Annotated in this window: 90 protein-coding genes, 1 rRNA gene and 1 riboswitch (1 of these 92 cut by a window edge); of the genes, 40 read left to right on the forward strand and 51 right to left on the reverse strand. The window is 72.6% G+C overall.

Annotated features, from left to right (window positions below; translation table 11 throughout):
* Positions 1-2,961: the 3' portion of a hypothetical protein gene (locus ACFZA0_RS15945; protein WP_391016295.1), read on the forward strand. The gene continues 1,305 nt to the left of window position 1, outside the view; the window shows 2,961 of its 4,266 coding nt (coding positions 1,306-4,266); the start codon falls outside the window, past its left edge; it ends in the stop codon at positions 2,959-2,961.
* 1,236 nt (positions 2,962-4,197) lie between these two features.
* Here the strand turns inward: ACFZA0_RS15945 and ACFZA0_RS15950 are convergent.
* Genes ACFZA0_RS15950 through ACFZA0_RS15970 form a run of 5 tightly spaced genes read right to left on the reverse strand, consistent with a single transcriptional unit; the run spans position 4,198 to position 6,290 of the window.
* The gene (locus ACFZA0_RS15950; RefSeq protein ID WP_391016298.1) at positions 4,198-4,530 is read right to left on the reverse strand and encodes a hypothetical protein; all 333 of its coding nucleotides are present in this window, start codon (positions 4,528-4,530) and stop codon (positions 4,198-4,200) included.
* Positions 4,527-4,919, reverse strand: a complete 393-nt coding sequence (locus ACFZA0_RS15955; RefSeq protein ID WP_391016301.1) for a helix-turn-helix domain-containing protein — start codon at positions 4,917-4,919, stop codon at positions 4,527-4,529. Before ACFZA0_RS15955 ends, ACFZA0_RS15950 begins: the two co-directional genes overlap by 4 nt.
* Positions 4,919-5,098, reverse strand: coding sequence for a hypothetical protein (locus ACFZA0_RS15960; RefSeq protein WP_391016303.1), 180 nt, complete (start codon positions 5,096-5,098; stop codon positions 4,919-4,921). The genes ACFZA0_RS15955 and ACFZA0_RS15960 overlap by 1 nt, the downstream gene beginning before the upstream one ends.
* A complete protein-coding gene (locus ACFZA0_RS15965; protein WP_391016306.1) occupies positions 5,095-5,829 on the reverse strand; it encodes a DUF6907 domain-containing protein in 735 nt (244 codons plus the stop codon). The genes ACFZA0_RS15960 and ACFZA0_RS15965 overlap by 4 nt, the downstream gene beginning before the upstream one ends.
* On the reverse strand, positions 5,826-6,290 hold the full coding sequence (locus ACFZA0_RS15970) for a DUF6907 domain-containing protein (protein ID WP_391016309.1): 465 nt from the start codon (positions 6,288-6,290) through the stop codon (positions 5,826-5,828). The genes ACFZA0_RS15965 and ACFZA0_RS15970 overlap by 4 nt, the downstream gene beginning before the upstream one ends.
* Before the next feature lie 302 nt (positions 6,291-6,592).
* Here ACFZA0_RS15970 and purB point away from each other — a divergent pair, with 302 nt between their 5' ends.
* The 3 genes from purB (at position 6,593) to ACFZA0_RS15985 (ending at position 9,998) form a co-directional block, all read left to right on the forward strand.
* Positions 6,593-8,035 (forward strand): adenylosuccinate lyase, encoded by a 1,443-nt coding sequence (purB, locus tag ACFZA0_RS15975; RefSeq protein WP_391016311.1) that lies wholly within the window; start codon positions 6,593-6,595, stop codon positions 8,033-8,035.
* Positions 8,032-8,577, forward strand: coding sequence for a G/U mismatch-specific DNA glycosylase (gene mug / locus ACFZA0_RS15980; RefSeq protein WP_391016572.1), 546 nt, complete (start codon positions 8,032-8,034; stop codon positions 8,575-8,577). The genes purB and mug overlap by 4 nt, the downstream gene beginning before the upstream one ends.
* Before the next feature lie 263 nt (positions 8,578-8,840).
* A complete protein-coding gene (locus tag ACFZA0_RS15985; RefSeq protein WP_391016314.1) occupies positions 8,841-9,998 on the forward strand; it encodes an ROK family protein in 1,158 nt (385 codons plus the stop codon).
* Positions 9,999-10,121: 123 nt separating this feature from the next.
* Here ACFZA0_RS15985 and ACFZA0_RS15990 read toward each other — a convergent pair whose 3' ends face one another.
* Positions 10,122-10,880, reverse strand: coding sequence for a UTRA domain-containing protein (locus ACFZA0_RS15990; RefSeq protein WP_391016316.1), 759 nt, complete (start codon positions 10,878-10,880; stop codon positions 10,122-10,124).
* A 565-nt stretch (positions 10,881-11,445) separates the two neighbouring features.
* Between ACFZA0_RS15990 and ACFZA0_RS15995 the strand changes: the two genes are divergently transcribed.
* From ACFZA0_RS15995 to ACFZA0_RS16005, 3 genes are all read left to right on the forward strand, one after another.
* Positions 11,446-12,345, forward strand: coding sequence for an alpha/beta fold hydrolase (locus tag ACFZA0_RS15995; RefSeq protein ID WP_391016319.1), 900 nt, complete (start codon positions 11,446-11,448; stop codon positions 12,343-12,345).
* 77 nt (positions 12,346-12,422) lie between these two features.
* Complete coding sequence (locus ACFZA0_RS16000; protein WP_391016322.1) at positions 12,423-13,865, forward strand: GNAT family N-acetyltransferase; 1,443 nt, start codon at positions 12,423-12,425, stop codon at positions 13,863-13,865.
* A 207-nt stretch (positions 13,866-14,072) separates the two neighbouring features.
* The gene (locus ACFZA0_RS16005; protein ID WP_391016325.1) at positions 14,073-15,764 is read left to right on the forward strand and encodes a DUF885 family protein; all 1,692 of its coding nucleotides are present in this window, start codon (positions 14,073-14,075) and stop codon (positions 15,762-15,764) included.
* A 100-nt stretch (positions 15,765-15,864) separates the two neighbouring features.
* Here ACFZA0_RS16005 and ACFZA0_RS16010 read toward each other — a convergent pair whose 3' ends face one another.
* Both ACFZA0_RS16010 and ACFZA0_RS16015 read right to left on the reverse strand, forming a co-directional pair.
* Positions 15,865-16,380, reverse strand: a complete 516-nt coding sequence (locus ACFZA0_RS16010) for an Imm21 family immunity protein (protein WP_391016328.1) — start codon at positions 16,378-16,380, stop codon at positions 15,865-15,867.
* A 120-nt stretch (positions 16,381-16,500) separates the two neighbouring features.
* Positions 16,501-17,037: a rhodanese-like domain-containing protein gene (locus tag ACFZA0_RS16015; protein WP_391016331.1), complete on the reverse strand. Its 537-nt coding sequence runs from the start codon at positions 17,035-17,037 to the stop codon at positions 16,501-16,503.
* A 154-nt stretch (positions 17,038-17,191) separates the two neighbouring features.
* Between ACFZA0_RS16015 and ACFZA0_RS16020 the strand changes: the two genes are divergently transcribed.
* On the forward strand, positions 17,192-17,638 hold the full coding sequence (locus ACFZA0_RS16020; RefSeq protein WP_391016334.1) for an AsnC family transcriptional regulator: 447 nt from the start codon (positions 17,192-17,194) through the stop codon (positions 17,636-17,638).
* Between the two features lie 28 nt (positions 17,639-17,666).
* On the opposite strand, the gene ACFZA0_RS16025 is transcribed toward ACFZA0_RS16020, so the two are convergent.
* From ACFZA0_RS16025 to ACFZA0_RS16035, 3 genes are all read right to left on the reverse strand, one after another.
* Positions 17,667-20,660, reverse strand: coding sequence for an AAA family ATPase (locus ACFZA0_RS16025; RefSeq protein ID WP_391016337.1), 2,994 nt, complete (start codon positions 20,658-20,660; stop codon positions 17,667-17,669).
* Complete coding sequence (locus ACFZA0_RS16030) at positions 20,657-21,820, reverse strand: exonuclease SbcCD subunit D C-terminal domain-containing protein (protein WP_391016339.1); 1,164 nt, start codon at positions 21,818-21,820, stop codon at positions 20,657-20,659. The genes ACFZA0_RS16025 and ACFZA0_RS16030 overlap by 4 nt, the downstream gene beginning before the upstream one ends.
* A gap of 272 nt (positions 21,821-22,092) precedes the next feature.
* A complete protein-coding gene (locus ACFZA0_RS16035; protein ID WP_391016341.1) occupies positions 22,093-22,719 on the reverse strand; it encodes a YigZ family protein in 627 nt (208 codons plus the stop codon).
* Positions 22,720-22,927: 208 nt separating this feature from the next.
* Between ACFZA0_RS16035 and ACFZA0_RS16040 the strand changes: the two genes are divergently transcribed.
* The 5 genes from ACFZA0_RS16040 to ACFZA0_RS16060 all read left to right on the forward strand — a co-directional run bounded on the left by ACFZA0_RS16040 (position 22,928) and on the right by ACFZA0_RS16060 (position 28,435).
* Entirely contained in the window at positions 22,928-24,970 is a 2,043-nt protein-coding gene (locus ACFZA0_RS16040; RefSeq protein WP_391016344.1) for an amino acid transporter, read from the forward strand.
* Between the two features lie 108 nt (positions 24,971-25,078).
* Entirely contained in the window at positions 25,079-25,486 is a 408-nt protein-coding gene (locus ACFZA0_RS16045) for a CoA-binding protein (protein WP_391016346.1), read from the forward strand.
* A 185-nt stretch (positions 25,487-25,671) separates the two neighbouring features.
* On the forward strand, positions 25,672-27,372 hold the full coding sequence (locus tag ACFZA0_RS16050) for a hypothetical protein (RefSeq protein ID WP_391016349.1): 1,701 nt from the start codon (positions 25,672-25,674) through the stop codon (positions 27,370-27,372).
* Entirely contained in the window at positions 27,369-27,905 is a 537-nt protein-coding gene (locus ACFZA0_RS16055; RefSeq protein WP_391016352.1) for a hypothetical protein, read from the forward strand. Before ACFZA0_RS16050 ends, ACFZA0_RS16055 begins: the two co-directional genes overlap by 4 nt.
* Positions 27,902-28,435, forward strand: a complete 534-nt coding sequence (locus tag ACFZA0_RS16060) for a deaminase (RefSeq protein ID WP_391016355.1) — start codon at positions 27,902-27,904, stop codon at positions 28,433-28,435. Before ACFZA0_RS16055 ends, ACFZA0_RS16060 begins: the two co-directional genes overlap by 4 nt.
* A 15-nt stretch (positions 28,436-28,450) precedes the next feature.
* On the opposite strand, the gene ACFZA0_RS16065 is transcribed toward ACFZA0_RS16060, so the two are convergent.
* Together ACFZA0_RS16065 and ACFZA0_RS16070 are read right to left on the reverse strand one after the other, a co-directional pair.
* On the reverse strand, positions 28,451-29,017 hold the full coding sequence (locus tag ACFZA0_RS16065; protein WP_391016357.1) for a YbaK/EbsC family protein: 567 nt from the start codon (positions 29,015-29,017) through the stop codon (positions 28,451-28,453).
* A 31-nt stretch (positions 29,018-29,048) separates the two neighbouring features.
* Entirely contained in the window at positions 29,049-29,621 is a 573-nt protein-coding gene (locus ACFZA0_RS16070) for a cupin domain-containing protein (RefSeq protein ID WP_391016360.1), read from the reverse strand.
* 205 nt (positions 29,622-29,826) lie between these two features.
* On the opposite strand from ACFZA0_RS16070, the gene ACFZA0_RS16075 reads away from it, so the two are divergent.
* Positions 29,827-30,684 (forward strand): EamA family transporter, encoded by an 858-nt coding sequence (locus ACFZA0_RS16075; RefSeq protein ID WP_391016363.1) that lies wholly within the window; start codon positions 29,827-29,829, stop codon positions 30,682-30,684.
* Between the two features lie 77 nt (positions 30,685-30,761).
* Here ACFZA0_RS16075 and ACFZA0_RS16080 read toward each other — a convergent pair whose 3' ends face one another.
* On the reverse strand, positions 30,762-31,550 hold the full coding sequence (locus ACFZA0_RS16080; RefSeq protein WP_391016366.1) for a DapH/DapD/GlmU-related protein: 789 nt from the start codon (positions 31,548-31,550) through the stop codon (positions 30,762-30,764).
* A 116-nt stretch (positions 31,551-31,666) separates the two neighbouring features.
* Here ACFZA0_RS16080 and ACFZA0_RS16085 point away from each other — a divergent pair, with 116 nt between their 5' ends.
* Positions 31,667-32,206, forward strand: coding sequence for a DapH/DapD/GlmU-related protein (locus tag ACFZA0_RS16085; RefSeq protein ID WP_391016368.1), 540 nt, complete (start codon positions 31,667-31,669; stop codon positions 32,204-32,206).
* Positions 32,207-32,232: 26 nt separating this feature from the next.
* Here ACFZA0_RS16085 and ACFZA0_RS16090 read toward each other — a convergent pair whose 3' ends face one another.
* The 3 genes from ACFZA0_RS16090 to ACFZA0_RS16100 form a co-directional block, all read right to left on the reverse strand.
* The gene (locus tag ACFZA0_RS16090) at positions 32,233-32,892 is read right to left on the reverse strand and encodes a VTT domain-containing protein (protein WP_391016371.1); all 660 of its coding nucleotides are present in this window, start codon (positions 32,890-32,892) and stop codon (positions 32,233-32,235) included.
* A gap of 161 nt (positions 32,893-33,053) precedes the next feature.
* Positions 33,054-35,546: a glycoside hydrolase family 3 C-terminal domain-containing protein gene (locus tag ACFZA0_RS16095; RefSeq protein ID WP_391016373.1), complete on the reverse strand. Its 2,493-nt coding sequence runs from the start codon at positions 35,544-35,546 to the stop codon at positions 33,054-33,056.
* Positions 35,547-35,761: 215 nt separating this feature from the next.
* Positions 35,762-36,199, reverse strand: a complete 438-nt coding sequence (locus ACFZA0_RS16100; protein WP_391016574.1) for a DUF4442 domain-containing protein — start codon at positions 36,197-36,199, stop codon at positions 35,762-35,764.
* A gap of 175 nt (positions 36,200-36,374) precedes the next feature.
* On the opposite strand from ACFZA0_RS16100, the gene ACFZA0_RS16105 reads away from it, so the two are divergent.
* A complete protein-coding gene (locus tag ACFZA0_RS16105; RefSeq protein WP_391016376.1) occupies positions 36,375-37,379 on the forward strand; it encodes a hypothetical protein in 1,005 nt (334 codons plus the stop codon).
* 63 nt (positions 37,380-37,442) lie between these two features.
* Here ACFZA0_RS16105 and ACFZA0_RS16110 read toward each other — a convergent pair whose 3' ends face one another.
* Positions 37,443-38,288 (reverse strand): fused MFS/spermidine synthase, encoded by an 846-nt coding sequence (locus ACFZA0_RS16110; protein WP_391016379.1) that lies wholly within the window; start codon positions 38,286-38,288, stop codon positions 37,443-37,445.
* 91 nt (positions 38,289-38,379) lie between these two features.
* Complete coding sequence (gene tuf, locus ACFZA0_RS16115) at positions 38,380-39,558, reverse strand: elongation factor Tu (RefSeq protein WP_391016382.1); 1,179 nt, start codon at positions 39,556-39,558, stop codon at positions 38,380-38,382.
* Positions 39,559-40,015: 457 nt separating this feature from the next.
* Between tuf and ACFZA0_RS16120 the strand changes: the two genes are divergently transcribed.
* Positions 40,016-40,786, forward strand: coding sequence for a VTT domain-containing protein (locus ACFZA0_RS16120; protein WP_391016384.1), 771 nt, complete (start codon positions 40,016-40,018; stop codon positions 40,784-40,786).
* Positions 40,787-40,832: 46 nt separating this feature from the next.
* Here the strand turns inward: ACFZA0_RS16120 and ACFZA0_RS16125 are convergent, their stop codons facing one another.
* The gene (locus tag ACFZA0_RS16125; protein WP_391016387.1) at positions 40,833-42,002 is read right to left on the reverse strand and encodes an acetyl-CoA C-acyltransferase; all 1,170 of its coding nucleotides are present in this window, start codon (positions 42,000-42,002) and stop codon (positions 40,833-40,835) included.
* 116 nt (positions 42,003-42,118) lie between these two features.
* Between ACFZA0_RS16125 and ACFZA0_RS16130 the strand changes: the two genes are divergently transcribed.
* Entirely contained in the window at positions 42,119-42,670 is a 552-nt protein-coding gene (locus ACFZA0_RS16130; protein WP_391016389.1) for a winged helix-turn-helix transcriptional regulator, read from the forward strand.
* A 256-nt stretch (positions 42,671-42,926) separates the two neighbouring features.
* Positions 42,927-43,802, forward strand: a complete 876-nt coding sequence (locus ACFZA0_RS16135; protein WP_391016392.1) for an undecaprenyl-diphosphate phosphatase — start codon at positions 42,927-42,929, stop codon at positions 43,800-43,802.
* 493 nt (positions 43,803-44,295) lie between these two features.
* Here ACFZA0_RS16135 and ACFZA0_RS16140 read toward each other — a convergent pair whose 3' ends face one another.
* Both ACFZA0_RS16140 and ACFZA0_RS16145 read right to left on the reverse strand, forming a co-directional pair.
* Positions 44,296-44,622 (reverse strand): hypothetical protein, encoded by a 327-nt coding sequence (locus tag ACFZA0_RS16140; RefSeq protein WP_391016395.1) that lies wholly within the window; start codon positions 44,620-44,622, stop codon positions 44,296-44,298.
* A gap of 100 nt (positions 44,623-44,722) precedes the next feature.
* The gene (locus ACFZA0_RS16145) at positions 44,723-45,925 is read right to left on the reverse strand and encodes a helix-turn-helix domain-containing protein (protein WP_391016397.1); all 1,203 of its coding nucleotides are present in this window, start codon (positions 45,923-45,925) and stop codon (positions 44,723-44,725) included.
* A gap of 81 nt (positions 45,926-46,006) precedes the next feature.
* Between ACFZA0_RS16145 and ACFZA0_RS16150 the strand changes: the two genes are divergently transcribed.
* The 3 genes from ACFZA0_RS16150 to ACFZA0_RS16160 all read left to right on the forward strand — a co-directional run bounded on the left by ACFZA0_RS16150 (position 46,007) and on the right by ACFZA0_RS16160 (position 47,780).
* Entirely contained in the window at positions 46,007-46,687 is a 681-nt protein-coding gene (locus ACFZA0_RS16150) for an HAD hydrolase-like protein (RefSeq protein WP_391016400.1), read from the forward strand.
* Positions 46,688-46,861: 174 nt separating this feature from the next.
* Positions 46,862-47,146: a hypothetical protein gene (locus ACFZA0_RS16155; RefSeq protein ID WP_391016403.1), complete on the forward strand. Its 285-nt coding sequence runs from the start codon at positions 46,862-46,864 to the stop codon at positions 47,144-47,146.
* 100 nt (positions 47,147-47,246) lie between these two features.
* Positions 47,247-47,780: a flavoprotein gene (locus ACFZA0_RS16160; protein ID WP_391016405.1), complete on the forward strand. Its 534-nt coding sequence runs from the start codon at positions 47,247-47,249 to the stop codon at positions 47,778-47,780.
* Between the two features lie 48 nt (positions 47,781-47,828).
* On the opposite strand, the gene ACFZA0_RS16165 is transcribed toward ACFZA0_RS16160, so the two are convergent.
* The 3 genes from ACFZA0_RS16165 to ACFZA0_RS16175 all read right to left on the reverse strand — a co-directional run bounded on the left by ACFZA0_RS16165 (position 47,829) and on the right by ACFZA0_RS16175 (position 50,036).
* Complete coding sequence (locus ACFZA0_RS16165; RefSeq protein ID WP_391016408.1) at positions 47,829-48,491, reverse strand: HAD-IA family hydrolase; 663 nt, start codon at positions 48,489-48,491, stop codon at positions 47,829-47,831.
* Positions 48,492-48,643: 152 nt separating this feature from the next.
* A complete protein-coding gene (locus ACFZA0_RS16170) occupies positions 48,644-49,207 on the reverse strand; it encodes a WHG domain-containing protein (protein ID WP_391016411.1) in 564 nt (187 codons plus the stop codon).
* Positions 49,200-50,036, reverse strand: a complete 837-nt coding sequence (locus ACFZA0_RS16175) for an alpha/beta fold hydrolase (protein WP_391016414.1) — start codon at positions 50,034-50,036, stop codon at positions 49,200-49,202. Before ACFZA0_RS16175 ends, ACFZA0_RS16170 begins: the two co-directional genes overlap by 8 nt.
* A gap of 240 nt (positions 50,037-50,276) precedes the next feature.
* Here ACFZA0_RS16175 and ACFZA0_RS16180 point away from each other — a divergent pair, with 240 nt between their 5' ends.
* Positions 50,277-50,456, forward strand: a complete 180-nt coding sequence (locus ACFZA0_RS16180) for a hypothetical protein (RefSeq protein ID WP_391016417.1) — start codon at positions 50,277-50,279, stop codon at positions 50,454-50,456.
* A gap of 39 nt (positions 50,457-50,495) precedes the next feature.
* Positions 50,496-51,065 (forward strand): AAA family ATPase, encoded by a 570-nt coding sequence (locus tag ACFZA0_RS16185; RefSeq protein WP_391016419.1) that lies wholly within the window; start codon positions 50,496-50,498, stop codon positions 51,063-51,065.
* A gap of 34 nt (positions 51,066-51,099) precedes the next feature.
* Here the strand turns inward: ACFZA0_RS16185 and ACFZA0_RS16190 are convergent, their stop codons facing one another.
* Positions 51,100-51,537 (reverse strand): hypothetical protein, encoded by a 438-nt coding sequence (locus ACFZA0_RS16190; protein ID WP_391016422.1) that lies wholly within the window; start codon positions 51,535-51,537, stop codon positions 51,100-51,102.
* A 126-nt stretch (positions 51,538-51,663) separates the two neighbouring features.
* On the opposite strand from ACFZA0_RS16190, the gene lnt reads away from it, so the two are divergent.
* Entirely contained in the window at positions 51,664-53,253 is a 1,590-nt protein-coding gene (lnt, locus tag ACFZA0_RS16195) for an apolipoprotein N-acyltransferase (protein WP_391016425.1), read from the forward strand.
* On the opposite strand, the gene ACFZA0_RS16200 is transcribed toward lnt, so the two are convergent.
* Positions 53,156-54,082, reverse strand: a complete 927-nt coding sequence (locus ACFZA0_RS16200; protein WP_391016427.1) for a Gfo/Idh/MocA family oxidoreductase — start codon at positions 54,080-54,082, stop codon at positions 53,156-53,158. The genes lnt and ACFZA0_RS16200 overlap by 98 nt on opposite strands.
* A 150-nt stretch (positions 54,083-54,232) precedes the next feature.
* On the opposite strand from ACFZA0_RS16200, the gene ACFZA0_RS16205 reads away from it, so the two are divergent.
* Positions 54,233-54,745, forward strand: a complete 513-nt coding sequence (locus ACFZA0_RS16205; RefSeq protein ID WP_391016430.1) for a DUF664 domain-containing protein — start codon at positions 54,233-54,235, stop codon at positions 54,743-54,745.
* Positions 54,746-54,897: 152 nt separating this feature from the next.
* A complete protein-coding gene (locus tag ACFZA0_RS16210; RefSeq protein ID WP_391016433.1) occupies positions 54,898-55,395 on the forward strand; it encodes a hypothetical protein in 498 nt (165 codons plus the stop codon).
* A 53-nt stretch (positions 55,396-55,448) separates the two neighbouring features.
* Here ACFZA0_RS16210 and ACFZA0_RS16215 read toward each other — a convergent pair whose 3' ends face one another.
* From ACFZA0_RS16215 to ACFZA0_RS16240, 6 genes are all read right to left on the reverse strand, one after another.
* On the reverse strand, positions 55,449-55,970 hold the full coding sequence (locus ACFZA0_RS16215; protein ID WP_391016436.1) for a hypothetical protein: 522 nt from the start codon (positions 55,968-55,970) through the stop codon (positions 55,449-55,451).
* Between the two features lie 128 nt (positions 55,971-56,098).
* A complete protein-coding gene (gene ung / locus ACFZA0_RS16220) occupies positions 56,099-56,782 on the reverse strand; it encodes a uracil-DNA glycosylase (protein ID WP_391016438.1) in 684 nt (227 codons plus the stop codon).
* 122 nt (positions 56,783-56,904) lie between these two features.
* Positions 56,905-57,675: a glucose 1-dehydrogenase gene (locus tag ACFZA0_RS16225; protein ID WP_391016441.1), complete on the reverse strand. Its 771-nt coding sequence runs from the start codon at positions 57,673-57,675 to the stop codon at positions 56,905-56,907.
* A gap of 17 nt (positions 57,676-57,692) precedes the next feature.
* Positions 57,693-58,454 carry a 3-oxoacyl-ACP reductase FabG gene (gene fabG, locus ACFZA0_RS16230; RefSeq protein WP_391016444.1) on the reverse strand — a complete coding sequence of 254 codons (762 nt, stop codon included), beginning with the start codon at positions 58,452-58,454 and terminating at the stop codon, positions 57,693-57,695.
* Positions 58,455-58,627: 173 nt separating this feature from the next.
* Positions 58,628-59,011 (reverse strand): DUF3037 domain-containing protein, encoded by a 384-nt coding sequence (locus ACFZA0_RS16235; RefSeq protein ID WP_391016447.1) that lies wholly within the window; start codon positions 59,009-59,011, stop codon positions 58,628-58,630.
* Entirely contained in the window at positions 59,008-59,772 is a 765-nt protein-coding gene (locus ACFZA0_RS16240) for a HipA family kinase (RefSeq protein WP_391016450.1), read from the reverse strand. The genes ACFZA0_RS16235 and ACFZA0_RS16240 overlap by 4 nt, the downstream gene beginning before the upstream one ends.
* Positions 59,773-60,037: 265 nt before the next feature.
* Here ACFZA0_RS16240 and ACFZA0_RS16245 point away from each other — a divergent pair, with 265 nt between their 5' ends.
* Entirely contained in the window at positions 60,038-60,487 is a 450-nt protein-coding gene (locus ACFZA0_RS16245; RefSeq protein ID WP_391016453.1) for a Rieske 2Fe-2S domain-containing protein, read from the forward strand.
* Positions 60,488-60,608: 121 nt separating this feature from the next.
* Positions 60,609-61,073, forward strand: a complete 465-nt coding sequence (locus ACFZA0_RS16250; RefSeq protein ID WP_391016456.1) for a pyridoxamine 5'-phosphate oxidase family protein — start codon at positions 60,609-60,611, stop codon at positions 61,071-61,073.
* A gap of 34 nt (positions 61,074-61,107) precedes the next feature.
* Here the strand turns inward: ACFZA0_RS16250 and ACFZA0_RS16255 are convergent, their stop codons facing one another.
* Entirely contained in the window at positions 61,108-62,448 is a 1,341-nt protein-coding gene (locus tag ACFZA0_RS16255) for an aminotransferase class I/II-fold pyridoxal phosphate-dependent enzyme (protein ID WP_391016459.1), read from the reverse strand.
* A gap of 35 nt (positions 62,449-62,483) precedes the next feature.
* Between ACFZA0_RS16255 and ACFZA0_RS16260 the strand changes: the two genes are divergently transcribed.
* Positions 62,484-63,167 carry a pyridoxamine 5'-phosphate oxidase family protein gene (locus tag ACFZA0_RS16260; protein WP_391016462.1) on the forward strand — a complete coding sequence of 228 codons (684 nt, stop codon included), beginning with the start codon at positions 62,484-62,486 and terminating at the stop codon, positions 63,165-63,167.
* Positions 63,168-63,270: 103 nt separating this feature from the next.
* On the opposite strand, the gene ACFZA0_RS16265 is transcribed toward ACFZA0_RS16260, so the two are convergent.
* Entirely contained in the window at positions 63,271-64,302 is a 1,032-nt protein-coding gene (locus ACFZA0_RS16265; protein WP_391016465.1) for an EamA family transporter, read from the reverse strand.
* Between the two features lie 129 nt (positions 64,303-64,431).
* Complete coding sequence (locus ACFZA0_RS16270) at positions 64,432-65,016, reverse strand: Clp protease N-terminal domain-containing protein (RefSeq protein ID WP_391016468.1); 585 nt, start codon at positions 65,014-65,016, stop codon at positions 64,432-64,434.
* 199 nt (positions 65,017-65,215) lie between these two features.
* Here ACFZA0_RS16270 and ACFZA0_RS16275 point away from each other — a divergent pair, with 199 nt between their 5' ends.
* The gene (locus ACFZA0_RS16275) at positions 65,216-65,404 is read left to right on the forward strand and encodes a hypothetical protein (RefSeq protein ID WP_391016583.1); all 189 of its coding nucleotides are present in this window, start codon (positions 65,216-65,218) and stop codon (positions 65,402-65,404) included.
* 181 nt (positions 65,405-65,585) lie between these two features.
* On the opposite strand, the gene ACFZA0_RS16280 is transcribed toward ACFZA0_RS16275, so the two are convergent.
* On the reverse strand, positions 65,586-66,233 hold the full coding sequence (locus tag ACFZA0_RS16280) for a helix-turn-helix transcriptional regulator (protein ID WP_391016470.1): 648 nt from the start codon (positions 66,231-66,233) through the stop codon (positions 65,586-65,588).
* Positions 66,234-66,350: 117 nt separating this feature from the next.
* Between ACFZA0_RS16280 and ACFZA0_RS16285 the strand changes: the two genes are divergently transcribed.
* On the forward strand, positions 66,351-67,160 hold the full coding sequence (locus ACFZA0_RS16285; RefSeq protein WP_391016473.1) for a PhzF family phenazine biosynthesis isomerase: 810 nt from the start codon (positions 66,351-66,353) through the stop codon (positions 67,158-67,160).
* A 95-nt stretch (positions 67,161-67,255) separates the two neighbouring features.
* Here ACFZA0_RS16285 and ACFZA0_RS16290 read toward each other — a convergent pair whose 3' ends face one another.
* Entirely contained in the window at positions 67,256-68,056 is an 801-nt protein-coding gene (locus ACFZA0_RS16290) for a type II CAAX prenyl endopeptidase Rce1 family protein (RefSeq protein WP_391016475.1), read from the reverse strand.
* 206 nt (positions 68,057-68,262) lie between these two features.
* On the opposite strand from ACFZA0_RS16290, the gene ACFZA0_RS16295 reads away from it, so the two are divergent.
* The gene (locus ACFZA0_RS16295; RefSeq protein ID WP_391016478.1) at positions 68,263-70,032 is read left to right on the forward strand and encodes a substrate-binding domain-containing protein; all 1,770 of its coding nucleotides are present in this window, start codon (positions 68,263-68,265) and stop codon (positions 70,030-70,032) included.
* 156 nt (positions 70,033-70,188) lie between these two features.
* Here ACFZA0_RS16295 and ACFZA0_RS16300 read toward each other — a convergent pair whose 3' ends face one another.
* Entirely contained in the window at positions 70,189-71,724 is a 1,536-nt protein-coding gene (locus tag ACFZA0_RS16300; protein ID WP_391016481.1) for a glutamate--cysteine ligase, read from the reverse strand.
* Between the two features lie 558 nt (positions 71,725-72,282).
* Between ACFZA0_RS16300 and ACFZA0_RS16305 the strand changes: the two genes are divergently transcribed.
* From ACFZA0_RS16305 to ACFZA0_RS16330, 6 genes are all read left to right on the forward strand, one after another.
* Positions 72,283-72,870 (forward strand): hypothetical protein, encoded by a 588-nt coding sequence (locus ACFZA0_RS16305; RefSeq protein ID WP_391016483.1) that lies wholly within the window; start codon positions 72,283-72,285, stop codon positions 72,868-72,870.
* Positions 72,871-73,266: 396 nt separating this feature from the next.
* The gene (locus ACFZA0_RS16310; RefSeq protein ID WP_391016485.1) at positions 73,267-73,473 is read left to right on the forward strand and encodes a DUF5999 family protein; all 207 of its coding nucleotides are present in this window, start codon (positions 73,267-73,269) and stop codon (positions 73,471-73,473) included.
* A gap of 440 nt (positions 73,474-73,913) precedes the next feature.
* Entirely contained in the window at positions 73,914-74,741 is an 828-nt protein-coding gene (gene modA, locus ACFZA0_RS16315; protein WP_391016487.1) for a molybdate ABC transporter substrate-binding protein, read from the forward strand.
* A 2-nt stretch (positions 74,742-74,743) separates the two neighbouring features.
* Positions 74,744-75,610, forward strand: coding sequence for a molybdate ABC transporter permease subunit (gene modB, locus ACFZA0_RS16320; protein WP_391016577.1), 867 nt, complete (start codon positions 74,744-74,746; stop codon positions 75,608-75,610).
* A 100-nt stretch (positions 75,611-75,710) separates the two neighbouring features.
* A complete protein-coding gene (locus ACFZA0_RS16325) occupies positions 75,711-76,820 on the forward strand; it encodes an ATP-binding cassette domain-containing protein (protein WP_391016489.1) in 1,110 nt (369 codons plus the stop codon).
* A gap of 97 nt (positions 76,821-76,917) precedes the next feature.
* Positions 76,918-77,337 (forward strand): TOBE domain-containing protein, encoded by a 420-nt coding sequence (locus ACFZA0_RS16330; RefSeq protein WP_391016491.1) that lies wholly within the window; start codon positions 76,918-76,920, stop codon positions 77,335-77,337.
* Positions 77,338-77,415: 78 nt separating this feature from the next.
* On the opposite strand, the gene gcvP is transcribed toward ACFZA0_RS16330, so the two are convergent.
* The gene (gene gcvP, locus ACFZA0_RS16335; protein WP_391016493.1) at positions 77,416-80,301 is read right to left on the reverse strand and encodes an aminomethyl-transferring glycine dehydrogenase; all 2,886 of its coding nucleotides are present in this window, start codon (positions 80,299-80,301) and stop codon (positions 77,416-77,418) included.
* Positions 80,302-80,480: 179 nt separating this feature from the next.
* Positions 80,481-80,577: riboswitch (glycine riboswitch) on the reverse strand.
* A 114-nt stretch (positions 80,578-80,691) separates the two neighbouring features.
* Between gcvP and ACFZA0_RS16340 the strand changes: the two genes are divergently transcribed.
* Positions 80,692-81,063: a PRC-barrel domain-containing protein gene (locus ACFZA0_RS16340; RefSeq protein ID WP_391016496.1), complete on the forward strand. Its 372-nt coding sequence runs from the start codon at positions 80,692-80,694 to the stop codon at positions 81,061-81,063.
* A gap of 18 nt (positions 81,064-81,081) precedes the next feature.
* Here the strand turns inward: ACFZA0_RS16340 and ACFZA0_RS16345 are convergent, their stop codons facing one another.
* From ACFZA0_RS16345 to rrf, 11 genes are all read right to left on the reverse strand, one after another.
* Positions 81,082-82,506, reverse strand: a complete 1,425-nt coding sequence (locus ACFZA0_RS16345) for a DNA polymerase IV (protein ID WP_391016499.1) — start codon at positions 82,504-82,506, stop codon at positions 81,082-81,084.
* 90 nt (positions 82,507-82,596) lie between these two features.
* On the reverse strand, positions 82,597-83,241 hold the full coding sequence (locus ACFZA0_RS16350; RefSeq protein WP_391016502.1) for a MerR family transcriptional regulator: 645 nt from the start codon (positions 83,239-83,241) through the stop codon (positions 82,597-82,599).
* Between the two features lie 292 nt (positions 83,242-83,533).
* On the reverse strand, positions 83,534-84,007 hold the full coding sequence (locus ACFZA0_RS16355) for a bifunctional nuclease domain-containing protein (RefSeq protein WP_391016504.1): 474 nt from the start codon (positions 84,005-84,007) through the stop codon (positions 83,534-83,536).
* Positions 84,008-84,092: 85 nt separating this feature from the next.
* Entirely contained in the window at positions 84,093-84,830 is a 738-nt protein-coding gene (locus ACFZA0_RS16360; protein ID WP_391016507.1) for a MerR family transcriptional regulator, read from the reverse strand.
* Positions 84,831-84,869: 39 nt separating this feature from the next.
* On the reverse strand, positions 84,870-85,697 hold the full coding sequence (locus tag ACFZA0_RS16365) for an FHA domain-containing protein (protein WP_391016509.1): 828 nt from the start codon (positions 85,695-85,697) through the stop codon (positions 84,870-84,872).
* Between the two features lie 190 nt (positions 85,698-85,887).
* The gene (locus ACFZA0_RS16370) at positions 85,888-86,724 is read right to left on the reverse strand and encodes a DUF881 domain-containing protein (protein ID WP_391016512.1); all 837 of its coding nucleotides are present in this window, start codon (positions 86,722-86,724) and stop codon (positions 85,888-85,890) included.
* Between the two features lie 5 nt (positions 86,725-86,729).
* Positions 86,730-87,062, reverse strand: coding sequence for a DUF1290 domain-containing protein (locus tag ACFZA0_RS16375; protein ID WP_391016515.1), 333 nt, complete (start codon positions 87,060-87,062; stop codon positions 86,730-86,732).
* Entirely contained in the window at positions 87,059-87,961 is a 903-nt protein-coding gene (locus ACFZA0_RS16380; RefSeq protein WP_391016517.1) for a DUF881 domain-containing protein, read from the reverse strand. The genes ACFZA0_RS16375 and ACFZA0_RS16380 overlap by 4 nt, the downstream gene beginning before the upstream one ends.
* Before the next feature lie 98 nt (positions 87,962-88,059).
* Positions 88,060-90,555, reverse strand: coding sequence for a sugar phosphate nucleotidyltransferase (locus ACFZA0_RS16385; RefSeq protein ID WP_391016520.1), 2,496 nt, complete (start codon positions 90,553-90,555; stop codon positions 88,060-88,062).
* A gap of 112 nt (positions 90,556-90,667) precedes the next feature.
* Positions 90,668-91,276 carry a CDP-alcohol phosphatidyltransferase family protein gene (locus ACFZA0_RS16390; protein WP_391016522.1) on the reverse strand — a complete coding sequence of 203 codons (609 nt, stop codon included), beginning with the start codon at positions 91,274-91,276 and terminating at the stop codon, positions 90,668-90,670.
* Between the two features lie 111 nt (positions 91,277-91,387).
* A 5S ribosomal RNA gene (gene rrf / locus ACFZA0_RS16395) occupies positions 91,388-91,482 on the reverse strand; the annotation flags it as partial.

The following is a 91,482-nucleotide window of genomic DNA, read 5'->3' on the forward strand; positions in this document are numbered from 1 at the left end:
CAGGCGCGCACGGCGACGCAGAACGCCCAGCAGCTGGCGGAGGCGCAGCAGCGCATCGCGGACGCTCAGTCGAATGTGGCGCAGGCGCAGCAGTCGGCGGCGGACTCGGCGGCGTCCGCGCAACGGCAGCTGCAGCAGGCGCAGCAGCAGACCGTGACGAGCACCGACTCGGCGGCGCAGGCGCAGGCGAAGTACCAGGCGGAGTTGGCGAAGCTGTCGCCGGCGGCGCGCACGACGATGGGCGCGTACCTCGACCTGCGGGACGCGTTCAACGGGTGGTCGAAGGCCCTGCAGCCGCAGGTGATGCCGATCTTCACTCGGGCCCTGGTGGGGATGCGGAAGGCTCTGCCGTCGCTGACACCGTTGGTGAGGGGTGCGGCGGACGCGATCGGCAAGCTGCAGGACAAGGCGTCCGCCGGACTCAAAAAGCCCTGGTGGAAGGACTTCAAGCGGGACCTGCAGAAGTCCGTGAAGCCGGCGATCCTTGGTCTGGGGGTGGCGTTCGGGAACGTCTTCAAGGGGATCGTCGGCCTGATCGGCGCGTTCCTCCCGCACATGGGCGACATCTCCGACTCGCTGGGCGGGATCACGAAGGGGTTCGCCGACTGGGGCACGAACCTGAAGGGGTCCCCCGAGTTCGAGCGGTTCCTCAGCTTCGCCTCCGACAAGGCGCCGCTCGTGAAGCAGCTGCTGAAGAACATCGCTGATGCTGTGCTGAGTATCGGGGAGGCGACGGCGCCGATCTCCGGCCCGCTGCTGCAGTTCCTGGCTGGCCTGTTCAAGGGCATCAGCCTGGTCGCGGACAAGGCCCCGTTCCTGGTGCAGGGCATCTACGCGTTGATTGTGGCGACGAAGTTGTGGGCGCTCGCACAGTGGCTGTGGAACGCGGCATTGGACGCGTCCGGTATCCCGCTGCTGATCGCGGGGATCGCGCTGCTCGTCCTCGGGGTCATCTACGCGTACAAGCACTTCACGTGGTTCCGGACGGCTGTGCTGGCCGTGTGGGATGCGCTGAAGACGGCGTTCACGGCGATCGGGGACGCTTTCACCTGGCTGTGGCGGACCATCATCAAGCCCTACGTCACGTTCATGATCGCGTACTGGAAGATGGTCGGGAACGCGGCACTGTGGCTGTGGAACAACGCGATCAAGCCCGCGTTCAACTTCATCGCTGCCGCCGCGAAGATCCTCGCGACGATCGTGGTCGTGGTGCTGGTCGCCCCGCTCGTCGCCGGGTTCAGGCTGCTCGCGGCCGTCGGGACGTGGCTGTGGGCGAACGCGCTGAAGCCCGCGTTCCAGGCGATCGGCGACCTTGCGCAATGGCTGTGGGCGCACGCCTTCAAGCCCGCGCTGCAGCAGATCGGCGACAAGGCGAAGTGGCTGTACCGCAACGCCATCAAGCCGGCGTGGGACGGCATCACGGGCGCGGCCAAGGGGATGTGGGACAACGTCCTGCGCCCGGTGTTCAAGGCGTTCGTCGACGGGATGAAGAACCTCGGCGACTGGGCGAAGTGGCTGTGGAAGAACGCCATCAAGCCCGCCTGGGACAGCATCAAGTCGGGGATCTCGACCGTCTACGACCACAGCATCAAGCCTGTGATCAACGCGTTCAAGACGATCGTCGGGAGTCTCGGCAAGGCGTTCTCGGATGCGGTCTCCGCGATCAAGCGGCAGTGGGACAAGATCAAGGCGATCTCAAAGGCGCCCATCAGCTTCGTCGTCAACACGGTCTACAACAAGGGCCTGGTCGGCGTCTGGAACAAGGTCGCCTCCGCGTTCGGCGCGCCGAAGCTCAGCAAGTTCTCCTTCGCCCAGGGCGGTGTGATGCCCGGGTACACGCCGGGCCGTGACGTGCACAAGTTCATGTCGCCGACTGGCGGCCGGCTGGAGCTGTCCGGCGGGGAGTCCATCTTCCGGCCGGAGTTCACCCGCGCGGTCGGGGCGGGCTTCGTCGGGTCGATGAACAGCCTCGCGAAGTCCAAGGGGGCGCAGGGGGTGAAGGCGGCCCTGGCGCCTCTCCTCGGCGGCAGCGCGCCCGTGCCTACGGACCGCACGCTGAAGTACGCGGACGGCGGCATCTTCGGATGGATCAAGTCCGCCGGGTCGGCACTGAAGGGCGCAGGGTCCGCGGCGTGGAACAAGGTGAAGGAGGGTGCCGGCTGGTTGAAGGACACCATGGCGGCATCCGCGAGGGCGGGCGTCAACAAGGTCGTCAACCCGCTGCTCGCCGGGTTCCCGGGCATGGACACCGCGTTGGGGAAGATGCTTCGCAAGGTCCCGGCGAAGATGGTCGACACCCTGTTCGGCTACAGCAAGAAGGCCGATGACAAGGGTGCGGGCGGACTCGGCGGCCCGCGGATCCAGGCGGGGTTGAAGTGGGCGCGGACGCAGGCAGGCCTCCCGTACCAGTGGGCGGGCAACGGCAACCCCAGCTGGGACTGCTCAGGGTTCATGAGCGCCATCGAGTCCGTGATCAGGGGTGAGAAGCCGCACCGCAGGTGGGCCACGGGTGCGTTCTCCGGGAAGACGGCGCCTCCCGGGTGGGTGCTGCACGGGGCGTCGCCGTTCCGCATCGGGATCACGAACGCCGGGGTTGGGCACACCGCGGGAACGATCGGCGGCGTGAACGTCGAGTCGAGGGGCGGGGCCGGCGTCATCGTCGGGAAGTCAGCCCGCGGCTACAACGACAGCCTGTTCCGGTCCTGGTACGGGTTCAAGCCGGGAACCTACGACGATGGCGGCTACATCCCGCCCGGCATGAACCTGGTCTACAACGGCACGGGGAAGCCGGAGCCGGTGTTCACGGCCCGCCAGTTCGATGCGCTCGCGGCTGGCGGTGCCCGGCAGCAGCAGCCGGTTGTCGTCGAGCTGCACGCGAAGGAAGACGGGTTCGGGAAGCTCATCGACGTGCGGGTACAGGAGCACGACAGGGCCCTGATCTCCGTCCTCTCGGCAAGCTGATACCGGCACAAACCATGCCTGCTCAAGCGCTGCTCAGGGTGGCGTTTCCGCAGGTCGCGTCTGCTCACGGTGCTGCTCACGGCCTGCGCAAGCCTGGCCGTGAGCAGCGCTTGAGCAGGCGCTTGAGCAGCGGCGACCTGGGGTTTTGTCGGCGTGAGCAGCGCGACCCGAGGGTGGATAGCCACCGGATTGCCCCGTCTTGCGGGGCGGATAGTTGATCTCTGAGGGTGGATGGAAGCCGGATACCAGCCACTCGACGAGACGGGGCAATCCGGGCAGCATCCACCCGACAAGACGGGGCAAATTGGGTGGACGGTACCCCGGACGCTCGCCCGAAAGATCCCAAATGCCCCGGACAGTACCCCGGGTCAAATGATCTTAGGGGGTGGACGCGACCCGGGTCACGTCCGGGGGGCAAGATCAAATGACCCGGGGTACTGTCCGGGGCGAACCAGGATGAATCGGAACGGCGTCCGGGGTATCAGCGGACTCGCCGCACCGCCCCAGAGGGCTTGGATGTTATACAAGCCCTCGCTTTGGCGGTGCCGCCAATGCGATCACTTCGCGGGCAGCGGCAACGTGCAGCCTCCTGGCGGAAGGCCCAGGAGAACCCGTGATGTTATCCAGGGTTCTTCTGCTTCCCGGGCATCTCGCGAGGCGGGGCATCACCGGCAATGTCGCCGTGACGAGCCCCCGCCCTGCCCCAAGATCGCGTTCACTGTGGAGATTATCCACAGCGAGATCGGTCTACCGGGCTGCCTGCATCCGCCGGCCCCCGCCAACCTGACGAGCCCCCGCACCGCCCCGGGTCGAGCCGTGGGCGGTACGGGGGCCGTGGTGATTCCCGGTGCCGTGCCGCCCTCATCGCGGCACGGTTCCGGCGAGCGTTCGGGACGCGCCCGGAGACGCGTCCAGCCCTTACGGGAAGCGGGTTGTAGCGCGCTCCCCTGGAGGTTTCCCGGCGCCGGGAAACGGGCCCCGTAGGAGGAGGGTCCGTACCCCGGAAACCGGGAGGGGGGACTTGCGATGCGACCTGCGCGGAAGCACCCCGCGCGGGCACCGCTTCGGGGCGCCCCGAAGGCGGGGGCATTTGAGCATCAGGCTGGCAACTCTTGGCCCCGAACCCCCTCCCGGAAGAGGGGGGTAGATGAGGGGCGAGCAGCCAACTTTCTCCCGCCGTGCCCCCCTCCCGGAGAAGGGGGGCATTAGGTCTGGGCGCTGCGACGATGCGACCCGCTACACAGCCATCGGGGCGCCCTCGCGGATGTACCACGGGAGCTCGCCGACGAACCTGCGCTCAGCGATCCACGCGGCCCGCTCAGCGTTCAGATCCTCCGGGGTACGGCCGCTCACACACGGCGTGCCGTAGGCCCTCCACTGGGGCTCGTTGCACAGCCCGCATGTGTACGGCGCGTCGAGGTCGCTGACCCCGTGGTCGAAGATCCAGAAGTGGCCGTTGTCGAACCGGTCCGCGGAGAGCGGCGCCGGGTCGACCTCCCGGACCACGCCGGACTCGGACACGACGTAGACCCTCTCGCACACCGCTTCTCCGTCCACGGACCGCTTCACGGCCGGGCCTCCTTGCTGTCGAGCAGCTGCTGCAGCTCGTCGATACGGGCCTGCATGAGGGTCATCTCCGCGGCCATGACGACCGGCGAGGAGACCTCCCGGGGCTCGCTCTGCTTCAGGGCGTGCAGGAAGCGGCGCACCTGCGGGACCGTCAGCCGCTCGTACATGGCGTCCAGGGCCTCTTGGATCGGCACGGAGATACGGCCACGGTTCGCCTCACGCCACCGGGTGACGGTCCGCGTCGAGCAGCCCAGCTGCTCCGCGATCTGGTCCTGAGTCAGCCGCAGAGCCAGGCGCAGGGCGTCCGCCTCGCGGCCGTGCCAGGTGAAGATGAACGGCTTCTCCGGGCCGGGAGCACTTGTTGATTGACCTGCGGTGCCGTCACTCATCAGCGGGCCCCTTCCAGGATGCGGTCGAGCAGCAGGGAGAAGTGACGGGCCCCGTACCGGTCGTCCGTCGCGCGGGCGACGATGAGCCGGTCGGCGACCAGGTCGGCCGAAGGCAGTCGGCGTTCCCCCACGGACCGCAGCGCGGCCCGCTCGGTCGGACGGGAAGCGACGGTGTTCATGCGTACCCCCGGCGGATGTGGGCGAGGTCGACGGCCAGCCGGTACACGTCGCCGCTCAGGGAACCGAGCGACGAAGCCAGCTCGCGGACCCCGTCCGGGTCCAGACCGAGCAGGTTCTCGAGACCCGTCACGACAACCGGGAGCGGCTCCTCGGCCGGAGTCCACGACACCCACGCCGGGAACAGCACCGTCTCCCGCCCGCCGGCCGCGGCCCGCATCTCACGGACCGCCCCGGCGTGAGTGACCGTCCCCTCGGCGTCGTAGTGGTCGACGCACCACGACGGGCAGCCAACCCCCACGGGCGGTTGCGCCCGGGTTGTGTACGCCCGGTCCATGGCCCGCTTCAGGGCCTGCATCTGCTCGGGGTGCTGCCCGCCCTGAACCTGCCGGGCCACCGTCTCGACCATGTCGGACAGGGTGAGCGCCGACGTGTCCGCGAGGTACGCCTCGACGTCCCGGCGGATCTCGTCCACGGTCATGGTGTCCGGGTCGGCCCCGGTGTTCGTGGTGGCGTAGCCCGCGGCGAGCGCCGCGAACAGCTCCGGCCGGGACAGCCGGTAGTCGACGCGGACGACGACGTGCGGGCCCGCCTGGTCGTCGTGGACGTTCTGCTGCCCGGTCGGGCCGATGACGGGGGCGGCCCCCTCCCCGCCGCGGTCGGCGGCGAGGAAGGCGGCAACCTCCGGGTAGTGGCGCTCGAAGAAGCTCCGCGCCCGGGACTCCTCGCTCACGACTGGCCCCCACGCACCCGGTACAGGGCTTCGTCGGCCTGGTTGCGGGCCGCCTTCACCCCGGACAGGCGGGCGGTACGGGCCGCCTCCCGGATGCGGGCGGCGAACGCGACCAGCTCATCGGCCGCGGTGTCCGCCATCTCCGGCGTGAGGTAGGCGTACACGCTGCCGTCGCTGACCGTGACGTGCGCCGCCTGGAACCGCGGGTCCTTGGACGCGAGGTCCGCACCCAGCTCGACGGACAGCTGCACCGGGCGGTCCCGCATGCCGCCGTCCTCGAAGGAGGCGACGTTCCAGACGGCCGGCCGGCCGGAGTGCAGGATGTCGTCGACGTAGTTCACCCCGTCGACGATGTGGTCGACCGTGCACCAGCCGGGGCACGGGACGTAGACGGTGCTCGCGCCCACCGATGCGGGCACCAGGCGGACGGGCATGGACGTGCTGATGGCAGAATTCTGCACAGCGGTTCTCCTGAGTTCGCAGGTGATCCGTCAGGCCCCTTCTCCGGTGTTGGTAGCACCGGGTTGGGGCCGCCCCCTTTAGGAGGGGTCGTGCGTTCCATCTAACAGCATGTGGTGCTACTTAGCAACGGATACGTGAGAGCAGATACCCGCGCCCCCACCCTGGATGGACCGCGCGCCCGTCTCACACATCTCTCACGGACGGGCGCGCGCCGATGCATCCACGGGTGCGCTGACCTGTGTGTTCCTACATCGCATGGACGGGTCAGCCCCTGTATGGACAGACGGTAAGCTCTGTCCACGTGACTTCTGCGCCCGCCAAGCCCCGCATCCCGAACGTCCTCGCCGGACGTTACGCCTCCGTCGAGCTCGCCACGCTCTGGTCCCCCGAGCAGAAGGTGAAGCTGGAACGGCAGCTCTGGCTCGCCGTGCTGCGGGCCCAGAAGGACCTCGGCATCGAGGTGCCCGACGCGGCGATCGCCGACTACGAGCGGGTCCTCGACCAGGTCGACCTGGCCTCGATCGCCGAGCGCGAGAAGGTCACCCGGCACGACGTGAAGGCGCGGATCGAGGAGTTCAACGACCTCGCCGGGCACGAGCAGGTCCACAAGGGCATGACCTCGCGCGACCTCACCGAGAACGTCGAGCAGTTGCAGGTCAGGCTCTCCCTGGAGCTGGTGCGCGACCGTACGGTCGCCGTCCTCGCACGGCTCGGCAGGCTGGCCGGCGAGTACGGCGAGCTGGTCATGGCCGGCCGCTCGCACAACGTCGCCGCGCAGGCCACCACCCTCGGCAAGCGTTTCGCGACCGCCGCCGACGAACTCCTCGTCGCGTACGGCCGCGTCGAGGAACTGCTCGGCCGGTACCCGCTGCGCGGCATCAAGGGCCCGGTCGGCACCGCCCAGGACATGCTGGACCTGCTCGGCGGGGACGCCGGCAAGCTCGCCGAGCTGGAGGACCGCATCGCCGGCCACCTCGGCTTCGGCCGGGCGTTCACCTCGGTCGGCCAGGTCTACCCGCGCTCGCTGGACTACGAGGTCGTCACCGCGCTGGTGCAGCTCGCGGCGGGCCCGTCCTCGCTGGCGAAGACGATCCGGCTGATGGCCGGGCACGAGCTGGTCACCGAGGGCTTCAAGCCCGGCCAGGTCGGCTCCTCCGCCATGCCGCACAAGATGAACACGCGGTCCTGCGAGCGGGTCAACGGCCTCATGGTGATCCTGCGCGGCTACGCGTCGATGACCGGCGAGCTGGCCGGCGACCAGTGGAACGAGGGCGACGTGTCCTGCTCCGTGGTGCGCCGCGTCGCACTGCCGGACGCGTTCTTCGCGCTCGACGGACTGCTGGAGACGTTCCTGACGGTGCTCGACGAGTTCGGCGCCTTCCCCGCCGTCGTCGCCCGCGAGCTGGACCGCTACCTGCCGTTCCTCGCCACGACGAAGGTGCTCATGGGCGCGGTGCGCGCGGGCGTGGGCCGCGAGGTCGCGCACGAGGCCATCAAGGAGAACGCCGTCGCCACCGCCCTCGCGATGCGTGAGCAGGGCGCCGAGCGCAACGACCTGCTCGACAAGCTGGCCGCCGACGAGCGCCTTCCGCTGGACCGTGCCGCCCTCGACGCGCTGATGGCGGACAAGCTGTCCTTCACCGGTGCCGCCGCCGACCAGGTCGCCGCGGTCGTGGGCCGGATCGACGAGATCGTCAAGCAGCGCCCCGAGGCCGCCGGTTACACCCCCGGAGCCATCCTCTGACCGGCCCCACCCGCGCCGAACTGGAGGCCGCCCGCGACCGGATCGTCCCGGACATCGTGGCGGACGGCCTCCAGGTGCTGTTCTGCGGCATCAACCCCGGCCTGATGACGGCGGCCACGGGGCACCACTTCGCCCGGCCGGGCAACCGGTTCTGGCCGGTGCTGCACCTGTCCGGGTTCACGCCGCGGCTGCTCGCGCCGTCCGAGCAGGACCAACTCCCGCTCTGGGGGCTGGGAATCACGAACGTGGTGGCGCGGGCGACCGCGCGCGCCGACGAACTCGCCCCCGAGGAGTACCGCGAGGGCGGCCGGCTGCTCGCCGCGAAGGTGGCACGGCTGCGCCCGGCGTGGCTGGCGGTCGTCGGAGTCACCGCGTACCGCGCGGCGTTCGGCGACCGCGGCGCCCGGGTGGGGCCGCAGGAGCGGACGTTCGGCGAGACCCGGGTATGGGTGCTGCCCAACCCCAGTGGTCTGAACGCCCATTGGACGGCGGCCACGATGGCCGAGGAGTACGCCCTGCTGCGCGCGAGGGTCCGGGCCTAGGGGCTGTCGTCCGGACCGGCTCGCGGATTCCCGACGGTCCTTGTGGACCCCGCGTCCGCGAGCCGGTCCAAACGACAGCCCCTGGCCGCGCCGCACACTCCCGCACAGCTCCGCACACCCTCGCGCACCCGCTCCACCAGCACCGCTCACCCCGCGGGCGGGCGGACGGCGGCCGAAACGCATTGGCGGCGCCCGGCACTCGCCGGGGCCCGCCGCGCCGAGTACGATCCCGCCAACACGCGCGCGAGCTGGGAGGACGGACAGTGGGTCGGCTGACCGGTGGGGATCCCTCCCTGCTGCGGAGGATCAACTCCGCGGTGGTGCTGCACTCGTTGCGCGCCAAGGACTGCGCGACGCTCACGGAGATCACCCGGGTGACCGGACTGTCCCGGCCCACCGTGGAGGGCGTCGTCGAGGGGCTCATCGAAGCCGGCCTCGTGGTCGAGACCGCCGCCGAGGACGGTGCCGCACGGCGGCAGGGGCGTCCCGCGCGCCGGTTCCGCTTCCGTGCCGAGGCCGGGCACCTGCTGGGACTGGAGATCGGCCCGCACCGGGTGGCCGCGCTGCTGGCCGACCTGGACGGCAAGGTGATCGGCGCCCAGGCCAAGGAGGTCGACGAGTCCGCGCCGGCCGACGAGCGCCTGGAGCGGCTGCGTACCGCCGTGGCCGAACTGCTGCGCCGGGCCGGGGTGCCCCGGGGTTCCCTGCGCGCGGTCGGTGTCGCCACGCCGGGCATCGTCGAGGCGGACGGCACGGTACGGCTCGGCACCGCGCTGCCGGAGTGGACGGGCCTGCGCCTCGGGGAGCGGCTGGGCCGTTCCTTCAAGTGCCCGGTGCTGGTCGAGAACGACGCCAACGCGGCCGCGGTCGCCGAGCACTGGAAGGGCGCGGCGACCGAGTCCGAGGACGTGGTGTTCGTGCTCGCGGGGCTCAGTCCCGGTGCCGGTGCGCTGATCGGCGGACGGCTGCACCGCGGCTACGGCGGCGCGGCCGGCGAGATCGGGGCGCTGCACCTGCTGGGCCGCGAGGCGACCCCGGAGACATTGCTGTCGACCACGGACGAGCCGCTGCACCCGCTCGACGAGCAGGCCGTGGCCGAGGTGTTCGCCCTCGCGCGCAAGGGCGACCGCCGGGCCCGCGCGGCCGTCGACCGGTTCATCCAGCGGCTGGTGCACGACGTGGCGGCGCTGGCGCTCGCGCTCGACCCGGAGCTGGTCGTCGTCGGCGGCTGGGCGTCGGGCCTCGACGGTGTACTGCCGCCGCTGCGCGCCGAGTTGGAGCGTTACTGCCTGCGCCCGCCGAAGGTCGTCCTGTCCCTGCTGGGCGAGGCGGCCGTCGCCACCGGGGCACTGCGGTTCGCGCTCGACCACGTGGAGGAGCAGCTCTTCGCCGTCGAGGGCACGGTGACGGCGCGGCGCTGAGCGCCGTCCGGGCACGGCGTACGGGCGTCCCGGGAACGGCGGAAGGCGCCGTCCCCGGCCGGTGCCGGGGAGGCGCGTTCCACGGGCCGGTCGCCGGACCCCTGCGGCCGTGGCCGTCCCGGGTCAGGAGGCGTGGCGCTCCGGGTCGGAGTGGATCTCGACGCCGCCCGAGTCGCCGAAGGTCAGCCGGCAGGTGTCCGCGCGGTAGGTCGCGACCGACACGGCCGCGGTGTGCCCGGCGGCGAAGAAGCGGGTGGTGACGACGAGGACGGGGGCGCCGGGCAGCCGGTCCAGCTCCCGGGCGTCGTCCGCGCGCGCGGAGCCCAGCTCGACCGCGCTGTCCTGGCCGTCCAGTTCGGAGCGGTGCAGCTCGCGCAGGACCGCGCGGGCGCGGGCGGGGCCGGAGGCCGGGTCGACCGCCAGACCGGGGACCGCCGCGGCAGGTACGTAGAGCAGGTCGGCGGCGACCGGCTGGCCGTGCGTGACACGGGAGCGGCGCACGACGTGGACGGGTTCGTCGTACGCGATCTGCAGGGCGGCGGCCACCGACGCGGGCGCGGACGCGAGTTCGCAGTCGACGGGCTCCCAGTCGTCGCCCACCGCTCCGGGCCAGGCGTGCAGTTCGGGACCGACGGCGACGCCCATGCGCGGCGGCGCGACGGTCGTGCCGACCCCGCGGCGGCGCTGGAGGCGGCCTTCGAGTTCGAGCTGCTCCAGTGCCTGGCGCAGCGTCGCGCGCGCGACCCCGAAACGGGCCGCGAGATCACGCTCGTTGGGCAGGATCTCGCCCACGCTGAACTCGGAGTCGAGCGCCTCACTGAGCACGGTCTTCAGGTGCCAGTACTTCGGCTCCGTCACCGGTTCCAACTGCGTGGTCCCCACCCTGTCCTCGCAATCGCCGTGTCCCGCGGCACTTTTGGCGCCCTTGTTTATTAAAGGTTGTTGCACTTGTCAGCGACGATAGGACGGCCCCCACCCTTGGTCAAGACCAATCCTCGAACCCGTGGACAACCCACAGGTGCCGTGCGGCACAGCGTTCACGGGGCGTTCGCACGGGCCGGGGCCGCTCGTCCGCCGGCGGTCACGGCGCACCGCGGGCCGCCGGGAAGCGGGAGCCGGCCAACAGCGGGTCCACGACGTGGGGTTCTCCGTCCCGGGGGCCCGGGGACGGCCGTCCGCCCGCGCGCGTGATGTTCATCCGGCGGCGGCCCGGCGGCCGTTGGACGCGACACACGGACGTGGCGAGAGCGCCACGCGCCCGTCACGGACTCGCCATGCGGACCCTCGCGGGTGCGTCACGGGTCTACCCGCCGGTAGCGGTTGCTGACAAGCTGTCCAGCAGGCGTCCGTCCACGCGTTCGACGCGCCCCGTCCGCAGGCATGTCCCGTCCGCAGGCATGCCCGTCGGCCGGCGCGCCCGTCCGCCGAGTCCCGCGAGGAGCACCGCATGTCCGCGTCCCCGTCCACGACAGCGTCCACGACCGTCTCCGTAGAGATCCCGTCCGCGTCCGGGCCGCGCCCCGTCACGCTGTCGTACGCGCGCGTGGGCGACGGCGAACCGCTGCTCCTGCTGCACGGGATAGGCCACCACCGGCAGGCGTGGGACCCGGTCGTCGGCATCCTCGCGGCGGACCGGGACGTGATCGCCGTGGACCTGCCCGGGTTCGGCGCCTCGTCCGCGCTGCCGGACGGACTCGCGCACGACCTGTCGACGACGACCGCGGCACTCGCCGCGCTGTGCGAGGCGCTCGGGGTGGCCCGCCCGCACGTGGCGGGCAACTCGCTCGGCGGCCTGCTCGCCCTCGAAATGGGCCGGCTGAACCTCGCCCGGTCGGTGACCGCGCTGTCCCCCGCCGGGTTCTGGACCGCCGCCGAGCGGCGCTACGCCTTCGGCGTGCTGCGCGCGATGCGCGGCATCGCCCAGGGGATGCCGCCCGCGCTCGTCGGCCGGCTGGCCTCCTCCGCGGCCGGACGCGTCGCCCTCACCAGCACCATCTACGCCCATCCGGGGCGCCGTCCGGCCGAGGCGGTGGTCGCCGAGACGGCGGCCCTGGTCAACGCGACCGGGTTCGACCAGACCCTGCGGGCGGGAGCGGCCGTCCTGTTCACCGACGACGTCGCGGGCGTCCCGGTGACCGTGGCGTGGGGCAGCAAGGACCGGCTGCTCCTCCCGCGCCAGGGCGTGCGGGCCAAGCGGATCATGCCCCGCGCCCGGCTGGTGCGGCTCCCGGACTGCGGCCACGTGCCCATGAGCGACGACCCCGCCCTGGTGGCACGGGTGATCCTCGACGGCAGCGGCCCCCGTGCCGGGGCCGCGCGCCGCCAGGACGCGAGACACGGGGGATAAAAGCCGCATAGCAACGCTTTACCGAACAGTCACAAAGCGTTCGTGATCGCGCAACACCCTTCCTTCACAGTGGCCGCATGACTCGTGACATGTCGGATGTGACGCGCGCGAAGAACGGGCGCCCCGTGCACCACTGGCGGCGGGACCTCGTCGAACTCGCCGCCCTGTTCACGGCCGTGGCCGTGGCGGACGCCGTGGCCAACCTGATCGGGCACGGCCCGGACGGGCCCGCCCTGCTGACCGCCTCGGCGGCCGTACTGATCGCCACGGCCGGTTTCCACACATGGTGGTCACGCCGCCACGGCCACGCGCCGCCCCGGACGGATACCGGCGCCCCGGCACCCGCCGGGGCCACCGGGACAACCGGTCCGGAAACGGGCGCCGGGGGCGACGCCGACGGGGCGACCACGCTGTGGCGGATGCGGACGACGGTGAAGGACGAGCCGGGTTCGCTGGCCGCCCTGTGCACCGCGCTGGCCGGCCGCCGGGTGGACATCCTCAGCCTCCAGACCCACCCGCTGCCGGAGGGCACGGTGGACGAGTTCCTGCTACGCTCCCCCGGTTCCCTCACCGCGTCCGAGCTCACCCGTGAGGTCGCCCGGGGCGGCGGCGCCGGCACCTGGATCGAGCGGGCCGACGCCCACGACCTCGTCGACGCGCCCACCCGCATCCTCGCCCTCGCCGCCCGCACCGCCCTGGACGCCGCCGAACTCCCGCTCGCGCTGCGCCAGTTGCTGGGCCGCTGCACCATCCGCTCGCTGCCCGCCACGGCCGCCGGGGCAGCCGCGCCGACCGGTGCGTCCGGCCGGGCCGACGGCGCGCTGGAGGACACGGTCATGCGGCTGCGGGCACCGGAGGGCGGAGTGATCACGGTGGAGCGGCCGTACCTGCCGTTCACCCCGACCGAGTTCGCGCGGGCCCGCGCCCTGGTGGAGCTGGACACCCTGCTCGGCCCGCGCGTCCCGCGCAGCCACGACGTCCTGACGCTGCCGGAGGGCGACGCGATCACCGTGCGCCGCGCCGGGACCGACGACGTGGAGGCGGCCAGGGCGATGCACGAGCGGTGCTCGCAGCGCACCCTCGGCCTGCGCTACCACGGGCCCGTCAAGGACGCCGACCGCTACCTGAACCACCTGCTCAGCCCGCGCTTCGGCCGCACGCTCGCCGCGCAGACCGCCTCGGGACGCGTCGTCGGACTCGGCCACCTGCTGTGGGACGGCGACGAGACGGAGGTCGCGCTGCTCGTCGAGGACGAGTGGCAGCGCCGCGGCGTCGGCGGCGAACTGCTCGCCCGCCTGGTCGCGATGGCCGTCGAGGCCGGCTGCGAGAGCGTCTACGCCGTGACGCAGGCGTCGAACACCGGCATGGTCGCCGCCATGCGCGGCCTCGACCTGCCCCTCGACTACCAGATCGAGGAGGGCACGCTCGTCGTCACCGCCCGCCTGGACACGGCACGGCCCCCGGCCGCCCCGCACCCGGCGCACGACGGGCAGACCGCCGAGCGCGCGACGCGGGACTGACCCGCACCCCCGGCGGTACGCGCGTACCGCCACCCGACGGCCCGGCCCACCCGCCGGGCCGTCGGCCGTCACCGGTGCCGGCACCGGCACCGGGGCGGACCCCGATCCGCCCAGGTCCCGGCTCCGGCGGCCGGTTCGCGCCGCGCGTGCGCGGCCGCGGCCGAATCGGGGGTGACGCGGGCCTCCCGGCCGTACGAGGATGGCCGTATGTCAGAGACCAAGAGCCTGCTGCCCCGCGAGGTCGCCGACGCGTACGTCGACGAACTCATCGCCCTCGACCCGGTGACCGGTACCTACCTCGGCGTGCGGGAGAGTTCCCGCCGGCTGCCCGACACGTCACCGGCGGGACAGGAGGCCCTCGCCAACCTCTCGCGGACGACGCTCGCGCGGCTGGCCGAGGCCGAGCGGCTCCCCGGCGGGGACAGCGACGTCGAGCGCCGCTGCGCCCGTCTGCTGCGCGAGCGGCTCAGCGCCGAACTCGCCGTGCACGAGGCGCACGAGGGCCTGCGCGCGGTCGGCAACATGGCCACGCCCGTCCACGCGGTGCGCGACGTGTTCACGGTGACGCCCACCGGGACCGACGAGGACTGGGCCGCCGTCGCCGAGCGGCTGCGCGCGGTGCCCACCGCGCTCGCCGGCTACCGCGAGTCCCTCGCGCTGGGCCTGGAGCGGGAGTTGTACGCGGCCCCGCGTCCGACCGCCACCTTCGTCGACCAGCTCACCGAGTGGTCGGACACCGACGGCAAGGGGCGCGGCTGGTTCGAGGACTTCGCCGCCGACGGCCCCGCGTCGCTGCGCGCGGAACTGGACGAGGCGGCCGGCGCGGCGACCGCGGCCGTCGTCGCGCTGCGCGACTGGATGCGCGACGTGTACGCCCCCGCCGTGCAGGACGCGCCGAACACCGCGGGCCGCGAGCGGTACGCGCGCTTCTCGCGCTACTACAACGGCACCGACCTCGACCTGGACGAGGCGTACGCGTACGGCTGGTCCGAGTACCACCGGCTGCTCGGCGAGATGAAGCTGGAGGCCGAGAAGATCCTGCCCGGCGCGGAGACGCCGTGGGTCGCGCTCGCCCACCTCGACGAGCACGGCACGCACATCGAGGGCGTCGACGAGGTGCGGGACTGGCTCCAGGGCCTGATGGACCGCGCGATCACGGAACTCGACGGCACCCACTTCGAACTCGCCGAGCGGGTCAAGAAGGTGGAGTCGTGCATCGCCCCGGCGGGCAGCGCGGCGGCGCCCTACTACACCCCGCCGTCGGAGGACTTCTCCCGGCCGGGCCGCACCTGGCTGCCGACGATGGGACAGACCCGCTTCCCGGTGTACGACCTGGTGTCGACCTGGTACCACGAGGGCGTGCCGGGCCACCACCTCCAGCTCGCGCAGTGGACGCACGTGGCGGACGACCTCTCCCGCTACCAGGCGTCGGTGGGCGGGGTCAGTGCCAACGCGGAGGGCTGGGCGCTGTACGCGGAGCGCCTGATGGACGAGCTGGGCTTCCTGACGGACGCCGAGCAGCGCCTCGGCTACCTGGACGCGCAGATGATGCGGGCGGCCCGGGTCATCGTCGACATCGGCATGCACCTGGAGCTGGAGATCCCGGCGGAGTCGCCGTTCCGTCCGGGCGAGCGGTGGACGCCGGAGCTGGCGCAGGAGTTCTTCGGCGCGCACAGCAGCCGTCCGGCGGACTTCGTGGAGAGCGAGCTGACCCGCTACCTGACGATTCCCGGCCAGGCGATCGGTTACAAGCTGGGCGAACGCGCGTGGCTGCTCGGCCGGGAGAACGCCCGCCGCCGGCACGGGGACTCCTTCGACCTGAAGGCGTGGCACATGGCGGCCCTGTCGCAGGGCTCGCTGGGCCTGGACGACCTGGTGGACGAGCTGTCCCGGCTCTGAGCACGGCCGCGCGACGCCCGCTGCCGGACCGGGTCCGCCCCGGCTCCGGCGGCGGGGACGTCGCGGGCGGCGCGTCGTCCGCCCGCCCGCCGGTCTCCGGTCAGCCGGTGAGCGGGCGCAGTTGGACGAGGCCGAGCCAGGTCTCGGGGCCCGGTTCCGCGTGGGCCGCGCGCACCGCGTAGGGGCCGGCCGGGAGCGGGACGCGCACGTGGTCGGTGCCCCCGGCGTCGCCGCCGGGCCACGCCGCGTCGAAGAGGACGACCGGGCCGGGGACCTCCCAGCGCACCTCGTCGCCCCACACCGCGCCGTCGAGGGCGGCCGGGACCCCCGCGAGCAGTTCGTCCTCGGAGTCGGCGGCGCACCAGCGGACGAAGAGGCCGTGCTCGGGAAGGAACGCGGTGGCGGCGGGTTCGTCACCGAGGACCAGGGCCGCGCAGTCGCCGACGGGCACCAGACCGACCTCCGACTCGACCTCGCAGGCCCGGTCGTAGTCGCTGGCCAGTTCGTCGCCGTCGGCCCCCGCCCAGAACGGCAGCACCGTCTCCGGTACCGCTATGAGCGGGCCGCCGCCCGACTCCACCCACTCCACCCTGCCCGGATCCGCGTAGCGTGCCATGGGGCAGAACCTACAGGGCCGGACAACAGGCCCCCGCGCGGCCTCCGTTGACCTGCCCCGCGCCCCGACTCCCGCACGCGGCGCGCCCGCCGGGGCCGCGGGTCGGGCCCACCGCGTGGCTCAGCATCCGCAACTGGGCGCCGTGGCGGCTCCGTTGACCGGACAGGCCGCGCCGACCGGAGCGGTGAGCGGGTCGGCGGCCCCGCGTTCGGTGCCCCGCGACGTCTCGTACGCGAGGCCCTCGCGCACCCAGTACTCGAAGCCCCCGAGCATCTCCTTGACCTGGTAACCGAGTTCGGCGAGGGCGAGTGCAGCGCGGGTCGCCCCGTTGCACCCGGGACCCCAGCAGTACGTGACCACCGGCACCGAGCGGTCGAGGAGCCGGCCGGCCCGCTCGCCGATCAGCGCGGTGGGCAGGTGGACGGCGCCGGGCACGTGCCCCTGTTCCCAGGACTCGGCGGAGCGGGAGTCGAGGACCACGAACCCGGGATCGCCGCCGGCCCCGAGCGCGGCGGCCACGTCGGAGACGTCGGCGTACAGCGCGAGGCTCGTCCGGAAGTGGGCGGCGGCCACCGCGGGGGCGGCGGGCGGGACGCGCAGCACGGGGCCGGCGGTGGTGGCGGGGACGGTGGTGGCGGGGACGGTGGTCGGACTCATGGACCTGGGCCTCTCTCGTCTTCGGTCTTCTCCGGCTCACTCGGGCTCCCGCCCGGTGACAGAAGAAAATCTAGGGCTGATGCGCGCCGCTTCGAAGGGACGATCCACGGCACCCGGCTTGATCGGGCGGGGATGTCCCTGCTATTCATCACCCATGACCGTGTATTCCCCGGACGCCACCGACTGGCGCATCCTCGACGCCCTGCAACAGGACGGCCGGGCGAGCTTCGCCGACCTGGCACGCACCGTCTCCATGTCCGCGAGCGCGGTCACCGAGCGGGTACGACGGCTGGAGGACGCCGGGGTGATCCAGGGCTACACGGCGGTCGTCGACCCCGAACGGCTCGGGCTGCCGATCCTCGCGTTCGTGCGGCTGCGCTACCCGAACGGCAACTACAAGCCGTTCCACGATCTGGTCGCCGTGACGCCGGAGATCCTGGAGGCACATCACGTCACCGGGGACGACTGCTTCGTGATCAAGGTCGCGGCGCGCTCCATGCGGCACCTGGAGGAGGTGTCGGGGCGGATCGGCACGCTGGGTTCGGTGACGACGAGCGTGGTCTACTCCTCGCCCCTGCCGCGCCGCGCCGTGGGCCGCTGAGAGGGTCCGCCGACGGCCCCGCCCCGGGTCAGCCGACCCCGCGCTGCCGCACCGTCGACCCCGAGCGCCCCTTGACGACCTCCAGCTGGGCGTGGACGCGCCGGCGCAGGTCGGCGACGTGGCTGACGATGCCGACGCTGCGGTCGCGTTCGCGCAGCGAGTCGAGGACGTCGAGGACCTCGTCCAGTGTCTGTTCGTCGAGGCTGCCGAAGCCCTCGTCGATGAAGAGGGTGTCGAGCCGGACCCCGCCGGCCTCGTCGGTGACGACGTCCGCGAGGCCGAGCGCGAGGGCGAGCGACGCGAAGAAGGTCTCGCCGCCGGACAGTGTCGCCGTGTCCCGCTCGCTGCCGGTCCAGGCGTCGACGACGTGCAGGCCGAGCCCGCTGCGCCCGCGGCCGGTGCGGTCGTCGGAGTGCACGAGGGTGTACCGGCCGGAGGACATGCGGCGCAGCCGTACGGTCGCCGCGGCGGCCACCTGTTCCAGGCGCGCCGCCAGGACGTACGACTCCAGGCGCATCCGGCGTTCGTTGTCGCTGGAGGTGCCCGCGGCGAGGCCGGCCAGCCGGGCCACCCGGTCGTAGTCCTCGCGCAGCGGGGCCAGTTGCCGTACGCCGACGGCCGACCGGGCGGAGAGCAGGTCGAGTTCGGCGCACCGCCGGGCGGCGGCGTCGTGCGCGGACGCGGCGTCGCGCGCCCGGCGCGCGGCGGCCTCGGCGGCGGCGCGGGCCGTGTCGAGGTCGGCGGGCGGCTGCCCGGCGGCCCGTGCGGCGTCGGCCTCGGCGAGGGCGGCGCGCACCGCCGCCTGCTCCGACTGCCATGCGTCCAGGCGGTGTTGGAGCCGCCGGTGGGCCGTGTCGTCGAGCAGGGCGTCGGCCGCTGCCTGCGGAGTCTCGAATCCGGCGCGGAAGGCGGCGTCCGAGAGGCGGGCGTCCGCGTCCTTGAGCCGCTGGGCGGTGTCCTCGGCGGCGCGCGCGGTGTCGGCGGCGTCGGTGAGCAGCGCGGTGCGCCGCTCCAGTTGCGCGGCCCGCGCGGCGACACTGCCCGCGTCGCCCCGGGCCTGCGCCAACTCCGTTTCCAGCAGCGCTCGTTCACGGTCCAGGGCGTCACGGCGGGCGGTCCGGGACGCGGCGCGCACGGCGGTCTCCTGGCGGGACGCCGTGCGCCGCTCGTGTTCCTGCTCGGCCCGGCGCAGGTCCTCGCGGGCGGCGTGCAGCGCGGAGGCCCGGCCGCGGACCTCCGCGAACTCCTCCTCCAATTGCGTGACTTCGACGGCTAGCCGATCGGTGGGGGCGTCCCCGGCCTCGGCGGTCGCGGCGGCGAGTGCCTCCCGCACGACGCCGAGGCGGCGTTCGTCCTCGGTGTGCCGTTCGTCGGCACGCTGGAAGGCGGCGAGGGCGGCCTCCTCCGCGGCGCGGTCGACGTGACCCGCGTCCCGCCGTGCGGGGGCCGGGTGTTCGGTGGCACCGCAGACCGCGCAGGGCTCTCCGGCGGTGAGGCCGGCGGCCAGCTCGGCGGCGATGCCGGTCAGCCGCTGTTCCTTCAGGTCCAGCCAGTGCGTACGGGCCAGTGCCGCCGACTCGCCGGAGCGCAGCGCCTGTTGGCGGGCGGCGTCGGTGTCGTGGGCGAACTCGTCGCGCTGGCGGGCGGCCGCGAGGCGCCGCCGGGCGGGGTCGCGCAGGACGGCGAGCTGTTCGGCGCGGGCGGTGGCGTCCTGCGCGTCGTCGACGCGGGCCTGGAGGGCGGTGCGGGTGGGTTCCCAGGCGGCGAGCCAGTCGGCGGCCTCCTGCTGGACGTCGTCGTCGGCCCGTTCCTGCCGGTCGAGGCCGGCGCGTTCGGTGAGAAGGGCGGACAGGCGCTGCTCGGCGCGGCGCGCGGACTCCAGTGTGCCCAGTTCCTCGGCGGCGCGGCGGGCGGCGGTGGCGAGCCCGGCGGGCCCCGAGTCGGCGTAGGAGGCGGGGAGCAGGGCCCGTGCCCGGGACTCGGCGACGGCGGCGCGCCGGTGGTCGGCGTCGGCGGCGTCGCGCAGTTCCAGCGCGGGCGCCACGGTCTCCGCCTTGCGGGCGCGCTCCATGCGCAGCCGGTCCGCCTCGTGCTCGGCGGCACGCTCCTCCAGCAGCGCGGCCCGCTCGCGGGCGTCGGCGAACCTGCGCTGGAGCCGGTGCAGTTCGCCGGTCTCGGCGAGGGTGCGGGCGGCGTCGGCGTGCGCGGTCTCGGCGGCGGCGAGTCCGCAGTGCGCGACGGTCAACTGCTCGCGGGCGGTGCTGCGGGCGACGGCGGCGGCACTCGTCACGGCCTCGGCGAGTCCCGGGTCCCCCGGCTGGAGTTCGGGCAGTTCCATGGCGTCACCGGCCGCCTGCTGCATGCGGTGCGCGTCGGCGAGCAGGGCGGCGTCGGCGTCCCGCACCCGGGCCTCGGCACTCCGGCGGCGCTCCGCGAGCCGCTTCTCCGCCTCGGCGAACCGGTGGGTGTCGAAGAGCCTGCCGAGGAGCCGTCCGCGGGCCTCGGCGTCGGCGCGCAGGAACCTCGCGAAGTCGCCCTGCGGCAGCAGCACCACCTGGCAGAACTGCTCGCGGTTCATACCGAGGAGTTGGGTGATCTCCTCCCCGATCTCCTGGTGGGAGCGGCTCATGGCCTGCCACGTGCCGGCCGCGGCGTCGTACTCGCGCAGCCCGCTCTGCGCCTTCTCCACGGTGGTGCCGGCGCCCCGCTTCTTGGAGCGCTCCCAGGGCGGCTGCCGCGTGATCTCCAACCGCCGTCCGGCGACGGTGAGTTCGAGCCGGACCCCGGTGCGGGTGGCGGCGTCGGCGTGGTCGCTGCGCAGGGTGAGGCCCTGCGCGTTCTGGCGTGCGCCGGGCACCGATCCGTACAGGGCGTAGCAGACGGCGTCCAGGACGGACGTCTTGCCGGCACCGGTGGGGCCGTGCAGCAGGAACAGCCCCGCGCCGGACAGGGCGTCGAAGTCGACGCTCTGCTCCCCGCCGAACGGGCCGAAGGCGGTGATGTCGAGCCGGTGGAGCCTCACGTGGCGATCTCCCGCAGTGCCTCGTCGGCGTGGACGTCGTCGAACGCGTCGCGCAGCACGCGTTGTTCGCGCGGATCGGGTGCGGCACCGCGAACGTGGGCCACGAAGTCCTCGGCGATCTCCTGGTCGCTGCGGCCGGCCAGCCGGGAGGCGTACGAGTCGGCCGTGTCCGCGTCGGTGTGCTCGGGGGCGAAGACGAGGGTGAGGGTGTGCGGGAAGCGCTCGGCGAGGCGGGCCATCGGGTCGGCGGGGCGGACGGCGTCGGTGAGGGTGGCCTCGACCCAGGCGTCCTCGTACGGTGCCAGCGCCGGGTCGGCGAGCAGGTCCTCCAGCGTGCCCCGGAGGCGGGCGAGCGCGCGGGGCACCGGGCAGTCGATCCGCTCGGCGTCGACGGTGCCGCCGGGGCCGAGGTCGACGAGCCACATGCTCTTGCGGTGCCCGGCCTCCGAGAAGGAGTAGGGCAGGGGCGAGCCGGAGTAGCGCACCCGCTCGGTGATGGTCTGGCTGCCGTGCAGATGGCCGAGGGCCACGTAGTCGACGCCGTCGAAGATCCCGGCGGGGACGGAGGCCACCCCGCCGACGGTGATGTCCCGTTCGCTGTCGCTGGGTTCGCCGCCGGTGACGAAGGCGTGCGCGAGGACCACGGACCGGGTGCCCGCGGGACGCGTCGCCAGGTCGTCGCGCACCCGGCGCACGGCCGCGGCGAGCACGGCCTCGTGGGCGGCCTTCTCCACCCCGAACTCGTCCTTGACCAGGGCCGGTTCGAGGTAGGGCAGGCCGTAGAAGGCGACGTCCCCGTGTTCGTCGGAGAGCATGACGGGAGTGGCGCAGGCGGCGGGCGCGGTGCGCAGGTGGACGCCGGCGCGGCCGATGAGTCCGGCGCCGACGCCGAGGCGGCGGGCGGAGTCGTGGTTGCCGGAGATCATGACGGTCGGCACGCCGAGCGCGGCGAGCCGGTGCAGGGCGTCGTCGAAGAGTTCCACGGCGGCGAGCGGCGGCACGGCCCGGTCGTAGACGTCCCCGGACACGACCACCGCGTCCACGCCGCGCTCGCTCACGGTGCCGACGAGGTGGGTGATGAAGTCGGCCTGGGCGTCGAGCATGTTCACCCGGTGGAAGGACCGGCCCAGGTGCCAGTCGGACGTGTGCAGGATCCTCACGCCACCACTCCGACCACCCGCACGCTCACAGCTCCCTCGCCCCGACGGCGGCCCGGCACGTCCCGGGCCCCACTGTCCGGCAGGGACCACGCTGTCCGCGCACGCCCCGCCCCGATCACAGACCACAGTGTGCCACCCGGTTCACCGCCCGCGGGCGGGGGCGGTGAAGCCCGCGGCGCCCGCGGCGGGACCGGACGCGAGGACGGCGGGCCCGGAGGGCGACCCCGGTGGACCGCAGCCACTCCCCCGCGTCACACGCGCCCCCGCACGCCTCACGCGTCCCCGTACGCCTCCCCGCCGAGGTCGAGCCTGGCGGTGCCGGCCGTCGCGTCGGCGAGCCAGGAGCGGAAGGCGTCCACGTCGGAGTCGGGCAGCCCGATCTCGATGCTGACCGCCTCCGCGTACCGCACTCCGCGCACCTCGCGGCCGGTCGAGCGCAGGTCGTTCTCGATCTTCCCGGCGCGCTGGTGGTCCACGACGACCGTGGCGAGGCGGAAGCGGCGGCGGGTGACCGTGCCCAGTTCGTCGAGCGCGGCGCCGACCGCGCCGCCGTAGGCCCGGATCAGGCCGCCGGCGCCGAGCTTGACGCCGCCGTAGTAGCGGGTGACGACGGCGGCGACGTACCGCATGTCACGGCGCAGCAGCATCTGGAGCATCGGCACTCCGGCGGTGCCGCCGGGCTCGCCGTCGTCGCTCGCCTTCTGCACGGAGGCGTCGGCACCGACGACGTAGGCGAAGCAGTTGTGGGTGGCGTCCGGGTGTCTCCTGCGCACGGCGGCCACGAAGTCCTGGGCCTCCCGCTCGGTGGCGGCCGGGGCGAGGGCGCACAGGAAGCGGGAGTGGTTGATCTCGGTCTCGTGCACTCCCGGGCGGGCGACCGTGCGGTACTCGTCCTGCATCCGGCCAGCCTATGCGCTGTTCGCGGGGCGGTTCCCGGGCCGCCCCGGCCGAGGTGCGCCGGGCGATGTCGTGGATACTCCATGCCTGTTGCCCACGCTCCGGACGCCGGATCGCGGGCAACAGGCATGGACGGCACACAGCCGAGCAGCAGCACCGAGACCCGCCCACCGGCCGTGACGGCCCCGACCGAACGCAGGAGAGCACCGCATGAGCGGCGCCCAGGTGAACAGCACGGACGGCGGCGACCGCGGCGGTCCGGCCCCCGCGGACGCCTCCTCCCCGTCCGAACTCTTGCCCTCCCCCACTCCCGCCCCCACCTCGTCCTCGCCCCGCTGGCGGGCCTGGCTGCTGGAGGGGCTGACCGACCGGACGGCACGGCACCCCGGTCCGCACGCCACGCCCGAGGAGAAGCACGAGGGCCACTCGTGGTGGCGGGTCATGTGCCTGACCGGCGTCGACTACTTCTCCACGCTCGGCTACCAGCCGGGCATCGCCGCGCTCGCGGCCGGTCTGCTGTCGCCGCTCGCGACGCTCGTCCTGATCGCGCTCACGCTGCTGGGCGCGCTGCCCGTGTACCGCAGGGTGGCGCGGGAGAGCCCGCACGGCGAGGGGTCGATCGCGATGCTGGAGCGGCTGCTGCCCTGGTGGGCGGGGAAGATCTTCGTCCTGGTGCTGCTGGGGTTCGCGGCCACGGACTTCATGATCACGATCACCCTGTCGTCGGCGGACGCGGCGGCCCACGTCGTGGAAAACCCGTTCGCCCCGCACTTCCGGCACGGCGCGAACCTCTGGATCACCCTCGTCCTGGTGGCGGCGCTCGGCGCGGTCTTCCTCAAGGGCTTCCAGGAGGCGATGGGCATCGCCGTGGTCCTGGTGGGGGTGTATCTGAGCCTCAACGTCGTGGTGCTCGTGGTCTCCGCCGTCGAGGTGATCGGCCACCCGGTGAAGATCGGCGACTGGACCGACGCCATGACGGCGGCCCACTCCTCGCCGCTGGCGATGGTCGGCGTGGCGCTGCTCGTCTTCCCGAAGCTGGCGCTGGGCATGTCCGGGTTCGAGACGGGCGTCGCGGTGATGCCGCAGGTCAAGGGCGACCCGTCCGACACGCAGGCCAAGCCCGAGGGCCGTGTCCGCGAGACCCGCAAGCTGCTCACCACGGCCGCCGTGATCATGAGCTGTCTGCTGCTGCTGTCCAGCCTGGCGACGACGATCCTGATCCCACAGGACGCGTTCAAGAGCGGCGGCCCGGCGAACGGGCGCGCGCTCGCCTATCTCGCCCACCAGCACCTCGGCGAGGCCTTCGGCACGGTGTACGACGTGGCGACCATCGCCATCCTGTGGTTCGCGGGGGCCTCGGCGCTGGCCGGTCTGCTCAACCTGGTGCCGCGCTACCTGCCCCGGTACGGCATGGCCCCGGAGTGGACGCGCGCGGTGCGCCCGCTGGTCCTGGTGTTCATGGTGGCGGCGGTCGTCATCACGGTGTGGTTCGACGCGAACGTCGACGACCAGAGCGGCGCGTACGCGACGGGTGTGCTGGTGCTCATGCTGTCGGCGGCGTTCGCGTCGACGGTCGCGGTGCACAAGCGCGGCCACCGGGCGGCCGCGATCGGGTTCGGCGTGATCACGGCGGTGTTCGCGTACACCCTGGTGACGAACGTCATCGAGCGGCCGGACGGCATCAAGATCGCGATGATCTTCATCGTGGCCATCCTGGTGACGTCGTTCGGCTCGCGCGTGCACCGCGCCTTCGAACTGCGGGCCGCGCAGGTCACGTTCGACGACGCGGCGGCCCGGTTCGTGGACGAGGCGGCCGGCTCGGGCCCGCTGCGGCTCATCGCGAACGAGCCGCAGGAGCACACCACGCGGGAGTACCGCGCGAAGGAGTACAGCCAGCGCGAGCACACCCACATCCCGGACGGCGGCCCGGTGCTGTTCCTGGAGGTCTTCGTGAGCGACTCCTCGGACTTCACCCAGGACCTGGAGGTCTGCGGCGACGAGAAGCACGGGGTGCGCCGGCTGCGGGTGCACGGCTCGACGGTCCCGAACACGATCGCGGCGGTGCTGCTGGCACTGCGCGACCGCACGGGCGAGGTGCCGCACGCCTACTTCAGCTGGACGGAGGGCAGCCCGGTCAGCCACCTGTTCCGGTTCCTGATCTTCGGCGACGGCGAGGTCGCCCCGGTCACCCGCGAGGTCCTGCGCCGCGCGGAGCCGGACCTGGAACGGCGGCCCCGGGTCCAGGTCGGCTGAGCACCGGCGGGGAATCCCCGGCCCCCGCCCGCTGTTCGCCCCGACGAGGACGAACGAGACGAACGCACAGCCCCCCGCAGACAGACCCCGCAGCACGAGGAGGCCGCCATGTACGGCGACGAGACCACGATCCGCGAGATCCTGACCGGACTCGGCGACACCTGGGCGGTGGTGGGCCTCTCGGAGAACCGCTCCCGCGCGGCGTACGGCGTGGCCGAGGTGCTGCGGCGCTTCGGCAAGCGCGTGGTCCCCGTCCACCCGAAGGCCGGGGCGGTGCACGGCGAGCAGGGCTACGCCTCGCTGGCGGACATCCCCTTCGACGTGGACGTGGTCGACGTCTTCGTCAACAGCGACCTCGCGGGTGCGGTGGCCGACGAGGCGGTGGCGAAGGGCGCGCGGGCGGTCTGGTTCCAGCTCGGCGTGATCGACGAGGCGGCGTACGACCGCACGCGCCGGGCGGGCCTGAAGATGGTGATGGACCGCTGCCCGGCGATCGAGATCCCGCGACTCGGCTGACGACCCGAGCCGGCCGTGGCCCGCTCCCGAGGCCGCGCGCCGCTTTGGGACTGTGCCTGGGACCGTCCTGACAAGTCACCGTGTCGCAGGGCACGTTGTGGTGTTGGCAAGGCCCCCAGCCTCTGGAAGACTCACGCCCGGCAGAGCTGGCCGACCGTGAACGGGGCTGCGTGAAGAGGCGAAGAGTGATCGCACTCTCGCTGTGCGCCATCACGCTGGGGGTACTGGCGCTGGCCCTTCCGCGTCGGCCTTCCGACGTCGTGGACGCGACCCAGTTCAGCATCGCGTTCTTCGCGACCCTGCTGACCGGTGAGGCCGTGATCTTCGCGATCAGCTTTTCCGCCGCTAGTTCCTGGCCGTCCCTGGGCGCCATCGACAGCCACATCGCCTTCCGCGAGTGGGTGCTCATCGGCTGGTTCGCCGCGCTGTTCACGGCCTGCGGGCTGCTCGGAGACAGCCGGGCCGCCGCCACGTACGGCGCGCTGCTGTTTCTTCTTTCCAATATCTATGGAATCTTCTCCTTTGCCCGTCTGTTCGGGCTGGCCGGCGTCAGCGGACGCAACCGACTCCTCAGGCAGACCCTCGCCGCGGCACTGACCTGGCGGGAAAGCAACGCCGACACGTCCCAGGGCCCCCTCCAGGACGACCCCGTCGTCAGCGCCTATCTCGGCGCGGTGAGCCAGACCGCCGGCGCCAACGACCCAACGGCCGTTCGGAATCTGGTCGACCAACTCGTTGCCGCCCCGGTACCCGCCCACGCCACCAGAAACATCGTCGTCGTCCATCTCGACGTCCTGCACCGGCTGACCAGGGCCACTCTGGTCAGCGGTGCCGACCCCGTCGTCATCACCGGATGCGCCGCGGCCCTGATCGACTCTCTCATCGAGCGTTCAAGACAATTACCGGATCCGGCCACCGCCCTCGGCGCGGCAAGTCGCTATCTCGCGTGGCTCGCGAACTCGGCGCATCTCATGTCCGTGCGCGGAGTCGCGTCCAACCGCGCCGCCAGGGAACTCGTCGTCCTGGCCCTCGACAGCCGTCTGAAGATTCTTCGCCAGGTCGATCCCGACCCCAAGTCGGCCGCCTCCCCGGACGAACTGGGGAGCATTCTGCCCGGTCCGCTCTCCGTTCTCCTGTGGATCCGCGACTTCACCGAACTGCACGGAGCGCATCAGGCAGGTGCGTTGTACGGCGTGTACGAGATCCTCACGGGCACCAAATTCATGGGCAATTACTGGGACGGCGCTTCCGTGCTGGCCGATCTGAGACGAGTGCTGTACACCGATACGGACCCGCTCGACACCCCGGAGTCCCGAGCAGCGCGCGAAGTCCTCTGCTCCGTGGCGGAGTTCGACCGGTTCTGGGCCCTGGTGTCAGTCGGCGCCCTGGCCACCCTGAGAGACGTCAGACAGCCCCACCCTCCGGAACTCGTCCGCCCGGAGTTCACTCCCGACCACCAGTTGCTCGGAGCCTATGTGCGCGGTTTCGCCGCCCACCGCTGGTTCACGACGGCAGCCGAGGCCCGGGACGCGCTTGTCGAGGTGTTGAGCCACGCCGCGACGCCCGGAACACCGATGTGGGAGTTGCATAAAATCCTCCAGCACTCCGACTACGACCTTCCCGTGCCTCGCACGAATCCGGAACACCGGCCCGCCGGAACGGTTCTGGCTGTCGCCTGCCGGCTGGCACCCCTGTTACCGGAGGACTCGGACGACGAACTGCGGTCCTTTCTCGAAGCGTTGCCCGAACCGGTCAGAGCCGCGGTCGGGGCACTTGCCGTCCGCACGCTGCCCGGCGCAGCCGAGGCGGGGGATCCCGTCGAAGCCGTCGTGCGGGGGCTGCGCGTCCTCCAACTCGTCGGCGCGCACACCAGGACGGCTCCGTGACCGAGATCGACGCCGACCTCTGGCGGGAGCGCATGGCCCTCCTGGACTCGCCCCTCGTCACGGCAGCCGTGGTCGTGCAGTGCGGGCTCGGCTGGCTGGCTCCGGACAACTTCGGTCTGCGCAACGAGATCGACCGACGTCTGGCCTCCGTCCAATGGCGACGGGGTGCTTCCCTGACCGTTACCCGTGTCGTCCTGCACAACCTGCCCGCCTCACCGACGGGATCCGTCCGATCCCGAGGCACGGACGAGGCCTTCGAAGAGTGGAACTTCCGCCTCTCCTGCACAACCGCTCTGATGCACACGGGAGTCAACCAGGCCTCGCAGGTTCACCGCCTCATCATCCGGGGAGACGAGGGGGGTGCGCCCCTTCCGGATATGGTCGAACTGCTGGAAGACGGACAGTGGACCGACAACAGGGCCCTGCTCGCGTTGCGGACCGTCGCCGCCGTCGGCCGCACCACGCCCATGACCGGCTACGACGTGGACCTGAACGGCCCGTTCGGGGACACGGACCCGTCGGTCTACCTGTGATCGACAGAGGAGATCAAGTGCCCTACGCCCCGGAGAGTCCAGAGGATCACGCCTTCCTCCAGCAGGCGATCGCGATCTCTCGCCACGCGCTCGAGGACGAGGGCAAGACTCCCTTCGGGGCCTTGGTGGTCATCGACGGTCAGGTCGTCGGAACAGGAACCAGTTCCGTGGTCGAGCGACACGACCCGACCGCTCACGCGGAGGTCATGGCCTTGCGTGCCGCCGGTTCCGCGCTCGGGCGTCACCTGATGGAGGACGCGGTGATGTACTGCAGCAGCGAGCCGTGCCCGATGTGCCTCGTCGCCTGCTACTGGGCCCGCATCCCGCGTCTGGTCTACGCGGCCACCAGCCGCGACGTCGCGGTCAACGGCTTCGAGGACCTTCAGTTCTACCGTCAACTCGCCCTGCCCAACGCCGAGCGCGTTCTCCTGGAGGAAGTGGCGACAGAGGGCGAGGCGCGTGAGGCGGCGGCAGGAGCTCTGTCCACGTGGGCCGGCAAGCTCCCCTTTCCCGTGGAACCCAAACTCTGAGACCCGCGGCGCCGTTCACGCCGGGACAGGCACTCCCAGCCCCTCCAGCACCACCGCGCCCGGCAGTTGGGACAGTGTCTTGCCCGGGATCAGGAGCTTGCCGCGGCGGCGGCCGCTGCCGACCAGGGCGTACGGGAGGTCCGCGACCGCCGCGTCGATCAGGAGGGGCCAGTCCGCGGGGAGGCCGAGCGGGGTGATGCCGCCGTACTCCATGCCCGTGCCGCCCGTCGCCGTGTCCGCCGGGGCGAACGACGCCTTGCGGGCGCCCAGTTGGCGGCGGACCAGGCCGTTGACGTCGACGCGGGTGGTGGAGAGGACGAGGCAGGCCGCGAGGGTGGTCTCGCCGCCGCGCTTGCCGGCGACGACCACGCAGTTCGCGGACTGTTCGAGGAGGTCACGGCCGTAGTGCTCGACGAAGACCGCGGTGTCGGCCCACTCCGGGTCGGTGTCGACGTACAGGATGCCGTCGGCCGGTTCGGTCCCGGTCCAGCCGCGCACGGCGTCGGCCACCGGGCCGACCAGGTCGTCGAGGCAGTCGGGTGCGGGGACGCAGGTGTCGAAGTCTCCGATGGGTGCGCGCATGGCCGCACGCTAACAGCCCGGCCGGGGTGCCTCAGCGCACGGGCGGGACGGAGACCGACATCAGCATGCGCATCGGCACGTCGCCCTCGTTGCCGTAGGTGTGCGGGGCGTCGGCCTCGAAGGAGGCGGTCGCTCCGGCCGGGACGGTGTGGGCGGCGCCGTCCACGGTGAGGGTCAGTTCGCCCTCCGTGACGTGCAGGAGTTCGACGGTGCCCGGCGGGTGCGGGTCCGAGGGGCTGCTCTCGCCCGGCATCAGGTGCCAGTCCCACATCTCCAGCGGGCCGGGGGCCTCCACGCCCGCGAGGAGCCGGTTGTAGCTGCCGGCGTCGGTGTGCCACAGGCGGACGGCCTGGTCGCCGGGGACGATGCGGACCGACGGCTCCTGGTCGTAGTCGAGCAGGGTGGTGATGCTCACACCGAGCGCGTCGCCGATCTTGACGACCGTGCCGAGGCTGGGATTGGTGCGGGCCTGCTCGATCTGGATGAGCATCCCCCGGCTCACGCCCGCCCGGGAGGCGAGGGTGTCCAGGGTGAACCCGCGTTCGGTGCGCCAGCGCTTCACGTTGCGCCCCAGGGACTGCGTCAGCAGGTCGAGGTCCGACACGTTCCGTATCCGTCCGTTCCGTCCAGTGCGTGCGTTGCGTGCATTGCGCGTTGTGGGTCGCGTGGGCTTGGTTCACCACCGCCGGAGCACCCGCCCTGCCCCGCGTCCGCCACAAAGGTCACTTATTTTGGATGACGCGGTCCAGTGAACTGAACTACGGTGTGGTGCACCCGACCGTTCACCGAACTGTACTGCGAGGCCGCTCGTGACCGTGTTCCTTGCCCTGACCACCAGCGTCCTCTACGGCCTCTCCGACTTCGGCGGCGGACTGCTGACCCGGCGCTTCCCCGCCCTGACCGTGGTCGTGCTCTCGCAGGGCATCGCGGCGGCCGTGCTCGGCGTGGTGGTCGTCGTCACGGGCGGCTGGGGCGAGGCAGGTCCGCGGCTGTGGTTCGCGTTCGCCGCCGGGCTGGTGGGCCCGCTGGCCCTGCTCTGCTTCTACCGCGCCCTCGCGATCGGCCCGATGGGCGTCGTCTCGCCACTGGCCACCGTGGGCGTCGCCGTGCCGGTGGGCGTCGGTCTCGTCCTCGGCGAACGTCCCGGGCTCATGGAGGCCACCGGCGTCGCGGTCGCCGTCTGCGGTCTGGTGCTGGCCGGCGGCCCGGAGCTGCGGGGTGCTCCCGCGCAGCGGTCGGCGGTCGTGCTGTCGCTGGTGGCGGCGCTCGGGTTCGGCGCGGTGTTCGCCCTGATCTCCCAGGCCTCGACGACGGTCACCGGGCTGTTCCTCGCGCTCTTCGTGCAGCGGGTGACGAACGTGGCCGTCGGGGGCGCCGCCCTGCTCGTCTCCGTGCGGCGCGGCACCGCCCCGCTGCCCGCGGGCGGCTTCCCGTGGGGGTCGCTGCCCGCGCTCGCCTTCGTCGGGCTGTCCGACGTGGCGGCGAACGGCACGTACTCGGTCGCGGCCCGGCTCGGCCCGGTCACCGTCGCCGCCGTGCTGGCGTCGCTGTACCCGGTGGTCACCGCGCTGGCCGCGCGCGGTCTGCTCCACGAGCGGCTGCGCGCCGTCCAGGCGGCGGGCGCGGGACTCGCGCTGATGGGCACGGTGCTGCTCGCGACGGGGTGAGCCGGGCGCCCCGCGAGCCCGGCGGACCGGTGCGGGCGGCCCGGCGCGGACGACCCGGCACAGGCGGCCCGGTGCTGTCAGTTCTCCGCGGTCTCCGGGTCGAGTGCCGCCAGGCGTGCCACCGCCGCGTCGTCCAACTCGCCCAGCGCGACGAGCTGTTGCGGGGTGACGCCCTCCGGGATCGGCACCGGGGCGGGTGTCCGGAGCGGCGGCTGCCAGCCGTCCTCCGGGGTCCACCGCCGGACGACGCGGGCCGGCGCGCCCGCGACCACCGCGTGGTCGGGCACTGTGCCGCGCACCACCGCGCCCGCGGCGACGACCACGTTGCGGCCCACGCGCGCGCCCGGCAGGATCACCGCGCCCGTGCCGATCCAGCAGCCCGGCCCTATCTCCACGGGCTCCGTGCGCGGCCACTGCTTGCCGATCGGCTGGTGCGGGTCGTCGTACGAGTGGTTCGTGGACGTCACGTAGACGTACGGACCGAAGTAGCAGTCGCTGCCGATGGTGACGGTCGTGTCGGCGATGACGTGACTGCCCCGGCCCAGGACGACGCCGTCGCCGAGCCGCAGGATCGGCTCGGGCCCGAGGTCGAGGTCGGGCATCATCCCGGCGGTCAGGGTGACCTGTTCGCCGATGATGCAGTGGGAGCCCAGGTGGATCCACGGTTCGCCGAAGACCGTGCCCAGCGGGAAGGCGAGCCTGGTACCGGTTCCCATCGCGGCGAACCGGAACGCGCCGGGCCGCTCCGCGGTGACGGACCCCGTGCGCTGCACCCAGGCCCAGCCCGCGTGGACGGCACGCTGCGCGAGGCGTCGCGACCACGACGAGAACGACCACGACGAGAACGTGTTCCTGCGCTGGAGCATCCGCTCACGGTACTCAGCGGGGGCCCGGCCGGAAGGCGCGTACCGCTGTGATCTTCGACCTACCGCATGACGTACCGTGCCGTACCGGCCGGACACCGCCGACAGAGGGAGTGGGCATGAGCAACGAGGCGCTGATCACGGGCATCGGCGGCAGGGAACCGCGGGTCGACGAAGGGGCGTTCACGGCCCCCGGCGCGGTGCTGATCGGTGACGTGACCGTGGGGGCGGGCGCGAGCGTCTGGTACGGCGCGGTGCTGCGCGGCGACATCGAGGCCATCGCGGTCGGGCCCGACAGCAACGTGCAGGACAACTGCACCCTGCACGCCGACCCGGGGTTCCCGGTCGGCGTCGGCGCCCGGGTGTCGATCGGGCACAACGCGGTGGTGCACGGCGCGACCGTCGGGGACGACTGCCTGATCGGCATGGGCGCGACCGTGCTCAACGGGGCGGTGATCGGCGCCGGTTCACTGGTCGCCGCACAGGCGCTCGTACCGCAGGGCATGGTCGTGCCGCCGGGCTCGCTGGTGGCGGGGGTGCCCGCGAAGGTGCGCCGCGAGCTGACGGACGAGGAGCGCGCGGGCGTCACGCTGAACGGGACCCACTACGCGGAACTGGCGAAGGCGCACCGCGCGGTGCACGCGCCGGACGCCTCGTAGCGGCAGGGGCCGTCACCGGCCGGGGGTCACTCCCCCGCCGGGACTGCCTCGGGGTCCTTCGCGCGCTCGCCCTCGGCGTCGGCCGACACGCGCCCCGAGCGGCGCCGGATGACGAGCATGGACGCGAGTCCTACGAGGACGGCGGCGACGAGGGCGACCCAGGAGAAGCGCTTGAGCCAGGACTCGGCGACGACCCCGACGTAGTAGACGACGGCGGTGGTGCCGCCCGCCCAGACGATGCCGCCCAGGATGTTGGCGATGAGGAACTTCCAGTACGGCATCCGCAGCACGCCCGCGAGGGGGCCGGCGAAGATGCGCAGCAGGGCGATGAAGCGGCCGACGAAGACGGCCCACATGCCCCACTTCTGGAACGAGCGTTCCGCGGTGGCGACGTGCGCCTCGCCGAAGTGCCGCGGGAACTTGGCCCCGAGCCAGGTCAGCAGGGGCCGGCCGCCCTTGCGGCCGATGGCGTAGCCGATGGAGTCGCCGACCACCGCGCCGAGCGTGGCGCAGGCGCCGAGGACGACGGGGTTGATGCCCGACTGCTGCGAGGACAGCAGCGCCGCGGAGACGAGCACGATCTCGCCCGGCAGCGGGATGCCCAGGCTCTCCACCCCGATCACCAGGGCCACCAAGGCGTAGACGGCGACCGCGGGTACCGTGTCGAGCCATTCCTGGACGTGCACGCCGGTTCCTCCCGATGGCGAGTCCGTGCTTCCCGGCGTGCGCCCATGACGGGGCGCACGCCGGGAAGCCTACTCGCTCGGCGCGGCCCGCCCGTCCCGCGCACCCGGCGCCCGCCCTGCCCGCGGGCCGGGCGGTGCCGCCCCGGCGGCCGCGGACCGGGTCACTCCCGTACCTCCGCGCTCCCGCGCAGCAGCAGGTCCCGCGCGGACGTCCCGAGCCAGACGTCGCGGCGGCCGGTGCCCAGCGCCCAGTCGTGCCGCGCGGTGTCCCAGGACGACAGGGTGCGGGCGGCGACGCGCACGGTCACCCACCGGGCCTCCCCCGGCCGCAGGTCGAGCCGCCGGTACCCGGCCAGTGTCCGCACCGGCTGGTCGAGGTCCAGGTCGGGCGAGGGGCCGACGTAGACCTGGGGCACGGCGACGCCCGCGCGCGTGCCGGTGTTGCGGACGTCGAAGGAGACGTCGAGGCCGCCGTCCGCCCACCGGGTCCGCAGACCGCCGCAGTGGAAGGTCGTGTACGAGAGGCCGTGCCCGAAGGGGAACAGGGGCCGCACGCCCTGGGCGTCGTACCAGCGGTAGCCGGTGTGGACGCCCTCGGAGTACTCCTCGGTGCCGTCGACACCCGGGTGCCGCCGGGGGTCGCCCGCGACGGGGTGGTGGCCGTCGTCGGCGGGGAACGTCTGGGTGAGCCGGCCGCCGGGGTCGCAGTCGCCGTACAGCACGGCGGCGGTGGCGGCGGCGCCCTGCTGGCCCGGGTAGTACATCTGGAGGACGGCGCCGGTGCGGTCGAGCCAGGGCATCGACGTGGCGGAGGAGGTGTTGAGGACGACGGTGGTGCGCGGGTTGGCCGCCGTGACCGCCTCGATCAGCCGCTCCTGGTGTCCGGGCAGCGCGATCGTGGTGCGGTCCTGGCCCTCGGAGGCGTCCTCGTAGGCGAACAGGACGACGCTGTCGGCGGCGCGTGCGGTGCGCACGGCCTCGTCGAGGTCCTCCCGCCGGGTGGCTTCGGTGCTGCGGCGCAGCCGGAAGGTCTGGCCGGTGTCACCGCCCGCGGCCGTGATCGTCAGCCGGTGGGCGCCCGCGGCCAGTCGGAGGGTGCGGCGGCGCAGCGCCAGTCCGTCGGGCGCGGTCGTGACGAAACCGCCCTGGAAGTACTCGCCCCAGCCGGAGGCGACGGGGAAGAGCTCCGTCCCGTCGAGCCGCACGGTGGGGCGGGTGGTGCCCGAGTAGTGCACGACGATCGTCCACTCGCCGGCCTCGGTGTCGTCGACGGTCAGGGTGCCGTCGTACGCCCAGGTCCGGCCGGCCTCGACGCGCTGGCCCTCGGGGTCGAACGAGGGGCCGACCGATCCTGCCGGCAGCGCCCGGCCGTACAGGTCCTCGCCGAGCGCGTGGCTGACGCGTGCGCCGCGGCCCGCCCGTCCGGCGCGGGCCCGGATCGCGTCGAGGGGGCTGTCGGCGCGGTCGGGGACGACGTGCGCGCTGCCGCCGCCGCTGACGAAGGGCAGGGCGCCGGTGGGTCCGACGACGGCGACGCTGCCGCCGGTCAGCGGGAGGGTGCCGTGCTCGTTGCGCAGCAGGGTCGCGCCGGCCCTGGCGACCTCCAGGGCGACGGCGGCGCCGGCCGCGGGGTCACGGTCCGGGCGGGGCGGGGCGGTCCCGTCGAGCAGTCCGAAGCGGTCCATGACGGCGAGCAGCCGGCCCACGGCCCGGTCGACGTGGTCCCGGGGCACCTCGCCGGACTCGACGGCGGTCTTCAGGGCGGCGCCGAAGTAGGTGCCGTCCGGCATCTCCATGTCGAGGCCGGCGGCGATCGCGGCGACGGTGCTGTGGGCGGCGGACCAGTCGGTCATCACCCAGCCGTCGAAGCCCCAGCGGTCGCGCAGGACGTCCGTGAGCAGGGTCCTGTTCTCGCACGCCCAGGTGCCGTTGACCTTGTTGTAGGCGCCCATGACCGCGCCGGTGCCGGCGTCGACGGCCGCCTCGAAGCCGCGCAGTTCGACCTCGTGCAGCGTGCGTTCGTCGACCCGCACGTCCACCGAAGTGCGGTCCTTCTCCTGGTTGTTGAGGGCGAAGTGCTTGACGGTCGCGACGAGGCCCTCGTCCTGGATGCCGCGGATCTCGGCGGCCACCATGTCGGCGGAGAGCAGCGGGTCCTCGGAGAAGGTCTCGAAGTTGCGGCCCGCGTACGGGGTGCGGATCAGGTTGACCATCGGCGAGAGCAGGACGTCCTGGCCGAGCGCGCGGCCCTCGCGGCCGATGACCTCGCCGTAGCGGCGGGCCAGGTCCGGGTCGAAGGCGGAGGCGAGCAGCACGGGGGCGGGCAGCGCGGTCGCGTGCCGGGTGACGCGGACACCGGCGGGCCCGTCGGCAAGCCGCAGCGCGGGGATGCCGAGGCGCGGTACGCCGGGGACGTAGCCGGCCTGGCCCAGTGGTGCGGGGTCGGTGGCGCCGTGCAGCAGGGAGATCTTCTCGTCGAGGGTGAGCCGCGCGAGCAGCCCGTCGACGCGGGCACCGGCGGCGCCGGGTCGGGTGCCGGGGGCCTCGCGCACCCGGGCCGCCGCGGCGGGCGCGGTCGCGGTGCCGACGGCCGCGGCGACGGCGGCGGTGCCGGTCAGGCGCAGGACGGTCCGCCGGGTGAGGGGGTCGGACATGGCCGTCACTCCTTCGGTGCGCGGACGCGCCGGGGCGCGCCACGGGTGCGCGGCCCGGGGGCCGGGTGCGCGTGCGGGTCGATGCACGCACTATGCGTCAGCGATCGGTGACACACCGTCAGGGCGGGTGTCCGGCGCGGCGGGCGGCCCCGGGTACGCGTGTGGCCCCGACCGGTCCGGTCGGGGCCACGCGCCGGGCAACGGGCGCCGGGGGTTCAGCTGTTGGGGCGCAGGGTCCAGGTGATCGTCATCTCGCCGGTGACGGCGCCGTCCTCGCGGGTGATCGCGACGGCGACGGGAAACTCGGGGCGGCGCCCCTCGTCGAGCTCCGCGACGATGTCCGCGACCGGCCGGCCCAGGGTGGCGGTGGCGGTGACGGGGCCGAGGGCGATCTTCTTGAAGGAGATCTCGGCGTGCACCGGAAGCGGTACGGCGCGCGGCAGTTGGTCGCCGAAGGCGGCGAGCACGACGGCACCGCTGGCGGACTCGCCGAGGGTGAACATCGCCCCGGCGTGGGGGCCGCCCACGTGGTTGCGGTACTCGCCCTGGTCCGGGAGGTACAGAACGGCCTTCTCCGGGGTCGTCTCCAGGTACTCCAGCTTGAGGGTCCGCACCATCGGCACGGTGGCGGCGAGCATCTCGCCGATCGACATCTGATCCGCACTCATGGCATGAGGTTACTCGCGAGTAGCCTCCGGGCGCCAGACCGGTACGGCGAACACCGCGTGCCCTTTCCGCCCATACGGCCCCCGGGAGGCCCCTCTCGGTACGTACCTGACAAGGCCTCGTGACCTCATCGTGTCGCGGGCGGCACTAGTGTTGCCTCCCATGTGGCCAGGACAGCAGCCGCCAGGGGGCGAGCAGAACCCGCAGGGGAACAACCCGTACCAGCAGCCGGGGTACCAACAGCCCAACCCGTACCAGCAATCCGGTTACCAGCAGCCCGACCCCTATGCGCAGCAGCCGCAGTGGGGCGCTCCCGGCCCCGCCGGAGCACCGCAGCCGGGCGGCCAGGGCGGCGGAGGCGGCAACCGGACGAAGGTCGTGGCGATCGTCGCGTCCCTGGCCGTGGTGGTGGCCGCCGGCGTGACCGGGTTCCTGGTGCTGGGCGGCAGTTCGGACGACAAGGCGGACGACGGCAAGGCGAGCCCGACGGCCGCGACGCCGTCGGTGAAGGACAGCCCGAGCGTCTCCGCCTCGGAGGCCAACCCGCGCGGCGGCGACACCGAGAAGCCGACCGTCGCCGGGTGGAAGGTCGTCGTCAATCCGAAGCGGGGCACCGCCTTCGACGTGCCGGCGGACTGGGAGGTCCAGTCGTCCACCCTGACCATCGGCTTCGAGGACGACAAGGCGGACGACGGCAAGCCTCTCGTCGTCATGTCCGCTCCCGCCCTCTACAAGTCGAAGTGGTGCACCAGCGACGACGACAAGGACGGCAACACGGACGACACGTCGCTCGCCGCGGTCGGCACCAAGGGCGCGGACGGCGCCAAGAACACCGACGAGGTCGCCGTGAACACGGTCGGCTGGTGGGTCTACGGCGGGTACACGCAGCCCGACAAGAAGAGCCTGACGTACGACAAGAAGGCCACGCCCTACACCACCGCCTCGGGCATCAAGGGCAGTTACGCGTGGGCGCAGTCCACGAACACGCCCATGAAGGGCAAGTGCGCCTCCGACGGCAAGGCACTGACCTTCGGCTTCAAGAACTCGGCCGGCGACTTCGTGTCCTGGAACTTCTACGGGGCCAAGGGCGTCAAGGGCGAGGTCCCGAAGGCGACCATCATGAAGATCCTCAGCACCGTCCGGCTCTCCGGGGACCCGACGGAGTGAATCCCGCCGCCGCGTGCGGCAGTTGGGGCCGATCTCTCCGACTGCCGCCCGGCGCACGGTACTTCAGCCGATGCTGAACGCCCCGTCCGGCGGTTCGGGCGACGGCACGGCGTCCTCGTCGCGCACCGGCACCGCCCCCTTCGTGAACTTCCGCAGCGCCGGGCCGTGTTCGACACGCGCGGGAAAGGCGTCGGAGGCGGTGAGCCGGGCGAGCGCTCCCGTGTCGACGGGGTGGTGCGAGGCGATCAGGAGCGCGTTGCCGAAGCGCCGGCCGCGCAGGACGCCCGGTTCCGCGATCAGCGCGAGTTCCTCGAAGACGGCCGCGAACGTGGCGAGCTGGGACCGCAGGAAGGCGAACGGCGCCGCGTCCGCGAGGTTCGCCAGATAGACACCGCCGGGCCGCAGCACCCGCTCCGCCTCCCGCGCGAACGTCAGTGACGTGATGTGCGCCGGTACCCGCGAGCCGCCGAAGACGTCCGCGACCAGCACGTCCGCCGAGTCGTCCGGCGCGGCCTCCAGATGGGCGCGCGCGTCCGCCGCGTGCAGGGCGGTCCCGGAACCGGGCGGGAGCGGCAGGCACTCGGCGACCAGGCCGAGGAGCCCGCGATCGGCCTCGACGACGTCCTGCCGGGAGCCGGGCCGGGTCGCCGCGACGTACCGGGGCAACGTGAGCGCGCCGCCGCCCAGGTGCAGCACGTCCAGGGCGACGCCGGGCGGTGCGACGACGTCGAGGACGTGCCCGGCGCGGCGGACGTACTCGAACTCCAGGTGCGTGGGGGCGTCCAGGTCGACGTAGGACTGCGGCGCCCCGTCGACGGTGAGCAGCCAGGCCCGCTCGCGGTCGACGTCGGGCATCAGCTTCGCGGTGCCGTGGTCGACGTCGCGGATGACGGGGATCGGGTCGTTCACCCGTCCATTGTGCGGGTGCGGCCGGCGAGGGCGGCACGGGAGGGACCCGCCCCCCGGAGGAGGACGGGTCCCCGTCACCGCGTCGCGCGGATCAGCCCACCGACGTCACCGTGCCGGCGCCCACGGTCCGGCCGCCCTCGCGGATCGCGAAGCCGAGGCCGGGCTCCAGCGGCACGGCGTGCCCCAGCTCGACCGTCATCGTGACGGTGTCGCCGGGCCGGGCCGTGCCCGTGGCGCCCAGGTCGACGTCGCCGACCACGTCGCCGGTGCGGATGTAGAACTGCGGCCGGTAGCCGGTGGACACCGGTGTGGTGCGGCCGCCCTCCGCCGCCGACAGGACGTAGACCCGCGCGGTGAACCGGTCGGCGGGCACGACGCTGCCCGGCGCCGCGACGACGTGCCCGCGGCGGACCGCGTCGCGGGCCACCCCGCGCAGCAGCAGCGCCACGTTGTCGCCGGCCTGGGCCTCGGCCATCGGCCTGCCGAAGGTCTCCACCCCGGTGACCACGCTCTCCACCCCGGCGCCGAGCACCTCGACCCGGTCGCCGACGCGGACGGTGCCGCGCTCGACCGCGCCGGTGACGACCGTGCCGCGGCCGGTGATGGTGAGCACGTTCTCCACCGGCAGCAGGAACGGCGCGTCCAGGTACCGCTCGGGCATGGGCACGTACGTGTCCACGGCGTCGAGCAGCGCCTCGACGGACGCCGTCCACCGCGGCTCGCCCCGCAGCGCCCCGAGCCCGGAGACCCGGACCACGGGCGCGGCGTCGCCGCCGTAGCCGTGCCGGCTGAGCAGTTCGCGGACCTCCAGCTCCACGAGGTCGGTGAGCTCGTCGTCGCCCGCGTCGGCCTTGTTGAGGGCGACGACGATGTGGTCGACGCCCACCTGCCGGGCGAGCAGGACGTGCTCGGCGGTCTGCGGCATGATCCCGTCGAGCGCCGACACGACGAGGATCGCCCCGTCGAGCTGCGCCGCCCCGGTGACCATGTTCTTCACGTAGTCGGCGTGCCCCGGCATGTCGACGTGGGCGTAGTGCCGGGTGTCCGTCTCGTACTCCACGTGCGCGATGTTGATGGTGATGCCGCGCGCGGCCTCCTCCGGGGCCCGGTCGATGCGGTCGAACGGGACGTACCGGGTGGTGCCGCCGGTGCCACGCCCGGCGAGGACCTTGGTGATGGCGGCGGTCAGGGTCGTCTTGCCGTGGTCGACGTGACCCATCGTGCCGATGTTGAGATGCGGCTTGGTGCGGACGTATGCCGTCTTGGGCATGGCGGTACCTCGAAGCGTGCCAGGTGGTGCGGTGATGGTCCCGGCGCGGTCGTGCGGCCGGGACGGGGACCCCTCGCGGTGACCGACCCTCCCCCTGCGGGGTCCGCCGGACGATCCGGGAAGGGTCAGCTTCGGGCGCCGTCGAGGGCGGCCGGGACAGTGGGCGCGGCAGCCTTCGGCGCGTCCGCGACGGCGGACGCTGCGAGGAGGAAGGCATACCGGAACATGTGCGAATACTCGCTCAACCGCCGCCTCCGGTCGAATGGTTTTCCGGGGGCCGCCCACCGTCCGGCCGTGCCGGGTGCGACAGTTGGGGCGCACGGTCCGTGACCTGGGACGCGGGCACCGGCGGCGGTCGCGCGCACCGCGCGCAACAGGGCCTGGATTTCCGCCCGCTGTCACGCGCGTGGGACGAACCGTACGGCGATCACACACATTTGTCGGTTAGGGTCGCCGGATGCTCGATGCCACCACCCGCTCTGGGGGCACCGCCACGGCCACTCCCCCGGCCACCGCAACGGAGCTCGATCCCGCCACCGTGTCGTCGTCGCGCGGCGTCGTCGACCGCTGCACGAGAGCACTGCTCTCGCCCTGGTCGCGCTTCGGTCTGCTCGTCCTGCTGCTCGCGCTGGCTGCCGCCGCGGTCCTGCTGTTCGAGCCGCAGCGCCTCCTCGTGCACGGCTGGCCACCACGCCTCGACGGCGCGGCCGCCACGGTCGTCTTCGCGGTGCTGTACGGGCTGTGCACGGTCGCGTTCGTGCCCCGCCCGCTCCTCAACCTCGCCGCGGGCGCGGTGCTCGGGACACCCCTGGGGCTGGGCTCGGCGCTCGTCGGCACGGTGCTCGGCGCCGGGATCGCCTTCGGGCTCGGGCGCTTCCTCGGCCAGAGCGCGCTGCGCCCCCTGGTGCGCGGCAGGCTGCTGAAGGCCGCGGACGGCCAGCTCAGCAGGCACGGCTTCCGCTCGATGCTCGCGGCCCGACTGTTCCCCGGGGTGCCGTTCTGGGCGGCCAACTACTGCGCCTCCGTGTCCCGGATGGGCTGGTGGCCGTTCCTCGCGGCGACGGCGCTCGGCTCGGTGCCGAACACCGCCGCCTACGTGGTGGCGGGCGCCCGCGCGTCGGCGCCCACGTCCCCGGCGTTCCTGATCGCGATGGCCTGCATCGCCCTGCCGGCCCTGGTGGGCACCGCGGTCGCGTGGCGGCGGAGGCACCAACTGCGTCTGCGCTGACGGGCTTCGGGGCGACGGCGCACGCCTCCCCGCCGCCGGGTGGCCGTCAGACGCCTTCCAGGATCATGGCGTTGGCCAGTCCCCCGGCCTCGCACATGGTCTGTAGGCCGTACTGGGCGCCCCGGGCCCGCATCGCGTGGACGAGAGTCGTGGTCAGCCGGGTGCCGCTGGCGCCCAGCGGGTGGCCGAGGGCGATCGCGCCGCCGTGGACGTTGACCTTGTCCAGGTCGGCGCCGGTCTCCTGCTGCCAGGCCAGCACGACGGACGCGAACGCCTCGTTGACCTCGAACAGGTCGATGTCGCCGAGCGCGAGCCCGGCCCGGCGCAGCACCTTCTCGGTGGCCGGGATCACGCCGGTGAGCATCAGCAGCGGGTCGGACCCGGTGACGGCGAAACTGTGCAGCCGGGCCAGCGGGCGCAGGCCGAGCCGCGCGGCGATCTCGCTGGTGGTGATCAGCACGGCGGAGGCGCCGTCGTTGACGGGACTGGAGTTGCCGGCGGTGACGTTCCACTCGATCTGCGGGAAGCGTTCCGCGTAACCGGCGTCGTGGAAGGCCGGCTTGAGGCCGGCGAGGATCTCGGGCGTGCTGCCGGGCCGTACGCACTCGTCCCGGGTGACGCCGTCCAGCGGCGCGGTCTCGGCGTCGAGCAGGCCGGTGTCGCGGGCCTCGGCGGCCCTGCGGTGGGACTCCAGGGCGTACGCGTCCATGGCGGCGCGCGACAACGACCACTTGGCGGCGATGAGTTCGGCGCCGATGCCCTGCGGGACGAGACCCTCCGGGTACCTCTCGGCGATGCCCGGCCCGAAGGGGTCGGCGCCCGGAGTCACGCCGGAGCCCATCGGCACCCGGCTCATGGACTCGACGCCGCAGGCCACGGCGAGGTCGTAGGCGCCGGAGAGGACGCCCTGCGCGGCGAAGTGGACGGCCTGCTGGGAGGAACCGCACTGCCGGTCGACCGTCGTCGCGGGCACGGACTCCGGGAAGCCGGCCGACAGCGCGGCCCACCGGGAGATGTTCGCCGCCTGTTCGCCGACCTGCGTGACGGTGCCGCCGATCACGTCGTCGATCAGCGCGGGGTCGACACCGGCCCGGTCGACGAGGGTGCGCAGGGTGTGGGCGAGGAGCTGGACGGGGTGGACGTGGGCGAGGGAGCCGGTCGGCCTGCCCTTGCCGATCGGGGTGCGTACGGCTTCGACGACGACTGCGTCACGCATGTCCGGGCCTCCTTGGCCACGAGGGTCACTACCGGTGAGTAGGAAATCCAAACTCACCATAGCGCGGTAGGTTGGAAAAACAAACCCACCGAAGTCCGGGCCCCGGAGTGGAGAACATGGCCGTGCCGACGCCGCAGAACCCGCCGAACGCGAAGACCGCCCAGGACCCGAGGGGCGAGCAGGGCCCGGGAGGCACGCGGAGCCCGAAGAGCCCCCGCCCGTGCTCGATCGCCGACACCCTGGCGCTCGTCGGCGAGAAGTACTCCCTGCTCGTCCTGCGGGAGGTGTGCCTGGGCAACGGGCGCTTCGACCAGCTCGTGCGCAACATCGGCGCCCCGCGCGACGTCCTCACCACCCGGCTGCGCCGCCTCGTGGACGCGGGCATCCTCGCCCGGCACCCGTACAGCGAGCGCCCGCCGCGCTTCGAGTACCGGCCGACGGCGGCGGGCCTCGAACTGGAGCCGGCCCTGCTGACGCTCATGGCGTGGGGCGACCGGCACCTGCGGACGGACGACGACCGCCCGATGCTGATCGAGCACGACACGTGCGGCGAGGTGCTCGCGCCGGCGGTGACGTGCCGGGCCTGCGGCGAGGAGGTGCGGCACGCGGAACTGTCGGCGCATCCGCAGACACCGGGGTGGACGGTCGCCGGCCCGGCGGAGCGGTAGGCGGGCGGGCCGCGCGCCGCGCGGAGCCGTGGGCGGGCGACCCGGCGGTGGTCAACTCCGGCCGTTCGCGGGCCGGTCGGGGAAACCCCCGTGCGGTTGCTGTCCCGCCGGGACGCTACGCTGCCCCCAACAGCTTTGCCTTCCCTTGAACTTCCTCTCACCCTCCCCTTGCCCGGCACCATCGTGATCGCCCTCCGGAACGACCCGGCGCGGTCCATGTCCCCCGACCGCGAACGGCACTTGGACTCAGTACGTCATGTCTTGGTTTGAATCCCTCGTCCTCGGACTCGTCCAGGGGCTGACCGAGTTCCTCCCCGTCTCGTCCAGCGCGCACCTGCGTCTGACGGCGGCCTTCGCCGGGTGGGAGGACCCCGGAGCGGCCTTCACGGCGATCACGCAGATCGGCACGGAGGCGGCGGTGCTGATCTACTTCCGCAAGGACATCGGGCGCATCGTCTCCGCGTGGAGCCGCTCACTGGCCGACCGCCGGATGCGCCAGGACCACGACGCGAAGATGGGCTGGCTGGTCATCGTCGGCTCGATCCCGATCGGTGTGCTCGGTGTGACGCTGAAGGACCAGATCGAGGGGCCGTTCCGCGACCTGCGGGTCACGGCGACGATGCTGATCGCGATGGGTGTCGTCCTCGGCATCGCCGACCGGCTCGCGGCCCGCGACGAGTCGGGCGGCCGGCACCGCGCGGCCAAGCAGCGCAAGGGCCTTGAGGACCTGGGCGTCAAGGACGGCCTGATCTACGGCGTCTGCCAGGCGATGGCCCTGATCCCCGGCGTCTCGCGCTCGGGCGCCACGATCAGCGGCGGCCTCCTGATGGGCTACCGGCGCGAGGCGGCGGCACGGTACTCGTTCCTGCTGGCGGTACCGGCGGTCCTGGCGTCGGGCGTCTTCGAACTCAAGGACGCGGTGGGCACGGGCCACGTGGCCTGGGGCCCGACCCTGTTCGCGACGGTGATCGCGTTCGTGTCGGGCTACGTGGTGATCTCGTGGTTCATGAAGTTCATCTCGTCGAAGAGCTTCATGCCGTTCGTCTGGTACCGGATCGCCCTCGGCATCGTCATCATCTGCCTGGTCACGGCGGGCGTCCTGAGCCCCCACGCGGCCGAGTCGGCGGGCTGAGGACGGGGCCGAGGCCCCTGTGCCCGACTGGGTGCTCCCCCACCGCCGGGGCGATCGGGGTGCGCTTGCGCGACGGCCGCGAACAGGCCGGCCCCACCCGGACACAGCCCGGTGAGCGCATCGGCCGCGCCGGGACCACAGGACGATCCGCCGGTGCAAGTGCGCCACAGCGATCCCGCCCCTGGACGACCTGCTCCTGCTCACCGGCACGAGGGGCATCCCGCCGTCCGGCCTCGTGCGGTAGGGCGGCCGGCCTCCCTGGGGCCAAGGCCGCCCCCGTCCCGCGCCCGGCCGCGTCGGCACGACCGGGCGCGGGGGTCTCAGGACCGGCGCCGCGGCAACGGCTGCGCCGCCGACGGGTACGACTTCCGCGGCGACCGCGGGCACAGGTCGGCGTGGACCGTGACGGACCCGCCCGCCCCGGACCCGGTCTCGACGTACCGTGTCACGGCCCGCTCCCCGGGCATGATCGGGTGGTCGCACCGGTCGCACCTCACGCCTGCCTCCTCGCCCACTCGTGCGCGCGGCCGCGCTTGATCAGCCGCTGGAGGGCGCGGCCCTCGTCGCAGTCCGCGACGGTGAGATGGCAGAGGTCGCACTTCGCCACGTGCGCGAGGAGCGCCTCGAACGCCCAATGCCCGGTGCACGGGAGGCAGCCGCGGGGGAACTGCCGGACACCACCGACCACCCGCTCGGACAGGTCGACCGCGGCGCCCGCGGTGAGCGGACGCCGGCACCACACGCAGTCCGCACCGCGGGCCTGTCGCTCGCTGAGATCGGCCGGGAGGTCCGGTAATGCGTCTGCGGTTGTGCTCGTCATGCCAACCTCCCGTGCGCGATGTTCCCTCTCACACGCGAGACCGTATGCAGCCCCCAACCAACTCACCCGAGCTGACAGTTCGGGTGGCCTAGGGGCTCGTTCAGACCAGGCCGACGCGCTCCGCGAGCGCCTCTGCCTGACGGGCGTGCATCGCGCGCGCCCGGCGGAAAACGGTGAGCACGAGCTGCCGGGCCAATGGGGTGCGCGCGAGGTCCTCCGGCGCGATCGTCTCCAAGCCGATCAGTGCCAGGAGCACGGCGGCGTCGTCACGGCGCTGGCTGTGGCAGGAGGCCACCTCAAGGCCGAACGTGAACTCTCGCTCCAGGCTGGGGAGGGGCGATGTGTCGATGGCATCCGCCGTGTGCAGTGCCTCCCCAGTCTCGCCCGCCTCCATGTCGATGCTGAGCGCGTGCAGCGCCACGTTCGTCGGCCCGAATACCGTCCGTCCCACATTCGCCCCGTCGGGGACCTGGCGGGCGGCTGGCGCCGCATGCCGCGTCAACCGGTCCCTCGCCTCCCACCACCGGCGGCGACGAGCAGAACCGACCACAGCGACGAGCTGGAGGGCACCGCCCATCGCAGCCCGCTCCACCTCGGGGATCTGCGCGGCGGCCACGTCCTCGGCCGCCCGCAACGCCAGTTCCTCCGCTTCGGCCGGCTGTCCCGCAGCGAGGAGGACGTGCCCAAGATTCCACTGCGCGGCAGCGATCCGCAGCGGATCGTCGGCGTCCTCCGCCGCCCGCATCGCCCGGTCCGCGGCCAGAGTCGCGAGGTCTACACGGCCGGTGCGCCGGAGGTAGGAGCGGAGCAGGCAGTACAGATCGGCGGCAGCGCGAAGGACCGCGCGCCGCTCGGCCACGTCCGTACCAGCCCTGGCTGCTCGGGCTGCGTGCTCTGTGTCCGCGACGAGGGCCGGAAGCGTGTCGGCTGCCTCCGTGAACCGGGTGCCGCTCGTCTGCCAGGACTGCCACGCCGCCTCGACCCGGTCCCTCAGCGCGGCTGCCGCGACAGGCGTGGCGCTGCGGGCGGGCCCGTACCCGAGGAGCGCGCGGCCTACGGCGGCCTCCGCGGTGTTCGTGGTGTCGGCCTCGGTCGGCGCCTGCTCGGACAGCAGCGAGGCTGCGGGCACGCCGAGTTCCTGCGCGAGGGAGTAGAGGATCGGCAGCGACGGGACCTTGAGCCCGCGTTCGATCTGGGACAGGTAGTCGGGACTGATGCCGACCAAGCCGGCCACGGCGTCCTGCCGTCGTCCGCCCCGGTAGTGGCGGATCCGGTCCCCGATGGGGAGGTCTGCTGCAACCATGCGCCCGCTCCTCGATTCGTGGTCCGAGCGTAGGGTGCGGCAGGCTGGGGGACCCGCAGTTCTCGGAGAGGGGAGACGCCGGTGACGGAGCTGGTGCTGTGGGACATCGACCACACGCTGATGGCCACCAGGGGGCTCGGCGGGGAGCTGTGGGCTGAGGCATTCGAGCAGGTGACGGGTGTGCCGCTGCGGGACCAGGCGTCGGTGACGGGGTCGACGGAGCGGGTGATCCTGCGGGAGACCGCGCGTCTGCACGATGTGCCGTACGACGAAGGGCTGTTCACCCGATTCGCGGACGCTCTCGGTGCCGTCCATGTGCGGCACGCGGCCGAACTCCGCGAGCGCGGGCACGCGCTGCCCGGAGCCGCCGCGGTGCTCGCCGCGCTCGACGAGCGGGGCGTGCGGCAGTCCGTCGTCACCGGCAACGTGCGCGGCGCCGCCGAGGTGAAGCTCGCCGTGTTCGGCCTCGACACCCATCTCCGGCTCAGCGACGGAGCGTACGGCGAGGACGGCGAGACCAGGCCCGACCTGATCCGGACCGCCCTGCAACGCGCCGGCGTGAGTGAGGACCAGGCGGTGTTCGTCGGGGACACTCCGGCCGACGTGGCGGGCGGCCGAGAAGTCGGTGTCCGCATGGTCGCCGTCGCGACAGGCCGAACGGCGGCCGACGACCTCGACGATTCCGGTGCCGATGAGGTGCTCGACGATCTCTCGGACATGGAGCAGGTGCTGGACGCTCTCCGGGTTGTCCGCCCCGCCTGACACGGACTACCCGCATCGGGCATCCTGGCCGTACGGCGGACACCCCACGCGGCGGTGCGGCGGATCCGGTCTGACCGACAAGGAAGAGCACACGGTCGAGATCGACCAGGACGGCAACCAGGTACCGGTAGTCCGTCACGCCAAGAGCGACTGCTCGGGCTGAAGGGGAACGAGATGCGACCGATCTACGTCTGCGTCGGATGCGCGTCCGCGTACCTGCCCCACACCAACGAGGACGCCGGACCCGTCTCGCCCGCCCACTGCGGCAAGCCCGCCTGCGCCGAAGCCCTTCGCCAGGCCGTCGCCATGTCCGGGCTGGCCGAGGAGAGGATCGGCGAGTTGACGCGGCGCGCGAACGGCCTCGAAGGCGACCCGCTCCGGCCCCGCCTCGACCGCCGGCGAGCCCGCGGCCGCCGCTCCGCAGCCGCACCCGGAGGCGGACGCGACAAGCTCCGCTGATCGCACCCGGGTACGACGCGAGGGCGCCCGCGCCCCCGCGCCGCGAGAGGCCGGGGCGAGGGGCTTACGGCGCTTCGCGGGGCCGTGATCCGCTGCTCGCATGGCGACTCTGTACCTCTTCGGCTCCGCCGCTCCCCCGGTCCACGACATCGCGCGGCCCGTCGCGGACGCGCGGGAACGTGGCTGGGACGTGTGTCTCGGCCTCACGCCGACGGCGCACGGCTGGCTGGCCGCCCGGACCGCCGAGCTGGAGCGGCTGACCGGGCACCCCGTGCGGTCCGCGTACAAGCGGCCGGGCACGGAGGACGTGTGGCCGCCCGCGGACGTCGTCGCGTTCGCGCCGGCCACCTTCAACAGCGTGAACAGCTGGGCGCTCGGGCTCACCGGGACATTCGTGATCGGAGTCGTCGCGGAGGCCGTCGGCAAGGACATTCCGCTGGTGACGATGCCGTGCGTCAATGCCGCGTTCGTGCGGCACCGGCAGTTCGAGCGGTCGGTGGCCGAGCTGCGGGCCATGGGCGTCGAAGTGCTGTACGGCGAGGGCGGGTTCGTGCCGCACGAGCCGGGGCTGAGCAGGCCCGGCGCGTACCCGTGGGACCTGTTGCTCGACGCGGTCGACCGCTTCCGGACGTGACAAGGGCCCGCCGCCCCACGAGCCGGGCCCGGCGCCGAGCGCCCGGCCCTACCGCACCGCCCCGTTGAAGTGGGCGATCAGGCCCGACAGTTCGAGCAGGCTCTCCACGCGGAACGTCGGCAGGCGCGTCGCCTCCTCCGTGGTCCACTGGATCCTGGCCCACGGACCGCGGTGCACCAGCGCCGTGCGCATGCCCGCCTCGCGGGCCGGGCGGACGTCGTTGTCGACGCGGTCGCCGACGTACAGCATCTCGGCCGGCTCGAACGGGGCTGCCTCGACCACGCGTTGGAAGAACGCCGGGTCCGGCTTGGTCGCGCCCCAGTCGTCCGAGGTACCGATCAGGTCGACCTCGCCCGTGAACAACTCCCGCAGAATCCGGCCCGAACGCACCGTCTGGTTGCCGGAGATGCCCAACCACATGCCGTCCGCGCGGAGTTGGCGCAGGGTGGGCCGGACGTCCTCGTAGAGGTCCTCCTCGCCGTACGTCTCCGGCCGCCCGGCCGCCTCGCGTGCCTCGCGTTCCGTCTCCAGGTCGAAGCCGGGGCGGAACTCGCGGAACGTGTCGACGTGGTCGCGCCCCTGCGCGACCATCGCGCCGAACACCGCGTGGAAGGTGTGCCGGGAGACGCCGAGCCAGTCGGCCCAGGCCCCGTACTCCCGGGTCTCGTCGACCAGGCATTCACCGACGTCGAAGATCACGGCGCGAATCATGCCGGGGAGCGTACCCGGCGCGGCGGAAAGAACGCCGGGAGGCGCGAGGAGGGGGAAGAGGGGGCGCGTAGGGGGCCGCGGTGAGCCGCGCGAGGGCCGCGGGGCCGGGGCAACGGGGGCGGCGCCGGTGCGTGGGCCGTTCCATCGCTTCCTCAGAGCGTGCGCAGCCCCCGGTCCGCGAAGGCGATCAGCCACTCGAAGCTCTCGTCGACGTCGGCGCTCCACTGGAACGCGTTGCCCGCCTGGAGCGTGGCGAAGCCGTGGCAGAGGCTGCGGAGGAGGCGCAGGGCGTGGTCCACGTCCGGTCCGGGGATCTCGTAGCCGCGCAGGACCGCCGTGAACGCGGCGAGCAGCCGTTGCCCCGCCGAGGCGAGCGGGTCGTCGGGGCCGGAGGGTTCCACGCCGATCGTCGCGGCGTACCGGCCGGGGTGCTCCACGACGAAGGCCCGGAAGGCGCGGGCCGCCGCCGCGAGGGCGTCGCGGCCCGCGTAGCCCTGGACCGCGGCGCCGACGGCGTCGGCCGCCTCGTTCAGAGCGAGCACCGCGATGCGCCGGTTGAGATCCTCCTGCCCGACGACGTGCTTGTAGAGAGAGGGAGTTCGGACGCCCAACCGCTCGGCGAGCCGTCCCATCGTCAGGCCGGCGAGGCCCACCTCGTCGGCCAGGGCGGCGCCGGCCGCGACGACGGACACCGGATCGAGGCCGGCCCTAGGCACGGGCGGCGTCCTCTCGGAGGAAGGCGAGCACGAGCGACACCACCTGGTCGGGGGACTGGACGTGCGGGTAGTGACCCGCGCCCTCGATCATCTCAAGGCGGCCGAGGCCGGACGGCAGCGCCTCGACGACCGCCGAGCCCTCGGCCTGCGGGTCGGCCCAGTCGGGGTCGAGGGTGCCCATGACGACGAGGACCGGGCAGCGGACGTTGCCGAGCCGGGCGCCGGCGTCGGCCGGGGCGCTGCGGCCCATGCCCTGGAGCGCCTTCATCCGGCCGGGTTCGCGCAGCATGGCGTCGATGCGGTCGAGCCGCTCGGTCCAGCCGGCCGGCTTGACGCCCGGGGTGGCCACCTCCAGGTACGAGCGCCACATCGGCACGCTGCCCAGCACCCCCGCACCGGCCAGCCGCAGCATCCCCCGCCGGAAGCGCCTCACCCGCAGGTCGCCGAGACGGACGGACTGCTTGCGGGTGAACGGGGCCAGTTCGACGGCCGCGGTGACCAGGGCGGGCTCCTGCGCGGCGGCGACGGTGACCGCGCCTCCCGAGAGGGAGTGGCCGACGAGCACGGCGGGACCGCCGAGGTGGCGCACCAGGGCGAGCAGGTCGCCGGCGACGGCGGTACGGCTCCAACTCGGCCACACGGCACTGGACTCGCCGCAGCCGCGCAGGTCGACCGCGGCGACCCGGTAGCCGGCGGCCACCAGTTCGGGGACCACGGCCCGGTACGAGGCGCGGCTGTCGCCCATGCCGTGGGCGAGGACGACGAGCGGGCCGGAACCGGCCACTTCGTAGGCGATCGTGCCGCCGTCGACTGCGAGGTACTCGGTCATGACGTCTCTCCCTCGGATCCCCGGAACCCGGCCGATCGCCGGGATCCTTTCGCGGCTAACGCCGTTAGCCAAAAGCTAATTCAATTAACCAAGACTGTCAACGACCGAGCCCCACCGGCCCCCAACCAGCGCGTCAGGCAACGCGATTGCCCTCCCCGGCACCGCCCGCACCGCCCGACCGTGCGGTATGCGTAGCCGACCGGTAGCGCACCGTCAGCTCTTGCCCCTAGGCTGGGTCGCATGTCCCCCGATTCGGCAACCCCTGGTTCCGAGCGGACTGCCGCCGAGGTGAACGAGCGGATCCGCGCCCTGTGGCTGCGTGCGGGCGGGTCCCTGTCGGCCCAGGAGCGCGTCGAGTACGAGGCGTTGGTGGTCGAATGGGCCGCCGCGATCCGCGGCCGCGTCACCGAGGCCGCCTGACACGAAAGGGCGGGCGGCAGCCTCCGTAGGATCCGCCGCATGGAACATCTCGCCTCCGTGCCGCCCCGGCGTGGCACCGTCATCTTCCTCAACGGCACGTCGAGTTCGGGAAAGTCGAGCATCGCCCGCGCACTGCTGCGCTCTCTCGACGAGCCCTGTTTCCACATGGCGGTCGACTCGTTCCACGCGATGCGCGCGAACACACCGGCGGCGCCGGACGAACTCGCGGTCGTCCTCCACCGCACCTGGCGGGGCTTCCACCGGGCCGTCGCGGGGATGGCCGCCGCCGGCAACAACGTCGTCGTGGACCATGTACTGAGCGCGGAATGGCGGCTGTTGGACTGCCTCGCGCTGCTGGACCCCCGGGACGTGGTGTTCGTCGGCGTCCACTGCCCGCTCGCGGAACTGGAGCGCAGGGAGAGGGCCCGGGGCGACAGGCCCGCCGGTCTCGCCGCGACGCAGTGGGAACAGGTGCACGCGCACGGCGTCTACGACATCGAGTGCGACACGTCCCTCGCGGACGCCGAGACCTGCGCGCTCAGGATCAGGGAGTTCCTGCCCGTACGCCCCTCACCGACGGCGTTCGAGCGTCTGCGCGCCCGGAGTTGAGGTCCCCCGCGGTCCGCCACCGCGGGAGAGGCCGTCACGCGTAGTACGCGGCGTACCGGGCGGCCTGTGCCGCGACGGAGAAGCCTCGGAAGTCCCCAGCCGCCTCGCAGCGGTCCAGGCGCCGCAGCGCCGCCTCGGCCTCCGGCGAGTCCAGGCTCGACAGATGCGCCCTGGTCCGGGCCAGGCCCGGCCCGCACAGGAGCTGGACGTCGATGGAGCAGTCCGCGTCCATGCCGGAGGTCTTGGCGTGCCAGACACGCAGTACGTCCTCGGGGTTCCCGGCGTTGAACAGCTGCACGCAGCACAGCCGCATCAGTTCGGTGTCGCCGTCGCCCTGCGCGCGCCGCTCCAGCCCGGCCTGCGCCAGGAGCAGGCGCCGGATCTCGTCCAGGTCCGCGGTCGCGGGGTGCAGACCGTACCGCCGGAGACTCCGCTCCTCGTCCACCCGTCCCGCCTCCTCCGTGTGGATCACAGGCTCTCACGCCTCCGGAGGGTGCCGGACCTCCCTTCCGGGTAACTTCGTTCGACCGCCGGGGTGTCCCTGCGTTCGCCGGTCGCCGCCCCGCACACTGGGCTCCGGACGGGGAAGGCGAGGCGGATGATGACGAGGGAGTTCGGCCGCCGGTGGGCCTGCGGGTGGCGGCGGTCCGTGGTCGCCGTACTGGCGGGCGCGTTGCCGGTGTTCACGTTTCCGGCACCGGGGGCGTGGTGGTTCGCCTACGTCGCCCTGGTGCCGTGGATCCTGCTCGTGCGGGCCGCTCCCACCGGGCGGCGGGCCGCGTACGACGGATGGTGCGGCGGCCTCGGTTACATGCTGGCCCTGCACCACTGGCTGCTGCCGAGCCTGCACGTCTTCACCGTGCTCATCGCCGCCCTGCTCGGCGCGTTGTGGGCCCCCTGGGGCCTGCTGGTGCGCGGGCTGCTCGGCGGGGCGCCGTCCGGACGGCGGGCGGCCACGGCCCTGCTGGTGCTGCCGTCGGGCTGGCTCGGCATCGAACTCGTACGGTCCTGGCAGGGGTTGGGCGGTCCGTGGGGGGTGCTGGGTGCCAGCCAGTGGCAGGTGGCGCCGGCCCTGCGGCTCGCCTCCGTCGGCGGGGTGTGGCTGATCGGTTTCCTCGTGGTCGTCGTGAACGTGGGTCTCGCCGTGCTCGTGTCGGTGCGCGCCTGCCGGATGCCGGCGCTGGCGGGTCTGGTGGCGACCGCGGCGCTGACGTCCGCCGTCTGGGTGTGGGCGCCGCGCCCGGCGCCCGAGGGGCGGACGGTGCGGGTCGCCGTGGTGCAGCCGGGTGTCGTCGTGGGCGTGGACCGGCGGTTCGAGCGGGAGGTGCGGCTGACGCGCCGGCTCGTCGGCCGCGACGTGGACCTGGTGGTCTGGGGCGAGAGCAGCGTCGGCCGCGACCTCGCCGCCCGGCCGGACCTGGCGGCGAGGATCGCCGCGCTCTCGCGCGACGTCGGCGCCGACATCCTCGTCAACGTCGACGCCCGGCGGTCCGACCGGCCCGGGATCTACAAGAGTTCGGTGCTGGTGGGCCCCGACGGCCCGACCGGCGACCGCTACGACAAGATCCGGCTGGTCCCCTTCGGCGAGTACGTGCCGGCCCGTTCGCTGCTGGGGTGGGCGACGTCCGTCGGCAAGGCGGCCGGCGAGGACCGCCGCCGCGGCAGCGCGCAGGTCGTGATGGACGTCGGACACGGGCTGCGCGTCGGCCCGATGATCTGCTTCGAGTCGGCGTTCCCTGACATGAGCCGTCATCTCGCCGCCGACGGCGCCCAGTTGCTGCTCGCGCAGTCCTCGACCTCGTCGTTCCAGCACAGTTGGGCGCCCGCGCAGCACGCCTCGCTCGCCGCACTGCGCGCCGCCGAGACCGGGCGGCCGATGGTGCACGCGACGCTCACCGGCGTCTCGGCCGTGTACGACGCGGACGGGCGCCGCGTGGGCGGTCCGCTGGGCACCGGCGCGTCGGCCTCCCGGGTCTACGACGTGCCGCTCGCCACGGGCACCACCCTGTACGTGCGGTACGGGGACTGGGCGGTGCACGGCTCCCTGCTGGTCCTGGCGGTGTTCTGCGCCGCGGAGGCGGTGCGCGCGGTCAGGCGGCGGCGGTCGGACGGGGACCCGCCTGTTCCTGGACCGCCCGTACCACCCGCTCGCACAACTCGTGAGTCGCCAGCGCGTCCCGGGCGCTGAGCGGGGTTCCCGCGCGCACCGCGTCGAGGAAGGCCAGCGCGGCCTGCTCGATGCCCCGCTGCCGCGACACCGGCACCCAGTCGCCGCGCCGGCGCAGCGTCGGCTGGCCCCGGTGGTCGACGACGTCGGCGAGGTTGAGGACCTGCCGCTTGGTGTCCTGACCGGAGATCTCCAGGATCTCCTCGGCCGACCCGCTGAGCCGGTTCATCACTCCGAGCGCGGTGAAGCCGCCCCCGGCGAGCTGGAGCACGACGTGGTGCAGCAGCCCGTCCTCGGTGCGGGCGCGCACCGTCACGTCGTCGACCGAGCCGGGGACGAGGAACCGCAGGGTGTCCACGACGTGGATGAAGTCGTCGAGGATCATCGTGCGGGGGTCCTCGGGCAGCCCGACGCGGTTCTTCTGGAGCAGGATCAGTTCGCGCGGGTGCTCGACGCACTGCGCGTACACCGGGGCGAAGCGCCGGTTGAAGCCGACCGCGAGCGGGACGCCTCGGCGCTCGGCGAGGTCCACCAGCCGTTCGGAGTCGGCGAGTTCGTACGCGAGGGGCTTGTCCACGTACGTGGGCACGCCCGCCTCGACGAGCCGGGTCACGATCTCCGGGTGCACGGCGGTGGGCGCGTGCACGAAGGCCGCGTCCAGGTCCTGGGCGAGCAGGGCGTCCAGGTCCGCGTGGCGCCGGTCCGGCGGAAGGTGCAGGGCGTCGGCGACCGCGGTGAGGGTGGCGGGCGTCCGCGTCTGGAGGTGCAGTTCCACGTCCGGCCGGACCGCGAGCACGGGCAGGTACGCCTTCTGCGCGATGTCACCGAGTCCGATGCAGCCGACCTTCACGAAACGCTCCCTCTGCTGTGCCGCGTGCCCGTACCTGTCCCCGCGGGCCGTACGGCCCGTGCTCCCCGTACGGCTGTGCCGGAAGCATACGGGCCGCCCACCGGCGGAAATCGCCTTGCGGTGGCGCGGGGACCCGGCGACGATGCCCGGATGACGAACGAGCGGCACGAACCGGCCCTGAACGCGGACGAGCGGGGCATGCTGGAGGGCTGGCTCGACTACCACCGGGCAACCCTGGTCATGAAGTGCGAGGGGCTGACCGACGAGCAGCTGCGGACCGCCGCCGTGCCGCCGTCGGAGCTGTCGCTGATGGGTCTGGTGCGTCATCTCGCGGAGTGCGAACGGGGCTGGTTCCGCGAGAAGTTGACGGGCGAGGACGTCGGCTCCCTCTACTGCACCGACACCGACCGCGACGGCGACTTCCATCCCGCGGCGTCCGACACCTGGCAGGACACGCGCGCGGCCTGGCAGGCCGAGGTGACCGCCGCGCGCGGCGCCGCGTCCGCGTTCGCCCTCGACGACCTCTCGCGGAAGGGCGACGGGGCCACCGGCGAACCGTTCAGTCTGCGCTGGATCTACACCCACATGATCGAGGAGTACGCCCGTCACAACGGTCACGCCGACCTGCTCCGCGAGTGCCTGGACGGTGTCACCGGCGACTGACCGGCGCACCCCGGCGGGGCGGCTCCCTCCGGTGTTCCCGCGTCACCCGGGGCGCCGCCGCGGCCTCCGTACGGGGCCGGAGATCACCCGTGCGGGGCATCCTCCGCCCGTCCGGCGCCGTTCCCCGGGCCCGACCCGACAGAGTGGCGCGGGTGCACCGAACGACGACCACCGCGACGCTCCTGGTCACCGTCGCCGTCTCGGCCCTGGCGGGTTGTGTGACGGTCCAGCGGCCGGCCGCCTCCCCACCGGTTCCCGCCCGCCCCTCGGTGCCGCGTCCGGAGGGCAGCGGCACGCCGCGGATCGTGCAGGCACCGGCGAGCGAGGCCCTCGGGCTCGTCGGCGCCCCGCGCACTCCCGCCCGCTCGAAGACCCCGGCGCCCGCCTCGTCGCCGGCCGGGGCCCCGGCGGCGGCCGGGCCCGCGGCGCCCCGGCACGTCCCACCGCCGGCCGCCCCGACCTCCCGGCAGCCGCGCACCCGGCCCGAGGGCCACCGCCCCCGGCATCGTCAGGAGGACCCCCTGCGGGTGCCGGAGCCGACCCGTTCGGTCACCGGGAACGCGGACGTGTGCGCCCTCGGCCGGGCCTACGGGGGCTGGCCCGCCGACAGCCCGCAGGCCACCATCTGCCGGGACGCGTACGGGCGTTGAGGCGGGCCGCGGCCTGTCCCGGCGAAGGCGCCGGGGGCGTCCCGTGCCCCGGCTCAGCGGCGTCCGCCCGGCGGGCCCCAGGTGTCGCCGTCGCCCGGTCCCCCGTGGCCCAGGCGCAGTTCCATGTGGTGGATCGCCGCCCTCACGCCGTCGCTGTAGCTGTCGTCGCCGAGGGCGTCGGTCGTGGCGCGGGCCCGGCTGAGATGGGTGCGGGCGGCGTCCGGCCTGCCGAGCTTCACGTAGTCGGCGGCGAGGTTGAGGTGCAGCGAGGGCGAGAAGGAGCGGAGGGAGACCGCGTCGTCCCGGCCGGCGGTGCGGCCGTCCGTCAGCTCCTGGGCCGCCGACAACGCCCGCAGGTCCCAGGCCAGTTCGTCACTGGGGTCGTCGTGGGTGTCGGCGAGGTAGTGGGCCAGGGTGCAGCGGTGCAGCGGGTCGCCGTCCTCCGCGATCTCCGCCCACAGGGCCAGCATGCGGCTCTGCGCCTCCTCGCGGTCCCCCGCGTGGTGCAGCACCACGACCTGCCCGATCCGTGTCAGCACGGCGTCGGGCGCCGCCTGCTCCTGTTGCTCCGCCATGGGTGCCCTCCAGCCGGTCCCGCCGTCCCCGACGACGCTAACCGCACCCGTCGGCAATCCCGGTCAGGCCGACCCGCGGGGCGCGCCGGTCCGGTCCGCGCGGGCCGGACCGGGCGCCGCTCGCGCCGTCAGCCCAGGTCGGGGACGGTCCAGTCGACGGGGGTGTGCCCCTGCTTCGCGATCGCCTCGTTGATCTGCGTGAACGGGCGGGAGCCGAAGAACTTCTTGGCCGACAGGGGCGAGGGGTGGGCGCCCTTGACCACGATGTGACGGCTCTCGTCGATCAGCGGGAGCTTCTTCTGCGCGTAGTTGCCCCACAGGACGAAGACGGCCGGTTCGGGCCGGGCGTCGACCGCGCGGATCACCGCGTCGGTGAACCGCTCCCAGCCGCGCCCCTTGTGCGAGTTGGCCTCGCCGCCGCGCACGGTGAGCACCGCGTTGAGCAGCAGGACGCCCTGCTCGGCCCACGGCATCAGGTAGCCGTTGTCCGGGATCGGGGTGCCCAGTTCCTGGTGCATCTCCTTGTAGATGTTCCGCAGGGACGGCGGGATCCGCACGCCGGGGCGGACGGAGAAGCACAGCCCGTGTCCCTGGCCCTCGCCGTGGTACGGGTCCTGGCCGAGGACGAGGACCTTCACCCTGTCGTACGGGGTGGCGTCGAGCGCGGCGAAGACCTCTTCGCGGGGCGGGTGGACGGGGCCCTTCGCCCGCTCGTCCTCGACGAACTCGGTCAGCTCCTTGAAGTAGGGCTGCTGGAGTTCGTCGCCCAGCACGTCGCGCCAGGATTCGGGCAGCATGGCGATGTCGGTCACTTCGGTCCTCCGGTGTGCGTCGCTTCGGCACAGAACCTACAGGCGACCACCGACAGCCGGATCCGGACCGCCACAACGCCCGGCGGGCACCGCCTCGTTGGCCCGAGGCGGTGCCCGTACGGTCAGCCGACCCCGGCGTTGAGGAAGATGCCGCCGTCGATGACGACCGTCTGGCCGGTGATCCAGCCCGACTGATCCGAGGTGAGGAACGCGGCGGCGCCGCCCACGTCGGAGGGGACCCCGAGCCTCGCCAACGGGTAGGCCGCGGCGGCCTCCTCCTCGCGGCCCTCGTAGAGCGCCTTCGCGAACTGCGTCTTGATGACGGCCGGCGCGACCGCGTTGACGCGCACCAACGGGGCGAACTCGTGCGCCAGTTGCTGGGTCAGGTTGATCATCGCGGCCTTGCTGACACCGTACGCGCCGATGAACGGCGACGCCGAGATCCCGGCCACGGAGGCCACGTTGACGATCGCGCCGCCGTTCTCCCGCTGCCAGGCCCTGAAGGTCTGCTGGGCGAAGCCGAGCGCGGAGATCACGTTGGTCTCGAAGACCTTGCGCGCGACGTTCAGGTCGAGGTCGGCGATCGGGCCGAACACCGGGTTCGTCCCTGCGTTGTTGACGAGGTAGTCGACGCGGCCGAACGCCTCCATGGTGCGCTCGACGGCGACCGCCTGGTGGGCCTCGTCGTGGGCCTTGCCCGCGACGCCGATGACCCGGTCGGCGCCGAGCCGCTCGACGGCCTCCTTGAGGGCGTCCTCGTTGCGGCCGGTGATGCAGACGCGGTCGCCGCGCGCGAGCAGCGCCTCGGCGACGCCGTAGCCGATGCCGCGGCTGGCTCCGGTGACGAGGGCGACCCTGCCGGACGGCTCGGGGAGGTCGGTGGTGTCGGTCATGTCGTGTTCTCCCGGCCTCAGTTGAGCGGTCCGCCGGCCACGTACAGCACCTGGCCGGAGACGAAGCCCGCGTCCTCACCGGTGAAGAACGCGATGGCGTTGGCGATGTCGTCGGGGCGGCCGACGCGCTGGACGGGGATCTGCGTGGCGGCGGCGGCCTGGAAGTCCTCGAAGCCCATGCCGACGCGGTCGGCGGTCGACTTGGTCATCTCGGTGACGATGAAGCCGGGGGCGACGGCGTTCGCGGTGACGCCGAACTTGCCGAGTTCCTTGGCGAGGGTCTTGGTGAAGCCCTGCATGCCGGCCTTGGCGGCGGCGTAGTTGACCTGGCCGCGGTTGCCGAGGGCCGACGACGAGGAGAGGTTGACGATCCGGCCGAAGCCCGCGTCCACCATGTGCTTCTGGCAGGCCCGGGACATCAGGAAGGCGCCGCGCAGGTGGACGTTCATGACGGTGTCCCAGTCGGAGACGCTCATCTTGAACAGCAGGTTGTCGCGGAGCACGCCCGCGTTGTTCACGAGGATCGTGGGCGCGCCCAGTTCCTCGGTGATGCGCGCGACGGCCGCCTCGACCTGCGCCTCGTCCGAGACGTCGCAGCCGACCGCGAGGGCCCGGCCGCCCGCGGAGGTGATCTGCTCGACGGTGTCCTTGCAGGCGGACTCGTCGATATCGATCACGGCGACCGCGCGGCCCTCGGCGGCCAGTCGTACGGCGGTCGCGGCACCGATGCCGCGCGCGGCACCGGTGACGACGGCGACCCGCTGCTCAGGGGTGGACATGGCTGGTTCTCCTCGCCCTCGGAAAAAGCCTGGAAGTGCCTGGTACGCCTCAGGGAAGTGGCGCGGCCCCCACCGTACGCCCACGGGTGAGCGACCGCTTAGTACCTTCGGCAGACGAGACGCTAGAAGTCCTGGCACCCGGTGTCAACGGGACACCGGGCCGGTGTGATCCATTACCTGACCAGGAGGTCGAGCAGACGGTCCGTCTCGGCCGCCGGATCGGCGGTCAGCCCCGTGTGCACCGGGCCCGGCTGGACGACGGTCGAACGGGGGGCGACCAGCCAGCGAAAGCGGCGTCCGGCGTCGTCGACCGCCGCACGGCCCGCCGCGTCGCCGCCCGCGCAGACGCCCTCGACCGCCCCGAGCGCCGCCCGCACGCCCGCCAGGTCGACGTCCGGGTCCAGGGCGAGCAGACGCGCCTCGTCGAGGTGGGTACGCACGCCGACGTAGGTGCGGGCACGGCAGTACACGAGGACGCCGGCGTTGACGCACTCGCCCCGTTCGATGCGCGGGACCACCCGCAGCAGGGCGTACTCGAAGACGTGGCGCTCGCTCATCGGTCGCTCCCCGCGGTCATGATCCGTTCGTGGACGGCGGCGGCGCGCGCCAGCAGCGGCTCGGCGTAGGCGCGGCGCAGCGCGTCGGGGTCGTCGAAGCCGGGCTCGCCGGCCAGCCACACGTCCGGGATCCGCGCGGTGATGTCCGCGAGGAGCTCCTCCGTGACCAGGGGCGCGAGGTCGGCGGCGGCGCTGTCGACGTCCGGCCCGAAGGGGGCGAGCACGTGGTCGGAGGCGTCGTAGGGGCGGGCCGCGGAGGCGGCGGCGCGCGGCCAGTTGTGCTGCCAGATCATCGTGGCGCCGTGGTCGATGAGCCACACCTCGCCCTGCCACATCAGCAGGTTGGGGTTGCGCCAGGAGCGGTCGACGTTGTTGACGAGGGCGTCGAACCAGACGATCCGGCCCGCCTCCGAGGGGCTCACCGCGAAGGCCAGCGGGTCGAAGCCGAGGGCGCCGGACAGGAAGCCCATGCCGAGGTTGGTGCCGCCGCTCGACTTGAGCAACTCCTGTACCTCCGGGTCGGGTTCACCGAGCCCGAGGACCGGGTCGAGTTCCACGGTCACCAGGCGCGGGACGCGGAATCCCAGACGGCGGGCCAGCTCCCCGACGACGACCTCGGCGACCAGCGTCTTGCGGCCCTGGCCCGCGCCGGTGAACTTCACGACGTACGTCCCGAGGTCGTCGGCCTCGACGAGTCCCGGCAGTGAACCGCCCTCGCGCAGGGGCGCGATGTACCGGGTCGCGATGACTTCTGTCAGCATTTTCCCAGGCTACCCGCAGGGATGATCTGGCGATCCAAGGGCCGGTGGGGCGGCCCTTTCCCGTACGGGTGACCCGGGAACCGTCGGCCGCGCCCGCCCGTTCTTGATCTCGATCCGTGGAAGCGGGCGGCGACGCCTGAACAGGACCGGGCCGTGCCCCGTAATCCTCTGTGGATCACCGGGCGGACAGACCCCGGTTCGCGGACGGCCCCGGGCTCCCGGGCGCGACGCGGGTCCGGAGGCTTCCTTCGAAGGGAACGACAGCATGAGCAGCGAATCGATCCGTACGGCGCCGGCGACGGGGCCCGGACGCCGGACGGTGGTGGCGGCGGTCGGCGCCGCGGGTCTCACCTGCGCGCTGACGGCCTGTTCTTCGAACGACGGCACCTCCGACGCGGCGGGCTCCGGCAAGGCCGCCGACGGCGGCTCGTCCGTCCTGGCCAGCACCTCCGACATCCCGGAGGGCGGTGGCAAGATCTTCGGCGGCGCGGGCGTGGTCGTCACCCAGCCGACGGCGGGCACCTTCAAGGCGTTCTCGTCCACCTGCACCCACCAGGGCTGCGCGGTCGGCTCGGTGGCGGACGGCGTGATCACCTGCCCGTGCCACAACAGCCAGTTCTCGGCGGCCGACGGCAGTGTGAAGCGGGGACCGGCTACCGAGCCGCTGCCGGCCAAGAAGATCACGGTCAGCGGGGACTCGATCAAGCTGGCGTGACCGGGCGGCGGAGCCGCGGAGAGCCAGGCGGCACCATTGCGCGGAACCTCCGCACCGGCCATCCTCTGCTGACGTGAGGTCGGGGAGAGCCGCCCCGCTCACGGGAACCGGAGGGAGCCGCATGACCGTCAGTCAGCGCCGCGGGCGCCGCATCATGATGAGCCCCGCGGAACTGGACACGTTCCTCACCGCGGAGCGGACCTGCCGGGTGGCCACCGTGTCGTCCGGCGGCGCACCGCACGTGAGCGCGCTGTGGTTCGTCTGGGACGGCGCCGCCCTGTGGCTGTACTCGGTGGTGCGCAGCAAGCGCTGGACCGACCTGGTCCGCGATCCGCGCGTGGCGGTCGTGGTGGACTCGGGCGAGGACTACGGGGAGCTGCGCGGCGCCGAGCTGTCCGGTGCGGTGGAGCGGGTGGGCGAGTCCCCGCGCACCGGTGAGCTCTGCGCCGAACTGGACGTCCCGGAGACGCTGTTCGCCCGGAAGTACTTCCAGCTGGAGGACATGCCGCACGACGGACGCCACGCCTGGCTGCGGCTGACACCGGAGAAGACCGTCTCCTGGGACTTCCGCAAACTCGGCGGGTAGGAGGGCACGGGCGGCCCGGCCCGCCCGTACCGCCCTAGACGTAACTGCGTGCCGGTCCGGGACGCGGTCCCAGGGCCGCCGCGACGGCGTCGGCGAGCGGACCGCTGTCCGCCTCGGTCAGCGTCGAGACGGTGATCCGCACGCCGGGCGGCGCGCTCAGCCGGTACCGGGCACCGGGGGCCACCGCCCACCCCGCGTGCTGCACGGCCGCGACGACCGACGTCTCGTCGGGCACGGGCACCCACACGTTCATGCCGCTGCGCCCGTGCGCCTCGACGCCGCGCCGGGCGAGAGCGCCGATCAGCAGGTCGCGCCGGTGCCCGTACGCCGCCGCCACGGCCGCGGGGTCGACAGCCCCGTCGGTCCACAGCCGCACGACGGCCCGCTGCACGATCCGGCTCACCCAGCCCGGCCCGAGCCGCTGCCTGCCGCGCACCCGGTCGAGGGTGACGGGGTCCCCGGTGAGCACGGCGAGCCGCAGGTCCGGCCCGTACGCCTTCGCCACCGAGCGGACGAACGCCCAGTTCCGGGAGGTGGTCCCCGCGAGCGGGTGCAGGGGCAGGTCGACGATGCCGCTGCCGTGGTCGTCCTCGATCAGCAGGGTCTCCGGGTACGCGCGCAGCACGGCGCGCAGTTCCCGCGCCCGGTCCTCCCCCACCGCGGCACCGGTCGGGTTCTGCGCGCGGTCGGTGACGATCAGGGCGCGCGCCCCGGCGGACAGGGCGTGCCGCACGTCCTCGGCGAGCGGCCCGTCGTCGTCGACGCCGACGGGGACGGTGCGCAGCCCGAGGGCCGGTACGAGGTCGAGGGTGCGGCCCCAGCCGGGGTCCTCCACGGCGACGGTGTCGCCGGGTCTGAGGTGGGCGGCGAGGACGCGTTCCACCGCGTCGAGGGAGCCGGAGGTGACGGCGACCGGGCCGTCCGGCACCCCGTCGGCGTCCAGGGCGGCACGCGCCCACCGCGCCAGCTCCGGCTCGACGGCGACCTCCCCGTACAGCACCGGTTCCCGGTCGCCCCGGGCGGCGGCGTCGGCGAACGCCCGCTCCAGGGACGGCAGCAGCGCGGGGTCCGGGTTGCCGGAGGACAGGTCGCGCACCCCGGTGGGCACCTCGCGCGGCGGCAGGTCCCGGCCGGTCGTGGCCGGGGCGGAGCGTACCCGGCTGCCGCGGCGCCCGGCGGTCTCGATGACCCCGCGCTCGCGCAGGGTGCGGTAGGCGGACGCGACGGTGTTCGGGTTCACGCCGAGTTCGGCGGCCAACTCCCGCAGGGGAGGCAGGGGTTGACCCGGTTGCAGCTCGCCCGTGCCGACCGCGCGTTCGATGCTCGCGGAAATCTCGGCGGCGCCCCGGCCTTCGATCCGATATGGTTCTAGCACAAACCACATTATGCACTAGTGCAATGGAGAACGCCATGCAGGGGACCCGGAACGAGACGCCGCGACAAGGTGCGTACACCCCGACCGACCGCACCGTTCCCACCCGCTCCGCCGAGCGCGCGTCGTACGACAAGGACGTGGTCCACGCGATTCTCGACGAGGGCCGGCTGTGCCACCTCGGATTCGTGCGCGACGGCGCGCCGGTGGTGCTGCCGACGCTCTACGCGCGGGTGGGCGAGCGGCTGTACGTGCACGGCTCGACGGGCTCGCGCCCGCTGCGGGCGGCGAACACCACCGACCCGGGGCTCGCGGTGTGCCTGACGGTGACGCACGTCGACGGCCTCGTACTGGCCCGCTCGGCCTTCCACCACTCGATGAACTACCGCTCCGTGGTGGTCCACGGCACCGCCCGCCCGGTGACGGACCCGGAGGAGAAGCGGGCCGCCCTGGACGCCCTGGTCGACCAGGTGGTGCCCGGCCGTTCCGCCGACTCCCGCCCCGCGAACGCCAAGGAGCTGGCGGCGACGGCCGTGCTCTCCGTCGACCTGGCGGAGGTCTCCGCGAAGATCCGCACCGGCGGCGTGAAGGACGAGCCGGAGGACCTCGCCCTGCCGCACTGGGCGGGCGTCGTGCCGCTCCAGCAGGGCTACCTCACCCCCCTGCCCGACGCCGAGCTGGCACCCGGCACCGAACTCCCGGACTACATCGCCTCGTTGTGACCACGGCGCACCCCACCGCGGTGCACCCCGGCCGCCCGCGCCCAGGCCGCCCGCGCCCCGGCGATACGCACCGCGACGGGGTGCGCCACGCGCCCGGCTCCCGTCACGAGGCCGCGCCGCGGGCGGCCAACGCGCCCTCGGCCGAGCCCGCTTCGCCCGCCGCCGCACCCGCCGCGTCCGCCGCGTCGCTCCCGCCGCCCGTCGTGGCGGGCGGCGGAGCGGACTGGGCGACGAAGGCGCCCACCAACACCACAGCACCGCCCACCAGTTGGGGCAACGACAGGTGTTCGCCGAGCAGGACCCACGCCAGCACGGTCGCGACGACCGCTTCGAGGCAGGCCACCACGCCCGCGATCTGGGGCGAGAGCCGGCGCACCGACAGCACACCGGTGACGTAGGCGAGGACCGTCGCGACGAGCACCACCCAGGCCAGCAGCAGCCACGCCGGAACGGCCGTGCGGTTCAGGTGCGCGGTGCCGCCGAGCACCGCCCAGTCCATGCTCCACGGGTGGGCCACGGCGGTGAGCACGACGGCTCCGACCAGCAGCCCGTAGGCGATGACACCGAGCGGGTCGGGGGCCGCCTCGCCCGCGTCGCCGCCCAGGTCGGAGAGCACGAAGTACCCCACCTGGCAGCAGGCGGCGCCGAGCGCGAGCAGCAGGCCCAGCGCGTCGAAGCGCAGCCCGGACCAGATCTCCACGACGCAGCTCAGCCCGCCCACCGCGAGGACGACACCCACGGCCGCGGCACGCGTGACGGGCCTGCGCTGCACGAACCGCACCCAGCCCAGGACCAGGGCGGGCGCCAGGTACTCCACGAGCAGGGCGACACCGACCGGGACGCGGGAGATCGCGGCGAAGTAGCAGGCCTGGACGCCGCCCACGGCCAGCAGCCCGTAGCCGACGAGCAGCACGGGCCGGGTGCGCACGAGGGACCGGCGCCGCCAGGCCACCGGCAGCATCACGACGGCGGCGCCCACGATGCGCAGCCACACCACGTGCAGGGGGTCGAGCCCGGCCTCGATCAACGGCTTGGCCGCGACCCCGGACCCGCCGAAGGCGAGCGCCGACACCAGCGCCAGACCGAGGGCGACGCCCCTTCCCCCACCACCGCGACCATCGTCAGACGTATGCACCGGCCCATGGTGACAGGCGAGGACATGACCGTCACTCGTTCTAGCACCTGTCTCGCCAACTGGACGCGGGCCGGGCACGGTCACGGACGGCCGCCCGTCCCCGGCCGGCCGGGGGGGGACAGCGGGGGCTCAGGTGCCGGAGCCCGCCGCGCCCTCCCCCACGCACTCGTCGGCCTCGGGACCGGGTGCCGTGAACTCGCCGACGCGGGCGAGCAGTTCGCGCGCGTCGAGACCCGCGCGGGACAGCACCTCGACCGCGCGTGCCCCGGGGTCGGTGAGGATCGCCACGAGAAGGTCGATGCCGTGCGCGGCGCCGTCGCCGCGCAGCAGGGCGCGTTCGCGGGCGAGGTCCATGGTGGCGGCGGCCAGCGGCGACCAGCCTTCGGCGTCGGCGGTCGCGAGCGCGGGGGTCAGGACCCCGCACTCCTCCACGACGCCCTGCCAGCGCAGTCCGTAGCCGATGCTGCGCTGGACGAGGTAGCCGAGCAGCCGCGCGGTCTGCGGGCCGTCGCCGAAGGCGGCGAACACGTCCGGGTCCGACTCCAGGAGCGTGTGCAGCAGATGGGCCGTGTCGATCTGGCGGTCCCCGTCCCGCACCGCCCGGCGGCGGGCACTCGCGACCACCGCCGCCAGTTCGTCGCTGAGGCCGGCGTCGTCGCCGGTTCGGTGGCCGGCCGGCTCGTGAGCGGGCTGCCGGGGGATACGGGGTTGCACATCTCCCACCTCACCAGTCCCCGGCGGCCGGAACATCCCCGGCGGGAACCATTCGCGCGTCCCACGACGTGCTGACCCGGCGTCCGGGAATCTCCTCCTTGGGGATGAGATCAGGCGCTATCGCCCCGAGGGGCGCACGCCGGGCGACGGCGCGCCCCACGCGCAACCGGGTGCCGCCGGCCGGACGTCCCACAGGGACGTGGAGGACGGGTCCTGGCTGGTGACGCTGCCCGCGGTCGACGGCAGACGGTACGTGTACCGGGTGTACGCGCCGGGGAACGCCCTGCCCGCCGACCTGTTCTGGCAGGCGTGGCACTGCCACGACGAGGGACCGCACCCGCGGGCGTGGGACCTGTTCGACGCGGCGGAGATACGACGGCTGGAGTGACGGTGTCCCGGGCGGCGCCGGACGGGACGGGACCGGCCGGGCGGCCGGGGCGCCGGCGGACCGAGCCCGCCTGCGGGCGCACACGGACCCCGGCCGGGGACGCGCGAGTGCCCCGCGGAGTTCTCCGCGGGGCACTCGTTCCGTGCGTCCGGCTGCCGCGGGCCACGGGGGCCCGGACGGCTCAGTCCTCGTCGGCGAGGATCAGGTACAGCTTCTTGCGGGTCTCGTGGACCACGGCGAGCGCCTTCTCGCGCTGCTCCTTGGTGCCGGTCTTCCAGACCTGGCCGAAGGCCTCCATCAGACCGAATCCGGCCTGGCGGATGTCGTTCAGCGCCTCACGGTCGACACCGCGCGAGGCCTCGTCCCAGGGGGCGTCGGCCACGTCGGCGGCCGCGGTACGGCCCTCCTCGGTGAGCGAGAACAGCTTCTTGCCGCCCTCGGACTCGCTGACGATCAGACCCTCGTCCTCCATCATCTGGAGCGCGGGGTAGACCGAACCCGGGCTGGGCTTCCAGGCGCCGTCGGTGCGCTCGGCGATCTCCTGGATCATCTCGTAGCCGTGCATCGGGCGGTCCTTCAGCAGGGCGAGGATCGACGCGCGCACATCGCCGCGCCGTGCCCTGCCCCTCGGCCCTCCGCGCCCTCGTGGCCCCCAGGGGCCGGGACCGAAGCCCGGTCCGCCGAAGCCACCGAAGCCGCCGGGACCCCCGGGGCCACCGGGCCCGCCGGGACCGAACGGGCCGAAGGCACCGCGTCGTCCGTCGAATCCACCCCGGCCACCGTGTCGTCCGGGCCTGCCGTGTCCACGTTCGAAGTTTTCGGAACGCATCGCCATCACTCCATCCATCGTTGATCGGTCGCGATGCGTCAACGATATATCGGAACTAGTCGGATGACAACCCCCTGCCGTGAGCCGGTCCGCGGGCCGCCCCGTAGCGTCGGCCCCATGCGCATTCGAATTGTCGACGCCTTCACCGACCGTCCCTTCTCGGGCAACCCGGCCGGAGTGCTGCTCCTGGACTCCTTCCCCTCCGACGACCGGCTCCAGCAGGTGGCCCTGGAGGTCAACCACTCCGAGACCGCGTTCACCCACCGGCTGCCCCCGGGCGGCGAGGCCGACTGGGCACTGCGCTGGTTCACCCCGGCCACCGAGGTCGCCATGTGCGGCCACGCCACGCTCGCCGCGGCCCACGTGCTGTTCACCACCGGCGCGCACGAGGGTCCCGTACGGTTCGCCACCCACAGCGGTGTGCTCGTGGCGACGCCCGCGGCCGACGGCGGGATCGTGCTCGACTTTCCGACCGCGCCGCTCACCCCGGTCGCGGTGCCGGACGGCATCGCGGAGGCCCTGGGCGCGACACCGCACTCGGCGTTCGACACCGGCCCGGCCGTCGGCGACCTGCTGCTCGACCTCGGCGACGAGAAGACGGTGCGCGGTCTCACCCCCGACCACCGCGCCCTCACCCGGCACTCGGCCCGCGGCATCATCGCCACGGCGCCGGCCGCCAGGGCCGACGCCGGGTACGACTACGTGTCCCGCTGCTTCTTCCCCGGCGTCGGCATCAACGAGGACCCGGTCACGGGCAGCGCGCACACCGCACTGGCCCCGTACTGGTCCGACCGTCTGGGCCGGCCCGTCCTCACCGGCCTTCAGGCGTCGCCCCGTTCGGGCCTGGTCGGCACGGAGGTACGCGGTGCCCGCACCCTGCTCACGGGGCGCGCGGTCACGGTCGTGGACGGTGAACTGCTGGCGTAGTCACGGCAGTTCGGGAATCGGCCCGGTACCCGGCGGCGCGGTACGCACGCGCACCGGGGCCGGGGCCGGGGCCGGGGCGGGCGTGCCCGGCGCCCTCAGGCCGTGGGCAGCCAGCCCACCTTGCCCGCGAGCAGCGCGTAGCCGACGAACGCCCCGATGTCGAGCAGGGAATGCGCCACCACCAGCGGGCCCACCCGGCCCCAGCGGCGGTAGAGGAGGACGAAGACCACGCCCATCGCGACGTTGCCGAGGAACCCGCCGATGCCCTGGTAGAGGTGGTACGAGCCGCGCAGTACGGAACTGGCCACCAGCGCGGCCGCCGGCGTCCAGCCGAGCCGGTCCAGGCGGCGCAGCAGATAGCCCACGACGACGACCTCTTCGAGCACGGCGTTCTGCACCGCCGAGAGGATCAGCACGGGGAACTTCCACCAGACGTCGGGCAACGCCTCGGGAACCACCGTGAGGTTGAAGCCGAGGCCCCTGGCCGTCAGGTAGAAGGCGATTCCGGTACTGCCGATGACCGCCGCGACCGCCGCCCCGCGCCCGAGGTCCGGCCACGGGCGGGTGCGGTCGAAGCCGAGCGTGCGCAGACTCGCGCCCTCGCGCAGCAGGAAGTGGGCGACCAGCGCGACGGGCACGAGCGCCGTCGCGATGCCGAACAACTGCCACGCCAGATCCAGCCACGGACGGCCGGGGGCCTGCGAGCCGACGAGCGTTGCCGCCTGGTCCTTCAGACCCCCCGGTTTGGTGACCGATCCGACAAAGCTGATCAGGGCCGACACACCGCTCGCACCGAGCGAAAGCCCCAGAACGAGCAGGGTCTCGTCCCGCAGGATCCGCCGCGACGGCCCCTCCTGAGGAAAGGAATCGGCCACCGGGCCCGCCTCCGCCTGCACACCTGCCTCCAGTTGAGTAATCCCGCCTCATGCCCATCTTCGCCCCGCTAGGGTCTCGAAAGAAATTCCGAAGATCGTGCGCGACAGGCCGTTTAAAGGGGGCGTCCCCGTGCGGGGGCGTACTTCCTCCGACCGGCGTGCGACCGGATTCCGGTACGTGTTCACCGAAGTTCATCCGAGGAAGCAACAGGGAGGGGCACCACCCTATGGGACGTCACAGCTTGCCCGACGGGTTCGGCGCGGGCGCGAGCGACCCCCGTCCACGCACACGCGGCAGAACCGTCGCCCTCGCCACGGCCCTCGTGCTCACCGTCGCCGCCGGCACCGCGGTCGCGGCCAACAGCGGCCTGCTCTCGTTCGGTTCCTCCTGCGAGGACGACGCGATACGGCTGAAGCTGGCCGTCTCCCCGGACATCGCCCCGGCGCTCAAGTCGGCCGCCGCACGGGCGCGGGACCAGGGGATCACCTCCGACGGCAGGTGCCTCACCGTGAGCGTCAGCGCCGTCGACTCGTACAAGGCCGCCGACACCCTGCGGTCCGGCGGCAAACCGGACGCGCAGGTGTGGGTGCCGGACGCGGACGTGTGGGTGGAGCGCATCACCTCCGACGCCAAGGCGACCCAGGTGACCCCGGCGGGCAACGTGGCCTCGACCCCCGTCGGCGTGGCGATGGTCCCGACGGCCGCGCGGTCCCTGGGATGGCCGAAGAAGACGTACAGCTGGGTGGAGCTGGCCGGTGCCACCATGCAGGACGACTCGCTGAAGCTGGGCGCCGCCGACCCCGCCCGCAGCGCGACGGGCCTGCTCGCGCTCACCCAGATCGGCGCGGCCGCCGCCAAGGTGAAGGGCGGCGACACCCAGGCCGCGGCCATGATGAAGACCCTGTCGGAGCGGATATCCGACACCGACGGCCAGGTCGTCGACACGCTGCCGCGCGACTCCTCGGGCACCGAGCAGGGCAATCCGAAGCGCAACCAGGCGCTGATCCTCACCGAGCAGGCGGCCTACGCGCACAACTCCACCGCTCCGGACGCCAAGTTGGACTTCTTCTACCCCAAGGACGGTTCACCGCGGCTGGACTTCCCCTACGCGCTCGTCGACCAGGCGGACCTGACGACGGACGAGAGCCGTGCCGCGATCCGGTTCATGACGTACCTGCGGCTGCCGGCCCAGCGCCGCCTGCTGGAGGACCACGGGTTCCGGGTGGACGAGGAGGAGACCCCGAAGTCCCTGATCACCGCGGCCGGTGGCAGCAGTCCGCAGCCGTACGCGGCGGCGTCACCGCAGCCGGCCTCGGACGCCGCGCTCCAGGAGGCGCTGGGCATGTGGACGATCACGGTGCAGAGTGCCCGCATCACGACGGTGGTCGACGCGTCCTCGTCGATGTCGGAGCCGGTGACCGGTTCGGACCAGTCGCGCATGGACGTCACCAAGGCCTCGCTGCTCCAGGCGCTCGCCACCTTCACGCCGGAGGACGAGATCGGGCTGTGGGAGTTCTCCACGAAGCTGGACGGCGACAAGGACTACCGCGTCCTCGTGCCGACCGAGCGGCTCGGCGACTCCCGGAGCGGTGTCACCCAGCGCGACCGCCTCTCCGCGGCCTTCAGCGACCTCCAGCCGGTCCCGGACGGGGCGACGGGTCTGTACGACACGGCGCTCGCGGCGTACAAGGCGGCCACGTCGTCCTACGTGGACGGCAAGTTCAACGCGCTGGTGGTGCTCACCGACGGGGTCAACCAGGACCCGGGCAGCATCTCCCGCTCGACGCTGATGAACGAACTCCAGAAGCTCAACAACCCCGAGCGCCCCGTGCCGTTGATCATGATCGCGGTGGGTCCGGACGCCGACAAGGACGAGGCCGAGCAGATCGCCGAGGCGACGGGCGGCTCGGGCCACGAGGTCACCGACCCCGCGGAGATCCACTCCGTCATCCTCAACGCCATCGTGCAGGCGGGTGCCACGGCCTCACTGGGCTGACCCCGGCACCACCGCCCTCGCCACCCCCCACACCGAACTCCCTTGCACGGCGACCCCGTTGACGTCCGCCCGGCACACCGGCCGGCATCCCCGCGGCACCGCGCCACGACGCGCGCCGCACGGTGCCCCACGAACTCCCCCGCCGCACAGGGCGATTCAGGCGCCCTCGCCGCTCACCCCCAGCGGCACCGGGTCGGGCAGGCCCACCGGCCACGTGTGCACCGGCTCCCCGTCGTGCATCAGGTCGCGGTAGCGCCGGGTGGTGGCGGCCAGCGCGGCGTCCCGGTCGAGCCCCTGCTCCAGGGCGAGATGGAACGTGTCGGCCTGCCAGGACGCGCCGTTGACCCGGCGCCGGCAGCGCTCGTCGATGACCCCGAGGTAGTGGTCGCGGTCGGCCGGCTCCACCCCCCACGCGTCGAGCCCGGCCTCGGCGAGCGGCAGCAGCTCGTCGCGGATCAGCGTGACCGCGTCGACCTCGGCCGTGCCGCCGAGCCGGCCGCGCCGCGGCCACTCGAACCGCGCGTCGATCCCGTACCGGCACGCGGCCTCGAAGTTGGCGGCCGCCGCGGAGAAGGGCAGCCTGTTCCACACCGGTCGCTGCTCGTCGGCGAGGGCACGCACCAGGCCGTAGTAGAAGGCGGCGTTGGCGATGACGTCGGTGACGGTGGGGCCGGCGGGGAGCACGCGGTTCTCCACACGCAGGTGCGGCACACCGTCCGCGACGTCGTAGACGGGGCGGTTCCAGCGGTACACCGTGCCGTTGTGCAGGACGAGTTCGGCGAGCTTCGGCGTGCCGCCCGCCTCAACGACCTTGATCGGGTCCTCGTCGTCGCAGATCGGCAGCAGCGCCGGGTAGTAGCGCAGGTTCTCGTCGAAGAGCTCGTACGCCGAGGAGATCCAGCGCTCCCCGAACCAGGTGCGGGGCCGTACGCCCTGGCGTTGCAGTTCGGGCGGGCGGGTGTCGGTGGACTGCTGGAACAGCGGGGGCCGTGACTCGCGCCACAGCTCACGGCCGAACAGGAACGGCGAGTTGGCGCCGACGACGATCTGCGCGGCACTGGCCGCCTGGGCGGCGTTCCACACGTCGGCGAAGCGCGACGGAGTGACCTGGAGGTGCAGTTGCACCGAGGTGCACGCGGCCTCCGGGACGATCGACTTCGACGTGCAGGTCAGCCGCTCCACGCCCTCGATGTCGAGCGTGAAGTCCTCGCCCCGCGCGGCGACGATCTGATCGTTGAGAAGGGCGTACCGGTCGACGTCGGAGAGGTTGGACGAGACCAGGTCGTCCCGGGCCAGGGTCGGCAGAATACCGATCATGACAATTCCGGCGTCGAGTTCCCGGGCTTTCCGTTCGGCATATGCCAGGGAAGTGCGGATCTCCTCGGTGAGCCGGTCGAATACGCGGCCGTCCAACCGGTGTGGGGCAATGTTGACTTCCAGGTTGAACATGGCGAGTTCTGTTTGGAAATCGCGGCTCGCAATACGTTCGAGCACTTGGCCATTCATCATTCGAGGCATGCCGTCGGAGCCGGCGAGATTCAATTCGATCTCCAGCCCCATCAGGTTCTGCGGGCTGTCGAACCGCTCCTCCTCCAGCAACCGCTCCAGTCCCGCCAGGCACTGCCGCAGCTTGTCGCGGTAGCGCTGGCGGTCGGACAGGTCGAACGGCCCTGCCACGACCTTCTCTCCCATCGAAGCGTCCCTCCTCGGATGGGCAGGCCGAAGTCCGGCCGTTGGTGTCCCAAGTCAGCTTGGATGATGCCCCGCCCTGGCGATTGATAACGCCCCCGCGCCGGCCCGACAGCCACTAGGCTGGTCGTGCTGACCGGAGGCACATTCACCGGGCATGAGGCGTCCGGGGCTCCGGGTACCCTTCCGGCCTCGTGAAAAACGCCGACGAGAACCGGCCTACCGCGTTCGCGGTGAAGTGCCAGGGCACCTCGTTCCAACCGGCCCGGAATCGGGATCATTACCCCGTATCGGCGACCGAAAAGTTTCTTGCTTTTCGCCCCGGAAGCGATTAGCCGAAACATTGTATGAACACGTGTCGTATAAACTCTGCCGACAAGGCAGAAGGTTGGCGCCCACGGTCCCGCGTCCCGCCGTCGCCGTGACGCACGGCAGGCCGCAAACGCACCTCCCCCTTTTTTTCAAAGACCCCGGCCCCCGCCCCTCTGACCCGCGAGGTGACAGCGCCGTCCCGCCCCTGCCCTCGCGCCACCGTGCCTGTCGAATGAGAGGCGACACACCATGCCGCTGCATGTCCCCCAGGCTCCCGCGCCCGCACTGCGTTCCGTCCTCGCGGCCCTCGCGTCCCCCACCGCGGTCCGCGAGGCCCGCACTCCCGCCCTGCTGATCAACACCGACCAGCCCCTCACCGCCGAACGCCCGCTGCCCGTCCACGTGTTGGACCGGCTCACCGCGGAGGGAGCGTCGTCGACCCGGCTCGCCGGGTGGCGCTTCCTGATCCGCCGCGGTGACCGGGTCGTGGCCGCGGCGGAATCCAAGCCGACCGCCGACGGATGGGTGTTCTCGCACTTCGTCCACGGCCCCTACATCGCCGCCACCGAACAGGCCCTGCGCCAGGCCGAGTCGGTCCCGCAGGCCTACCAGCCGCGTCTGCTGTCCGTACCCGGGCTCTACATGCTCACCCTCTGGCTGCACGGAGACACGTCCGCGGACGGCGCGGCGGGGCATCCGGCCGCCACCGACCTGCTCGTCCCCCTGGCGCCGGCGCCGCCCGGCATCGCCGCCCACCGCCCGCACCGCTTCGCCGAACTGCTCCCCGTCCTCACCCACCGCGCGACACCCGTGCCGCTGCTCGGCTCACCGGCCTGACCCGGCCCGACCGCCGAGAGCGACCACGCGACCCACCACGCGTACCCCGTTCCCGCCCCGTGCGGCGACGGGGTACGCGGTCGCGTGCCCCCGGCCCCCTCTCCACTCCCCCGCCCCCGCTCACCCACCCGTCCGGACCTGTTACGCGCGGTCACTCCAACCCCCGGGAAGGACAGGCAAGTTGGCGGCAACCCGGCACCCGGGTGACACGTCTTCAACCTGTGAGGGGCTGTGCCGCGAAATACCTGCGGATCCGGCCCGCTGGGGCAACACTGGGTCGCGACGCACTTCCCGCGACGCGGGCGGCCCCGGAGACTCCGGAACCAGCCGGCCCGCGCACCGCGGGAGACAACACCACAGCAGTCCCACACATCGCCAGAGCGGAAGACCCCAGTTATGTGCCAGCACCAGCCCCCGTGCCCGACAGCAGAGTCCGCCGACCGGGAGTCCGCCCGTCTGGTGGCCCACCACCCCGAACAGGGCTGGAGCCTGCTGTGCAACGGCGTCCTCCTGTTCGAGGACACCGGCGAAATCCTGCCGGACGGTCAGATCATCGCGCCCCACCGCCCGCAGGGCACCGGCCTGATCGCCACCGCCGTGTAGCCACCGCGGCGCGAACAGACAGCTCACGGGCACGCGACGGCGCCCGCACCGCGCCGTACGACGCAGCCCGTCGACATCCGGGGTCGGATCGCGGGAAGTTGCCGCGTGCCGGCCCCGACGTGTGTCCGCGCGGGCTGCGCAAGCGGTGGATGCGCGGCGCGGCGGTCCGGGCGCGGACGCCCCGTCGCACCGTGCGCGTCGCGCGCCCCAAAGCCTGCTCGCCGAGCGGTAGTTGACCCCACCCGCACCGGTCGCCCCACAGTGCCCTCCTGTACAAACGCACATGCGCGGCCCAACCGGCGGTAGCCCCGGCCTGTGCGATGCGACAGCAGACTTATCCCTTGCAAATGCGGCAGTATCATCAGCGCACGTCCCGAAGAGCGGACGGCGCAAGGGCCCAGAGGGACTTGCGTGAAGAGGCAGAGGGAGTAGAGACCTTGATGACCCGTCCCGCACGCCGTACCCGGATCCTTCAGGCAGCCGGTGTGGGAGCCGTCGCGATGCTGGCCCTGAGTGCCTGCTCCTCGTCGTCCGACTCGGACTCCTCCGGCTCGTCCGCCACCCCGGCGTCCGCGTCGGCCTCGCCCAAGCTGTCCGGGACGGTGACCGTCTTCGCCGCGGCCTCGCTCCAGGAGAGCTTCACCACCCTGGGCAAGCAGTTCGAGCAGGCGCACCCGGGCACGAAGGTCACCTTCAACTTCGGCGGCAGCGACACGCTGGCCGCGAGCATCACCAGCGGTGCCCCCGCCGACGTCTTCGCCGCCGCCAGCCCCAAGACCATGGCCACGGTGACGGACAAGGGCGACGCGGTCGGCACGCCCGCCAACTTCGTGCGCAACCAGCTGGAGATCGCCACCCTGCCGGGCAACCCCGACAAGGTCACCTCGCTGAAGGACCTCACCAAGTCCGGCCTCAAGGTCGTGCTCTGCGACAAGACGGTGCCGTGCGGTGCCGCCGCGCAGACCGCCCTCGACGAGAGCGACCTCAAGCTGACGCCCGCCTCCTACGAGCAGGACGTCAAGAGCGCGCTCAACAAGGTGGAGCTGAAGGAGGCCGACGCCGCCGTCGTCTACCAGACGGACGTGAAGGCCGCCGGTGACAAGGTCGAGGGCGTGAACTTCCCCGAGGCCGCCAACGCCATCAACGACTACCCGATCGCCCTGCTCAAGGACGCGCCCAACGCCGAGGCCGCCAAGGCGTTCATCGCCCTGGTCAAGTCGGCCGACGGCCAGAAGGTGCTGACCCAGGCCGGCTTCCTCAAGCCGTGACGCTGCCCGACGCGCCACGGGCGGCGGAGGGGAAGGGCGCGCGGCCCGGACGGCGCGCCCGCGGTCCCCGTGCCCGGTTCCGCCCCGCCCGCCGCGGGGCGCCGCTGCCGCTGCTGGTGCCCGCCCTCGTCGGTCTGGCGTTCCTGCTGCTGCCGCTGGTCGCCCTGCTGGTGCGGGCGCCCTGGCGCAGCCTGCCGGACCAGCTCACCAGTACCGAGGTGTGGCAGGCCCTCCAGCTCTCGCTGATCTGCGCGACCGCGGCCACCGCGGTGAGCCTGGTGGTCGGCGTCCCCCTGGCGTGGCTGCTGGCCCGTACGGAGTTCCCCGGCCGGGGACTCGTCCGGGCGCTGGTGACCCTGCCGCTGGTGCTGCCGCCCGTGGTCGGCGGTGTGGCCCTGCTGCTCGCACTCGGCCGCAACGGCGTCGTCGGGCAGTGGCTCGACTCCTGGTTCGGCATCACCCTGCCGTTCACCACCGCGGGCGTCGTGGTCGCCGAGGCGTTCGTCGCGCTGCCCTACCTGGTCATCAGCGTCGAGGGGACGCTGCGCGCCGCCGACCCGCGGTACGAGGAGGCGGCCACGACGCTCGGCGCCTCCCGCTTCACCGCCTTCCGCCGGGTCACGCTGCCGCTGATCGCCCCGGGCATCGCGGCGGGTTCGGCACTGGCCTGGGCGCGTGCACTCGGGGAGTTCGGGGCGACCATCACGTTCGCGGGCAACTTCCCCGGCCGTACGCAGACCATGCCGCTGGCGGTCTACCTGGCGCTCCAGAACGACCCCGAGGCCGCGATCTCGCTCAGCCTGGTGCTGCTGGCGGTGTCGATCGCCGTCCTCGCGGGCCTGCGGGACCGCTGGATGAGGGCGACGTGAACCCCGGCTCCCGGTGCGCGGACCGACCGCGACAGCGCGGCCCGCGCCGCCCTCGCCCCGCCGGCCCCCGTGCCCGGCCCGACCGTTGGACGACCGCACCATGACCGACCTCGACGAAACCCCCGGCGCCGACGGCGACACGAACGGCACGGCCGACGCCGGCGGTGCCGCCGGTCTGGACGCCCGGCTGGTCGTCGACCGCGGCTCCTTCCACCTGGACGTCGCGCTGAGCGCGGCCCCCGGTGACGTGGTGGCGCTGCTCGGGCCCAACGGCGCGGGCAAGACCACGGCCCTGCGGGCGCTCGCCGGGCTCGTCCCGCTGGCGGGGGGCGGGTCGCTCCGCCTCGACGGCACCGTCCTCGACCGTAGGCCGCCCGAACACCGGCCGGTCGGGGTCGTCTTCCAGGACTACCTGCTCTTCCCGCACCTCAGCGCCCTCGACAACGTCGCCTTCGGACCCCGCTGTCAGGGGGCGGGCAAGGCAGCCGCGCGCGCCGCAGCGGCCGACTGGCTGGAGCGCATGGGTCTCTCCGAGCACGCGAACGCCAAGCCGCGCAGGCTCTCCGGCGGCCAGGCGCAGCGCGTCGCCCTGGCCCGCGCCCTCGCCACCCGGCCCCGGCTGCTGCTCCTGGACGAGCCGCTGGCCGCCCTCGACGCCCGTACCCGGCTCGATGTCCGGGCCCAACTCCGGCGCCATCTGGCCGAGTTCGAGGCGGTCGCCGTACTGGTGACGCACGATCCGCTGGACGCGATGGTGCTCGCGGACCGGCTCGTCGTCATCGAGCACGGCCAGGTGGTCCAGGAGGGCACCCCGTCCGAGATCGCCCGGCGCCCGCGCACGGACTACATCGCCCGGCTCGTCGGCCTCAACCTCTACCGCGGCGCCGCCGACGGCCACACCGTCGCCCTGGACGCGGGGCCCTCGGTCACCAGTACCGAGGAGCTCGACGGCCCGGTGTTCGTCGCGTTCCCGCCGAGCGCGGTCACCCTGTACGCGGAGCGGCCCGAGGGTTCCAGTGCCCGCAACCTGTGGCGGTGCGAGGTGGCCGGCATGGAGAGCCACGGCGATCTGGTCCGGGCGGACCTCACCGGTGAACTGGCCCTGACCGCCGATCTGACCACGGTCGCGGCGGCCGAGCTGGACCTGCACCCGGGGGCCGCGGTCTGGGCGACGGTCAAGGCCGCGCAGACGCACGCCTATCCGGCCTGACGGGGCCGCCGCCCGCTACGGTGGGCCGGGACGCGGGGGACGAATCCCCCTTCCGGTGCGTCCCGGCCCGTTCCCCCACCGTCAGCGAGGCGTTCCCTTGAGCCTGAGCATCCGCAACCAACTCACCGGCACCGTCACCGACGTCACCCCGGGCGCGGTGATGGCGACCGTCAAGGTCAGGCTGGCCGGCGGCCAGGACCTCACCGCGGCGATCACCCTGGAGGCGGCCGAGGAGCTGAAGCTCGCCGCGGGCTCCGACGTCCGGGCACTGGTGAAGTCGACCGAGGTGGCCCTCGCGACCGCGCGGGTGGAGGGCCTGTCGATCCGCAACCAGTTCCCCGGCAGCGTCACCGAGGTCACCACGGGCGGTGCGATGGCCGCGGTCAAGGTGGACGTGGCCGGCGGGACGCTGACCGCCGCGATCACCAAGGAGGCCGCCGCCGACCTCGGTCTCGCGGCGGGTTCCCCGGTGGTCGCGCTGATGAAGTCGACCGAGGTGTCGCTCGCGGCGGTGTGACGACGCGAAGGGGCCCGTGCCGACCGTGAACCCACGGCCGGCACGGGCCCCTTCACGAGGGCGCCACCCGCTCCCGGGTCAGTCCTCGTACGCGTCCAGCGGCGGGCACGAGCAGACCAGGTTGCGGTCGCCGAAGGCCTGGTCGATGCGGCGGACCGGCGGCCAGTACTTGTCGGCGGGGTGCACCCCGGCCGGGAAGGCGGCCTCCTCGCGGGTGTACGCGTGGTCCCACTCGCCGCCGAGCACGGCCGCGGTGTGCGGGGCGCCGCGCAGCGGGTTGTCGTCGCCGGGCCAGGTGCCGGAGCCGACCTTGTCGATCTCCGCGCGGACGGCGATCATCGCGTCGCAGAAGCGGTCCAGCTCGGCGAGGTCCTCGGACTCCGTCGGCTCGATCATCAGCGTGCCCGCCACGGGGAACGACATCGTGGGCGCGTGGAAGCCGTAGTCGATGAGCCGCTTGGCGACGTCGTCGACGCTGACGCCGGTCTCCTTGGTCAGCGGGCGCAGGTCGATGATGCACTCGTGCGCGACCAGCCCGCCGGGGCCGGTGTACAGCACCGGGTAGTGCGGTTCGAGGCGCTTGGCGATGTAGTTGGCGGACAGCACGGCCACCTGCGTGGCGCGCTTGAGGCCCTCGCCGCCCATGAGCCGGACGTACGCCCACGAGATCGGCAGGATGCCCGCCGAGCCCCACGGCGCCGCGGAGATCGGGCCGACGCCCGTCTCGGGGCCGGCGGCCGGCTGGAGCGGGTGGTTGGGCAGGTGCGGCGCGAGGTGCGAGCGCACACCGACCGGGCCGACGCCGGGGCCGCCGCCGCCGTGCGGGATGCAGAACGTCTTGTGCAGGTTCAGGTGGGAGACGTCGCCGCCGAAGTGGCCGGGCTTGGCGAGGCCCACCAGGGCGTTGAGGTTGGCGCCGTCGACGTAGACCTGGCCGCCCGCGTCGTGGACGGCGGCGCAGATGTCGGCGACGTGCTCCTCGAAGACGCCGTGCGTCGACGGGTAGGTGATCATCAGCACCGACAGTTCGTCGCGGTGCAGCTCGATCTTCGCGCGCAGGTCCTCGACGTCGATCTCGCCGTCCTCGGCGGTCCTGACGACGACGACCTTCATGCCGGCCATGACCGCGCTCGCGGCGTTGGTGCCGTGCGCGGAGGACGGGATCAGGCAGACGGTGCGCTGCTCGTCGCCGTTGGCGCGGTGGTAGCCGCGCACGGCGAGCAGCCCGGCCAGCTCGCCCTGGGAGCCGGCGTTCGGCTGGAGCGAGACCTTGTCGTACCCGGTGACCTCGGCGAGACGCTCCTCCAGCTCGTGGATGAGCGTGAGGTAGCCCTCGGCCTGCGCGGCGGGGGCGAAGGGGTGCAGCTGCCCGAACTCGGGCCAGGTGACCGGCTCCATCTCGGTGGTCGCGTTGAGCTTCATGGTGCAGGAGCCCAGCGGGATCATGCCGCGGTCGAGCGCGTAGTCGCGGTCCGAGAGGCGGCGCAGGTAGCGCAGCATGGCGGTCTCGGACCGGTACTGGTGGAAGACCGGGTGGGCGAGGTAGTCGTCGGTGCGCAGCAGCGCGTCCGGCAGGACGTCCGCGGTGCCCGCGTCGAGCGCCTCGATGTCGCCCTCGACACCGAACGCGGCCCAGACGGCGCCCAGTTGGGCCCGCGTGGTGGTCTCGTCGCAGGACATCGACACGTGGTCGGCGTCGGCCTGGTGCAGGTTCACGCCCCCCTCGCGGGCGGCGGCGACGACCTCGGCGGCACGGCCGGGCACCCGGGCGGTGACGGTGTCGAAGAACGCGCCGTGCACGACCTCGACGCCGCCGGCGGTGAGCCCGGCGGCCAGCAGCGTGGCGTAGCGGTGGGTGCGCCGGGCGATGCCGCGCAGGCCGTCCGGACCGTGGTAGACGGCGTACATGCCGGCCATCACGGCGAGCAGCACCTGCGCGGTGCAGATGTTGCTCGTGGCCTTCTCGCGGCGGATGTGCTGCTCGCGCGTCTGGAGCGCGAGGCGGTACGCCTTGTGTCCGTCGGCGTCGACGGAGACGCCGACGAGGCGGCCGGGCAGGCTCCGCGCGAACTTCTCGCGCACCGCCATGTAGCCGGCGTGCGGTCCGCCGAAGCCCATGGGGACGCCGAAGCGCTGCGTGGTGCCCACCGCGATGTCGGCGCCGAGTTCACCGGGCGACGTGAGCAGGGTGAGGGCGAGCAGGTCGGCGGCGACGGTGACGACCGCGCCGAGTCCGTGCGCCTGCTCGATCAGGGGCTTGATGTCCCGCACGGCGCCGGAGGCCCCGGGGTACTGCACGAGCACGCCGTTGATCTCGCGCTCGGCGACGTCCGCGGGGATGCCGTCGGCGAGGTCGGCGACGACGACCTCGACACCGGCCGGTTCGGCGCGCGTCCGGATGACGGCGACGGTCTGCGGCAGCGCGTCGGCGTCGACCAGGAACAGACCCTTCTTGTTCCGGCCCATGCGCCGCGACAGCGCGACGGCCTCGGCGGCGGCCGTGCCCTCGTCGAGCAGCGAGGCCCCGGACGTCGGCAGGCCGGTCAGGTCGGCGACCACGGTCTGGAAGTTCAGCAGGGCTTCGAGGCGGCCCTGCGAGATCTCCGGCTGGTACGGCGTGTACGCGGTGTACCAGGCCGGGTTCTCCATCACGTTGCGCAGGATCACCGGCGGGGTGAAGGTGCCGTAGTAGCCGAGGCCGATCATGGAGCCGAGCACCTGGTTGCGGTCGGCGAGGCCGCGCAGTTCGGCCAGGACCTCCGCCTCGGTGCGGGCGCCGGGCAGGTCCAGGGCGTCGGCGTTCTTGATCACGTCCGGGACCGCGGCGGCGGTGAGCTCGTCCAGGGAGCCGTATCCGACCTGCGCGAGCATCTTGGCCCGCGCCTCCTGGTCGGGTCCGATGTGACGCTGCTCGAAGGGGATGCCCTGTTCGAGCTCGGAGAGCGGGGTGCGGTGGGCGGTCATGGCGGAGGCCTCCTGGTCGATACGACCTTGGACGGGTACCACGGCGCGGGTACCCGGACGGCCTCCCCCTCTGTCATCTCAACCTGAGAGCTTCACCGGGCGTGCCCGAAGGCTCCCGGCTTTCACCGTCGGTGAGGGCGGAGGTCGTCGGCGACCACTGCCCTGCTTTCCAGAGTGACCTCGTCCGTGCGGTACGTGGGCCTGAGAGTTTCCGGGGAGGATTTGCTCCTTCGGCGCCCCCGGAACGGTCCCGGAGGGCTCTCCCGCACGGGATCAGCAGCCGCAGCCAGCCTACCAGCGGCTCTCGCACGAGGTCCTTCGAGTGGCCGTACACCCCAATGTGCTCTTTTGTAGTGCTTACGGACCAGTTGCGACCACCTGGAGGGGCACGTGCAGACCGACATCGATCCGCGCAACCTGATCGGCCGCAAAGCGTTCGACCGCACGGGCAACAAGATCGGCACCGTCGACGAGGTGTACCTCGACGACGCGACGGGCGTACCCGAGTGGGCCGCGATACGCACCGGCCTGTTCTCCCGGGACGCCTTCGTGCCCCTGGAGCCCAGCAAGGTCGTCGAGGGAACCCTGCGCATCCCCTTCGACCGCGACCTGATCAAGGACGCCCCCGACTTCGGCGTCGGGCGCCATCTCTCGCCCGACCAGGAGCTCCAGCTCTACCACCACTACGGCCTCGACGTGGCCGCCGCACCCCCCTTCCCGGACCGCGACTTCGGCCGGGTCGCGGGCCAGGAACCGGCCTGACTCCCGCGGGGGCGGACGTCACGACCGCTCCCCGCCGGCCCCGCCCACCCCGGCGGGGCCCGGCTCCGGCACCCCTTCCAGCCCCGCCCCGGCCACCAGGGGCAGCGGCTCGGCCGGTTCCAGGCCGGGGTCGTCGGTGCGGAAGGTGCGCACCCGGCCCGGCGCGGTCGAGTACGGCGTCTCGAACCGCACGGTGACCCGGCCCAGCCCGCTGCCCTGCACCCAGCCGTGCCCGTACTCGGTGTGCGTCACGTCGTGCCCGGCCGGCCAGCGCCGCTCCTCGGGCGGCACCGGCTCCCGGGACGCCTCGCGGACGGGCTCCTCCACGGCCCGCTCCGCCCGCTCCCCCGCCTGCGCCTCGGCCTCCGCCTGGGCGACCTGCGCGAACAGGTCCTCCTGCGTGTAGTCCGCCAGCCCGCTGACACCCACGCCGAGCAGCCGCACACCGCCCGTGGTGTCCACCGACTCCAGCAGCCGCGCCGCCGCCTCGCGCACGACCGCGGGGTCGTCGGTGGGCCCGCGCAGGGTCTCGGAGCGGGTCAGGGTGGTGAAGTCATAGCGGCGCAGCTTCAGCACGATGGTCCGGCCGGACAGACCGGCGGCGCGCAGCCGCCCCACGCACCGGTCGGCGAGCCGCTGCACCTCCATGCCGACGCGCAGCCGGTCGTGGATGTCGACGTCGTAGGTGTCCTCCACGGACACCGACTTGGTGCCCCGCTCGGACACGACGGCCCGCTCGTCGCGGGCCAGCGCCATCGCGTACAGGGCGTGCCCGTGCGCCTTGCCCAGCAGCCGCACCAGCTCGTCCTCACCGGCCTCGGCGATCTCCTCGACGGTGCTGATGCCGGCCCGGCGCAGATGGTCCCCGGTGGCGGGCCCGACCCCGGGCAGGATGCGCACGGACATCGGTCCGAGCAACGCCCGCTCGGTGCCCGGCGGGACGACGACCAGCCCGTCCGGCTTGGCCTCCTCCGAGGCGATCTTCGCGAGCATCTTGGAGGCGGCGAGACCGACCGAGCCGGTGAGCCCCGTGACGGCCCGGATGTCGGCCCGCAGCTTCGCGCCCACCAGCCGCGCCGACGCCTCGTCCCAGGCGCTTCCCGCGGCCTCCAGGTCGACGAACGCCTCGTCCAGGCTGAGCGGCTCCACCAGCGGCGACAGCTCCCGCAGCAGGGCCATGACCTGGTCGCTGATCGCGCGGTAGAGACCGAACCGGGGCACGAGGTAGGCCGCGTGCGGGGCGAGCCGGCGTGCCTGCGCCATCGGCATCGCGGAGTGCACCCCGAACACCCGCGCCTCGTACGACGCCGTCGACACCACACCGCGGGGACCGAGCCCGCCGACGACCACGGCCTTCCCGCGCAGGCTCGGCTTGGACCCCTGCTCCGCCGACGCGAAGAAGGCGTCCATGTCGAGGTGGAGGATCGTGGGCCCGCTTCTCACAGGTCCGATGGTGCCTCACGCCACTGACAACGCCCCGGCGGGACGCCCCTCAGCGCGGCGCGCGCCGTCTCCCGCGGGGCGGTGAAGCGGTCAGACGGCGCGATTGCGCCGCCGGGCCAGTTCGTCGGCCGGGTGCTGCCCCACGATCGTCTCCCCGGTGTCGACGCGCTCCCCGTGCAGCTGCGACAGCGCCGCCTCCACGTCGCGCCACACCACGCCCACGGCGATGCCGAAGATGCCCTGGCCGCCCTGGAGGAGGGCGTGCACCTCGTCGGGCGAGGTGCACTCGTAGACGGTGGCCCCGTCGCTCATGAGGGTCATGCGCTCCAGGTCCCGAAAACCGCTGTCCCGCAGGTGCGCCACGGTGGTCCGGATGTTCTGGAGGGACACTCCCGTGTCGAGGAAACGCTTGACGATCTTCAGGACGACGACGTCCCGGAAGCTGTAGAGACGCTGCGTCCCGGACCCGTGGGCGGGCCGCACGCTCGGCTCTACCAGCGCGGTGCGCGCCCAGTAGTCCAGTTGCCGGTAGGTGATCCCCGCGGCCGCGCAGGCCGTCGGACCGCGGTAGCCGATCTGCTCGGACGTCATGGACGCCGCCCCTCCGCTGCTCGGCACAGCCGTCGGCCGCTGCGGAGCGCGACCGCCCACGCTGCCGTGAAGCTCGTACGGACCGCTCTCCCCGAGACCGATTCCCGGGGCGCCCCCAGCCGTACCGTCGCCGCTGCTTCTCACGCCGACCTCCGTCCTTGACATGCCTCCACGACGGTAGGCAGTCACCAGGGGTGCGTCAACGATCGCCACACTCGGCACGCCGAGTGATAATCACCCTAGGAGTGGTTTTCCGTGCCCCACCGCGGGGAAAGGCTAACCGAATGCTCTCCCCGGAGTCGCCGGACGCTCCCACGCGCCACTGGCAAATGCCCCGCAATGTGGCGGTCACGAACGGTGAAGCAGACCCCAACACCGGTACATCTTCAGCGATTCCTCATGGAACCCGGCGGGAACACGCGGCACGGACGCACCCTCACTGGTTGCTGGTGCCGAAGTCCTCGGGCGAGATCTGGTCGAGGAACTCGCGGAACTTCTCCACCTCGTCCTCCTGCTCGTCGGGGATCGCGATGCCCGCGTCGTCGAGCACACCGTCACTGCCGTAGATCGGCGTACCGGTGCGCAGCGCCAGCGCTATGGCGTCGGACGGACGGGCGCTGACCTCGACACCGCTGGCGAAGACCAGCTCGGCGTAGAAGACGCCCTCGCGCAGATCCGTGATGCGCACCTCGCTGAGCTCCTGGCCGACAGCCTCCAGCACGTCCTTGAAAAGGTCGTGGGTCAGCGGCCGCGCGGGGGTCATGCCCTGTTGCGCGAAGGCGATCGCCGTCGCCTCCCCGGGTCCGATCCAGATGGGGAGGTACCGGTCGCCTCCCACTTCGCGCAGGAGCACGATCGGTTGGTTGGAGGGCATTTCGACCCGTACGCCTACGACATCGAGCTCGTTCACACAGCAACCCTAGGCCGTGCCCGGGACGTTTGGGTAGTCGGGCAGGCAATGGGGCGGCGCGGTCCGCCCGCCACCGGCCCGCGGGTCACGGCAGCCGCACCCCGAGGGCGGTCTGCACCAGCGCCGCGTGCAGCTTGACCGCGAGCCCCGCCAGCTCCTTCGTACGGGCCTCGGCGTGCGCCCTGGTCTGCGGGTTGCGGTGTCGTTTCAGCGGGGCGACCACCTGGTCGACGAGGCCGGCCTCGCGGTCGGCGGCGGCCTTCATGACCCGCAGGTGCCGCGGCTCGATGCCGAACCTGCCCAGTTCGACGACCAGCGAGGCGACGGTGACCGCCTCGGCGTCGTAGGCACCGTCCTCCAGCGGGGTGATGAGCCCGTAGGACTCCCACTCGTCGAGCTGCCGCTCGCCTATCCCCGCGGCGTCGATCAGCTCCGTACGGCCGATCCGGGCGGCGACGGGCCGGTCGGTGACCTCCAGGGCCCGGTCACCGCCCCGCTGACGCCCCACGGCGGGCAGTTGCACGGTCTCGCCGCGCTCCACGGCGTCCAGGTGCTCCCGGATGACCTTGAGCGGCAGGTACAGGTCGCGCTGCATCCGCAGGACGTGACCGAGGCGTTCGAGGTCCTTGGGCGTGAACTTGCGGTAGCCCGAGGGGGTGCGCTGCGGCTCGATCAGACCTTCCGCCTCCAGGAAGCGGATCTTGGAGACGGTCACTTCGGGGAACTCCCCGCGCAGCGCGCCCAGCACCGTGCCGATGCTCATCAGCGCGGAGTCCGCGGCGGCGGTGCCGTGTCCGGCACCGCCGCTCGGTGTTTGAAGCATGGACCTTCCCTGGGGTCCCCGGACACGTCCGGGAAAGGGTCAGATGCCCTGCCGGCTGGAGTAGAACACCAGCCGGTACTTTCCGATCTGCACCTCGTCGCCGTTCGCCAGCACGACCTCGTCGATCCGCTCGCGGTTGACGTACGTGCCGTTGAGGCTGCCCACGTCGGCCACCGAGAAGGTGCCGTCCGCCCCGCGCCGGAACTCGACGTGGCGGCGCGAGACCGTCACGTCGTCCAGGAAGATGTCGCTCTGCGGATGACGGCCCGCGGTGGTCAGCTCACCGTCGAGCAGGAACCGGCTGCCCGAGTTCGGACCGCGACGCACGACGAGCAGGGCCGAACCCAGCGGAAGCGCGTCGACCGCGGCCTGCGCCTCGGGCGAGAGCGTCGGCATCTGGATCTGGCCGGTGGTCTCGGAGTCGTAGGCCTCGAGACCGGAGATGGAGATCGTGGACGTGGTCTCCGACGGCCGCTCCGGCGTCGCGCCGGCCCTCAGCGGCGCACCGCAGTTGGAGCAGAAACGGCTGTTCTCCGCGTTGCGGTTGCCGCACCTCGTACACACCAGGACCGACATGGACGGATCCTCCTGCCGCGGCTGCCCCGCCGGGGCATTGGACGCGTACGGGTCGTCGAACCCTCTACCCGTACCTGAGGTTGACGGTTGCCCGAAACCTATGCCGCCGGACTGCGCAGGGTCAACAGAGGTCGCACCCTGACCTCGCGAAACGTCACCACCCGGGCCCGCGACCTGGTCGCGGAACAGCGGGCGCCGGCCTTCCGCGTCGGGCTGCGCGCGGTGACGGGCTGTGGCGTTCTCGCCGCCGTCCCGCGCACTCTTGCCGAACAACTTCGCAAACAACTTCACGGGCGATTCCCCTTGACCGAAACAGACCCGCCCGTGGGGCAGGACGAACCCTGACTGAATACACCGGCCGACCCGGACACCTGCACAACGTCCGTGTCCTCCAGACAGTTTCCACCACGCACCACCCGTTCGGTGCGCCGACCCCCCGCAACCTCATGCCCTTGCCGGACGTCCCGCATGCGCCCCCGGTTCACCGGGAGGACGACCGAGCGTAGTCAGGCTGCTCGGCCGCTCGCAAGGCATCCACGACGATCTTGGTCGACCGGTCCACAGTAACGGTGGCCTGCTCCTTCTCCATGGTCTGCACAACTCCTCCGGGGATGTTGAGCGCCGGCTCCAGGTCCTGCGGATTGCCGATGACCTTGAAACGGTAGGGAGCTTCGATCTTGTTCCCGTCCACGTCCACGCTCTTGCCCGCGTCCGTCAGGTAGGTACTGGCGACGACCCGGACGCCGTTCACCTCGATCGCCTCCGCGCCCGCCGCCCTCAGTTCCTGGACCGCGTCGAGCAGGCTGTCCGCCTCGACCGTCGCTTTCGGATCCGTGACCGTCATGGTGATCCCCGGCCCCTGCGCGGCCACCGTGCCCGCGAGGATGCCGAGTTGCTTCTCCTTCTCCACCGTCTGCTTGCGGGCCTCCTCGGCCTGGTCCGAGCTGTTCTCCAACTCGTCCCGCTGCTTCTCCAGTCCCTGCTTCTCGTCCTCAAGACGCCCTGTGCGGTCGTCGAGTTCATCGAGGATCCGGACAAGATCCTCCTGCCGCGCGCCCCGCAGGGCGCTGCCGCTGTCGCTGTTCGACGCGACCTGGATGGCGAGACCGAACCCGAGCCCGAACAGCAGCAGGGCGAAGATGAGTTGGGCCCTGGTGACACGCGGGGGCCACAGGCCCTGCACCAGCCGCTGCCGGCCGCTCTGGCCCGGCGTGCCGTCCTGCGCGGGGTCCGCGGACGGCGGTCCGGCCGGCGGTACCTCCTGGGGAAGTTGCTCGCGCAGCCTGTTCTCGGGGGTGCTGTCGTCCTGGTGGTTCATCGGCCTCACGCCCGGAAGACGTGACGTCGGATGGCGGCGGCGTTGGAGAAGATCCGGATGCCGAGGACGACCACGACCCCGGTCGACAACTGGGCGCCGACGCCCAGCTTGTCGCCCAGGAAGACGATGAGCGCGGCCACCACCACGTTCGACAGGAACGACACCACGAAGACCTTGTCGTCGAAGATGCCGTCGAGCATGGCCCGCAGGCCGCCGAAGACCGCGTCGAGCGCGGCGACGACGGCGATCGGCAGGTACGGCTCGACGACCGCCGGAACCTCGGGATGGACCAACAGCCCGGCCACGACTCCCACGACGAGGCCAAGTACGGCGATCACGATGTGCCCTTCCCGGTTTTCGGCTCTGCTGTACGGACGATCACGCTCGGGGCGGCGGGCAGCCGGACGTCGCCCTGCGTGGAAATGCTGGTGCGAATGCCGTAGTTCTCCTGGAGAGCGTGCAGGTACAACCCGTCCGCGCTGTCCTGGAACCGCGTGCTCAGCCGCTTGGCGTCCCCCACCGCGAGCACCGTGTAGGGCGGCACCAGCGGCTTGTTGTCGACCAGTATGGCGTCTCCCGCGGCCCTGATCGCGGACAGTGCGGTGAGCCGCCGCCCGTTGACGGAGACGGCCTCGGCGCCGGAGGCCCACAGGCCGTTCACGACGCGCTGCATGTCGCGGTCGCGCACCCGGCCGGTGTCGGAGAAGCCGGACGTCACCCGCGGGTCGCCGTCGGCGTTCGTGGTGGCTTCCTTCGCGTCGTTCACGACGAGCTTCACGCCCGGCCCGTGCACCGCGACGGCACCGGACAGGACGCTGACGAGATCGCCCCGGTCACTGTCGCCGCCGGCCTTCAGCGCCGCGCGCTGGCGGGCGCTCACGTCGTCGCGGAGCTTGTCCACGGTGCTTTCCAGCTTGTCCGCGGACGCGGTCTCGCTGTCGACGCGGTCGATGAGCTCCTCACGCTCCTTGGCGACGACGGGAGCGGCGACCCGGGCCTGTACGGCACCGAGGGTCACGACGAGAGCGGCGAGCACGAGTCCGGCGGCAAGGCCGAGTTTCGCCCTGAGCGTCTTCGGCAGTCCACCGCCCGCGGCCTTCTTGCGGGCTGCGGCCTCGGCGTATCCGTCGTCGAGGCTGTGGTCCATCACGTTGGTCAGCAACGACATGGACGCGTCGGGACGCCTGGGCCGCGCAGGCGTGCTCCGAACGGGGGGTTGCTGCGGCATGCCGCACATCGTCGCACGCCGTGGCCATTACCTCCGAATGGCCCCGGCAGCGTGCCGGACTGGCCCCCTTGGGGACACTTGTCCGGCACGCGCGGGTACCGCGTGTTTTACCTGCCTGCGCCTTCCACCACTTCCGACCACTCGTCCAGCAGCGCCTGCGCGGACGCGTCGTCCGGACCCTCGGCCCACAGATGGGTGACGGCCTCGGCGGGGGCCGGCAGCACCATGACCCAGCGGCCGTCGCTCTCCACCACGCGCACACCGTCCGTCGTGTCCACGAACCGGTCCCCGGCCGCTTCCACGACCCGGCGCATGACGAGCCCCTTGACCGCCCACGGAGTGGCGAGATCACGCTTGAGCACGTGCGCCCGCGGTATCCGCGCGTCGATCTGGCTGAGCGTCAGCTGCGTGCGCGCGACCAGGCCGATCAGCCGCACGAACGCGGCCGTCCCGTCGAACACACTGCTGAACTCGGGGACGATGAAGCCGCCCTTGCCGTCACCGCCGAAGATGGTGCCCTCGTCGCGGCCGACCCGGGTCAGGTCGTCGGGCGACGTGGTCACCCACTCGACCTGGGTGCCGTGATAGGCGGCGACCTGCTCCGCGATACGGGTGGTGGTCACCGGAAGGGCGACCCGCCCGCTTCGCCGGTCGGCGGCGATGAGGTCGAGCATGACCAGCAGGGCCCGGTCGTCCTCGATGATGCGGCCCTTCTCGTCGACGAGCGACAGGCGCTCGCCCACCGGGTCGAACCGCACGCCGAACGCCGCCCGCGAGGACGCCACGATCTCGCCCAGCCGCACCAGCCCCGAGCGCCGCATCTCGGCCGTCTCGGTCGGACGGGACTCGTCCAGGCCCGGGTTGACGGTCAGCGAGTCCACACCGAGCTTGCCGAGCAGGCTCGGCAGGACAAGGCCGGAACTTCCGTTCGAGGCGTCCACGACCACCTTGAGACCGGAGTCGGCGATGCCCCGGGTGTCGACATTGCGCAACAACGACCCGGTGTACCCGTCGAACACGCTGGCGGGGAAGGTCAGGTCGCCGATCTCGCCCGGGAACGCGCGCCGGTACTCCTGCCGCGCGAAGACACGGTCGAGCTTGCGCTGGCCGGCCTGCGAGAGGTCGGCGCCCTCCCCGTCGAAGAACATGATGTCGACGGAGTCGGGCACGCCGGGCGTCGTCCGGATCATGATGCCGCCGGCGCTGCCGCGCGCGGTCTGCTGCCGGGCAACCGGCAGCGGCACGTTCTCCAGGTCGCGCACGTCGATGGCACTCGCCTGGAGCGCGGAGATCACGGCACGCTTCAGCGCACGGGCGCCTCGGGAGTGGTCACGGGCCGTCGTGACCGTGGACCCCTTCTTGAGCGTCGTCGCGTAGGCACCGGCCAGTCTCACGACCAGCTCCGGCGTGATCTCGACGTTCAGGATGCCGGACACGCCCCGGGCACCGAACAGGTTCGCCTGCCCGCGGGACTCCCATATGACCGAGGTGTTGACGAACGCGCCAGCCTCGATCGTCTTGAACGGGTAGACGCGTACGTTGCCCTGCACGATCGATTCTTCACCGATCAGGCACTCGTCACCGATGACGGCGCCGTCCTCGATGCGGGCGGCCCGCATGATGTCGGTGTTCTTGCCGACGACGCAGCCGCGCAGATTGCAGTGCTGCCCGATGTAGACGTTGTCGTTGATGACCGCCCTGTGCAGGAAGGCACCGCTCTTGACGACCACGTTGGAGCCCACGACGGTGTGCTCGCGGATCTCGGCGCCGGCCTCGACCTTGGCGTAGTCACCGATGTAGAGCGGCCCGCGCAGGACCGCGTCCGGGTGCACCTCGGCACCCTCGGCCACCCACACGCCGGGCGAGATCTCGAAGCCGTCGATCTCGACGTCGACCTTGCCCTCCAGCACGTCGGCCTGGGCCTTGACGTAGCTCTCGTGCGTGCCGACGTCCTCCCAGTAGCCCTCGGCGATGTAGCCGTAGATCGGCTTGCCTTCCTTCATCAACTGCGGGAAGACATCGCCGGACCAGTCGACGGAGACGTCGGCCTCGACGTAGTCGAAGACCTCGGGCTCCATGACGTAGATACCGGTGTTCACGGTGTCGGAGAAGACCTGGCCCCAGGTCGGCTTCTCGAGGAAGCGCTCGACCTTGCCCTCCTCGTCGACGATCGTGATGCCGAATTCCAGGGGATTCGGCACTCTCGTCAGACAGACAGTGACGAGAGCACCCTTCTCCTTGTGGAAGTTGATCAGCTCGGTGAGGTCGAAGTCGGTCAGCGCGTCACCGGAAATGACGAGGAAGGCATCGTCCTTCAATGCCTCTTCTGCGTTCTTGACGCTTCCGGCAGTACCGAGTGGCTTCTCCTCGTTGGCATAGGTGAGCTCCATTCCGAGCTCCTCGCCGTCGCCGAAGTAGTTCTTCACCAGCGAGGCCAGGAACTGGACGGTCACCACGGTTTCGTTCAGCCCATGCCTTTTGAGCAGCCGCAGAACGTGCTCCATGATCGGGCGGTTCGCCACGGGAAGGAGCGGCTTGGGCATGCTCGAGGTCATCGGACGAAGGCGTGTACCTTCGCCACCGGCCATCACAACGGCCTTCATGTCGGAAGCGTCCTCCTCAAAGAGACGACGGAATAGCCGACTTCACCCGTTCGATTGTCCCGCACTTCTCGGTACCGGGCCATTCAGACACCGTGGCCGCCAATCGGCGGGCTCAGTCAGCCATGACGTCCGCACGAACCAGGCGGCGGACTTGAACCATGTACAGAACTCCTGCCCACCAGTACAGGGTTGTACCCCACCCGGCGAACGCCCATCCGAAAATCGCAGCGAGTGACGAGATCCAACCGCTGCCGTCACTGAGCAGCAGCAACGGGAAGGCGTACATCAGGTTGAAGGTGGCCGCCTTACCGAGGAAGTTCACCTGCGGCGGCGGATAGCCGTGGCGTCTGAGGATGCCCACCATCACCAGCAGAACCAGTTCGCGCAGCAACAGTGCAGCGGTCAACCAGATCGGCAGAATCTCGCGCCAGGTGAGACCGACCAGGGTGGAGAGAATGTAGAGCCGGTCGGCGGCCGGATCGAGCAGCCGGCCGAGGTTGCTGATCTGGTTCCAACGCCTCGCGAGCTTGCCGTCGAGGTAGTCGCTGATCCCGCTCAGGGCGAGCACCAGGAGCGCCCAGCCGTCGCTCTTCGGGCCCCCGAACTCCGGCCTGAGGATCAGCCACAGGAAGACGGGTACGCCGACGAGCCGAGCCATGCTGAGGATGTTCGGGATGGTGAGGACTCGGTCCGTCTGGACGCGGGTCTCCTGGACCTCCACCCGGGGGCCTCCTGAAGGGGAAAAGTGCCAACGATGCCCCCTGACCCTACCCCAACGCAAAAAAGCTCTGGCTCTTGGGCTGTATGCCCAAGAGCCAGAGCTCTAAAAGGAGTTCGGCGGCGTCCTACTCTCCCACAGGGTCCCCCCTGCAGTACCATCGGCGCTGAAAGGCTTAGCTTCCGGGTTCGGAATGTAACCGGGCGTTT

The organism is Streptomyces sp. NPDC008150 (genome assembly GCF_042956945.1).
Taxonomy (GTDB): domain Bacteria; phylum Actinomycetota; class Actinomycetes; order Streptomycetales; family Streptomycetaceae; genus Streptomyces.

Coding starts and splice junctions, on each gene's coding strand:
- ACFZA0_RS16285 (WP_391016473.1), top strand. CDS start 66,351: ATGCGCATTCGAATTGTCGACGCCTTCACCGACCGTCCCTTCTCGGGC.
- ACFZA0_RS16095 (WP_391016373.1), bottom strand. CDS start 35,546: ATGTCCGACCCCCTCACCCGGCGGACCGTCCTGCGCCTGACCGGCACC.
- lnt (WP_391016425.1), top strand. CDS start 51,664: ATGATGACGAGGGAGTTCGGCCGCCGGTGGGCCTGCGGGTGGCGGCGG.
- ACFZA0_RS16380 (WP_391016517.1), bottom strand. CDS start 87,961: ATGTGCGGCATGCCGCAGCAACCCCCCGTTCGGAGCACGCCTGCGCGG.
- ACFZA0_RS15995 (WP_391016319.1), top strand. CDS start 11,446: ATGTCCGCGTCCCCGTCCACGACAGCGTCCACGACCGTCTCCGTAGAG.
- ACFZA0_RS16140 (WP_391016395.1), bottom strand. CDS start 44,622: ATGACGAGCACAACCGCAGACGCATTACCGGACCTCCCGGCCGATCTC.
- ACFZA0_RS16300 (WP_391016481.1), bottom strand. CDS start 71,724: ATGGGAGAGAAGGTCGTGGCAGGGCCGTTCGACCTGTCCGACCGCCAG.
- ACFZA0_RS16040 (WP_391016344.1), top strand. CDS start 22,928: ATGAGCGGCGCCCAGGTGAACAGCACGGACGGCGGCGACCGCGGCGGT.
- ACFZA0_RS16370 (WP_391016512.1), bottom strand. CDS start 86,724: ATGAACCACCAGGACGACAGCACCCCCGAGAACAGGCTGCGCGAGCAA.
- ACFZA0_RS16235 (WP_391016447.1), bottom strand. CDS start 59,011: ATGAGCGAGCGCCACGTCTTCGAGTACGCCCTGCTGCGGGTGGTCCCG.
- ACFZA0_RS16120 (WP_391016384.1), top strand. CDS start 40,016: ATGCTCGATGCCACCACCCGCTCTGGGGGCACCGCCACGGCCACTCCC.
- ACFZA0_RS16310 (WP_391016485.1), top strand. CDS start 73,267: ATGTGCCAGCACCAGCCCCCGTGCCCGACAGCAGAGTCCGCCGACCGG.
- ACFZA0_RS16325 (WP_391016489.1), top strand. CDS start 75,711: ATGACCGACCTCGACGAAACCCCCGGCGCCGACGGCGACACGAACGGC.
- ACFZA0_RS16280 (WP_391016470.1), bottom strand. CDS start 66,233: ATGCGTTCCGAAAACTTCGAACGTGGACACGGCAGGCCCGGACGACAC.
- ACFZA0_RS16185 (WP_391016419.1), top strand. CDS start 50,496: ATGGAACATCTCGCCTCCGTGCCGCCCCGGCGTGGCACCGTCATCTTC.
- ACFZA0_RS16225 (WP_391016441.1), bottom strand. CDS start 57,675: ATGACCGACACCACCGACCTCCCCGAGCCGTCCGGCAGGGTCGCCCTC.
- gcvP (WP_391016493.1), bottom strand. CDS start 80,301: ATGACCGCCCACCGCACCCCGCTCTCCGAGCTCGAACAGGGCATCCCC.
- ACFZA0_RS16100 (WP_391016574.1), bottom strand. CDS start 36,199: ATGTCGATCGGCGAGATGCTCGCCGCCACCGTGCCGATGGTGCGGACC.
- ACFZA0_RS16245 (WP_391016453.1), top strand. CDS start 60,038: ATGAGCAGCGAATCGATCCGTACGGCGCCGGCGACGGGGCCCGGACGC.
- ACFZA0_RS16360 (WP_391016507.1), bottom strand. CDS start 84,830: ATGCTTCAAACACCGAGCGGCGGTGCCGGACACGGCACCGCCGCCGCG.
- ACFZA0_RS16085 (WP_391016368.1), top strand. CDS start 31,667: ATGAGCAACGAGGCGCTGATCACGGGCATCGGCGGCAGGGAACCGCGG.
- ACFZA0_RS16155 (WP_391016403.1), top strand. CDS start 46,862: ATGCGACCGATCTACGTCTGCGTCGGATGCGCGTCCGCGTACCTGCCC.
- ACFZA0_RS16080 (WP_391016366.1), bottom strand. CDS start 31,550: ATGCTCCAGCGCAGGAACACGTTCTCGTCGTGGTCGTTCTCGTCGTGG.
- ACFZA0_RS16385 (WP_391016520.1), bottom strand. CDS start 90,555: ATGAAGGCCGTTGTGATGGCCGGTGGCGAAGGTACACGCCTTCGTCCG.
- ACFZA0_RS16215 (WP_391016436.1), bottom strand. CDS start 55,970: ATGGCGGAGCAACAGGAGCAGGCGGCGCCCGACGCCGTGCTGACACGG.
- ACFZA0_RS16125 (WP_391016387.1), bottom strand. CDS start 42,002: ATGCGTGACGCAGTCGTCGTCGAAGCCGTACGCACCCCGATCGGCAAG.
- ACFZA0_RS16135 (WP_391016392.1), top strand. CDS start 42,927: ATGTCTTGGTTTGAATCCCTCGTCCTCGGACTCGTCCAGGGGCTGACC.
- ACFZA0_RS15960 (WP_391016303.1), bottom strand. CDS start 5,098: ATGAACACCGTCGCTTCCCGTCCGACCGAGCGGGCCGCGCTGCGGTCC.
- ACFZA0_RS16295 (WP_391016478.1), top strand. CDS start 68,263: ATGGGACGTCACAGCTTGCCCGACGGGTTCGGCGCGGGCGCGAGCGAC.
- ACFZA0_RS16260 (WP_391016462.1), top strand. CDS start 62,484: ATGCAGGGGACCCGGAACGAGACGCCGCGACAAGGTGCGTACACCCCG.
- ACFZA0_RS16205 (WP_391016430.1), top strand. CDS start 54,233: ATGACGAACGAGCGGCACGAACCGGCCCTGAACGCGGACGAGCGGGGC.
- ACFZA0_RS16020 (WP_391016334.1), top strand. CDS start 17,192: ATGACCGTGTATTCCCCGGACGCCACCGACTGGCGCATCCTCGACGCC.
- ACFZA0_RS16045 (WP_391016346.1), top strand. CDS start 25,079: ATGTACGGCGACGAGACCACGATCCGCGAGATCCTGACCGGACTCGGC.
- ACFZA0_RS16160 (WP_391016405.1), top strand. CDS start 47,247: ATGGCGACTCTGTACCTCTTCGGCTCCGCCGCTCCCCCGGTCCACGAC.
- ACFZA0_RS15955 (WP_391016301.1), bottom strand. CDS start 4,919: ATGAGTGACGGCACCGCAGGTCAATCAACAAGTGCTCCCGGCCCGGAG.
- fabG (WP_391016444.1), bottom strand. CDS start 58,454: ATGTCCACCCCTGAGCAGCGGGTCGCCGTCGTCACCGGTGCCGCGCGC.
- ACFZA0_RS16005 (WP_391016325.1), top strand. CDS start 14,073: ATGTCAGAGACCAAGAGCCTGCTGCCCCGCGAGGTCGCCGACGCGTAC.
- ACFZA0_RS16305 (WP_391016483.1), top strand. CDS start 72,283: ATGCCGCTGCATGTCCCCCAGGCTCCCGCGCCCGCACTGCGTTCCGTC.
- ACFZA0_RS16105 (WP_391016376.1), top strand. CDS start 36,375: ATGTGGCCAGGACAGCAGCCGCCAGGGGGCGAGCAGAACCCGCAGGGG.
- modA (WP_391016487.1), top strand. CDS start 73,914: ATGACCCGTCCCGCACGCCGTACCCGGATCCTTCAGGCAGCCGGTGTG.
- ACFZA0_RS16035 (WP_391016341.1), bottom strand. CDS start 22,719: ATGCAGGACGAGTACCGCACGGTCGCCCGCCCGGGAGTGCACGAGACC.
- ACFZA0_RS16145 (WP_391016397.1), bottom strand. CDS start 45,925: ATGGTTGCAGCAGACCTCCCCATCGGGGACCGGATCCGCCACTACCGG.
- ACFZA0_RS16240 (WP_391016450.1), bottom strand. CDS start 59,772: ATGCTGACAGAAGTCATCGCGACCCGGTACATCGCGCCCCTGCGCGAG.
- ACFZA0_RS16250 (WP_391016456.1), top strand. CDS start 60,609: ATGACCGTCAGTCAGCGCCGCGGGCGCCGCATCATGATGAGCCCCGCG.
- ACFZA0_RS16165 (WP_391016408.1), bottom strand. CDS start 48,491: ATGATTCGCGCCGTGATCTTCGACGTCGGTGAATGCCTGGTCGACGAG.
- ACFZA0_RS16175 (WP_391016414.1), bottom strand. CDS start 50,036: ATGACCGAGTACCTCGCAGTCGACGGCGGCACGATCGCCTACGAAGTG.
- ACFZA0_RS16000 (WP_391016322.1), top strand. CDS start 12,423: ATGACTCGTGACATGTCGGATGTGACGCGCGCGAAGAACGGGCGCCCC.
- ACFZA0_RS16015 (WP_391016331.1), bottom strand. CDS start 17,037: ATGAGTCCGACCACCGTCCCCGCCACCACCGTCCCCGCCACCACCGCC.
- tuf (WP_391016382.1), bottom strand. CDS start 39,558: ATGCCCAAGACGGCATACGTCCGCACCAAGCCGCATCTCAACATCGGC.
- ACFZA0_RS16010 (WP_391016328.1), bottom strand. CDS start 16,380: ATGGCACGCTACGCGGATCCGGGCAGGGTGGAGTGGGTGGAGTCGGGC.
- ACFZA0_RS16065 (WP_391016357.1), bottom strand. CDS start 29,017: ATGCGCGCACCCATCGGAGACTTCGACACCTGCGTCCCCGCACCCGAC.
- ACFZA0_RS16130 (WP_391016389.1), top strand. CDS start 42,119: ATGGCCGTGCCGACGCCGCAGAACCCGCCGAACGCGAAGACCGCCCAG.
- ACFZA0_RS16180 (WP_391016417.1), top strand. CDS start 50,277: ATGTCCCCCGATTCGGCAACCCCTGGTTCCGAGCGGACTGCCGCCGAG.